93 protein-coding genes, 2 pseudogenes and 1 riboswitch (1 of these 96 running past the window's edge) are annotated in these 115,343 nt (G+C 53.0%); of the genes and pseudogenes, 49 read left to right on the top strand and 46 right to left on the bottom strand.

What is annotated here, in order from left to right; all coding sequences use genetic code 11:
- On the bottom strand, window positions 1-646 hold the 5' portion of the coding sequence (locus ACTJI9_RS07735; protein ID WP_115051489.1) for a sialic acid TRAP transporter substrate-binding protein SiaP. The gene continues 329 nt to the left of window position 1, outside the view; 646 of the gene's 975 nt are visible here — the first part of the coding sequence; its start codon is at window positions 644-646; its stop codon lies off the left edge, out of view.
- Between the two features lie 32 nt (window positions 647-678).
- Window positions 679-1,422, bottom strand: a complete 744-nt coding sequence (locus tag ACTJI9_RS07730; protein WP_336440720.1) for a FadR/GntR family transcriptional regulator — start codon at window positions 1,420-1,422, stop codon at window positions 679-681.
- Window positions 1,423-1,726: 304 nt separating this feature from the next.
- Here ACTJI9_RS07730 and ACTJI9_RS07725 point away from each other — a divergent pair, with 304 nt between their 5' ends.
- On the top strand, window positions 1,727-2,500 hold the full coding sequence (locus tag ACTJI9_RS07725) for a transglycosylase SLT domain-containing protein (RefSeq protein ID WP_370878774.1): 774 nt from the start codon (window positions 1,727-1,729) through the stop codon (window positions 2,498-2,500).
- Window positions 2,501-2,522: 22 nt separating this feature from the next.
- Here ACTJI9_RS07725 and thiD read toward each other — a convergent pair whose 3' ends face one another.
- The 12 genes from thiD to ACTJI9_RS07665 form a co-directional block, all read right to left on the bottom strand.
- Window positions 2,523-3,323, bottom strand: a complete 801-nt coding sequence (thiD, locus tag ACTJI9_RS07720; protein WP_115051492.1) for a bifunctional hydroxymethylpyrimidine kinase/phosphomethylpyrimidine kinase — start codon at window positions 3,321-3,323, stop codon at window positions 2,523-2,525.
- Entirely contained in the window at window positions 3,320-3,985 is a 666-nt protein-coding gene (gene thiE / locus ACTJI9_RS07715) for a thiamine phosphate synthase (protein WP_440807053.1), read from the bottom strand. The genes thiD and thiE overlap by 4 nt, the downstream gene beginning before the upstream one ends.
- 64 nt (window positions 3,986-4,049) lie before the next feature.
- Window positions 4,050-4,153, bottom strand: a riboswitch (TPP riboswitch).
- Between the two features lie 50 nt (window positions 4,154-4,203).
- Window positions 4,204-5,229 carry a TadE/TadG family type IV pilus assembly protein gene (locus ACTJI9_RS07710; protein ID WP_440807050.1) on the bottom strand — a complete coding sequence of 342 codons (1,026 nt, stop codon included), beginning with the start codon at window positions 5,227-5,229 and terminating at the stop codon, window positions 4,204-4,206.
- 148 nt (window positions 5,230-5,377) lie between these two features.
- Complete coding sequence (locus ACTJI9_RS07705; protein ID WP_307282238.1) at window positions 5,378-6,148, bottom strand: ABC transporter ATP-binding protein; 771 nt, start codon at window positions 6,146-6,148, stop codon at window positions 5,378-5,380.
- Window positions 6,145-6,978: an ABC transporter ATP-binding protein gene (locus ACTJI9_RS07700; RefSeq protein ID WP_307282236.1), complete on the bottom strand. Its 834-nt coding sequence runs from the start codon at window positions 6,976-6,978 to the stop codon at window positions 6,145-6,147. Before ACTJI9_RS07700 ends, ACTJI9_RS07705 begins: the two co-directional genes overlap by 4 nt.
- A complete protein-coding gene (gene nikC, locus ACTJI9_RS07695) occupies window positions 6,975-7,898 on the bottom strand; it encodes a nickel transporter permease (protein ID WP_115051496.1) in 924 nt (307 codons plus the stop codon). The genes ACTJI9_RS07700 and nikC overlap by 4 nt, the downstream gene beginning before the upstream one ends.
- Window positions 7,895-8,947 (bottom strand): ABC transporter permease, encoded by a 1,053-nt coding sequence (locus tag ACTJI9_RS07690; RefSeq protein WP_115051497.1) that lies wholly within the window; start codon window positions 8,945-8,947, stop codon window positions 7,895-7,897. Before ACTJI9_RS07690 ends, nikC begins: the two co-directional genes overlap by 4 nt.
- 31 nt (window positions 8,948-8,978) lie before the next feature.
- Window positions 8,979-10,586: an ABC transporter substrate-binding protein gene (locus ACTJI9_RS07685; protein WP_115051627.1), complete on the bottom strand. Its 1,608-nt coding sequence runs from the start codon at window positions 10,584-10,586 to the stop codon at window positions 8,979-8,981.
- Window positions 10,587-10,657: 71 nt separating this feature from the next.
- A complete protein-coding gene (locus tag ACTJI9_RS07680; protein WP_336440724.1) occupies window positions 10,658-11,710 on the bottom strand; it encodes a dipeptidase in 1,053 nt (350 codons plus the stop codon).
- A 281-nt stretch (window positions 11,711-11,991) separates the two neighbouring features.
- The gene (gyrB, locus tag ACTJI9_RS07675; protein ID WP_115051499.1) at window positions 11,992-14,433 is read right to left on the bottom strand and encodes a DNA topoisomerase (ATP-hydrolyzing) subunit B; all 2,442 of its coding nucleotides are present in this window, start codon (window positions 14,431-14,433) and stop codon (window positions 11,992-11,994) included.
- Window positions 14,434-14,929: 496 nt separating this feature from the next.
- Complete coding sequence (locus ACTJI9_RS07670; RefSeq protein ID WP_440807046.1) at window positions 14,930-15,358, bottom strand: hypothetical protein; 429 nt, start codon at window positions 15,356-15,358, stop codon at window positions 14,930-14,932.
- Complete coding sequence (locus ACTJI9_RS07665) at window positions 15,355-17,097, bottom strand: S10 family serine carboxypeptidase-like protein (RefSeq protein WP_440807044.1); 1,743 nt, start codon at window positions 17,095-17,097, stop codon at window positions 15,355-15,357. Before ACTJI9_RS07665 ends, ACTJI9_RS07670 begins: the two co-directional genes overlap by 4 nt.
- Before the next feature lie 252 nt (window positions 17,098-17,349).
- Here ACTJI9_RS07665 and ACTJI9_RS07660 point away from each other — a divergent pair, with 252 nt between their 5' ends.
- From ACTJI9_RS07660 to ACTJI9_RS07650, 3 genes are all read left to right on the top strand, one after another.
- On the top strand, window positions 17,350-18,729 hold the full coding sequence (locus tag ACTJI9_RS07660; protein ID WP_440807041.1) for a cytochrome P450: 1,380 nt from the start codon (window positions 17,350-17,352) through the stop codon (window positions 18,727-18,729).
- 213 nt (window positions 18,730-18,942) lie between these two features.
- Entirely contained in the window at window positions 18,943-19,326 is a 384-nt protein-coding gene (locus ACTJI9_RS07655; RefSeq protein ID WP_115051504.1) for an MbcA/ParS/Xre antitoxin family protein, read from the top strand.
- A complete protein-coding gene (locus ACTJI9_RS07650; protein WP_115051505.1) occupies window positions 19,286-20,050 on the top strand; it encodes an RES family NAD+ phosphorylase in 765 nt (254 codons plus the stop codon). The genes ACTJI9_RS07655 and ACTJI9_RS07650 overlap by 41 nt, the downstream gene beginning before the upstream one ends.
- On the opposite strand, the gene fghA is transcribed toward ACTJI9_RS07650, so the two are convergent.
- Genes fghA through ACTJI9_RS07630 form a run of 4 tightly spaced genes read right to left on the bottom strand, consistent with a single transcriptional unit; the run spans window position 20,047 to window position 23,142 of the window.
- Window positions 20,047-20,880 (bottom strand): S-formylglutathione hydrolase, encoded by an 834-nt coding sequence (fghA, locus tag ACTJI9_RS07645; protein ID WP_354342746.1) that lies wholly within the window; start codon window positions 20,878-20,880, stop codon window positions 20,047-20,049. The genes ACTJI9_RS07650 and fghA overlap by 4 nt on opposite strands.
- A gap of 20 nt (window positions 20,881-20,900) precedes the next feature.
- Window positions 20,901-21,557, bottom strand: coding sequence for a DUF1345 domain-containing protein (locus ACTJI9_RS07640; protein ID WP_354342748.1), 657 nt, complete (start codon window positions 21,555-21,557; stop codon window positions 20,901-20,903).
- A complete protein-coding gene (locus ACTJI9_RS07635; RefSeq protein WP_115051508.1) occupies window positions 21,557-22,030 on the bottom strand; it encodes a GNAT family N-acetyltransferase in 474 nt (157 codons plus the stop codon). Before ACTJI9_RS07635 ends, ACTJI9_RS07640 begins: the two co-directional genes overlap by 1 nt.
- Window positions 22,030-23,142 carry an S-(hydroxymethyl)glutathione dehydrogenase/class III alcohol dehydrogenase gene (locus tag ACTJI9_RS07630; protein WP_115051628.1) on the bottom strand — a complete coding sequence of 371 codons (1,113 nt, stop codon included), beginning with the start codon at window positions 23,140-23,142 and terminating at the stop codon, window positions 22,030-22,032. Before ACTJI9_RS07630 ends, ACTJI9_RS07635 begins: the two co-directional genes overlap by 1 nt.
- Window positions 23,143-23,339: 197 nt before the next feature.
- Here ACTJI9_RS07630 and hrpB point away from each other — a divergent pair, with 197 nt between their 5' ends.
- The 3 genes from hrpB (at window position 23,340) to ACTJI9_RS07615 (ending at window position 27,884) form a co-directional block, all read left to right on the top strand.
- A complete protein-coding gene (gene hrpB, locus ACTJI9_RS07625) occupies window positions 23,340-25,787 on the top strand; it encodes an ATP-dependent helicase HrpB (RefSeq protein WP_440807039.1) in 2,448 nt (815 codons plus the stop codon).
- A gap of 136 nt (window positions 25,788-25,923) precedes the next feature.
- Window positions 25,924-27,225 (top strand): ActS/PrrB/RegB family redox-sensitive histidine kinase, encoded by a 1,302-nt coding sequence (locus tag ACTJI9_RS07620; protein WP_115051509.1) that lies wholly within the window; start codon window positions 25,924-25,926, stop codon window positions 27,223-27,225.
- Between the two features lie 95 nt (window positions 27,226-27,320).
- Window positions 27,321-27,884, top strand: coding sequence for an ActR/PrrA/RegA family redox response regulator transcription factor (locus ACTJI9_RS07615; protein ID WP_115051510.1), 564 nt, complete (start codon window positions 27,321-27,323; stop codon window positions 27,882-27,884).
- A gap of 402 nt (window positions 27,885-28,286) precedes the next feature.
- Here the strand turns inward: ACTJI9_RS07615 and ACTJI9_RS07610 are convergent, their stop codons facing one another.
- Window positions 28,287-31,166 carry an autotransporter domain-containing protein gene (locus ACTJI9_RS07610; RefSeq protein ID WP_440807036.1) on the bottom strand — a complete coding sequence of 960 codons (2,880 nt, stop codon included), beginning with the start codon at window positions 31,164-31,166 and terminating at the stop codon, window positions 28,287-28,289.
- Between the two features lie 241 nt (window positions 31,167-31,407).
- A complete protein-coding gene (locus ACTJI9_RS07605; protein WP_115051512.1) occupies window positions 31,408-31,902 on the bottom strand; it encodes an MmcB family DNA repair protein in 495 nt (164 codons plus the stop codon).
- Window positions 31,903-32,076: 174 nt separating this feature from the next.
- On the opposite strand from ACTJI9_RS07605, the gene ACTJI9_RS07600 reads away from it, so the two are divergent.
- The 3 genes from ACTJI9_RS07600 to pip all read left to right on the top strand — a co-directional run bounded on the left by ACTJI9_RS07600 (window position 32,077) and on the right by pip (window position 35,641).
- On the top strand, window positions 32,077-32,694 hold the full coding sequence (locus tag ACTJI9_RS07600) for a L,D-transpeptidase (protein WP_115051513.1): 618 nt from the start codon (window positions 32,077-32,079) through the stop codon (window positions 32,692-32,694).
- Between the two features lie 228 nt (window positions 32,695-32,922).
- A complete protein-coding gene (locus ACTJI9_RS07595; RefSeq protein ID WP_440807034.1) occupies window positions 32,923-34,551 on the top strand; it encodes an alpha-D-glucose phosphate-specific phosphoglucomutase in 1,629 nt (542 codons plus the stop codon).
- 136 nt (window positions 34,552-34,687) lie between these two features.
- On the top strand, window positions 34,688-35,641 hold the full coding sequence (gene pip, locus ACTJI9_RS07590; protein ID WP_435530084.1) for a prolyl aminopeptidase: 954 nt from the start codon (window positions 34,688-34,690) through the stop codon (window positions 35,639-35,641).
- Window positions 35,642-35,662: 21 nt separating this feature from the next.
- On the opposite strand, the gene ACTJI9_RS07585 is transcribed toward pip, so the two are convergent.
- Window positions 35,663-36,355 carry a winged helix-turn-helix transcriptional regulator gene (locus ACTJI9_RS07585; RefSeq protein WP_115051516.1) on the bottom strand — a complete coding sequence of 231 codons (693 nt, stop codon included), beginning with the start codon at window positions 36,353-36,355 and terminating at the stop codon, window positions 35,663-35,665.
- 152 nt (window positions 36,356-36,507) lie between these two features.
- Between ACTJI9_RS07585 and ACTJI9_RS07580 the strand changes: the two genes are divergently transcribed.
- A complete protein-coding gene (locus ACTJI9_RS07580; protein ID WP_337353994.1) occupies window positions 36,508-37,671 on the top strand; it encodes an acyl-CoA dehydrogenase family protein in 1,164 nt (387 codons plus the stop codon).
- Window positions 37,672-37,707: 36 nt separating this feature from the next.
- On the opposite strand, the gene ACTJI9_RS07575 is transcribed toward ACTJI9_RS07580, so the two are convergent.
- On the bottom strand, window positions 37,708-38,925 hold the full coding sequence (locus ACTJI9_RS07575) for an Mrp/NBP35 family ATP-binding protein (protein ID WP_440807031.1): 1,218 nt from the start codon (window positions 38,923-38,925) through the stop codon (window positions 37,708-37,710).
- A 311-nt stretch (window positions 38,926-39,236) separates the two neighbouring features.
- On the opposite strand from ACTJI9_RS07575, the gene ACTJI9_RS07570 reads away from it, so the two are divergent.
- The 14 genes from ACTJI9_RS07570 (at window position 39,237) to ACTJI9_RS07505 (ending at window position 60,194) form a co-directional block, all read left to right on the top strand.
- The gene (locus ACTJI9_RS07570; RefSeq protein WP_115051519.1) at window positions 39,237-40,454 is read left to right on the top strand and encodes an efflux RND transporter periplasmic adaptor subunit; all 1,218 of its coding nucleotides are present in this window, start codon (window positions 39,237-39,239) and stop codon (window positions 40,452-40,454) included.
- Entirely contained in the window at window positions 40,451-42,403 is a 1,953-nt protein-coding gene (locus ACTJI9_RS07565) for a MacB family efflux pump subunit (RefSeq protein WP_336442316.1), read from the top strand. The genes ACTJI9_RS07570 and ACTJI9_RS07565 overlap by 4 nt, the downstream gene beginning before the upstream one ends.
- A gap of 232 nt (window positions 42,404-42,635) precedes the next feature.
- Window positions 42,636-43,019, top strand: coding sequence for a hypothetical protein (locus tag ACTJI9_RS07560; RefSeq protein ID WP_307282206.1), 384 nt, complete (start codon window positions 42,636-42,638; stop codon window positions 43,017-43,019).
- An 83-nt stretch (window positions 43,020-43,102) separates the two neighbouring features.
- Window positions 43,103-44,467 (top strand): PepSY-associated TM helix domain-containing protein, encoded by a 1,365-nt coding sequence (locus ACTJI9_RS07555; protein ID WP_337353997.1) that lies wholly within the window; start codon window positions 43,103-43,105, stop codon window positions 44,465-44,467.
- A 22-nt stretch (window positions 44,468-44,489) separates the two neighbouring features.
- Complete coding sequence (locus ACTJI9_RS07550; protein WP_115051523.1) at window positions 44,490-45,020, top strand: copper chaperone PCu(A)C; 531 nt, start codon at window positions 44,490-44,492, stop codon at window positions 45,018-45,020.
- On the top strand, window positions 45,020-45,610 hold the full coding sequence (locus ACTJI9_RS07545; protein WP_115051524.1) for an SCO family protein: 591 nt from the start codon (window positions 45,020-45,022) through the stop codon (window positions 45,608-45,610). The genes ACTJI9_RS07550 and ACTJI9_RS07545 overlap by 1 nt, the downstream gene beginning before the upstream one ends.
- A 391-nt stretch (window positions 45,611-46,001) precedes the next feature.
- Entirely contained in the window at window positions 46,002-46,508 is a 507-nt protein-coding gene (locus ACTJI9_RS07540) for a hypothetical protein (protein ID WP_307282198.1), read from the top strand.
- Between the two features lie 15 nt (window positions 46,509-46,523).
- A complete protein-coding gene (locus tag ACTJI9_RS07535) occupies window positions 46,524-46,700 on the top strand; it encodes a hypothetical protein (protein ID WP_162802393.1) in 177 nt (58 codons plus the stop codon).
- A gap of 254 nt (window positions 46,701-46,954) precedes the next feature.
- Entirely contained in the window at window positions 46,955-47,941 is a 987-nt protein-coding gene (locus ACTJI9_RS07530; RefSeq protein WP_370878850.1) for a sulfate ABC transporter substrate-binding protein, read from the top strand.
- 60 nt (window positions 47,942-48,001) lie between these two features.
- Complete coding sequence (gene cysT / locus ACTJI9_RS07525; RefSeq protein ID WP_115051527.1) at window positions 48,002-48,844, top strand: sulfate ABC transporter permease subunit CysT; 843 nt, start codon at window positions 48,002-48,004, stop codon at window positions 48,842-48,844.
- A complete protein-coding gene (gene cysW, locus ACTJI9_RS07520; protein WP_440807025.1) occupies window positions 48,828-49,715 on the top strand; it encodes a sulfate ABC transporter permease subunit CysW in 888 nt (295 codons plus the stop codon). The genes cysT and cysW overlap by 17 nt, the downstream gene beginning before the upstream one ends.
- Window positions 49,716-49,726: 11 nt before the next feature.
- The gene (locus tag ACTJI9_RS07515; protein WP_115051529.1) at window positions 49,727-50,767 is read left to right on the top strand and encodes a sulfate/molybdate ABC transporter ATP-binding protein; all 1,041 of its coding nucleotides are present in this window, start codon (window positions 49,727-49,729) and stop codon (window positions 50,765-50,767) included.
- A gap of 274 nt (window positions 50,768-51,041) precedes the next feature.
- Window positions 51,042-59,630, top strand: coding sequence for a GH36-type glycosyl hydrolase domain-containing protein (locus tag ACTJI9_RS07510; protein ID WP_440807022.1), 8,589 nt, complete (start codon window positions 51,042-51,044; stop codon window positions 59,628-59,630).
- Between the two features lie 135 nt (window positions 59,631-59,765).
- Window positions 59,766-60,194, top strand: a complete 429-nt coding sequence (locus ACTJI9_RS07505; RefSeq protein ID WP_115051630.1) for a Fur family transcriptional regulator — start codon at window positions 59,766-59,768, stop codon at window positions 60,192-60,194.
- Window positions 60,195-60,239: 45 nt separating this feature from the next.
- Here ACTJI9_RS07505 and ptsN read toward each other — a convergent pair whose 3' ends face one another.
- The 6 genes and pseudogenes from ptsN to lptC form a co-directional block, all read right to left on the bottom strand.
- Window positions 60,240-60,704 carry a PTS IIA-like nitrogen regulatory protein PtsN gene (gene ptsN / locus ACTJI9_RS07500; protein WP_008127044.1) on the bottom strand — a complete coding sequence of 155 codons (465 nt, stop codon included), beginning with the start codon at window positions 60,702-60,704 and terminating at the stop codon, window positions 60,240-60,242.
- An 80-nt stretch (window positions 60,705-60,784) separates the two neighbouring features.
- Entirely contained in the window at window positions 60,785-61,375 is a 591-nt protein-coding gene (gene hpf, locus ACTJI9_RS07495) for a ribosome hibernation-promoting factor, HPF/YfiA family (protein ID WP_115051531.1), read from the bottom strand.
- A 200-nt stretch (window positions 61,376-61,575) separates the two neighbouring features.
- Entirely contained in the window at window positions 61,576-63,213 is a 1,638-nt protein-coding gene (gene rpoN / locus ACTJI9_RS07490) for an RNA polymerase factor sigma-54 (protein WP_115051532.1), read from the bottom strand.
- Between the two features lie 167 nt (window positions 63,214-63,380).
- Window positions 63,381-64,109: pseudogene (gene lptB, locus ACTJI9_RS07485) on the bottom strand (LPS export ABC transporter ATP-binding protein); the annotation flags it as partial.
- A gap of 118 nt (window positions 64,110-64,227) precedes the next feature.
- The gene (locus ACTJI9_RS07480) at window positions 64,228-64,836 is read right to left on the bottom strand and encodes an LptA/OstA family protein (protein ID WP_115051534.1); all 609 of its coding nucleotides are present in this window, start codon (window positions 64,834-64,836) and stop codon (window positions 64,228-64,230) included.
- A gap of 54 nt (window positions 64,837-64,890) precedes the next feature.
- Window positions 64,891-65,628: an LPS export ABC transporter periplasmic protein LptC gene (lptC, locus tag ACTJI9_RS07475; protein ID WP_115051535.1), complete on the bottom strand. Its 738-nt coding sequence runs from the start codon at window positions 65,626-65,628 to the stop codon at window positions 64,891-64,893.
- Window positions 65,629-65,875: 247 nt separating this feature from the next.
- Here lptC and sppA point away from each other — a divergent pair, with 247 nt between their 5' ends.
- The 15 genes from sppA to ACTJI9_RS07400 all read left to right on the top strand — a co-directional run bounded on the left by sppA (window position 65,876) and on the right by ACTJI9_RS07400 (window position 82,199).
- On the top strand, window positions 65,876-66,862 hold the full coding sequence (gene sppA / locus ACTJI9_RS07470; protein WP_162802402.1) for a signal peptide peptidase SppA: 987 nt from the start codon (window positions 65,876-65,878) through the stop codon (window positions 66,860-66,862).
- 78 nt (window positions 66,863-66,940) lie between these two features.
- Complete coding sequence (locus ACTJI9_RS07465) at window positions 66,941-67,225, top strand: integration host factor subunit beta (RefSeq protein ID WP_115051536.1); 285 nt, start codon at window positions 66,941-66,943, stop codon at window positions 67,223-67,225.
- A 37-nt stretch (window positions 67,226-67,262) separates the two neighbouring features.
- Entirely contained in the window at window positions 67,263-67,595 is a 333-nt protein-coding gene (locus tag ACTJI9_RS07460) for a LapA family protein (RefSeq protein ID WP_440807016.1), read from the top strand.
- A 19-nt stretch (window positions 67,596-67,614) separates the two neighbouring features.
- A complete protein-coding gene (locus ACTJI9_RS07455) occupies window positions 67,615-68,580 on the top strand; it encodes an ornithine cyclodeaminase family protein (protein ID WP_115051538.1) in 966 nt (321 codons plus the stop codon).
- A 33-nt stretch (window positions 68,581-68,613) separates the two neighbouring features.
- Window positions 68,614-69,720: a class I SAM-dependent methyltransferase gene (locus ACTJI9_RS07450; protein ID WP_440807013.1), complete on the top strand. Its 1,107-nt coding sequence runs from the start codon at window positions 68,614-68,616 to the stop codon at window positions 69,718-69,720.
- Window positions 69,717-70,586: a TrmH family RNA methyltransferase gene (locus ACTJI9_RS07445; protein WP_440807010.1), complete on the top strand. Its 870-nt coding sequence runs from the start codon at window positions 69,717-69,719 to the stop codon at window positions 70,584-70,586. The genes ACTJI9_RS07450 and ACTJI9_RS07445 overlap by 4 nt, the downstream gene beginning before the upstream one ends.
- A gap of 13 nt (window positions 70,587-70,599) precedes the next feature.
- Window positions 70,600-71,097 carry a signal peptidase II gene (gene lspA, locus ACTJI9_RS07440; RefSeq protein WP_354342778.1) on the top strand — a complete coding sequence of 166 codons (498 nt, stop codon included), beginning with the start codon at window positions 70,600-70,602 and terminating at the stop codon, window positions 71,095-71,097.
- A 113-nt stretch (window positions 71,098-71,210) separates the two neighbouring features.
- Window positions 71,211-72,101, top strand: a complete 891-nt coding sequence (locus ACTJI9_RS07435; RefSeq protein WP_370878770.1) for a GNAT family N-acetyltransferase — start codon at window positions 71,211-71,213, stop codon at window positions 72,099-72,101.
- A gap of 177 nt (window positions 72,102-72,278) precedes the next feature.
- Window positions 72,279-74,930 (top strand): DNA mismatch repair protein MutS, encoded by a 2,652-nt coding sequence (gene mutS / locus ACTJI9_RS07430; protein ID WP_440807687.1) that lies wholly within the window; start codon window positions 72,279-72,281, stop codon window positions 74,928-74,930.
- 96 nt (window positions 74,931-75,026) lie between these two features.
- Window positions 75,027-77,840: a [protein-PII] uridylyltransferase gene (locus ACTJI9_RS07425; protein ID WP_440807005.1), complete on the top strand. Its 2,814-nt coding sequence runs from the start codon at window positions 75,027-75,029 to the stop codon at window positions 77,838-77,840.
- A 1-nt stretch (window position 77,841) separates the two neighbouring features.
- Window positions 77,842-79,437, top strand: coding sequence for a murein biosynthesis integral membrane protein MurJ (gene murJ, locus ACTJI9_RS07420; RefSeq protein ID WP_440807002.1), 1,596 nt, complete (start codon window positions 77,842-77,844; stop codon window positions 79,435-79,437).
- Window positions 79,437-79,829 carry a VOC family protein gene (locus ACTJI9_RS07415; RefSeq protein WP_440806999.1) on the top strand — a complete coding sequence of 131 codons (393 nt, stop codon included), beginning with the start codon at window positions 79,437-79,439 and terminating at the stop codon, window positions 79,827-79,829. Before murJ ends, ACTJI9_RS07415 begins: the two co-directional genes overlap by 1 nt.
- Window positions 79,830-79,910: 81 nt before the next feature.
- Window positions 79,911-80,990 carry a tryptophan--tRNA ligase gene (trpS, locus tag ACTJI9_RS07410; protein WP_354342785.1) on the top strand — a complete coding sequence of 360 codons (1,080 nt, stop codon included), beginning with the start codon at window positions 79,911-79,913 and terminating at the stop codon, window positions 80,988-80,990.
- Window positions 80,991-81,032: 42 nt separating this feature from the next.
- Window positions 81,033-81,521: a universal stress protein gene (locus ACTJI9_RS07405; RefSeq protein WP_008127009.1), complete on the top strand. Its 489-nt coding sequence runs from the start codon at window positions 81,033-81,035 to the stop codon at window positions 81,519-81,521.
- 99 nt (window positions 81,522-81,620) lie between these two features.
- A complete protein-coding gene (locus tag ACTJI9_RS07400; RefSeq protein WP_115051546.1) occupies window positions 81,621-82,199 on the top strand; it encodes a NifU family protein in 579 nt (192 codons plus the stop codon).
- 41 nt (window positions 82,200-82,240) lie between these two features.
- On the opposite strand, the gene ACTJI9_RS07395 is transcribed toward ACTJI9_RS07400, so the two are convergent.
- The 3 genes from ACTJI9_RS07395 to xylF all read right to left on the bottom strand — a co-directional run bounded on the left by ACTJI9_RS07395 (window position 82,241) and on the right by xylF (window position 85,467).
- Window positions 82,241-83,020: an ATP-binding cassette domain-containing protein gene (locus ACTJI9_RS07395; protein WP_440806995.1), complete on the bottom strand. Its 780-nt coding sequence runs from the start codon at window positions 83,018-83,020 to the stop codon at window positions 82,241-82,243.
- 14 nt (window positions 83,021-83,034) lie between these two features.
- Entirely contained in the window at window positions 83,035-84,342 is a 1,308-nt protein-coding gene (locus tag ACTJI9_RS07390) for a sugar ABC transporter permease (protein ID WP_115051548.1), read from the bottom strand.
- A gap of 81 nt (window positions 84,343-84,423) precedes the next feature.
- Entirely contained in the window at window positions 84,424-85,467 is a 1,044-nt protein-coding gene (gene xylF / locus ACTJI9_RS07385) for a D-xylose ABC transporter substrate-binding protein (protein WP_115051549.1), read from the bottom strand.
- Between the two features lie 207 nt (window positions 85,468-85,674).
- Here xylF and ACTJI9_RS07380 point away from each other — a divergent pair, with 207 nt between their 5' ends.
- From ACTJI9_RS07380 to xylA, 3 genes are read left to right on the top strand one after another with little or no spacing between them, the layout of a single operon-like run.
- Window positions 85,675-86,916: an ROK family transcriptional regulator gene (locus ACTJI9_RS07380; protein ID WP_115051634.1), complete on the top strand. Its 1,242-nt coding sequence runs from the start codon at window positions 85,675-85,677 to the stop codon at window positions 86,914-86,916.
- 15 nt (window positions 86,917-86,931) lie between these two features.
- The gene (gene xylB / locus ACTJI9_RS07375) at window positions 86,932-88,386 is read left to right on the top strand and encodes a xylulokinase (protein ID WP_337354006.1); all 1,455 of its coding nucleotides are present in this window, start codon (window positions 86,932-86,934) and stop codon (window positions 88,384-88,386) included.
- Window positions 88,383-89,693, top strand: a complete 1,311-nt coding sequence (xylA, locus tag ACTJI9_RS07370; RefSeq protein WP_440806990.1) for a xylose isomerase — start codon at window positions 88,383-88,385, stop codon at window positions 89,691-89,693. Before xylB ends, xylA begins: the two co-directional genes overlap by 4 nt.
- Window positions 89,694-89,760: 67 nt before the next feature.
- Here xylA and ACTJI9_RS07365 read toward each other — a convergent pair whose 3' ends face one another.
- Entirely contained in the window at window positions 89,761-90,510 is a 750-nt protein-coding gene (locus tag ACTJI9_RS07365) for an SDR family NAD(P)-dependent oxidoreductase (RefSeq protein ID WP_115051552.1), read from the bottom strand.
- A 122-nt stretch (window positions 90,511-90,632) separates the two neighbouring features.
- On the opposite strand from ACTJI9_RS07365, the gene glpK reads away from it, so the two are divergent.
- Entirely contained in the window at window positions 90,633-92,123 is a 1,491-nt protein-coding gene (glpK, locus tag ACTJI9_RS07360) for a glycerol kinase GlpK (RefSeq protein ID WP_337354008.1), read from the top strand.
- Window positions 92,124-92,146: 23 nt separating this feature from the next.
- Here the strand turns inward: glpK and ACTJI9_RS07355 are convergent, their stop codons facing one another.
- The gene (locus ACTJI9_RS07355; RefSeq protein ID WP_440806986.1) at window positions 92,147-94,321 is read right to left on the bottom strand and encodes a transglycosylase domain-containing protein; all 2,175 of its coding nucleotides are present in this window, start codon (window positions 94,319-94,321) and stop codon (window positions 92,147-92,149) included.
- Between the two features lie 203 nt (window positions 94,322-94,524).
- On the opposite strand from ACTJI9_RS07355, the gene ACTJI9_RS07350 reads away from it, so the two are divergent.
- The 4 genes from ACTJI9_RS07350 to ACTJI9_RS07335 all read left to right on the top strand — a co-directional run bounded on the left by ACTJI9_RS07350 (window position 94,525) and on the right by ACTJI9_RS07335 (window position 99,175).
- The gene (locus ACTJI9_RS07350) at window positions 94,525-95,256 is read left to right on the top strand and encodes a hypothetical protein (RefSeq protein WP_115051576.1); all 732 of its coding nucleotides are present in this window, start codon (window positions 94,525-94,527) and stop codon (window positions 95,254-95,256) included.
- Between the two features lie 141 nt (window positions 95,257-95,397).
- Window positions 95,398-96,321, top strand: a complete 924-nt coding sequence (locus ACTJI9_RS07345; protein ID WP_440806985.1) for a glycosyltransferase family 2 protein — start codon at window positions 95,398-95,400, stop codon at window positions 96,319-96,321.
- A gap of 22 nt (window positions 96,322-96,343) precedes the next feature.
- On the top strand, window positions 96,344-97,456 hold the full coding sequence (locus ACTJI9_RS07340) for a glycosyltransferase (RefSeq protein WP_440806982.1): 1,113 nt from the start codon (window positions 96,344-96,346) through the stop codon (window positions 97,454-97,456).
- A 606-nt stretch (window positions 97,457-98,062) separates the two neighbouring features.
- Entirely contained in the window at window positions 98,063-99,175 is a 1,113-nt protein-coding gene (locus ACTJI9_RS07335) for an acyltransferase family protein (RefSeq protein WP_440806980.1), read from the top strand.
- A 1-nt stretch (window position 99,176) separates the two neighbouring features.
- Here the strand turns inward: ACTJI9_RS07335 and ACTJI9_RS07330 are convergent, their stop codons facing one another.
- On the bottom strand, window positions 99,177-99,794 hold the full coding sequence (locus ACTJI9_RS07330) for a ribonuclease D (RefSeq protein ID WP_115051580.1): 618 nt from the start codon (window positions 99,792-99,794) through the stop codon (window positions 99,177-99,179).
- 13 nt (window positions 99,795-99,807) lie between these two features.
- On the bottom strand, window positions 99,808-101,196 hold the full coding sequence (locus tag ACTJI9_RS07325) for a M20/M25/M40 family metallo-hydrolase (RefSeq protein WP_336442293.1): 1,389 nt from the start codon (window positions 101,194-101,196) through the stop codon (window positions 99,808-99,810).
- Between the two features lie 414 nt (window positions 101,197-101,610).
- On the opposite strand from ACTJI9_RS07325, the gene polA reads away from it, so the two are divergent.
- On the top strand, window positions 101,611-104,562 hold the full coding sequence (gene polA / locus ACTJI9_RS07320; RefSeq protein WP_440806976.1) for a DNA polymerase I: 2,952 nt from the start codon (window positions 101,611-101,613) through the stop codon (window positions 104,560-104,562).
- A 12-nt stretch (window positions 104,563-104,574) separates the two neighbouring features.
- Here the strand turns inward: polA and ACTJI9_RS07315 are convergent, their stop codons facing one another.
- The 11 genes and pseudogenes from ACTJI9_RS07315 to ACTJI9_RS07265 form a co-directional block, all read right to left on the bottom strand.
- Window positions 104,575-106,155, bottom strand: coding sequence for an FGGY-family carbohydrate kinase (locus ACTJI9_RS07315; protein ID WP_440806973.1), 1,581 nt, complete (start codon window positions 106,153-106,155; stop codon window positions 104,575-104,577).
- A 23-nt stretch (window positions 106,156-106,178) separates the two neighbouring features.
- Window positions 106,179-106,841, bottom strand: a complete 663-nt coding sequence (locus ACTJI9_RS07310) for an HAD family hydrolase (RefSeq protein ID WP_440806971.1) — start codon at window positions 106,839-106,841, stop codon at window positions 106,179-106,181.
- Complete coding sequence (locus ACTJI9_RS07305) at window positions 106,841-108,319, bottom strand: mannitol dehydrogenase family protein (protein WP_354342809.1); 1,479 nt, start codon at window positions 108,317-108,319, stop codon at window positions 106,841-106,843. The genes ACTJI9_RS07310 and ACTJI9_RS07305 overlap by 1 nt, the downstream gene beginning before the upstream one ends.
- Before the next feature lie 57 nt (window positions 108,320-108,376).
- Entirely contained in the window at window positions 108,377-109,153 is a 777-nt protein-coding gene (locus tag ACTJI9_RS07300) for an L-iditol 2-dehydrogenase (RefSeq protein ID WP_336442288.1), read from the bottom strand.
- A 9-nt stretch (window positions 109,154-109,162) separates the two neighbouring features.
- Window positions 109,163-110,161 carry an ABC transporter ATP-binding protein gene (locus tag ACTJI9_RS07295; RefSeq protein ID WP_354342811.1) on the bottom strand — a complete coding sequence of 333 codons (999 nt, stop codon included), beginning with the start codon at window positions 110,159-110,161 and terminating at the stop codon, window positions 109,163-109,165.
- 42 nt (window positions 110,162-110,203) lie between these two features.
- Window positions 110,204-111,034 (bottom strand): carbohydrate ABC transporter permease, encoded by an 831-nt coding sequence (locus ACTJI9_RS07290; protein ID WP_440806966.1) that lies wholly within the window; start codon window positions 111,032-111,034, stop codon window positions 110,204-110,206.
- Window positions 111,035-111,038: 4 nt separating this feature from the next.
- Window positions 111,039-111,911 carry an ABC transporter permease subunit gene (locus ACTJI9_RS07285; RefSeq protein ID WP_115051589.1) on the bottom strand — a complete coding sequence of 291 codons (873 nt, stop codon included), beginning with the start codon at window positions 111,909-111,911 and terminating at the stop codon, window positions 111,039-111,041.
- Between the two features lie 99 nt (window positions 111,912-112,010).
- Window positions 112,011-113,321 carry an ABC transporter substrate-binding protein gene (locus ACTJI9_RS07280; protein ID WP_435530086.1) on the bottom strand — a complete coding sequence of 437 codons (1,311 nt, stop codon included), beginning with the start codon at window positions 113,319-113,321 and terminating at the stop codon, window positions 112,011-112,013.
- Between the two features lie 111 nt (window positions 113,322-113,432).
- Window positions 113,433-114,386 (bottom strand): sugar-binding transcriptional regulator, encoded by a 954-nt coding sequence (locus ACTJI9_RS07275; protein WP_440806962.1) that lies wholly within the window; start codon window positions 114,384-114,386, stop codon window positions 113,433-113,435.
- A gap of 152 nt (window positions 114,387-114,538) precedes the next feature.
- Window positions 114,539-114,811, bottom strand: a pseudogene (locus ACTJI9_RS07270) (SelT/SelW/SelH family protein); the annotation flags it as partial.
- On the bottom strand, window positions 114,808-115,343 hold a 536-nt coding region (locus tag ACTJI9_RS07265; RefSeq protein ID WP_440806959.1), incomplete at its 5' end, for a hypothetical protein. The pseudogene ACTJI9_RS07270 and the gene ACTJI9_RS07265, both read right to left, overlap by 4 nt.

Raw genomic sequence — 115,343 nt, 5'->3', positions numbered from 1 at the left:
CCTCAATCGTCGTCAGCGGATTTTCCTGCGCTTCGACAGTGCCGTTCTGCAATGCCAGATAGACTTCGGCAAAAGCGATTGGCGTCGTGTTGGCGCCGCAGGCACGCGGCATTGCCAGATAGGCTGGAACGTCCGGGACACGGATTTTCAACCCGGCCATATCCGAACACTTGGCGATGGGCCTGTTGGCGGTAGTGTGACGCGTGCCATAATAGCTGACCGATGCAATATGATTGCCGGTCTTTTCCTCATAGCCAGCGGCAAGCCGCTTGAAGACATCGCTTTTGGTATAGGCGATCAGATGGTCGGAATCGCGGAAGATATAGGGGAAATAGGTAACGCCGATCGGCTTGGAATCACGGGCAGCAAAGCTTGAACCCGAAATGATGATATCGACTGTACCGAGCTTCAATCCCTGGTTGATGTCAGCTTCCTTACCAAGCTGAGATGCAGGGAACACGTCAATCTTGTAACGGCCATTGGTGCGCTTGGCGATTTCTTCCGCCGCCCATACGGACTCCGTATGGAATGGTTCGGACGTCTCATACACATGAGCCCATTTCAGCGTGGTCTGCGCCTGTGCAACCACTGCCGAAATGGCAAGCGCCGCAGCGGCGCCAAGAAGTGTAGCCAGTTTGAATTTCATTGTTATTCCTCCCTTATTGAATTTAGTTCGCGTTATTTCTGTCGAGACATCTTTGCAGATTGGTCTCTTTCCGTTTCCAGCTCCTCGTCGAAACTTCTGGAAAATCTCAGCTGCGATTGATGCAGATGATATTGCATCGCAGATTTTGCACGAGCGGGATCACCACCTGCTATGGCATCGCGTACTGCACGGTGCTCCTCAAAAGCCTCCCGCCATGAAGCCGCACTCTCGAAATAACTGGCCAGCCTGGTGAAATAAGGCGTCATGCGCTGGTCGAATAACTCTCCGACAACGCGGTCGAGCGCGGAATTTTCCATGATGCCGGCAATGGTCGTGTGGAAGGTGCGATCAAGCGCAATCGACACCTGCGGGTTGTTGAATGTGCGCGCCATTTGCGTCAGCACATCGTCCATCGCTTCTATATGTTTCGTTGTCACTGTGCGGGCGGCTTCTTCGGCAATAGCGCACTCGATCAGCGCGCGTGCCCGCAATAGCTCGAACGGCCCTTCAAGCTCGTCAGGCTGAATCCGCAGGTGTTTCTCCCGCGGCGACCGCGCCACGTAAACACCTGATCCCATGCGAATATGGATGAGCCCCTCGACCTCGAGGGCAATTAAAGCCTCACGAATGGTGGGACGGGAAACGCCAAGTTCCTCCGCCAGTTCACGCTCACCGGGCAAACGCTCTCCGACACCAAGCTGACCATGTTCGATCTGGCTTCGTATCTGGTCTGCCACCTGCCGGTAAAGCCGGCGTGACTGAATGGCTGCGAACATTTAAACCTCCCCACCCGGCTTCCCATTTCCGGCAACTGGTAAACTGGCCTTACCAATATATAACTGATACATTGATATATATGAGCGAGTCAACCGCTGGTTCGGATCGGTTTTAACAGGGCAGGTTTTCGCAACTTGTCTCACCTTGGCGGGGCGCTCATGAGCATTGTTACATTTTGTATCAGAAAGTGATTGCCTCTAAACCGAACGAACGCGCTATGAGAAACCAATCGTTAAAAGAGATGCTTCGTCAAACCGGTGATAAATGCTGCCTGATACACGATCACTTCGGACATTTGCCTGCTTGAGTTTCGCCTTGGTTTTGGGCGCTTGCACCACGACTGATCCCAAGCTGCCCGAGGCTGCATCACTGCCAATTCCTGAACAATCTCCGCGTGTTGCTGCGGCCGAAGCGCCCGCTAATTCCGATGTGGCCACGGACAGCAAGAGCACCGTCACGGTTGCCACAAGCACGAAAAGCGCCCCTGAATTCAAAGATAACGGTACGCCGCTCGACAGTTTGATTTCAAAATATTCGGTTGCCTACGAAGTGCCTGAATCGCTGGTTCGCCGCATTGTGCATCGGGAAAGCCGCGGTAATCCACAGGCTCGCAACGGTCCCTATTGGGGTCTGATGCAGATGTTGCCCGCGACAGCACGCGGCATGGGTCACACCGGCTCCGCGCAAGATTTGCTGGATGCAGAAACAAATCTCAAATTTGGCGTGAAGTATCTTGCTGGCGCCTACAAGGTTGCCGATAACAATCCTGATCAGGCCGTGCGGCTTTACGCTCGCGGCTATTATTATCAGGCCAAGAAAAAGGGCCTTCTGGAAGAGACCGGCCTGAAACCGTCAAGCACGCCTGTTGCACCCGCGACGATGACGGCGATGGCTCCCGCCGAAACACCGGCTGCCATGCCGGCGCAACTCGCTTATTCAGAAGAACCCGCTGTGGCGTTTCCGGCAGCGATCCCGTTGCCGATGCAACGGCCTGACATTGCTTCGGCAGCCTCCACCAGTGGAGCAACCACAGGCTTGAGCAACGCGACACCAGCCAGCACCGCCGCTCCACTCTGAAATCAAAACTGCACCGGTGCTGCTAGGCCGCCCACCAGCGATGGAAGTGGTGAACCGGCCCACGCCCGCTGCCGACTTTGAGCATTTCGCCAGCCGCCATGGCAGCCGTCAGATAGTCCTTGGCTTCACTAACGGCACCATGCAGAGCCATTCCTTTTGCCAGGCCAGCGGCAATGGCAGACGCTAGTGTGCATCCAGTACCATGATCATTGACTGTCTTGATACGCGGCGTCGAAAATCGCTCCATTCCGGACCCATCAAGCAGAATATCGGTGCTCATATCCCCCTTGGCATGTCCGCCCTTTATAAGTACGGCTGAGGGACCGAGTTCGAGCAGCTTTTTCGCTTGCCGCACCATCTGGGCTTCATCTTCGGCAATCGGCATATTTGTTAGCAAGGCCGCCTCCGGCAAATTGGGAGTCAGCAGCAGCGCGCGCGGCAAGAGAAGCTGGCGCAGAGCGTCGATTGCCGCTGGCTCCAGCAAAGGGTCGCCCGCAGTTGCAACCATGACAGGATCGAACACCGCTTTGCGCTGCCAGCGATCAAGCCCCTGCGCAATTGTCTCTATGGTTGATACTGTCGATACCATGCCGATCTTGATTGCATTCACCTCAAGGTCGGAAAGAACCGCGTCCATCTGAGCCCGGATGATATCGGGCGAAAGATTCTCAATGGCCGTAACACCATGGGTGTTCTGCGCAGTGATCGCGGTGAGCACACTCGCGCCATAAACACCGAGCGCCGAGAAGGTTTTCAAATCGGCCTGGATTCCTGCCCCGCCGCCGCTGTCAGACCCGGCAATAGTCAGCGCTATTGCGGTCATGCTGGCTCTCTTACCTGCAATGCCTCATCCACCGCCGACCGCAAAGCTTGCGCCGCTCCTTGCGGATCGTCCTGACGGAAGATCGCAGAAATGACCGCTACTCCATCGGCACCCGCTTCAATGGCAAGCGGCGTGCGCTCCAGCCCAATACCGGCGATAGCGCCTATGGGCAAATGCGGTTTTGCCTTGCGTATGATGGCAGCCAGGCGCTTGAACCCGTCAAAGCCGATCGGTTGCAGATTTTCCTTGGTGGGTGTTTCAAACAGGCCGCCAATACAGGCATAGTCAATATCGCCATCAATCGCTGCTTGCGCGTCCGGTTCATTCTTGACGGTCAGTCCGATAATCGCATTTGGCCCGAGGAGATGTCGGACATCGGCAACCGCCATGTCTTCGCGCCCCACATGGACACCTTCCACGCCTGCGGCAAGCGCAACATCAATCCGGTCATTGACGAGCAGCGGCACGCCTGTCGCCTTGATCGCGGCGTGTATCTGCCGTGCACGATCAATCATGTCACGCGTTGCGGAGTTTTTGTCACGATACTGGATAATTGTTGCACCGCCACGCGCCGCAGCCAGAGCCAGCGCCCCCAAATCCTTGTCAGGGCCAATAGCATCAAAATCGACAATGGCATTCAGGCGGTAATCTACTTTTGTCACGTCACGGACTCCACTTTCAAAACTGGAGACCCGGATATGTGCGAAGAAAGACGAACCAGCGCGATAATTGCTCAATTCCCGTTCCTACGCCGGCATGATCCGGATCAGGTTCAAGGGTCTTGGCTCAGCGCCATCTCAGCATCGTACGATGCCCCCCTCGGAATGAACTCATGATGAGATGGCGCATCGTGGAAGTCAATGCGCAGGTGTGGTTCGGGTTATTGGGTCAACATAACTTTAGAGAAGTCATACGTGCAGCCTGTGGTCAGGTCGTATTCAAAATCGGGATCGGTGCCGCCCCCGTCTTCCCAGCCATGATGCTCCTTCTCGCCCTTGCAGTTCATGAGATCGTCCATGACAAAAGCATCTTTTTCTTCCGCCGTAGTCGTGGTTGCGCCGTTCAACGCCAATCGCCACGCATCATATCTTCTGTTGCTTTTAACCAAGAAAGCATGGGCACTATTCAGCCGCTTACTATAGTCACTGAAAGTGAGATTTTCAGGGATGTTCGTTAGCTGTTCGCGCGAATTGGTTGTCGCGACACATTTCTTCTGCAACGACCCATCGCGATTTTTTGGGTTAACATAACCAATGGGACAACCTTCCTTTTTCACAATCATAGTGAAGTAGAGTTCACTCACTTCGCCCAATGCAAACGTCTGCGCTTTGTTTACCTCAGGCTTAGAAGTACCTTGCCCGTCCACTTGCTGGGGATTTGTATATTCGATTGAGGCAACCTCGTGTTCCGTTCCATCTTTCCTAACGGCGATCATGGATATCTTTTTATAATAGATTCCCTTGACTTTCGTTATGTTGAAGGTCGCCTCAGTGGGTGAAATTGCGCTCGAAGCTACCGCTTTCACTGCTACGTTTATTGTGTCTTGGTTCAGTACCTTCATAAATGTCGTACCCATCGACGTCGACAGTGTAAGAACGATCTGCGGTGGAATGCTTTCAATTGCAGTGACATTCTTGATGATTCCGCGTGCGTCGTAATCCGCAACATTCGCGCGTAAACTTTCAAGAATGCGCGCATTTACCGGCTTGAGGTCCTTGCCATCATAGATCTCTGCACCCGACAGCACGGCTGCGTCCGCTGCGTTTTGCAGTTGCGAACGATCGCTGCTTGCGCGGGTATAATCCACGGCAAGCCCGGTCATTCCCACCATAGGTACGAGCAACAATGCAAATGTGACGGCTGTCGCGCCACTACGGTCTTTCAGAAAGTTTCTTATTTTTTTCATGGCCCACTCCAGTCGCTGGGCAGACCATTGATTCAGCCATGTGAATGACGGCTTATGAAATTCATTCAGATTTTCACCATTCTGCATTCAAGCAGTAAAGAGCGCCTGAATGTTCAGCAATGGTAAAAATCCGGTGAACCTTACAGCTCTATATGGATGCTTCCGGCCGGACAAAACCCTCGCTCGCCAAAAGAAGATTGCGCGTGTAATCTTCCTTGACTGCGTGGCGGGCAAGGTCTGTCGCCGACAGGCGCTCCACCTCTGCGCCATTCTGCATCACCATCAGCCGGTCGCACATATGGGTGACCACCGCCAGATCGTGGCTGACCATCAGGAAGGTCAGCTTTCTATCCCGCCTTATCTGCTCCAGCAGGTTGAGAACTTCCGCTTGTACCGAAGCATCAAGGGCTGATGTCGGTTCATCAAGAAGCAGGATTGAAGGCTCCAGGATCAATGCACGGGCAATGGCGACCCGCTGGCGTTGACCGCCGGAAAGCTGATGCGAATAGCGAAAGCGAAAGCTTGAACCAAGCCCCACTTCATCAAGCGCGCGCAGGATACGTTTTTCGATATCGGCAAAGCCATGCACGACCAATGGTTCCAGCAACAGCCGATCCACGGTCTGGCGCGGATGCAGCGAACCATAGGGGTCCTGAAACACCATTTGCACTTCACGGTAAAATGCCTTTGTCCGGGACGAGCCAAGGGTCTTGCCATTGACTGTGATCGCGCCGCCGGTAACAGGTGCAAGTCCCGCGACGGCTCGCAGCAAGGTTGACTTTCCCGAGCCGCTCTCGCCCACCAGACCAAAAGACTCGCCCTGCTGGACGTCCAGACTGACGCCGCGCAATGCGCGAAAACGATCATACTTCACTTCAAGATTTTCGACACTGAGAGCCGCCACTTGCAGATTGTTCATGCGGCCCACTCCGGCTTGCGGTCAAGGACCGGCAGCGGATGCCGGTCGGTGCCGATCTGCGGCATGCAATTCATCAACCCGCGTGTATAGGGATGTTTTGCGTTCTTAAGGTCTGCAGCGGCGATTTCTTCGACGATCCGTCCTGCATACATGACGATAACGCGGTCGCAAAAGGAGGAGACCAGCCGCAAATCATGGGAGATGAAGATCAAACCCATGCCGCGATCCCGCACCAGATTGTCGAGGATTCGCAGCACATCCAGCTGCACCGTCACATCAAGCGCGGAAGTCGGTTCATCCGCGATCAGCAGCTCCGGTCCGGTCACCAGCATCATCGCGATCATGGCGCGTTGTCCCATGCCGCCGGAAACTTCATGCGGATGCAGATTAAAGACCCGTTCCGGATCACGTATCTGCACAGCAGCAAGCATGTCGAGCGCGCGCTTGCGCGCCTCGGCTTTGCTCACCTTTTCATGGGTACGCAGCGTTTCAACAATCTGCCTGCCGATGCTCATCACAGGATTGAGCGAATATTTCGGGTCCTGGAGGATCATGGCGATGCGGTTTCCACGCAGGCTTCGCCGCTCCTTTGCCGAAATATCCAGAAGATCCATTCCGTCAAAATTCAACGTATCGGCAGTGATCTTTGCGTGATGTGGCGTCAGCCCCATGATTGCGCGCCCGGTCTGGGATTTTCCTGAACCGGACTCGCCAACAATGCCGAGCCTTTCGCGACCAAGCGTGAACGAAACGCCGCGCACAGCATCCACGACGCCCGTGCGGGTCGGAAATTGCACGCGAAGATCCTTGACTGTCAGCAAGGCGCTCATTGGTTGTTCCCCCTTGGATCGAGCGCATCGCGCAAGCCATCGCCAAGAAGATTAAAGCCCAGACTGACGATGAGAATTGCAAAACCCGGTGCGGCTGCCACCCACCATTGATCCATGATGAACCGGCGGCCGGATGCGATCATCGCACCCCATTCAGGCAATGGCGGCTGTGCGCCCAGACCAAGGAAACCGAGGCCTGCGGCGACCAGGATAATTCCGGCCATGTCGAGTGTCACACGGACGATCAGAGATGAAAGGCAAAGCGGCATGATGTGGCGCAGGACGATACGCATGGGTGATGCACCCATGAGCTGCACGGCGGCAATATAGTCGGAATTGCGCACGGTCAGCGTTTCAGCTCTGGCAATGCGTGCATAGGGTGGCCACGAGGTGACCGCTATGGCAATGACGGCATTCTCAATGCCAGGTCCCAGCGCCGCCACCAAAGCGAGAGCCAGAATGAGCTTTGGAAATGCCAGGAAGATATCGGTGAGCCGCATAAGAATTGCGTCTACCCAGCCTCCGGCATAACCGGCAATGGTGCCGACAAGCAGCCCAATCGGCGCGGCGATGATCGCCACGAGAACAACCACATAGAGCGTCAGACGCGAACCATAGATAAGGCGCGAAAGAATATCGCGGCCCTGATCGTCTGTGCCGAGCCAATAATCGCCACCGGGCGGCAAAAGCCGTGCATTGCGCAGATCGCCTGCAACCGGTGAATGCGGCGCAAGCAGAGGAGCGAATAGCGCCACCAGCACCAGCGCAAAAATGATGCCAAGTCCGATCACGGCGAGCCTGTTGCTGGCAAAACGGCTCCAGATCAAATAAGCGCGGCCAAGCCGGGCCTGCATACGCGATTGCGGCCGGTCGCTCATCAGCCATTCGCGGCGGGAAATTGGTTTTGCGATCTCGCTCATCGTGCGCGCGTCCGTGGGTCAAGTAGCCGATACAGAAGATCGGAAAGAAGGTTGATGGCGATGAACACGGCACCAATGATAATCGTGCCGCCGAGCACCGCATTCATGTCGGCATTTTGCAGCGAATTGGTGATGTAGCTGCCAAGGCCTGGCCAGGAAAAGATCGTTTCGGTCAACACCGAGCCCTCAAGCAGATTGGCAAAGGAGAGCACAATCACAGTCAGCAATGGCACTGCCGCATTGCGCAGGGCATGGGCCCAGATGATGCGGGTTTCGGACAGGCCCTTGGCGCGCGCCGCAACAATATATTCCTGCTCAAGCTCGTTCAGCATGAAAGAACGCGTCATCCGGCTGATATAGGCCAGCGAAAAATAGCCCAGTACTGAGGCGGGCAGGATGATGAAGCTGAAAATATTGCGGAATACTTCCCAATTGTTCTGCAAAATCGCGTCAAGCAGGTAAAGGCCGGTAATCGGCGTAAACGTGTACTCGTAGACAACGTCGATACGTCCTGGTCCCGATACCCAGCCAAGCTTGGCGTAAAACAGCACGAGACCGAGCAGCCCCAGCCAGAACACCGGCACTGAATAGCCGATAAGTCCGATAACTCTGACAATCTGGTCGAGGATCGTGCCTCGCTTGACGGCAGCAAGCACTCCAAGCGGAACACCAATAAACGCGCCAATAAGCGTGCCCAGTGTTGCCAATTCGAATGTAGCGGGAAAGACGCGGATAATATCGGTCATAACCGGATTGCTGGTCAGAACGGAATTGCCGAACTCACCCTGCAGGACACCCTTAAGATAAAGGAAAAACTGCTGGTAGAGCGGCAGATTCAGTCCGAGCTCTTCACGCACACGCGCCACGACGTGGGCAGGCGCGCGATCGCCTACAATGGCCAGCGCGGGATCGATCGGGATGACACGGCCAATGAAAAACGTGACGGCCAGAAGACCAAGAAATGTGATGGCGCCAATGAGCAGAAACCTGCCCACGGCCCAAGCGAAGTTTGAAGCCCAGGCGCCTGAGCGCCTGGCCTCCAATTGCATGTCAGATGTGCTCACCGGTACGGATTCCGGATTACTTCGTTACATTGAAAACGTAGTTGGTATCAAATGATGGACCAAGCTTGAAGTTCTTGATGTTCGCACGCAGTCCTGCCACTTCCGTCTGCTGGAAGATGATGATGAAGGGGCTGGTTTCAAGCACTTTCTTCTGTAGGTCCTGATACATTGCCGCGCGCTTGGCATTATCACGCTCCAGCAGGGCTGCCTTCGTTTCCTTGGTCAGCTCCGGCACATCCCAGGCATTGCGCCATGCGAGTGTCTTGTTGGTGCCGGTATCAGCATTGTCCGTATTGCTGGTGAAGGTCTCGGCGTTGGAATTCGGATCCCAATAATCCACGCCCCACTGACCAATATAGGAATCATGCGTACGGGCACGATATTTGGTCAGGGTCTGCTTACCGTCGCCCGGGATGATCTCCATTTTCACACCTGCCTGCGCAAGCGTTTGCTGGACTGATTCAGCAATACCCGTCACCGGCTGGTTGTTACGCACATCCATGGTGAAGGAGAAGCCATCCTTCAGCCCGGCTTTCTCGAGCAGTTCCTTGGCCTTAGCCACATCCAGCTTGAACGGTTTTTCATCCAGCTCGCCCAGAATATTCTTTGGCAGGAAGGTCTGGTGGATATCACCGGCACCTTTGATCAGCTGTTCGCCGATGGCATCATAATCGACCAGATATTTAAACGCCTGCCGAACTTCCGGCTTGGCCAGGTTTTCATTTTTCTGGTTGAGGCTGATATAATAAATCGTTCCCTTCGGCGCACTGACCGTGGTGATGTCCTTGTTCTTGGTAACCTGCTCCATATCATTTGGTTCAAGATTACGGGCGACATCAACATCGCCTTTTTCAAGCAGAAGGCGCTGCGCCGCGCTTTCCTTGACGTGGCGATAAATAACACGGGCGAGCGGAGCCTTGGTGCCATAGTAATTGTCATTACGCTCCAGAACGATAATCTCGTTGGCGCGCCAATCGCGAATTTTCATCGGCCCGGAACCCGCATAATTCGTCTTCATCCAGGCATTGCCGAAATCATCATTGACGATGTGCTCGGAGATCAATTTCTTGTCTACAACCGAAGCAACGGTCGATGTCAGGCAATTCAAGACGAAGCTTGGTGCATAAGGCTGATCGACAGTGAAAACAAAAGTGGACGGATCAGCCGCTTTTGCCTTTTCGGTCACATTGTCCTTGTTCAGGCCAAACTGCGTCAGAATGAATGCCGGGCTCAGATCGAGCTTGACGGCACGCTCAAAGGAATAGGCAACATCTTCAGCGGTAAGCGGGTTGCCGGAAGCAAATTGCAGATTGGGCTTGAGTTTGAATGTATAGGTCAGGCCATCATCGGAAACCGTCCAGCTTTCGGCGACATCCGCAACGATCTTGGATGGATCATTGATGTCGAGCCGTACCAGCTTGTCATAGGTGTTACCGTTGATCTCGCCCATGGTCAGCTCAAAAGCTTCACCCGGATCAAGCGTGATGACGTCATCAATCGCCCATGCCTCGACCAGCGTATCGGCGGGCGTTTCGGCGAAGGCCGGCATGCCCGACAACATTACGGCGGAGATGGCCGCGCTACCGAGCATCATGCGGAACTTTGGGTTCATCTTGGTCATCAACATTGTTCTGGTTCCCTGTTTAGAGCTATTGGCCGGAATCTCTTGAGCTTGTTCCGAACCTTTGTTTATTTTTATTGTTCATGCCAGGCTGAGCCAAGCACGCGCAGCCAGTTTTTACGACAGATTTTTGCAAGATCATCCTCACCATAGCCAGCCTCGCGCAATGCTTCGACCAGTTTCTGGTTGCCGCTTGCATCAGCAATTTCGCCGGGGATTTTAGCACCATCGAAATCAGAACCAAGTGCCACGCAATCAATACCCATGCGATTGACCATATAGTCAATATGACGAACCATATCCGTCAGCGGTGTGTCGGCATTTTCGCGGGCGTCGGGACGCAACATGGCCACGGCGTAATTCAAGCCGACAAGCCCCTTGCTTTCGCGGATTGCATCAAACTGCTTGTCGGTAACATTGCGCGCGACAGGCGTCAGTGCGTGCACATTGGAATGGCTGGCAACCAGGGGTTGGTCGCTGAGACGTGCCACGTCCCAAAAACCCTTTTCAGTTATATGCGCGAGATCAATCAGAATGCCGAGGCGGTTGCATGCCTTGACCAATTCTTCGCCTGCCCCTGTCAGACCGGGACCCGTATCGGGGTCCATTGGATAGGCAAACGGGACGCCATGCGCGAATATGTTGTTCCGGCTCCAGACCGGCCCCAGCGAACGTAAGCCAGCTGCATAAAACACATCAAGTGCCGACAGATCAGCACCAATCGCCTCGCAGCCTTCCATGTGAAGAACTGCCGCAAATTGATCCTGATCGATGCATTCGTTGATTTCCGCTGTACTCCGGCAGAGTTTCCATCCGCCTGCCTGCTGCAACCGGAGGGCTATAGAAGCCATTTCTAACGCAATATCGAGCGATGGAGCGCGTTCAAGCGGCGCTGCAAGCGGTGTCGAATAATGGCCATTGGCATCCGGAGCCTTGAATGCCAAATCACCGGACGGAACGTAGATGGCGCAAAGCCCGCCAACCAGACCGCCTTTCAGTGCACGCTTCTTGTCTATATGGCCTAAACTTGTTCCTTCGATGAATTCCTGAACCGGATCCGTTCCGCTTTTCGAATGTTTCCACAACCGGTAGAGCACGTCGTTGTGACCATCGAAGACTGGCTGCATTTCAATTTCCGTTCAGATTTATCAAAAGCCTTGCACCGGCGGATAATCATTTCGTCGAATATCCCAGCACCAATTCTGCCAAAAGATCACGCCCGCAATGAACATTCAAGGGAGTTGTTAGACAAAAGTATAAATACAAGGCTGCCGGACAATTTGCCCACGCATTGTGCACTTACCGAACGTGGCTAGGAGCGCAGCCAAGACACAGCAAGGCGATAATCTTTTGATTACCGCCTTGATATTGATCGCAATGTTTGGAGTGATAAGCGATGCTGTGTTTGTTAAACGTCCAGATTTGCTACGCTGAGCGCATTGTCCTGAATGAACTCACGACGCGGCTCGACATCATCGCCCATCAGACGTGAGAACAGGCTGTCAGCGTCGGTCGCATCGTTCACCTTCACCTGGAGCAGCGAACGTGCGTTTGGATCAAGCGTGGTTTCCCAAAGCTGATCAGCATTCATTTCGCCCAGACCCTTATAGCGTTGCAGCGAAAGCCCCTTGCGGCCGGCGGCGAATACCGCTTCGAGCAATGAGATCGGGCCGGCAATCATATCGGTTTTTTCCTTGCGGCGCAGAACAGGCGGCTTGGAATAAATCTCATGCAGACGGGCGGAATAACGATCCAGCTGGCGCGCGTCAGCCGAGCCAATCAGCGCCATATCCAACGTTACGGTCTCTTTGACGCCGCGCAATGAGCGCTCAAAAATATAGCCGTCAATACCATCATCAGGCGTTGCAAGACGGCCGCTCCAGCCCTTTTCCGTTTCTTCGGCAATAAGGTCGAGACGCCCTGCAACTTCTGTCACCAGCGCTTGAGCGCGTGCCGTATCGGAAATGGCTTCGGGGTTCAGAGCACCGGCAATTGTTGCCTGCTCGACAACCGCCCGGTCATAGCGTGTATTCAGGCCCTGCAGCAGATGGCGAACAGCCATCGCATCATTGATCACCGCACGCAGATCGGAACCAGCGCGAACTTCGCCGCTGTCCAGCTCCATCGAAGCTTCTTCCAAACCGGATTCAATCAGGAATTCTTCGTAGGCGACTTCGTTCTTGAGATATTGCGAGGATTTGCCGCGCGAGACCTTATAAAGCGGTGGCTGTGCAATATAGATATGGCCACGCTCGATCAATTCCGGCATCTGGCGGAAGAAGAAGGTCAACAGCAGTGTACGAATATGAGCACCATCGACGTCAGCGTCGGTCATGATGATGATCTTGTGGTAACGCAGCTTGTCCGGGTTAAACTCATCCTTGCCAATGCTCGTGCCCAGCGCCAGGATCAGCGTGCCGATCTGGTCGGATGAAAGCATCCGGTCGAGCTTCACGCGCTCCACATTCAAAATTTTACCACGAAGTGGCAAAATGGCCTGGTTTTGACGCGAGCGTCCGCCCTTGGCAGAACCACCGGCGCTATCACCCTCGACGATGAAGATTTCCGACTTGGCCGGATCTTTTTCCTGACAATCGGCAAGTTTGCCCGGCAGTGAGCTGATGCTGAGCGAGTTCTTGCGGGTGATGTCGCGCGCCTTGCGCGCGGCTTCGCGGGCCGAGGCTGCCTGAATAACCTTGTCGACCAGCACCTTGCCTTCAGTCGGGTGCTCTTCAAGCCAGGTCGACAATGCCTCATTGACCAGACTTTCCACGACAGCACGCACTTCCGAAGAAACGAGCTTGTCCTTGGTCTGCGACGAGAATTTCGGGTCCGGCACTTTTACCGAAAGCACGGCTGTAAGGCCCTCGCGGCAATCATCGCCCGTCAGTGTTACCTTGGCTTTCTTGGCCTGACCGGTGCTTTCCGCATAGCCGGTCATCTGACGCGTCAGCGCGCCACGGAAACCGGCAAGATGCGTTCCGCCATCGCGCTGCGGAATATTGTTGGTAAAGCACAGGACATTCTCGTGATAGCTGTCATTCCACCACATGGCGACTTCAACAGTCGTATCATCCCGCTCGCCGCGAATATAAATCGGCTCGCCTACGAGCTCCTTCTTGGAGCGGTCGAGATATTTCACATAGGCAGTCAGTCCGCCCTCGTAAAACAGCTCCAGGTCGACCGGATCGGCATGACGGCGGTCAGATAGAAGAATACGCACACCGGAATTCAGGAAGGCCAGCTCGCGCAGGCGATGTTCCAATGTCTTGAAATCGAATTCAACCATGGTGAAGGTTTCGGTCGAAGGCAGGAACGATACTTCCGTTCCTGTGAGGCCTTCAGAATCGCCGGTCACAACCAGCGGACTATCCGCCACACCATGCGTGAAGCTCATCTCATGAATCTTGCCCTGACGGCGAATCTTCAACTTCAGCCAGACAGACAGCGCATTGACAACCGAAACACCAACGCCGTGCAAACCGCCGGAGACCTTGTAGGAGTTTTGGTCAAACTTACCGCCCGCATGCAACTGGGTCATAATGACTTCGGCAGCGGAAACGCCTTCCGAGTGCATGTCGGTGGGGATACCGCGGCCATTGTCGGTGACAGTGCAGGAACCATCGGGATTGAGCGTCACTGTAACGCGGGTCGCATGACCGGCAAGCGCCTCGTCAATAGCGTTGTCCACGACTTCGTAAACCATGTGGTGAAGGCCGGAACCGTCGTCCGTGTCACCGATATACATTCCGGGGCGCTTGCGAACTGCATCCAACCCCTTGAGAACCTTGATGGACTCCGCGCCATATTCCGGCGAGGTTTCGGTTGTCATCTCGGGTGTTTCACTCATGTAAATTCAATCTTTTCTAAAGGCAGGAACAGTGCATCTGTCCTTATAGCATATCTTGGGCGAATCATGCCCAACCTATGCTTAGATATAGTGATTTCTGTGGGTTTTTCCAATTCATGCCGCATGGCTGTCCACGGATGATCGTTAATCTGCGCCAGCACTATGGATAATCTGTGTCCTAGCGGGGTAATTTTGACATTCATGCTCCATCCGCCCGCAGGCTCCTATGCAAATGTCAAATGCGTAAACTCCACTAGAAATATATACTTACCTTTGGTTTTGTTGATTTTGAGCTTGGCTACTGGCGGGACCGAACGGACGGGTCGTGGAAACACGACCACCAGCGCTTTGAAAAAGGTTTCAAGCGCATTGGCGAGCAGCCTTGAATAACCACTCGCTGTGCATTTGGAACCTTGCCAGGAACTGGCCCTGGCTCTTGGCATCATCGTCTGGCCGCAACCATTCCGGACCGCCCAACTAATTCCGGGCCGCCCAACTATTCGATAATCTGTATTTCCTTTGAGGCCGGCCTTTTTATGGGTGACTGCGCATCAAAAAAACCTTTGACCTCGCTATATCGAAGGCTGCCATCCTGATCACGGTCAATCAGTGCGAAATTATCGACAAAGTACCCCACTCCTGCCCTATTGGCAGATTCGATAGTCACCAGATGCGTCGAAGGATCCGCAGCGCGGTCAAAAAGCGCACGAATGCGCGCGTCAACCGCATTGAGCACCGTTTCAGGCGTGATTGGCATAGCGGTTCTTTCGACCGCGCTCTTGGCTGGAGGGTATATTCTCCCCGACATTATTGCGCCAAATTCCGGGGGCTTTGTCAGCGTGATAACATCATCGGCAGCCGATCCGGCAACCTGCAAAACAACCGAAGATATAATCGCCACGGTAAAGACCATTCCACGCTTCATGGGTTCCTCGCTTCCGGAAGAGCGGCATTGAACGCGGCAAGCTTCACCACTGCTGGCTGGTCATAAAAGGCATCGAGTTCAGCGAGCACCTTTTCATAGCCATCCGTCCTGCCCGGACCAATCCCATGCCCGCCAAGGTAGGTTTTTATCGGGATTCTGGAGGACAGATTTGCATTCTCTATATCCACCTCCGTCTTATGGAAGGGCGTATTGAGATCATAATAGCCGTGCTGAATAAGAACCTTCAGATTTGGATTTAGTGTTACGTCGAAAGTCAGATCGGGAATGGCACTTGCAAATCTGTCGCCTGTAACTGACAAATGCTGATCCGGCATATAGTTCCAATGAAGGATAATTTTGCCATTGCTGCCGAGATATCTTGATTTCGCTTTATAGTCGGCAAATCCTGCCAGATAGGATTTGATGTGATCGTAATTAACGTCAGTGCGATCAACGACTGGATCGACCGTGTCTTTCTCCAGAAAATATCGCCCATCATTCATCTGTAATGTCTCTTGAGGGCTGAACCTCTTTACAAACTCCCTGCTATCCATATTCGGATTTGCAATCCATGGATTGCTGTCCGCGCCTTCGCCCAGCTTGTACAGTTTCCCTATCCCTGTGATTTTATACAATCTATTGAGGAAAACTTCAGATTCTGGTTTTTGAAGATAGATGTTCCATTGCGACCGATCGGATATTTTCTGGTCAACGCTTTTAAACACACTTTTGTAGAGATTGTTGAAAGTGACCGCGAAAAGCCTTGCGTCACCCAGAAAGGCTGGCAGATCAAAGTCTGGCTTTTCGACCGACTTGTCATGAAATGCCTTTACCATTGCATATGTTGGCTGAACGCCATGACAGGAAACGTAGCGAGAAGAACAATCGCTATTGATATCAAGAATTGGCGAATTCAGGATCAGACCACTTAAGACCTTCGCTGGTTTTTTGCTGGGATCAGGCAGATAACCACTTTCACCCTTTTCTATCAGCAACTGCGCGATGATCGGCACGCGAAATCCGCCATAGGAAACGCCGTAAATATATTTTGGCGAGCTCTGGCGATTATTGGCGTTGATGTAGCGTGTGATGAAGCTGCGCAAAACTTTTGCATCGCTGTCGACACCCCAAAAATCCTCGTTTTTATTTGGCCAGATAGCTTCAGAATAACCCGTGCCTACCGGATCGACAAAAACGAGGTCCGTTTTGTCCAGTATCGTATTGGGATTATCCTTCCAGAGCAGAGTTTTCGCTTTGTCCGAGGCATCGTCATCGTAACTCTTGGGGCCAAGGAAGCCCAGATCAAGAGCCGCTGATGCGCCACCCGGGCCGCCATTGAATACAAATGTAACCGGCCGGTTTTCTTTTGGCAGATCATCACGCGTATAAGCCGTGTAGAAAATAGCGGCATCGGCATCTCTATAGTTCAGACCCGTTCCAATAGGTATCGAGCCTGTCGAAATCAGATGACCAGCGCTTGCGGTAAACTGTACCGGTATCCCCTTCACGGTAATTTTTTGCGACTTGCTTGCCGGCTCCTCGCTAACGGACGAGCGTGAAATGCCATCCTCAGGTCCGTAAGAAAAGACAGCAGAGCCAGGTGTCGGCGCATCAATCTTGGGAACAACGGTTACCTGCGGTGTAAATGATGATGGCGCTTTTTCAGGCTCTGAATCTGAGCCACCACTACAGGCTGAGAGAAAAACTGCAAGCGTCAGCCCGCACAAGCGATAATGCATGATTAAAAACCTCACAGTATAAATATTTCTGCAATAAGATATTGATATTATTACGTAATACTTTGGTCGTATAATGCCGAAATTAAAATAAAATATTGCCCGAAACCGATCTCACTAGAGCTCAAAGGAGGCTTAAGGTCAAGAAAATTACTGCTGTTTCGGCCTTTCCATTTTCCCCTCTCTTCGTCCTGGCTGGGCGAAACTTGTGGACATGAGACGCAATCATACCCACATCGCAATTATGGAGGCGCAATGGATATTTTGAAAACCGCATTCACACCCCCGGCACCCGTTCCCCGTACCGGACCTGTCGGTACGCTGCAATTGATCCGCACCATCTATCGCAATCCGCTGGAGCTGTGGGGTGAGCCCTCCTATAACGAACCTTGGGTATCCATTGATTGGTCTTTCGCCCATACGATCATTGCCAATGATCCCGGCCTCATTCGTCATGTCCTTGTCGACAATGCCAAGAACTACAAGATGGCGGCTGTACGCCAGCGTATCCTGCGTCCGATCCTGCGCGACGGGTTGCTGACGGCCGAGGGCGATACGTGGAAGCGCTCGCGCAAAGCCATGGCACCCGTGTTTACGCCGCGCCACATTAATGGCTTTGCGACAAGCATGCAGCGCGCGACGGAAAATTTCGCTGAGCGTTATGACGGTCATAGCGGCATAACTGATGTTTCGCGCGACATGACCATGCTGACCTATGATATTCTGGCCGAAACCCTGTTTTCAGGTGAAATTGCAGGCGATCCTGACCAGTTTTCGCATGAAGTCGATCGGCTTTTCGAGACCATGGGGCGGGTTGATCCATTTGATCTTCTGGGTGCGCCGGAATGGTTGCCGCGCTTTACCCAAATTCGTGGACGCCGTGCTCTCGCTTTCTTCCGGCAGATCGTGGCCAACACGATTGAGATGCGCAAAGCACGCATGGATAAAGAGGGCGACAAGGTTCCAAACGACTTTCTCACTCTGCTCCTGCGTGCGGAAGGGCCCGATGGCCTGTCGCGCGCCGAGATCGAAGACAATATCATTACTTTCATCGGTGCAGGCCATGAAACGACCGCACGCGCGCTTGGCTGGACGCTTTATCTGCTGGCACGAGCGCCATGGGAACGCGATCTCATCGAACAGGAAATCGACGCCTTCATGGATCAGCGCGATATGCCGCCGCCGCATGAATGGCTGGATGCATTGCCCTTTACGCGCGCCGCGTTCGAGGAGGCCATGCGGCTCTACCCACCCGCACCATCAATCAACCGGGAGCCGATTGAAGATGATCAGTACCAGGACTTGAAACTGCCTAAAGGGTCAGCCGTTCTGGTCATGCCATGGACCGTGCATCGGCACCGTCTTTATTGGGATCAACCTGACGCGTTCATACCGTCGCGTTTTCACCCGGAAAACCGCGGTAAGATTGATCGCTTCCAATATCTGCCCTTCGGTGCCGGTCCGCGTGTGTGTATTGGTGCCAGTTTTGCCCTGCAGGAAGCCATCATTGCATTGGCCGTGCTGCTGCATCGTTATCGCTTTGATATGGCAAGCTCGGTAAAACCCTGGCCGGTGCAAAAGCTGACAACGCAGCCAAATGGAGGTCTGCCAATGAGTGTTATTGCAAGGCGTTGATGTATTGCGTGGTTCTACAGGCTCACCATGAGGAAGATGGATGATTGCAGGGAGTCAGTATTTGCGATGTATCTGCAATATTGATGATTAGCGTTCAGCCCACCCCACCCTCCTCATGGTGAGCCTGTAGAACCACGCAATACTTTGATGCATGCATTCGCTTGATTTCACAGGAAATTTAATGTACTTATATTTCTAGTGAAAGGACATGCCATGCGAACCAACGCACAACACAAAACTGAAACACCCAGCAAGACCACCGTTGTTTCCAAGGCATTGCTACGCTCTGCCGAATTGCTCGGACTGACCGCCAAGGAGCTTTCCAATATTGTCGGCCTGTCGGAACCTAGCCTTTCGCGCTTGAAGCGCAGCCTTGATGGCTCGCCGCTCACCGGCAAGAGTTACGAGCTTGCCCTGCTCTTCATTCGTCTCTACCGGTCACTGGATGCCATTGTCGGCGGCGATGATGCTGTGGCGCGTCAGTGGATAAGAACCGATAACACCATGCTCGGCGGCAAACCGCTCAACCGTATCAAAACCATTGACGGTCTCACCCATGTCCTCGCCTATCTGGACGCCCGACGCGCTCCGATCTGAAGCCCATGTCCTGCATGGCGCCTGCTGGCGTCTGGTCGAAGCGCAGCACCGTGTTTCTACAATGAAGCTTGTCGACACGCTTGATGAGCAGGCTTTGCTTGAGGATGAGCTGGAGGCCACCAAGCCGCCACTGCCAGCCAATTGTGCGCATCTTGACTACCTGCTGGCCACACCTTTTCGCTATGGTCGATATCCCGGCAATTCAAGGTTCCGGCGCGAAGGGTATTCGCCCGGCGTGTTTTATGCCAGCGAGGCTGTTGAAACAGCCGTTGCTGAAACCGCCTTTTATCGACTGCTGTTTTTTGCCGAAAGCCCCGGTACTCCATGGCCGCACAATGCACTGGAGTTCACTGCCTTCGAGGCGCGCTATGCCACCACCAAAGCGCTCGATCTAATGGCGCCGCCTTTTCTGAAGCAGGCCGCGCAGTGGACTCACCTCAGCGACTATTCCGCCTGTCTCGACCTTTCTGATAAGGCGCAACAGGCAGATATTGAGTTGATCCGCTATCAATCGGTTCGCGACCCTGAAGGCGGTGCCAATCTAGCACTGCTTTCATGTGCCTGCTTCGCGCTGCCGCGACCAACCAAAATGACAACTTGGCGGCTGCATTTTTCAAGCTATGGCGTCAAGGCAATCTGCGACCAGCCAGATTTGCGTCTAGGCTTTGACCGGGAAACATTCGCTGCCGATCCGAGGATGGCCGCGGCCGGACGCGCCAATTAATCCAGCCTTTCCGCATGCCAGGCAATGTGGTCGGCCATGAAGGTCGAAATGAAGAAGTATGAATGGTCGTAGCCGTCACGCATGTTCAGCGTCAGCGGAATACCTGCCTTCTCACAAGCTTCCTCAAGTAGCCAGGGCCGCAGACCATCGTCCAGAAAACCATCGGCTTTGCCCTGATCGACCAGTAATTCCGGTAGGCGATATCCGTCTTCGATCAAGGCAACAGTGTCGTAGGCACGCCAAGCCGTTTCATCACTGCCGAGATATTTCTCGAATGCCGGGCGCGACCAGCCAGCAACCATCGGCCTGGCTATTGGGGCGAAAGCGGAAACGGATTTGAAGCGGCCGGGGTTTTTCAGCGCCAAAGTGATCGCGCCATGGCCACCCATGGAATGGCCGAATATACTCTGGCGCTGCATATCGATTGGAAAGTTTGCTGCGATCAGTGTAGGCAATTCTTCGGCAATATAAGTCGCCATGCGATAGTTTTCGGCATAGGGCGACTGCGTTGCGTCGAGATAGAAACCGGCGCCGCTCCCAAACTGCCAATTGTCCTTTTCGTCCGGGACATTCTCCCCGCGTGGGCTGGTATCGGGACAGATGATCGCAACGCCAAGCTCTGCGGCAGTGCGGCGATATTCTCCCTTGTCCATGACATTTTGATGCGTGCAGGTCAGGCCGGAAAGATACCACAAGACGGGCACAGGCCCTTCTTTTGCCTGCGGCGGCAAGAACACTGCAAATGTCATATCGCACAGGCACGCATCGCTGCGATGGCGATAAACACCCTGCGTTCCATCAAAGCTTTTTGCGACTGAAAGGGTTTCCATGATTGTCCTTATGACTATTCTTATTGGCCAAGCGAGACGGCAACATTGACCGCAGCGGCAACAAGCACCGTGTTGAAAAAGAACGATACAATCGCATGTAGCAGGTTAATCTTGCGCATTTGGGTACTGGTGATACCCGTATCGGAGGTTTGCGCCGTCATGCCGATGACATAGGAAAAATACAGGAACTCAATCCCGCCAGGTTCCTTGCCACCGGGAAAATCCAGCCCGCCAACATGTTTTTGTGTCTTTGTCTTTGCGCCTTCTGCACTCTCATCGGGCTGCCAGTAAAGATGCGCATAATGAATTGCCGTCATCATGTGGATGGTCAGCCAGCCGAGAGGCACTGCGGCCAATGCCAATGTGAGATCAAGGGGCTGCGGGTTCTGGCCTGAATTGATCAGGACAAAAAGCGAGCCCACGGCCACGACCACCGCGCCAAATGTGACCGTGAAAATGATCCATACGGGCTCGTCGGATTTGGCCGCATTGCGGCGCAGATAATCTGCCGTCAATTTTGGGATTCTGATCGTTGTAAAGCCCAAATAGACGAGAAAGAACGCATTGGCAGAGATAACATAGGCAATGCGTGGCACAAAGGCCAAGCCCAATCCCAAAGCTGCAAGCCCGATGAGGGCGGCAATGTAAAAAGGCTTATGCCGCTTGTTCATGGCCACTACTCGGATGTCACAACGGCTGGACGCTGCATATCAATATGGGGGATATTATCCTCCAGATATTCCTCCGACACGGACACGAAACCGAACGAGGCGTAAAAGCGTGACAAATGGCTTTGCGCCGAAAGCTTGATCGGGCTTTCCGGATAGAGCCGTTCGCATTGCGCAATCGCCTCAACCATGATCCTGTCGCCCAGGCGTTGTCCGCGATGTTCCGGCGAAACCACAACGCGCCCGATCCGGGCCGCCGGATCGGTTTTGGCCGGTTTGCGGATACGCGCGCTTGCCACCAGATTCTTGCCGCTCAATATTCGCAGATGCAAGGCATCGGCGTCCTTGCCGTCCAGTTCCGGATAGGCGCATTTCTGCTCGACGACAAAGACATCGACGCGCAGTTTCAGCATGGCATAAAGATCGCGCGGCGACAGCTCGTCCAGCCCGCAAAGGACGACCTTATAGGCATTTGCTTCCATCAGAAGGTCACGACGCTGCGAATGGACTTGCCTTCGTGCATCAGGTCGAAAGCCGTATTGATTTCCGGCAAAGGCATGGTGTGCGTGATCAGGCTATCAATATCGATCTTGCCCTCCATATACCAATCGACGATTTTCGGAACATCAGTACGTCCGCGTGCGCCGCCAAAAGCAGTGCCGCGCCAGTTACGACCCGTAACCAGCTGGAAAGGCCGCGTTGAGATTTCCTTACCTGCTTCTGCAACGCCGATCACGATACTGGTGCCCCAGCCGCGATGACAACATTCCAGTGCCTGCCGCATGACATTGGTATTTCCGGTTGCGTCGAATGAAAAGTCCGCGCCGCCGTCGGTCAGATCCTGAATGGCGGAAACCACCTTATCATTGCCAATCTCTGTCGGATTGATGAAATGGGTCATGCCGAATTGCTTTGCCATTGCCACTTTGCCGGGGTTGAGATCGACACCGATGATCTTGTCCGCGCCCACCATGCGAGCGCCCTGAATGACATTGAGGCCGATACCACCCAGACCGAATACAACGACATTCGCGCCGGGCCAGACTTTGCCCGTATAGATCACGGCACCAATGCCGGTGGTGACGCCACAGCCAATGTAGCAGATTTTGTCAAAAGGCGCGTCCTCGCGCACTTTTGCCAAGGCAATCTCTGGCAAAACAGTAAAGTTCGAGAAGGTCGAACAGCCCATATAGTGGAACACTTCACCGCCATCGCAGGAAAAGCGGCTTGTGCCGTCCGGCATGACACCCTGCCCTTGCGTGGCGCGGATGGAAGTACACAGGTTTGACCGTTGCGACAGGCAGGTTTTGCATTGGCGGCATTCCGGCGTGTAGAGCGGAATCACGTGGTCGCCGACCTTCAGTGATGTGACACCGGCGCCAATTTCGCGCACGATCCCTGCACCCTCATGGCCGAGAATTGCCGGGAACTTGCCCTCGGAGTCCAACCCCGACAAAGTATAGGCATCCGTATGGCAGACACCGGTCGCCATGATCTCGACGAGAACTTCGCCGGGCTTGGGTCCGCCAATCTCGATTGTTTCGATGGTCAGTGGCTTGTTGGCTTCCCAAGCGACGGCAGCGCGCGATTTCATGAATGTGTCTCCCAATGCGTCTTCAGTGATTTGCTCACTATCAGGATCGCAGCCCGGATCGTCAATCAAATCGGCGACATTTCTCGTCATGAAACCGCTTTGTCGCAGATGATTGTTTTCCGCTTCAACATTAGAAATCAATGGACTTGGCTCGGGAAAAATTGTCAAAGGCGACGATAACAATTTGCGGATATGCCGTGACAGTTCTTCCAACCCTGCCCGTCACCGAAATCTTTCCCACTCTTGATAGAGCGCTGGATGCAGGCAATTCTGCGGTGCTTGTCGCCCCGCCCGGTGCGGGTAAAACCACGCTCATTCCCCTGCACCTGCTTGATGCGCCATGGCGCGGCGAACGCACGATCATCCTGCTTGAACCCCGCCGTCTTGCCGCCCGCGCTGCGGCCAGCCGCATGGCGAGCCTGCTGGGCGAAGAGGTCGGCACAACCGTCGGCTATCGCATGCGGCTCGAAAACAAGGTTTCTGCCAAGACCCGCGTCCTCGTTGTGACCGAAGGCGTTTTCGCCCGGATGATCCTCGACGATCCTGATCTGACAAACATAGCTGCGGTGCTCTTTGATGAGTTTCACGAGCGCAGCCTTGATGCGGATTTTGGTCTTGCGCTCGCGTTGGATGTGCAGGCCGCCCTCCGTCCCGATCTCAAATTGCTGGTCATGTCGGCAACATTGGACGGTGCGCGCGTTGCTAGGCTGCTCGGCGATGCGCCTGTGCTTGAAAGCAAGGGGCGTTCTTTCCCCATCGACATACGCTATCGCGAACGCAGGCCGGACGAGCGTATCGAAGATGCCATGTCGCGGGCAATCCGTGATACGCTTGCCGATGAGACCGGCAGCATTCTTGCTTTTCTTCCCGGTCAGCGCGAAATCGAACGGACTGCCGAAGCGCTGCAAGGCCGTGTCCCTGCCGATACGATGATCGTGCCGCTCTATGGCGCGCTTGAAGGACGCGATCAGGATGCGGCAATCAAGCCGGCACCATTTGGCAAGCGCAAAGTCGTTCTCGCCACCTCCATTGCAGAAACATCAATCACTATTGACGGCGTTCGGGTCGTCATTGATAGCGGCCTTGCCCGCTTGCCTAAGTTTGAACCCGCAACCGGCTTGACGCGGCTGGAAACTGCGCGCGCGGCACGGGCTGCCGTGGATCAGCGCGCGGGTCGTGCAGGACGCACGGAGCCGGGTATTGCAATACGCCTTTGGCGTGCCGAACAGACCGCTGCGCTTGAAGCCTTTGCTCCGCCTGAAATTCTGGAAGCAGACCTGACGGGTCTTGTGCTGGATTGCGCTGCATGGGGCGTTTCTAACCCCGCAACGCTCGCCTTTCTCGATGCTCCACCTGCCCCGGCGATCAAAGAAGCAAAGAGCCTTTTGGAAAATCTTGGCGCACTGGACAAAGACCACCGCGTTACCCCCATGGGCAATGAAATGCGTGCGCTGGCTCTGCCTGCCCGCCTTGCCCATATGGTGCTGACCGCGCGCGAACGGGGGCAGGCATTACGGGCTGCCGAACTTGCAATCCTCCTTACCGAGCGTGGACTTGGCGGCAATGACATAGATCTCGATGTAAGGCTTTCCCGCTTCCAGCGTGAGCGCGGTGATCGCGCCACCCGTGCCCGTGGATTAGCAAAGCGTCTGGCAGGGTCTGGTCCCGTTGCGGCGGAAGCTGACAGCGTTGGGCGGCTGCTGATCGGTGCCTATCCTGATCGCATTGCCAAATCGCGTGGCAATGGCCAGTTCACTCTGGCCAATGGGCGTGGCGGCGAAGTTGATCCTAGCTCTGCACTTGCCAAATCCCCTTGGCTCATTGTGGCGGATCTTTCAGGGCGTGCCGGACGCGCGCGTATTCTTGCTGCTGCCGAGGTAAGTGAAGCGGAAATACGCGAGGCTATGGCGGATCGGATCGTCAGCGGTCGGCAGGTCACCTATGATGCTTCGCGCAATGCGCTTCAGGCCCGCGATGCCATCCGGATCGGCGCCATAGCCCTGTCAGAAAAGACTATGCCCGCCCCAACCGGTGAGGAAGCTGATCTTGGGGTGATTGCTGCTGTCAAAACCCATGGGCTTGATATTCTCCCATGGTCAAAGGAGGCGCTGACATTGCGCCGCCGCCTTGCCTGGCTGCATCAGGGTTTGGGGGCGCCTTGGCCCGCCATGGATGATGACACCTTGCTTGCCACGCTTGACGATTGGTTGAAACCCTTCCTCAAGGGTGGCGCGCAGCTTAACCAAATTCCCGCGCATGTACTGATCGAGGGATTGCGCTCTACCGTTCCCTACGATCTGCAACGCAAGATTGAAACTCTCGCCCCCACGCATTTCGAAGTTCCCACAGGATCAAATATCCCGATCCGTTATGATGAGGGTGAGCCGGTTCTTGCCGTGCGAGTGCAGGAACTCTTCGGACTGGCGACCCACCCGGCCATCGCCAATGGCACCATACCGCTCTTGCTGGAACTTCTTTCGCCGGCGCACCGTCCGATCCAGATAACCCGCGATTTGCCCGGATTCTGGAAAGGCTCCTGGGCTGATGTTCGCAGCGATATGCGCGGTCGCTATCCCCGCCATGTCTGGCCGGAAGATCCTGCCAATGCAGCACCGACGGCCCGCGCCAAACCACGGGGAACGTGAGGTGGTTTCCAGCTAATTGCATCTCGACAGACAAGCCCCGTCGAACCACGCACTATACTCTCGCAACACGCAGCCTCCGTTACCCTCGCCGAACTCTCCAATTCCATTTTTGCCACATTTGATCTAAAGCACCTTCATGGTTCAGGATTTTGGCATACGCTCTTCATATTTGTCGCGCCGGTTACGGTTGACTACGCTCATTCGCCTGCGCTGGCTCGCAGTGGCAGGTCAAAGCATCGCGGTGTTGTTTGTCGCGCTCTACCTGAAATTCCCCTTCCCGGTCAGTGTATGTTTTGCGCTGATCGCCTGTTCGGCATGGCTCAATCTGCTCATGTCATTCCGCTATCCGATCAACCACCGGTTACAGCCACGCGCGGCCATTCCCGTGCTTGCTTTTGATATTTTGCAGGTTGCGGGCCTGCTCTACATGACCGGCGGCTTGCAAAATCCCTTTGCTGTTCTGATGATTGTTCCTGTCATCATATCGGCAACGTCTTTGCCCTCATGGTCGACCATTCTGCTTGGACTTCTCGTCACCATCTGCGCCACTGTCCTTGCCTATATTTACCTGCCGCTTCCCTGGTATCCGGGCGAAAGCATGCACCTGCCTTTCATACTCATTGCAGGCGTGTGGTGCTCGGTCGTTTCCGCTCTGGCCTTCACTGCGGTCTATGCCTATCGCGTGGCTGAGGAAGCACGCCTGCTGGCCGATGCGCTGACAGCGACAGAATTGATTCTCCAGCGCGAGCAGCATCTGTCCGCGCTGGATGGCCTTGCCGCCGCAGCCGCCCATGAACTTGGTACACCGCTTGCCACTATTGCCCTTGTTGCCAAGGAGATGGAGCGCAGTCTGAAGCAGGATGACCGTTTTGCTGAAGATATCGAGCTTTTGCGTTCGCAGACCCAACGTTGCCGCGAGATTCTGAAACGTCTCACCAGCCTTTCATCCACCAGCGAAGAGCATATGTCCCGGTTGAAGATTTCCTCGCTTATCGAGGAAGTCATTGAACCGAACAGGAACTTTGGGATCGGCATTGAAGTCACCAAATTGCGCGGCGAAGGCATCGAACCATTTATCCGCCGCAACCCCGGCATCATTTACGGCCTGGGTAATCTGGTCGAGAATGCCGTCGATTTCGCCAAGCATACGATTAGGGTCAGTTGGGGCTGGAACGACAAAACCGTCGAGATCATCGTCAGCGATGATGGCAAGGGTTTTGCTCCCGAAATTCTGGACCGTATCGGTGAGCCCTACACGACGGGCCGCGACCGCGAAGTGAATGAACATGGTGGCGGTCTTGGTCTTGGTCTGTTTATTGCAAAAACGCTTCTGGAGCGTTCCGGTGCCACAATAACATTCCGCAACCGCAATGATCCGGGACAGGGCGCGGAGGTCGTCGTGATCTGGCCAATCAGCGAATTGACGACCAGCGGCTAGTTCGCCTGTTAAACAAAACTTGCTCTAGCCTTTGACTTTTTCTTCATTGCGAACCATTACATCACTAACTATTACAAAATGAGCAGGAAACCCTGATGGATAATACGGATCAGGACGATATTGCCGCCATTGGCAACGATCCGACACTTCTTCTTGTTGATGACGACAAGCCGTTCTTGCAGCGTCTGGCGCGCGCCATGGAAACACGCGGCTTCACCGTGGCGATTGCCGATTCGGTGGAGGCGGGGCTTGCCAGCGTCAAAAGCCATGCCCCGGCCTATGCGGTTGTCGATATGCGCCTTGGCGATGGCAATGGTCTCGATATTATCGAAGCCATTCGTGCTCGCCGCGAAGATACGCGCGCGGTGATTCTCACCGGCTACGGCAATATTGCGACAGCGGTTAACGCCGTAAAGCTCGGCGCAATCGATTATCTTTCAAAACCGGCTGATGCGGACGAGGTGTTCGCAGCCCTGACCCGCCGTTCCGGTGAAAAGGTGGCGCCGCCTGAAAATCCGATGTCGGCCGATCGCGTGCGCTGGGAACATATCCAGCGCGTTTATGAAATGTGCGACCGGAATGTTTCTGAAACAGCACGCCGGCTTAACATGCACAGACGCACCTTGCAGCGTATTTTGGCCAAGCGCGCCCCGCGCTAGATTGCCGGACGCTTTACGGGCGATCTATTACTACCCTTTTCTTGTATATTGCACTGCTTCGTCCCACAGGATAACAGCCGTCCACCCTATTATAACCGTCATTGCACTGATGCAGTATGAGGAAGGTTGAGGATTGCAAAGCTGTCCTTCAATGTCTCAGAATTAGAATTACTACCAGGCTCATGAGCGAAATTGAGGATAGCAATAGCGCTAACAGGACAACCTCGCTGCAATCCCCGGCCTTCCTCATGGTGAGCCCTCCTGAGCCTGTCAAAGGGTGAACCACGCATCGCGCTCTTGCAACCAAAGGCAAATCACAAGGCTCTTGCCACAGGTCAATCTGCCTTCCTGTTATATAGAAGCAACAAGGATGGCATCATCTACCGCCCTTGTTTATCGCTCCTAAAACCGCACGCTCAGATCGGCCTTGATGGCATTGTCATGTGACTGGCTGGAGAACTGGCCGGTATAGCTGACACCGATGCTGGTGGCCTTGCTAATGCCGAAGTCCAATCCCGCCTCGATGAGAGCGGCATCCTTGGCAATGCCGGTGCCTTCAACCGTAAAGCCCTGCCCGCCGTTGAAGGCAAGGCTTGCCTGCGGCGTCACATCGCCAAAGCCATGGTTCCAGCCCAGCATGCCGCGCGCCGTAAGGGTCGTGCTTTCACCCAACGCGAACTGGCGCGAGGCACGCAGACCCAGCGTTGTCACCGTCAGATCGGTGCTTGATGCTGCACCGGTCAGATTGCTGGTTGCGCCATCTTCGCCAAAGCCATCGGTTTTGACATGGACATGGCGTGCCGCCGCAAAGGGTTCGAGCGCCGCATAGGGCGTATCGAGCTGATAGCCGATCTCACCAAAGACCTGCACTGAACGCGCATCATAGGAAGCCTCATGCTCCTCATTCAGCCCGCCGAACGCGGCGCTCCGCTTGGTCTCGATCTCATGCTGGCCAAGATTGACGCCAAAGCGAAGCCCGAGCGCATCAAGCTTGGTGCCGCCATAGACACCCACCTGATAGTTCTCCACCGATGCCTTGCCATTGCCATGCAGCGATGTGCTGCCATAACCGGCCAGAACACCAAGCCGCCAATCTTCGGCAATCACGCCATCCATGCCAGTGATGAACCCGCCCGTGTTGCGACTATAGCCGGCAGCATTGCCATTGCCATCCGCATGCGCCCATGCACCATAGGCCTCACCCCAAAGCGCCGTGGTGGCAGCGGCAGGTTCAATGGCAGCAAAGGCATTGCTCTGCTTTGCCTTGCCCTCGGAACCATAGGCCAATGGTGTGGTAACGGCCTGCGCCTTGCCTGCCACCCCGCCAAAGCCATTGCGCAAGCGCGCGGTTGCCGCATCGGAAATGAAGTGATTGTCCTGCGCCAGAACGCCGGAAAGCGTGGCATGAACCTCGCCGGAGAGGGCATCGAAGTTAAGGGGATTGTCGCTGGTAGACTTTATCACCTGCTGAAGCAGTTCATTATTGCTTAACCCAAGCGATTGAATGCCGCTCCACGCACCTTTCTGGTTATGTGTTGCAACACCAACGGCCAGAAACTCCGGAGCCAGCATAGCTTCAATCCGCGCTTGCAGAAGCTGTGCCTTTAGCTTCTCGGCTCCTTCGGCAAGCCGCAAGATTTCAGCCTCTGCATCCGCCTGCGCCTTGGCGACCACCTCTGCATCCGCCTGCGCCTTGGCGACCACCTCTGCATCTGCCTTGGCTTTTGCTTCGGCAAGTGCCTTCGCTTGCACCTCTTCTGCAAGCCGCAATCTCTCAGCCTCGGCATCCGCCTGCGCCCTGGCAATCGCCTCTGCCTCTGCTTTGGCCTTTGCATCAGCAAGTGCCTTTGCTTGCGCTTCTTCTGCAAGCAGCAGCCTTTCAGCTTCTGCTTCCGCTTTCTCCTTGGCCTTTGCACCGAGCAGCACAACGGCCTTCTCCGCGTCACGTTTTGCTTGCTCAGCAGCCGCTAGTTGTTCTTCCAGCTCTTTTGCTTTTTCGGCTTTGACGGCCGGGGTAAAGTCGAAAAACAAAACCACTCTGTTTTCGTCTGAATAATCGAGCATCGGGGTAATGTAGTTATAGCGAGGGTCGATCTTTCTAAATCGACCTGTCACACCCTTCCCTGCGGTCAAAATATCAAATCGTTTTCCAAACACGCTTTCAGCCATGCCTTCGGATAATTCATTTCCATTATCCAACGACACGCTGACAGTGCCACCATTCAAAATTGCTTTACCACCGATATCGAGTCTGTTGATCACCGCTAAGTCTGGCGTAAACTCAACGTCCAACTGACTGCCCTTCTCAAAGGTCGCATCTTCACCGACATGAAGTACCCCTGCTCGAGTTTCAAAATTGCCGGCACTTACTGTTCCCCCACTCTTTACCAGAAGGTAATCTATCGAACCCACACCATAGAGATAACCATTAACAGTGACCAAATTTCGGATAGCCCCGTCTAACGCCAGAGATGCCCCCTTATCGACCAGAACGGGAGACTGCAGCGAAGGAACGATTGCCACCCCATCATCGCCGAGCAGCTCCTGTCCAGCTAGATCGGACTTGTTGTCCGAGACCATCAGCGTGCCTTCTTTAATGCGTGTTTCACCTGAATAGGTATTCACGCCTTCAAGTACCAGCATCCCCGAGCCAGTTTTTGTCAATCCGGCATCAAGGTTTAAAAGCTCGGCATATATGGCCTCGAGCGCAGCGATTTTCTCCGCAATAATTTTATCAGGATGATCGAAACTGGTTTCGGCTTGCTTGGTTTTCAAAGCAGCAAGCTCCGCTGCAATTTGTGCTTTGCGCTGCTCAAGCAAGGCATTTGATATATTATTTTTCCAGGTAATTTCAGTCTCGTCTCCGCTCACATTCGCGGTGAAACGCCGTAAAAATTGAATGGGGCCGCGCTTTTCCTCGTTGACATCGATCATGGCAGAGCGATCTGTGGCCCGGCTTTTGGCAGCGGCTACTTTCAAAATGTCGAGAAGCTCCCGTTCGCCGAGATAGGGATGATATTTCCGCAACCTCTCCAACGATTTGTTGTCGCTGGGAAAGGATATGATTTCATGACCCTCGATATCAAAGGCGAAAGGATCGCCTCCAGTCTGCGCGCTTTTATCAGGACCGGCGTCTGCCTTGACCGCACTCTCGGCATAGCTTGGATAGCTTGTTGCCAAAAGGATGAGCGTCGAAACGACTCTATATTTCAAACGATTGCGAAAATCTGCAATGGAATAGGTTTTTGCGCCAAAATTGGCCCAGCTCAAAGAATAAGCCATAAAGAAACTCCGATACACAATACAAAAATCAGATACGCTTTACAGTTGCATTTAATGAATGTTGCATAACCATAGATTGCATATGGAGGCCGTCAATTAGGCTTTAGGCTTATGGAAATTTGCATTTGCTCCGCAGAAAATATTAGTTGGAAGATCGCAATATGGGCGATAACAGGAGGGAGTTTTCCAGCCGTAGGCTAGATTTAACTTACTGATTAAAAATATCTTTTTTTAACGCACCCTATTCCATGTCCGTCTGCGGCAGGTCGATGCCGGATAATTCGGCAAGGGTCATGCGCGCGGCGCTGACGCGGGCAAAGCGTAACGTCATTGCCTTGCGTGTTGCGCCTGCCAGCTTGTGCTCGGGCGCATCACGGATGATCTCGGCACCATATCCATCAGATAGAATGAAGCCGCAATCGTCGGGGAATATATCGGCTGGAACACCCGGATGAGTAGCAAAAAACAGCCGGTCGCAATAATCGCGATAGGTCGGCCATTTTCGATCAACCTTCCAGTCCTCGATCGATGATTTTATTTCGACAATCCAGATTTCACCATTGCGGGACAAGGCTACAAGATCGGCGCGACGGCCGGAAGCAAGCGACAATTCCGGCATGACTGCCAAGCCCATTTCGAGGAAAAGCCGCTGCACGCCGCGCCGCACCAGCATGGCATTTTCGGATTGGCGGCCATCAATAAGCGGATTGGTCTGGCTCAGACTGACTATAGGCATGACGGCGAATCTATCGGCAATTTTGCAACCATGTGGTGGAAAATACACCCACAGGTAGGTGAAAACCATGGTTAATGGAAAACTAAGCTTTACGGTTAATGAAGCTTTAACAATAATGGCGCTAAAGAGGCAACAATAAGTAACATATAGATTCGCACAACCAACGGGGTGATCATGCGATTTAAAACTATCGTTCTTGCGGCTGGCCTTATGGGCGCAACTGCTCTAGCCGGCTGTTCCACGATCGGGTTTAATTACTCAACAGCCTCCTATAGTTCAGTTTCGGATGCAGGTTACGTTCTCCCCGCCATTCCCCGTGCAAAAATCCCGCCGCAATTCCTGCGACAGGAAGTTCGCTATGATGGCGGTGAGACACCGGGAACGATCATCGTCGATACACAGACAAAATTTCTCTACTTCGTTCTGGGCGGCGGCAAGGCCATGCGTTACGGCATAGGCGTCGGCAAGGAAGGCTTTGAGTGGAACGGTGCGGCACGCATTGCGCTCAAGCGTGAATGGCCGACATGGACCCCGCCAAAAGAAATGATCAAGCGCAAGCCGGAACTGGCTGAATTCCGCAATGGCATGGGACCCGGCCTTCAAAACCCGCTTGGCGCCCGCGCCCTCTATCTCTTCAACAAGGGCGGCGATACCGGCTATCGCCTGCATGGCACGCCGGAGTGGTGGTCCATCGGCAAAGCCATGTCTTCAGGATGCATCCGCCTGATGAATCAGGATATTATCGACCTTTACAATCGCGCCGAGGTTGGTGCCAAGGTTGTCGTCCGCTAGAAGAATTCCGCTCAGGCGGAACCACAAAACATTGCAGCAAAAGGCCACTTTCGAGTGGCCTTTTTGTTGGATGAGTAGGGTCCGGACCCTAGAATACGGCGAAGGCTTCAACCCGTCTTTATTTCCCTCCCCTGATTTTGCCGTGTTGACCTGATCATCTGCCGCCTCATAGATTGCACCTGTCGATCTTGGACCAACCCGGATAGAGGCTAAAACTGGAAAGTGAATATGTTTAAAACCGTTGCCACCACACCATTCGATGACCAAAAGCCCGGCACGTCTGGGCTTCGCAAGAAGGTTCCTGTTTTCCAACAGCCCAATTATGCGGAGAACTTCATTCAGTCCGTATTCGACGCGCTTGAAGGATATGAAGGCAAAACACTGGTGATCGGCGGAGATGGCCGCTTCTACAATCGCGAAGTCATCCAGATCGCCTTGAAAATGGCAGCCGCCAATGGTTTCGGCCGGGTGCTCGTGGGGCAAGGCGGCATATTATCCACTCCGGCGGCGTCCCATCTCATTCGCAAATATGGAGCCTTTGGCGGGCTGATTCTGTCTGCCAGCCACAATCCCGGCGGCCCCACCGAAGATTTCGGTATCAAGTATAATATCGGCAATGGTGGCCCCGCGCCGGAAAAAATTACAGAAGCTATTTTCGCCATTTCCAAGACCATCAAGGAATACAGGATCGCTGAGAGCGCCGACATTGATATCGACACAATCGGCACGCAAAAGCTTGGCGACATGGATGTGGAGATTGTCGATTCCGTTGCCGATTATGCGGCCTTGATGGAAACTCTATTCGACTTTGACGCCATCCGCTCCCTAATCAAATCGGGCTTCACCCTGCGTTTCGATTCCATGCATGCGGTTACGGGCCCCTATGGCAAGGAAATTCTCGAAAAGCGCCTCGGCGCGCCGGAAGGTACCTGCCTCAACTTCGTGCCATTGACTGATTTTGGCGGCCACCACCCTGATCCTAATCTGGTTTACGCCAAGGAACTCTACGACCTTCTCATGTCTGCGGATGGTCCTGATTTTGGTGCTGCTTCCGATGGCGATGGCGACCGCAACCTCATCATTGGCAAGGGTATCTTCATCACCCCTTCAGACTCGCTTGCCATGCTGGCAGCCAATGCCCACCTTGCGCCAGGCTATAAGGCCGGGCTTAAAGGCATTGCCCGCTCCATGCCCACCAGCGGCGCCGCCGACCGCGTGGCGGAGAAGCTGAAAATCGGCATGTATGAAACCCCGACGGGCTGGAAATTCTTCGGCAATCTGCTCGATGCGGATATGGCGACCATCTGCGGCGAGGAAAGCTCCGGCACAGGTTCAAACCATGTGCGCGAGAAGGATGGGCTTTGGGCTGTTCTGCTCTGGCTCAATATTCTTGCAGTGCGGCGCGTGAGCGTGCAGGAAATCGCGCTTGAGCATTGGGCTCAGTATGGCCGCAACTATTATTCGCGCCACGATTATGAAGGCGTCGACACGGCCAGTGCAAACAAGGTTATCGACGCGTTGCGGGCCAAGCTCGCCAGCTTGCCGGGTACGTCCGTTCAGGGCCTTAAAATCGCGGCAGCCGATGATTTCGCCTATCATGATCCGGTCGACAAATCCGTCAGCGAGCATCAGGGCATTCGCATCCTGTTTGAAGGCGGCTCCCGCGTTGTCTTCCGCCTGTCCGGCACAGGAACATCCGGCGCTACGATCCGCGTTTACATTGAACGCTATGAGCCGGACCCGTCACGACACGATCTGGAAACGCAGGGAGCGTTGGCGGATCTCATCATCGCCGCCGAAGAGCTTTCCGGCATAAAGGCCCAGACAGGCCGTAAAGAGCCGAGCGTAATCACGTAAAGGGCAGTCGGAAGGCAGAGGCTGCTGAACCAGCCCAACGGACATAATCCAGCAATGTGTGTCAGACCACACTCGCTGGATTTATGCTGCCATAAACTCCACCCTCATCGAACTTTCAAAACATCAAGGGGCATTGATGACCCAACTTCGCACGCTTTACCCAACGATAGAACCTTATGAAACAGGTATGCTCGACGTAGGAGATGGGCACTCCATCTATTATGAACGCTCCGGTAAACGGGGTGGGAAACCTGCCGTCTTTTTGCATGGCGGTCCAGGAAGCGGTGTTTCTTCGAACCACCGGCGCCTATTCAATCCTGATGTCTACGATGTCCTGTTATTTGATCAGCGTGGTTGCGGAAAGTCTGTTCCACATGCTGATCTTCATGCGAATACAACATGGCATCTCGTGGAGGATATCGAGCGGTTGCGAAAGCTGATCGGCGTTGACAAATGGATGGTCTTTGGAGGTTCATGGGGATCTTCGCTTGGCCTCGCCTACTCGCAAAAACATCCGGAACATGTCAGTGAATTGATCCTGCGCGGCATCTATACTGTCACAAAGGCAGAAATCGACTGGTATTATCAGTTCGGCGTTTCCGAGATGTTTCCAGATAAATGGGAGCTTTTTCAGGCACCCATTCCCTTGGAAGAGCGCGGTAATATGGTGGCGGCATACCATAAACGTTTGACCGGAGACGACAAAATTGCCCAGCTTGAAGCGGCTAAAGCATGGACGATCTGGGAAGGCGAGACGGTGACGCTTCTTCCCGATCCCGAATATTCCGCACGCTTCAGGGATGGTCACTACGCTCTCGCCTTCGCCAGATTGGAAAACCACTATTTTATAAATGGCTCGTGGCTGGAGGAGGGGCAGTTGCTTCGTGACGCTCATAAGCTCCATGGCATTCCGGGTGTAATTGTTCAGGGGCGCTATGACATGCCCTGCCCGGTAAAATATGCCTATGCGCTTCACAAGGTCTGGCCTGATGCCGAATTTCATCTTATCGAAGGGGCAGGTCACGCCTATACGGAACCGGGCATACTCGATCGGTTAATTCGGGCCACCGACCAATTTGCCGGACTCTAGATTTCATCACCTTACATCCTGTCATGAGACGCGGCGCGGTTCCTGCGCGAATGGGCTGAGGCCCAACCACTGTTGCATGGAGGCGGCGATTGCAGGATCGCCGTCAAACTCAAGGTTGCCAGCATCCACCTCCCGCCGGACCATTGAGAGGCCCATCCAGATTGCGGTCATGCTCTTCAATGAACTCGTGATGAGCAGATCAATGTCATATCCCGGATCAAACCCGCAAAGGTCAACAGAACCGTCCTCAACGACAAGCCAGAAATTTTGCCGCGCTTGAGGCAGTTCAGGGTACAGAAATTGAATCGTACACCGGCGCTGCGGCAATGGTTTCGGATTGAGATGACGGCGCATATCCCACATCAGCAACGATGGATCGAGATTCTTCAGCGAAACCTTGGATTCCACCCAGCGCTGCCCCCAAAAACCGATCCCCATGATTACGGGGCGCAAATCCTCACCGGCCGCCGAAAGATGATACTCCAGAACGCCCGCAGCATTTGGAACCGTCATTATGACGCCAGCGCGTTCAAGCTCTTTCAGGCGTTTTGAAAGGAGTGCGGGCGACATGCGCGGCACGCCTCGGCGCAAATCATTGAAGCGCGTCGTGCCGCATAAAAGCTCCCGCAAAATCAGCGTTGTCCATCGAGAGCATAATATTTCAGAGGCCATCGACACCGGACAGAACTGACCGTATCCGCCATGCGTTTCCATGAGTCCCCCTCAGGACTTTATTTTGTTTGAAGGTACTCCAAAAGATCGGGCAAGGGAACGGGCTAGTTCATTTCGTGAACTAGACGAAGCCCGTCAATGAGAGGATTTTTACTTTCACTAAAAACAAAAGCGAGGAGAACATCATGAACACCATGGCACATTCATCATCGGTTGATAATGCCGAGACACATTCTCATGCGAGCCCTGCCGCTGAGATTGCTCGCACATTGTCATCCGCTTTCGCCGATAATGCCGGTCATATCGATGCGACGGATACATTTGTCGCCGATAATTACAGGTTGCTCCAAGAAGCCGGCCTTATCGAAATCGGCGTACCGCTTGAACTTGGAGGTGGAGGCGCGAATGTTACGGAACTGGCGGAAATGTTGCGGATTATCGCACATGCATGCCCCTCGACCGCGCTGGCTTTTTCCATGCACACCCATCAGGTGGCAATTCCCGCTTGGCGTTGGCAGCATCAGAAACTGGCTGCCGTAGAACCTCTGTTGAAACGTGTTGCGGCCGAAAAGCTGATCCTGCTTTCCAGCGGCGGTTCCGACTGGATTGGCGGCTCCGGCAAGGCCGTTAAAGTTGATGGCGGTTATCGCATCTCGGCGCGAAAAATATTCACCTCGGGGGCTAATGCGGGCAATCTTTTGATGACGGGCGCCATGGTTGAAAATGACGACGGATCACATAACGTCATCCATTTTGCTGCTCCCATGAAGGCCGAGGGAGTGAGCGTCGTTGAAACCTGGAAGGCAATGGGCATGCGCGGCACTGGTTCCAACGACGTCATTTTCGATAATCTGTTTATTCCTGATAGCGGCGTCGCCCTCTCACGCAAGGCTGGCGAATGGCATCCTTTGTTCCAGATCATTTCCACAATTGCCTTTCCGCTGATCTATGCGGTTTATCTTGGCGTTGCTGAAAGCGCGCGTGATATTGCCGTTGGCCTCGCCGGTAAGAAACCCTTGAGCGCTCACAGCTTCAATCTTGCTGGCCGAATGGATACAAACTTGCGCGCCGCGCAACTGGCGCATCAGTGGATGGTGAACATAGCTGCCCGCAACGCGCCCTCTGCGACAACCGTCAATGAAACTATGATCGGTCGGTCTCTTGTCGCCGAACACGCGATTAAAGCCGTGGAATTGGCAATGGAATTGGCGGGCGGCAGCGGATTTTACCGGGATAACCGTCTTGAACAGCGTTTCCGCGACATACAGGGCGCCCGCTACCATCCGCTACAGCAGGGCCCGCAGGCCCATTATGCCGGAGCAATGGCTTTGGGCCAGCCTGTGGACCATATCTTTTAAAGGGGACTTGGATGGCGGCCTAAGTGCCGCCATCCTCTAATCAAAAACGATTGCAGGAGCGGTGCGCCCACCCTTGGCCAGTTTCAGCTGTTCCCAAACCTTCGCAGCGATCGCACGATAGACCCTGGTTTGCGGGCCATCCGGATTGCTGATGACGACCGGTGTTCCTGCATCCGACATTTCGCGGATTTCCATCACCAGCGGCACTTCGCCAAGGAATGGAACGCCAAGGCGTTCTGCTTCCTTGCGTGCACCGCCATGGCCGAAAATATCGTAGCGCGCGCCCGTATCCGGCGCGATGAAATAGCTCATATTCTCAACAATGCCGAGCAGCGGCACATCGACCTTTTTGAACATGTTGAGCCCTTTGCGCGCGTCGATCAGCGCCAGATCCTGGGGTGTCGAAACGATCACCGCACCGGCAAGCGGCACCTGCTGCGCCATGGTCAATTGTGCGTCGCCGGTACCGGGCGGCATGTCCACCACCAGCACATCGAGATCGCCCCATTGCACTTCGCGCAGCATTTGTGTCAGCGCCGACATGACCATGGGGCCGCGCCAGATCATCGGCGTTTCCTCGTCCACAAGGAAACCGATCGACATGACCTTCAGCCCATAGCCTTCCATCGGCTTCAGCACCCGGCCGGAAACCACTTCCGGCTTGCCGGAAATGTGCAGCAGACGCGGCATGGAAGGTCCGTAAATATCTGCATCCAAAATACCGACGCGCTGACCATTGGCCTGCAAAGCCAAAGCCAGATTGACAGCGGTCGTCGATTTGCCAACCCCGCCTTTGCCGGATGCGACTGCGATAATAGCGCCAACGCCGGGCACTCCGGATTTGACCGGCGCTGCCGCATGGCTGTGACCGGCATGGCCGGCAGCGGCTGGCGGAGCTTTAGCCGGTACACGTTGCGGCGGCACCGCGCCTGCCGGTGCCGGTCTTTGCGCAGGTCTTGGTGCAGGCGCAGCACGCGGCGCGTCATCGCTTGTCGGGCCGCCGCGTTTTTCGGCGGTCAATGCAACCACTGCGCCTTTTACATCGGGCATTGCCTTGACCACACGTTCGGCGGCAGAGCGGAGCGGCTCCAGCTCTTGAGCACGTTCGGCAGGGACGGTGATCGAAAAGAACACTTTATTGTCGGCGATAAAGATGTCTGACACCAGACCAAGCTCGACAATATTGCTGTTGAAATCCGGACCGGTCACCGTCCTCAATTGTTCCAGGACCTCGGTCTTCGTCACATCTGCCATTGCAATTCCATCCCTGTCATTCTTGGGGTCAGACCCTGACACTTCAGATAATGCAGTTGAGCAAAAACGCCAATGGACATTTGTACGCGGCCTGTCTTTGCGGGCAATAATCCCGCTTTACAATCGCAGTTCAGTTCCCGGTTGGTGGATCAGTTCGTCATTTTCACGCAATATTCATGGAGCAACCCTATCCGGCGATAAGTGAAAACTCGACTCGCGGGATATGTTCGATGTGAAAAAGCCATAATGTGGCGTTCTAGCCAAATCCCTCTATCGCCCATAAGCACCCGCATTTCCGTCAGGTCAGAATCATGCCTCAAGTCCGTTCCCGCTTCCGCAGCCGCGCTCTGAAACTGATCGTCTTCGCCATTATCGCAATTCTTGTCGTCTGGCTGTTGATGACAAAGGTTTTTTCCTCCGGCAAAGCACCAGAGCAGAGCGTGTTCACTGCTCCTGTCGCACTTGGTTTCATTGAGGAGACCGTGCTTGCAACGGGTACTTTGGAGCCGGTGCAGATGGTCAATGTCGGTGCGCAGGTTTCCGGGCAGGTGAAAACGCTTTATGTTGAATCCGGCCAGCCGGTAAAGGCCGGTGATCCTATTGCCGAGATTGACTCTGTCCCGCAGGAAAATGCATTGCGTGTTGCCAAGGCGGAACTGGCAAACAGCCAGGCATTGCAGCGGGTCAAACAGGTTCAGCTCAAAAAGGCACAGGCTGCCTATGAGCGGCAGACCGCTTTGCTTGAGCAAAGGGCGGCCTCGCAAATGGCCTTCGATACGGCTGAGTCTGACTATTTTGCCTTGCAGGCGGAGATTGCTTCGCTTGGCGCGCAGATCGAACAGGCGGAAGTCAATGTTGAAACGGCCACGGCCAATCTTGGTTATACGCGAATCGTCTCGCCCATTGATGGCACTGTCATTGCAGTTGTCACCAAGCAGGGCCAGACGCTGAATTCCACACAAACCACGCCAACCGTGGTGATCGTCGCCAAGCTCGATACGATGAATGTGAAGGTCAAAATTTCTGAAGCCGATGTCTGGCGCACCAAGCCCGGCCAGAAGGTGTGGTTCACCATTATGGGCGATGCGCAAACGCGCTATGAAGCCGAACTTCAGCGCATCGATTTTGCCCCGCCATCAATCACCACCGATGCCAAATCCAGCGTCGAAACCGACAGCAGCAAAGGCACCGCAATCTATTATGACGGGTTGCTCACTGTACCGAATCCGGACTCTCGTCTGCGGACGAAAATGACCGCGCAAGTCCATATCATCATCGGCTCGATCAAGGACAAGCCAATCATTCCGTGGTCTGCCCTTTCCAACAGAGAGCCGGATGGCCGTTACAAGGTAAAGGTCAAACTGGCTGAGGGAAAAACCGAACAGAGATTTGTCAGGATCGGCTTGACCGACATGATCAAGGCTGAAGTCGTTGAAGGTTTGCGCGTTGGCGACGAGGTTGTCATTGAGGGCGGCACTCCCGCGGCTGACGCCAGCAAGGCTGCAAGCAGCGAGACACCCTCGTCATGAGTTCAGCCCTGCTCGAAGTCAAACAGCTATCGCGTATTTTCGCGGCGGGCAGCGAGGAAGTCATTGCCCTCGATAATATCGACCTGACCATAGAAGCCGGGGAATTCGTCGCCATTGTCGGGGCCAGCGGTTCCGGCAAGTCGACCCTCATGAATATTCTTGGCTGCCTGGATCAGCCGAGCAAGGGCAGCTATACCATGGCTGGTCGCGAGACTTCCGGCCTGACGAAAGACGAGCTTGCCGAATTGCGGCGCGAACATTTCGGCTTCATCTTCCAGCGTTATCATCTCATGCCCGATCTTGGCGCCATCGGTAATGTCGAAATACCTGCGGTCTATTCCGGCGCACCAAAGGGCCAGCGCCGGTCGCGCGCCATCGCCATTCTTGAGCGTCTCGGGCTTGGTGATCGCATGGACCATCGGCCGAACCAGCTTTCTGGCGGGCAGCAACAGCGCGTTTCCATCGCGCGGGCCTTGATGAATGGCGGCGAAATCATTCTTGCCGATGAGCCGACCGGCGCGCTGGATAGCAAGAGCGGCGAAAATGTCCTCGACATTCTCAAAGAGCTTCATGCTGCCGGTCACACGATCATTATCGTGACGCATGATATGGATGTGGCCGGTCATGCGGACAGGATCATCGAAATCAAGGATGGCGCTATCCTTGCCGACCAGCGCAAACCGGACAGACCCGTGTCCACGACAGCCAAACTGACGCAACAGCCTGCATCTGCCGGATGGCTCAGCGGTTTTATGCGCCGACTTATGGAAGCACTGCCCATGGCTCTGCGTTCCATGATTGCGCATCGCACGCGCACAGCGCTGACCATGCTCGGAATTATCGTTGGTATTGCAGCCGTTGTTGCGGTTGTCGGCCTTGGTGAAGGCGGCCAGCGCATGGTGCTGAACGAAATCAATGGTCTTGGCGCCAGTACGATCAGCATTTTCCCGGGCAAGGATTGGGGCGATGAAAACGCTGCCAAGATTAAAAGCCTCGTGATTGCCGATGCCGAAGCCTTGGGCTCGCAGCCCTATGTAGACAGCGTAACGCCCTCCGTCTCGGCGACCGGCAAAGCCCAGTTTGGTAATGTTTCGGTTGACGCGACAATCAATGGCGTAGGAGATAATTATTTCCGCGTTGTCCAGCGTAAAATCGTGCAAGGCAGTTTCTTCGATGCGCGAAGCCAAGCCATGGGCTTGCAGCAAGTCGTCATTGACGACAATACCAAACAGGCATTGTTCAAGAATGTGGCGAACCCTGTCGGACAGGTGATCGTGGTTGCGCAGGTTCCGGTCGTCGTCATCGGCGTCGCAGCCAAGACCACCGGCGGCATGGGCGAGGACAAACGGCTGCAAATCTACATGCCTTACACAAGCCTCTTTACCCGGATAAGCGGTGCAGGGAGCCTGAGCGAAATCACTTTGCGCGTGTCGGACAATGTGGACACCCAAGCTGCTGAAAAAGCCATCGTCGCGCTGCTTGAGCGCCGTCACGGCACCAAGGACTTTTTCATCTTCAACAGTGACCAGATGCGCAAGACCATCGAAAACACGACGAAGATTCTCTCACTGCTCATGTCATCCATCGCCGCCATCGCCCTCGTCGTCGGCGGTATCGGCGTCATGAACATCATGCTGGTTTCGGTGACCGAGCGCACAAAAGAGATCGGTCTGCGCATGGCGGTCGGCGCACGCCAGATCGATATCATGTTGCAATTTCTGATTGAGGCTTCCGCGGTAACTGTGACCGGCGCAATTATCGGCGTTGGACTCGCTTTGGCGATAGGGGCAGTCTTTGCTCCCATTGGCAGTTCCTTCCCGATGATTGTCTCGGTCAATGCCATCATGGTTGCCTGCATCACCGCCGTCATTGTCGGACTGACATTCGGATTCCTGCCTGCCCGAAAAGCCGCACGACTCAATCCGATTGATGCTCTGGCGCGCGATTAGGGGCAGCAAAACGGACACTTGAACAGTGCTTTCCGATTTCGACCGGGTTTGCTCGACATGTGGCACGGTTTTTCAGAACAATTGGAGAAATTTGCCGAAGAATCGTCGATTCTTGCTCAAAAAAAGTAATCCTAGCGTGCAATTTGGTTGTCGTCGGTTGCATTACTCTTTGCCGCATGGCTTTTCATCAAAAGTACAGCTATGAAAATGTTGGACTGCTAACGAGGCGATAATGCGCGAAGTTTGGAACAATTGGCGAATGGCGGTGCGCATGCTTTGCGCATTGGCGCTCGTATTTGTTGCCTTTGCCCATCAGCCGGTTTCCGCTGCGCCTGCTCTGGATGATCTTTCAGCCTATACCCTTCCCGACGGCTCTTTGCCCGTGCTTTGCCTGACCGATACCGGCAATGAAAAGGATCATCACAAGACAGCCTGGCATGGCACTGGTTGCGAGGCATGCCGTCTTGTTTCTTCGGTCATATTGCCCGTTCCGGCTACAGTCGCCAGCGCAAAAATTGAACCGTTACAATCACTTGCGATCAAGCGGGAAGCTGCCCTCATTGCGCGGCACGCCTATCCGCCATCCGCGCCGCCGCAAGCACCGCCATCAGTCTGACACCCATTGCGCCCTTTGGCGCTTGAATATGGCCCTGCCCGCGCAGGTCCATCTCCTTTGGCCGTCAGACGATTGGAATAATTATGGCCGTTCTTGCCGAGGCTGGCAAAAAGCCTAACAATATCAGTATATCTCTTTATCGCGCCGTGTGGCGCTGGCATTTTTTAGCGGGACTTTTCGTCATTCCGTTCATGATCAATCTTGCCGTCACGGGCGGGCTCTATCTGTTCAAGGACGAGATTGACGATACGGTTTTCGCCTATCGCAATATTGTGGAACCGCAAGGCCAAACCCTGGCTCCCTCAGTGCTTTCGGAAAATGCGAGGGCAGCGGTACCTGGTTCAAAAATTGTCCGATACCGCGTTCCCGCCGATCCATCGCATTCGGTTCGTGTCACTGTCGGCACATCTACTGAGAACGTTCTCGTCTTCGTTAATCCCTATAGCGGGGCCGTTCTTGGCACTGTTGCGGCGGAAAATGAATTCAATAAGGTGGTCCGGAATATTCACAGCCTGAAATATTTTGGCTTTGTTCCCAATAGGATAATCGAAGCTGTCGGAGGAATGGCGCTTATTTTGGTCGTCACCGGTTTTTATTTATGGTGGCCGCGCTCACAAACCGGCGGCGTTGTCAGCGTCCGTGGAACCCCTTCAAAACGTGTGTTCTGGCGTGACCTCCATGCCGTTACCGGCGCATCTGCCGGAGCGCTGATCTTTTTTCTGGCGATCTCTGGAATGCCTTGGTCGGGCTATTGGGGCGAGCAGGTTAATGCAGCGCTTTCCAGTGCAGGAATGGGTTATCCAACCAAGCTCTGGGATGATGTTCCCCTTTCGACAGTGCCCACTAAGGATGTGGTCGATCATGCTGGCTGGACTGTAGAAAACGCCCCCGTACCGGCATCCAACGCAGCTTCCAAAGGAGAGAACGTCAGTCTTGATCAGATCGTCACCGCTACCAATGAAGCGGGTATGTTTCCCGGCTATGAGGTTTCGCTGCCCAGGGGCAAGGGAGGTGTTTATACCGCCGCGATTTTTCCTGACGACATAGCAAGGCAACAAACGATCCATTATGACCAATATACGGGTAAGCCATTGATTGACATCAAGTTTTCCGACTATGGCATTGGCGGCAAAGCGATAGAATTTGGCGTTGGGGTTCATATGGGTCAGTACTTTGGGCTGGCGAACCAGATCCTCATGCTCCTGACCTGCCTCGCCATTACGCTAATGTCGGTAACTGCTATAGTCATGTGGTGGAAACGCCGCCCATCAGGCCGATTGGGCGTGCCGCCCATGCCATCTCAAACCAGCGTCTTTGTTATGCTGACCGTGGTAATCCTGGGCTTCGGCGTAGCTTTTCCGCTTACCGGCTTTGCCATCCTGGCCATGTTGGTCATCGATCAGCTGGTCACTCGTATCCCCTCTCCCCTGAAACGCGTATTCTCGTAAACATTCGAATTGGAGACGTTCCATGAACACACTATTCCGAATTGCCGCACTTGCATTTGTCGCCACGTCCCTTTCCTTTGCAGCGCAGGCTCATGACCACTCCAAGATGGGGCATGACGCCCCAGCGAGCCAGTCCGAAGATGCAATGGAACCGGTAAAAGCTGGAGATTTGACGCTTAGTAACGCGTTCACCCGTGCTACTTTGCCCGGTGCAAAAGTAGGTGGCGGGTATCTCAAGATCGCCAATTCGGCCAACGAGCCCGACCGGCTAATGGGCGGCACGACACCTGCCGCCGAGCGCGTTGAGGTGCATGAAATGAAAATGGCAGGCGATGTCATGCAAATGCGCCAGCTCAAGGAAGGACTCGAAATACCCGCTGGCGGAACTGCAGAGCTTGCTCCGGGGGGACTTCATCTGATGTTTATGAATATAGCCCAGCCGTTGAAGGAAGGCGACATGATCCCCGTGACGCTTGAATTTGCCAAGGCAGGCAAGGTCGAAGTTCAATTTATGGTGGGCGCAGCAAACGCTGCAAGCATGGAGCACAACTGATGAATATGCGGTGGGTTCGCTATGGTCTATGGGCGGCAATCGCTGCCCTTACCATCTTTCTGGTTCTTACTTACGTCAGCGGTCGGCAGGCCAGTACACAAAAATCAGTTGAACTGGGCACGCCTTTTAATCTGATTGATCAAAACGGTGCTCCTATTACCGAGGCCGCATTCAAGGGCCATCCGACAGCTCTGTTTTTTGGTTTCACACACTGCCCTGAGGTCTGCCCAACTACATTGTTCGAAATGGCCGGGCTGCTGAACACGCTTGGGGACGAAGGCAAGGATTTACGCGTTTTCTTTATATCCGTCGACCCTGAGCGCGATACGCCGGAAGTGATGAAAGGGTATACTGCGGCCTTTACCGACCGGATAACCGGCATTACAGGCAAGCCGGAAGAGATCGAAAAGCTGGTCAAAAGCTGGCGTATCTACGCCAAGAAGGTTCCAACTGAAGATGGTGATTACACAATGGATCACACAGCATCTATCATGTTGCTCGATCGCGATGCACGCCTGAAAAGCACGATTGATTATAAAGAAGATGCCGACGTTGCCTTGAAAAAGTTAAAGCTGCTCATCGCAGGCTGATTCCATCAAACCGTTCTCCTCCCGAAAATCGGGAGGAGATGCCGGCAGAAACTGAAGCTATCAGAACATTTGTATACTAAAAAACTCATAATTTCCTAGAATTATTCTAAGCTATTGATATTTTTGAACGTTTTAAACATTTAGTATTTGACAACCGTTTTTTCAGCAGCCTTTATGCATTTGTACAATGAGTACACCCTTTGATGTTTGGGCCTTGAACCCGTTCGATTGGAGGACCTTATGATTGGTCTTTTTTTGCCATGCCAACGCGTGGTCTCTTTGCTGAGGCGTCAGCGTCCGTCGTTTGCTTTAGGCTCTGATGAGCTTCTGCAGCGATTACGCAATAGCCTGCTTGCTCCTACCCGCAATCTTCCGCAGGACGGAGGTCGCGATGTTTCCTGGCTTATCTGAATCGCGGAACCATACCGGCTGTTATTTCGATCGTGCTCCTGAAAAGCTGGTGCTCGAAGGATATCGCCGCTGGACTGCCGGATTTGAAACCGGCTCTGTTGTTGCATGGGAAATGGCCTATGGTCTCTACAGCGAGATTCTTGGTGATCGCAACGGCAATCATGCCTTGTCAGAACTGTCTTACTTCGTGCGTACATTGCGCCATTGCGCCCTGTGCCCGTTGAAAACATTTCCCTTTGGCTCCCATCACGTCTGCCGAGAAGAATGCATGATATTGGGACTCGTTGCCGGTCTTCAAAATTGCGACATGGTTGCAGCACGAACATGCCTCAATGCAATGGCATGTCCCTCCCGTCACGAGGAAGTCGAAAACGCTGCAATCGCATTTGCCGAAACACTCGTAGAACTGGATCAGGTGCTCCTGCCCATTCCAAAATCTGCGATCGACGACATTATTTCCCGCCCTATGCGCGCGAAATACCACTAAGGAAGGGGAGAAATCATGATTATCAGTTCGCGCCGGGAACGACAATTATCGGTAGCAGCGACAGTGCTATTGACTGCAGCTATCTTTGTCATGCCCATCAAACTACCCAAAGAAGATACAACACGCGCCGAGCTTGCCGGTTACGTCAAAATTGCTGATGCGACGCCCGTGAAACTGACAGTTCGCAAATAAATACCGCACTATTTTTGACGCTGGATCACGACAAGACCCAGCAATTCTTTTTGCGACAGAACCAACACGGCCAAAATATAGACGACTATTCCTATAGACTATGGCTATCCGGTAGAGTTTTCTAATTTTGTGATATAAAAGGAATTCTTTCTAACGCCTCATTTTCAGAGGCTCTGCTACCCTTCAGTTTCAATCACACGGAGGCAGGCATGAAAAATTCCCGATTATCGATAGCCTTCGCGACCGTTCTGCTTATGGCAACGGTCGCGTCACAACCAATGTCTGCTGCCTTGGCGGACACCACGCTCTTGAACGTTTCTTACGACCCAACGCGCGAGCTCTATAAGGATTTCAACGCGGCATTCGCAGCCAAGTGGAAAGCTGATACAGGGGAAACTGTTACCATACAGACGTCCCATGGCGGATCAGGTAAACAGGCACGCGCGGTAATAGACGGCTTGGATGCCGATGTCGTAACACTCGCGCTTGAAAGCGATATTTCGGCGATTGTCTCGGCCACAAAGAAAATTAATCCTGATTGGCGAACAAAATATCCCCATAACTCCGCACCTTACACATCGACCATTGTCTTTCTGGTTCGGAAGGGCAATCCAAAGGGCATCAAGGATTGGGGTGACCTTATCAAGGACGGCGTTGAGGTTATTACACCAAACCCCAAGACATCGGGTGGCGCACGCTGGAATTATCTTGCTGCCTGGGCATGGGCAAATGGCCAGTTCGGCGGCGACGAAGCCAAGATCAAAGAATATATCGCAACACTGTTCCAGCACGTTCCTGTGCTCGATACCGGCGCTCGTGGCTCCACCACGACCTTTGCGCAGCGTGAACTGGGTGACGTTCTCCTAGCCTGGGAAAATGAAGCCTATCTTTCGCTAGAGGAGTTTGGTGCCGACAAGTTCGATATCGTTGTGCCGCCCCAATCAATTTTGGCTGAGCCGCCCGTTGCTATCGTAGACGCGAATGTTGATGCCAAAGGGACAAGAAAAGCGGCGGAAGCCTATCTGCAATACCTCTATTCTGAAGAGGGTCAGACGCTCGCTGCCAAGCATTTCTACCGTCCCAGCGAGCCAAAACTCGTCTCGGCCGATCTCCTCAAGAAACTACCCGAGTTGAAACTGGTGACAATCGATGATCCAATCTTCGGTGGATGGGCCAAAGCACAGCCCTATCACTTTGGAGATGGCGGAACATTTGACCAGATTTACAAGCCGAAACAGTAAAAACATGAAATCCAACCTTGTGAAAACAGGTTGGCAGCCAAACCGCGATGGAGTTACCCAATGACTCCATTCCGCTTCAAGAGGCCAAGTATCATTCCAGGATTTGGAATGACACTTGGCTTCACGCTTGCCTACCTAGCACTTATTGTCCTTATTCCACTTGCCGGTCTGGTGTGGCGCTCTGCCGCTCTCGGCTGGGAGGGCTTTTTCAATGTTGCGATTGATCCTCGGACCGTCAACGCGATGAAGATTAGCTTTGGTACATCATTTATCGCCGCCTTGGTGAACGTCGTCTTTGGCGTTATTGTTGCCTGGGTTCTCGTGCGTTACCGCTTTCCCGGCCGCCGCATTATTGATGCTATTGTCGACTTGCCCTTTGCGCTGCCGACCGCTGTTGCCGGCATCGCGCTCACAGCCCTTTATGCCAAGAATGGCTGGATTGGAAAATGGCTCGAACCCTTGGGTATCAAAGTGGCATTCACACCGCTGGGTATCGTCATCGCTTTGATTTTCATTGGTCTTCCCTTCGTTGTTCGCACAGTCCAGCCCGTCATGGAAGAAATCCGCAAGGAAGTGGAAGAGGCAGCTGCGACGCTTGGAGCAACCCGTTTCCAAACCATAACGCGCGTGCTGCTGCCGGGCCTTCAACCTGCCATTCTGACAGGCTTTGCACTGGCCTTCGCCCGGGCAGTTGGAGAATATGGGTCCGTTATCTTCATTGCAGGCAACTTGCCTTATGTTTCGGAAATTGCGCCCTTGCTGATCGTCATCCGGCTCGAGGAATTTGACTATGCGGGTGCCACGGCCATTGCGACAATCATGCTGTCCATCTCCTTCCTGATGCTGCTCGTGATCAATCTCATTCAGGCATGGAGCCGCAGGAGGTATGGCTATGGCACATGATCTGCCGATATCGAATGAATCTGCCAAGGCATGGCATCCTGCCACTACGGAAAGCCGCACGGCACGCTTTGTTCTCATAGCCACCGCACTGGCATTTCTCGGGCTCTTCCTGTTGCTGCCGCTTATTGCCGTTTTTGTTGAGGCTTTCCGCAAAGGTCCAGAAGCCTATCTTGCTGCTTTTGCAGAACCCGATGCGCTGGCCGCAATACGGTTAACCTTACTGGTTGCGGCAATTGCAGTCCCGTTAAACATTGTCTTTGGTGTCGTTGCCGCTTGGGCTATCGCCAAATTCGAATTCAAGGGCAAAGCTTTTTTAACAACACTGATTGACCTGCCATTTTCGGTATCTCCGGTCATTTCTGGTCTGGTTTACGTTCTGCTCTTTTCATCGCAAAGCCTCCTTGGTCCGTGGCTGAAGTCACATGGCATAGAAGTCCTCTTTGCCGTGCCGGGCATCGTGCTTGCCACCGTATTCGTCACCTTTCCATTTGTGGCCCGCGAATTGATCCCTCTCATGCAGGATCAGGGAACAACGGACGAGGAGGCAGCATTGTCCCTGGGAGCAAATGGCTGGCAGACTTTCTGGCATGTCACCTTGCCCAACATTAAATGGGGCTTGCTCTACGGCGTTCTTTTATGCAACGCCCGGGCAATGGGAGAGTTTGGTGCAGTTTCGGTCGTATCCGGGCATATTCGCGGCCTGACAAATACGATGCCGCTGCATGTCGAAATTCTCTATAATGAATATAATTTTGTCGCTGCTTTTGCAGTGGCTTCGCTACTTGCGCTGCTGGCGCTGGTGACGCTCGTTCTCAAAACTCTACTGGAGTTGCGATATGGGGCAGAACTTCGCGCTGCTGGTGGACACTAAGGGGAATATTTATGGAAGTTCGAGTAAGTGGTGTGCGCAAGGAGTTTGACCGGTTTCCGGCGCTGCACGACGTATCATTGGATATAAATTCGGGTGAGCTTATTGCATTGCTCGGCCCTTCGGGATCGGGAAAGACAACGCTCTTGCGCCTGATCGCAGGGTTGGAAACCCCGACCGATGGGAAGGTTTTCTTTGGTGATGAGGATGCTTCCTTAAAATCAGTGCAGGAACGCAATGTCGGTTTTGTTTTCCAGCACTATGCCTTGTTCCGCCATATGACTGTCATCGATAATGTCGGCTTCGGTTTGAAAGTGCGGCCCGGCGCTAATCGGCCAAGCAAAGAGGAAATCCGCAGACGTTCGAGCGAACTTCTTGATTTCGTCCAGCTTTCGGGCCTCGAGAAACGTTATCCCGCGCAACTTTCCGGCGGGCAGCGGCAGCGTGTCGCCTTGGCCCGTGCCATGGCTATCGAACCGCGCGTGCTGCTGCTTGATGAGCCATTTGGCGCGCTTGATGCCAAAGTTCGGAAGGAACTGCGTCGCTGGCTGCGTGAAATTCATGACAAGACCCAGCACACCACTGTGTTTGTTACGCATGATCAAGATGAAGCACTTGAACTTGCCGACCGTGTGGTCGTGATGAGCCAGGGGAAAATCGAACAGGTTGGCACGCCCGATGAGGTCTATGACCGCCCCAACTCGCCCTTCGTCTATAGTTTCATCGGCGAGTCGAGTTCCCTGGACGTGAGCATCCAATCAGGGACGATCCATCTCGGCGATAAGGCGCTTGATCTGAAAAGTGAACAAGCCGACGGAAAAGGCGTGCTTTATTTTCGCCCCCATGATGTGGAGCTTCTCGGCGGCTCTGAAGCTCGTATCAGTGGCGTCGTAATAGCCAGCCGGCGCGTAGGCGCAACACGCCGTGTCGAACTTGAAATTGATGGCACTGAAAGCCGCGTCGAGATCGAAATTCCAGCTGATCATCCCGCAAAAGTCGGCTCGCCGCTGGCATTCTTGCCAAAGCACTGGCGCGTATTTGGGAAAAGCGCCTAGTAACTGATTGGTAAAAGCCGGAATCTTCAAATCCCGGCTTTTATTTCAGCAAATAAATTTTTCGTCTTAGCGATTTCAGAGTCATTTTATTTATTGTTGCCGACTATCTCGGCGACCACACATAATTCGTTATGGCAATCTGACTCATTTTCATCAAAACTGATCGATAACAACAAAGTGGTGATAGCGTCATTGCTCTGAACCGATTAGATCGTAAAATGCCGCCTTATATTGCAATCTCGAAGATTTTTTTCTTCCAACAGAAACGAAGCAAATGCCCTCATTAAGCTTTTTTCCAGCGTTCGCATCTCAGAAGAAAACCGTCGGCCAGATTTTTTCTGTCCAGCCAAACCCGATCCGGGCACATTATAAGTCGATTGACGATTTGCGTGATCTTGGCGCACGGGTTGCCAAGGGCGAAGATGTTCGCCTGCCTGATTACGAGCCGATGGTTTTTGAGCAAAGAACCGTTGAAAATGCACGATTGATCTTACACTCTTACCGATCTTCGGATGCCGCTGCCCGCAAAGGCGAAACCATTACCCCGGCGGCTCAATGGCTGCTCGACAACTACTATCTTGTTGACCAAAACATCCAGCAGGTCGAACGCGATCTGCCCAAGAAATTCATTCGGCAATTGCCTTCGCTTGTAAGTCAGAGCGATATACCGCGCGTTATGGCTCTGGCGTGGCTCTATGTGGCCCACACAGACAGCCAATTCTCGCTGAACAGCCTCAGCGCAATTGTTGAAGGTTTTCAAACTGTCGAGCCGCTGCATATCGGCGAATTGTGGGCTCTGCCCTCTGCCGTCCGCTTCATCCTGATCGAAAATGCAAGACGTCTTTCCTTGCGTGTTGAGCGTGCACGGCGCATGCGCGCCTTTGCCAATAGCGTTGCTGATGAGATTACGCTGAACGCGGAAAAAGACACACTGCCCCAGATGCTGGAACAGTATACGACGGCGGCGCGGGACAGCACCTTTGCGACGCACCTGCTTTATCGCCTGCGTGGTGGTGCCATGCACTCCGGAGCGGCAGTGGCGTGGCTGGAAGAGGTGCTGGAAAAGAACGGCAGCGATGCCGAGGACGCGATTATTCAGGAACATACCCGCCAGTCCACTGGCGGCGTGACGATGGGAAATCTCATCCGCAGTCTGAAGGCTATCGACGACGTTGACTGGATTACATGGTTTGAAACAGTCAGTGGTGTAGATGCTGTTCTGCGCGAAAATTCCAATTTCGACGCGCTCGACTTTCATTCGCGTAATGCCTACCGCGTTGCCATCGAAAAGATTGCGCGTCGTTCCGGCAAAAGCGAAAATGACATTACGCAGGCCGCACTTGAGCTTGCGCATAAGAGCGCGGAGCAGACCGGCGGTGAAGGCGGGGTTCCCGAACAGCGCAAACGCGACGTAGGCTATTACCTTGCCGGCGATGGGCGGCCCGAGCTTGAGGCAGTTTGCCATTATACACCAACGCTGATTTTGCGTTGGGTGCGTTTCTACCGCAATCTTGGTCTTGCAGGACTATGGGTGCCAGCCTCCATTTTTTCGATCGCCATATTGCTTGTGGTCCATTACTGGCTGACGCGCGCTGGCTTGCCCCGCGATCTGGTTCTGCTGTTTACAATCCTGGCGGTTTTTCCAACCATGGAAACTGCAAACGGCTTTGTTAACTGGATCATTCCAATGTTCATGCCGCCCACGCGGTTGATTGGTTTTGAGTATAAGAACGGCCTGCCTCCAGAGGCGAAAACACTTGTAGCCGTGCCCACATTAATCACTTCGCGGGATTCAGTCGATGAACACATCCGTAATCTCGAAGTTCACTATCTGACCAATCCGCGAGGCGAAGTCTATTTCGCACTGCTGACGGATTGGGCGGACAGCAAAGTTGAACAAAGCGACGATGATCTGGACATATTGGATTATGCCCGCGAAAAAATCACCGCGCTCAACAACCATTATACACAGAGCAATCCCCGGTTTTTCCTCCTTCATCGCAAGCGCCTTTTCAATGCCCAAGAAAATCGCTGGATGGGTTGGGAGCGCAAGCGCGGTAAATTGCATGAGCTGAACCTGCTGCTACGCGGTGATAAGGATACGACCTATTTCCCCTCCAATGAAGTTATCCCGACCGACATCAAGTTCGTGATGACACTGGATTCGGACACACGTCTTACACCTGATTCAGTCAACCGCCTTGCGGGCAAGCTCATCCATCCCCTCAACCGTCCGATTTACAGCGAGAAAGCCGGTCGCATTGTAAGTGGTTATGCAATTTTGCAACCACGCGTCACGCCGTCGCTGACGACTGGTGACGATGCCTCCTTCCTGCAACGGGTATTCTCCGTCAATCGCGGCATTGACCCTTATGTCTTTGCGGTTTCTGACGTTTATCAGGATGTTGTTGGCGAAGGCACGTTCACCGGCAAAGGCCTTTATGACATCGATTTCTTCGAGCTCGCCCTTGATGGCAAAATTGGTGAAAACACAATCCTGAGCCACGATTTGCTCGAAGGTGGTTATGCCCGTGCGGCTTTGGTCAGCGATGTGGAAGTCGTCGAAGACTATCCTACCGGCTATAATGTCGATATTTCGCGTCACCACCGCTGGACCCGTGGTGACTGGCAATTATTGCCGTACCTGTTCAGCACCAAGCCTGGAATTACCGCTGTTACCCGATGGAAAATGGTGGATAATCTGCGCCGTTCGCTGACGCCGATTTTCTGGATTCTGGCATCCATTGCAGCTTGGACATTGCTGCCGCCCGGCATCGCTGCCTTGTGGCAGTTCTTCATGATTTTCAGCATGTTCATCGTACCAACGATGATCCTGTTCACCAATCTTGTGCCTACGGACATGAACCTTTCACTAAAGGGGCATTTCCAAGCCATTTTAACGGACATATTTGCTGGTGCTGCGGATATTGCCCTGCGCATTACCTTCATTGCCAACATGGCTTGTCTCATGGCAGATGCAATTGCGCGTACTTTGTACCGCCTGTTTGTCTCGCGCAAAAATCTTCTGGAGTGGCGCGCTGCCGCCCAAGCCAAGACAAGCTCGCCTGACACGTTGCAATATTATACGCGTCTGATGTGGCCAGCGGTCATCGTTGCACTGTTTGCAATTATCCTGCCGCTCGCTGGCCATAGCCGCGCCTGGATGCTTGCGGTCCCGTTTGCCGCAATCTGGTTTTTCTCGCCGGTTATTGCCTGGCTGGTCAGTCGGTCTGCCAAGCCTCTGGACGATCTGATCGTGCGATCATCCGACAAGGGCGAATTGCGCCGTTTTGCCCGCCGGACCTGGCATTATTACGATACATTCGTAACCAAGGAACAAAACTTCATTCCTCCAGATAACTTCCAGGAAGATCCCTTTCCCGTTATCGCAACGCGTACCTCGCCAACCAATATCGGCATGTATTTGCTCTCCACTGTTGCCGCCCGTGACTTCGGCTGGATCAGCTTCAACGAAACATTGACGCGTATTGGCGATACAATCGACACGCTCGAAAAAATGGAGAAGTATCGCGGCCATCTTTATAACTGGTACGAAACAACGACACTTCGCCCGCTGCTCCCTCTATACGTATCAGCGGTAGATAGCGGTAATCTCGCCGGTCATCTTGTTGCTCTGTCTTCCGCTCTGGAAAAATGGGCGGAAGCGCCGTCTGTCTATCTTCAAAGTGAGCTCGACGGGATTCTTGATGTTAGCGATATCCTTGAAGAAACAGTTGCCGAAATTCCGGATGACCGCCGTGTTCTGCGGCCTCTCCGCCGCCGTCTTGAAGAGCGTGTGGCCAATTTCCGCCGAGCAATTACAACGATCAAGGAAGAGCCTGAGACCGCATCGCTCCGGACAATCAATCTTGCTCTGTTCGCGGGCGATATTCAACGCCTGACCGAAGAGCTGCATGGTGAGCTAGAGACACCGATAAGTCTCACGGCGAATGAATGGGCGCTGCTTTTGGTCAAAACCTGCCAGGGTCATACTGACGATGCCATGGGCGGCCATGAAAGCACCGACATTTTGCGCGAAAGGCTTGTTTCTCTCGCAACACGTGCTCGTCAATTGGCCTTCGATACCGACTTCACCTTCCTTGAGCGGAAGGAACGCCGCTTGCTTTCCATCGGCTTCCGGGTTGAAACCAATGAACTCGACGCAAGTTGCTATGATCTTCTCGCGTCCGAGGCGCGATTGGCCAGCCTTTTTGCTATCGCCAAGGGTGATATACCTGTCGACCATTGGTTCAAGCTCGGCCGGTTGCTCGTCCCAGTGGGCTGGCGCGGAGCGCTGATCTCCTGGTCCGGCTCGATGTTCGAGTATCTGATGCCACCCCTCGTCATGATCGAACCCCTCGGATCGATGCTTGACCAGACCAACAAGCTGATCGTGCAACGTCAGATCGAATATGGCGACTCCAAAGGATTGCCATGGGGCATTTCGGAAGCGGCTTACAATGCGCGCGATCCGGAAATGAATTACCAGTACACCAATTTTGGTGTGCCGACCCTCGGCTTGAAACGCGGCCTGTCCAAGAATTATGTAGTCGCCCCTTATGCAAGCATCATGGCAAGCCAGTATCAGCCAGCGGCCGCTGTCAAGAACCTGAACCGCCTGCGTGAGATGGGAGCGCTTGGAAAATACGGCTTTTATGATGCCGTTGATTTCACCAAATCGCGTGTTCGCGAAGACGAGGAATACGCAATCGTACGCAACTACATGGCGCATCATCACGGCATGTCGATTGTAGCAGTCAACAATGTTGTCTTCGAAGGCCGTATGCGGGAACGCTTCCACGCTGATCCGGTTATCGAAGCCGCCGAGCTTTTGTTGCAGGAAAAAGCTCCACGCGAAATACCGGTATTACAGGCCAAAGCCGACAATCCCATGCGTAAAGCTGTCGAAAGTTCGGAAGAACCGGCTTCAATCCGTTATATTCCGAACCCAATGACCGCACCTTGTGCGACCCAGATCATGTCCAACGGACATTATTCTGTGATGGTCACGGCAAATGGTGGCGGATATAGCCGCTGGAATGGTCTGGCCATCACGCGGTTCCAGCCTGATCCTATAGAGAGTGGCTATGGTACATTTCTCTTCCTGCGCGACATGGAAAACGGAGAATGGTGGTCCGCCACCAGCGACCCAGTTCGCTTGGCAGGAGAGAAAAGCACCACGATCTTTACCGATTACAAGGCTGAATTCATCAAGGAAACGGGTACGATCCACTCTACTGTGGAAACTATCGTTGCCTCCGATTCCGATGGTGAAGGCCGCCGCATCGTTATTACCAACACTGGTACCAAGGATCGTATCATCGAAGTTACGTCCTATGCCGAATTGGTTTTGACCAATGACGACACAGATACCGCTCATCCGGCTTTTGCGAAAATGTTCGTGGAAACGGAGATCGATGATCGCGGCGATGCCATTTATGCAACGCGCCGCAAACGAGGTGCGGATGACCCCGATATTCACGTTGCCCACGTCGTTAGCGATGGCTCGGGCGCTATGCGTGAAGTGCAGGTCGAAACCGACCGCCGGGCATTTATAGGTCGGGGGCGTACCCTTCGCAATCCAGTGGTATTCGACGAAGGCGTCACTTTGAGCGGCAATCATGGGTTCGTTCTCGACCCTATTGCCTCCCTGCGATGCCGCGTTCGCGTTCCGGCGCACAAGAAAGTTTCTTTGGTATTCTGGACGCTTGTAAGACCCAACCGCCAGGAGCTTGAAGAAGTGGTCGCCCGCTTCCGTCATCCGGATTGCTTCGCTCGCGAATTCTCGTTGTCCTGGACAAGTTCGCAGGTCCGTCTACATCATATCGGCATTAACCCCGATGAAGCAGCTGTCTTCCAGCGTGTGGCGACCAATCTGATTTACCCGGAAAAATCGTTGCGGTTGCCTTCGAGCAGCATTGCAAGCGGTCTGGGCAGTCAATCTGAACTCTGGCCAATGTCGATTTCAGGCGATTTTCCGATCCTCGCGCTGCGTATCGACGACGAAGCTGATATGGAAACGCTGAGAAACATTCTCAAAGCGCACGAATATTGGCGGGCAAAAGGACTGGTGGTCGACGTTGTTGTAATCAACGAACGCTCCTTCTCATATGCTCAGGATTTCCAGCGTGGACTGGAGGCGATCTGTGAGAATAGCCGCGCACGCGGCGGTCAGTATGGGCCCCGGGTTCACATCTTCACTGTTCGCAAGGATCAGATGAGTGATGCCAGCTACAATACGCTTCTGGCCTCGGCCCGTATCGTATTGCACGCTCAAAATGGCTCGCTTTCCGAACAGTTGAACCGTGTTACTGAACTGAATGCCGAAGCGTTCCCGGCATCCGACATCAAAAGCAAAGCACTGATCGAGGCCGAAACAGATGATCTGCGTGGCGTTGCACCAGCGCCGAGCCAGCTTATAGGCAAAGTCCCAGCTAAAACGTCAGGCGATGATCTTCAGTTCTGGAATGGCTTTGGCGGGTTTGATCTGGGCACCGGCGAATATGTCGTGCGTTTGAGCGGGCTGGCTTGCACGCCGCAGCCATGGATCAATGTGATTTCCAATTCCGGTTTTGGCTTCCATGTTTCTGCGGAAGGTGCTGGCTTTACATGGTCGGGCAATAGCCGTGACTATCAATTGACGCAGTGGTCGAATGATCCGGTAATCAATCGCTCCGGTGAAGCTATCTATGTCGTGGACCTTGATGCAAATACGGCATTCGCTCCAACTGCATCGGTTTTGCGTGACCCATCGGTTCAATATGAGACACACCACGGACAAGGTTACTCAACCTTCATTTCCAAACATGGCAATATCGGACTTGAACTGACGCATACGATCGATCCTGTGCTACCGGTCAGGGTTTCCAGCCTGAAAATCACCAATCACGGTCGATCATCCAAACAGCTTCGCGTTTACGGCTTCGTTGAGTGGATGCTCGGCAACGTTCGCGCAAAGACCGCCCCCTTCATCGTGCCGTCTTACGATAGCGAGAAGGGAGTTCTATTTGCCCGAAATCCTTACGGGGTCGAACGACGCAATCAGATGGCTTTCTTTGCAAGCAGCGTGAAGCCACAATCCGTTACCGCGGATCGAACAGAATTTTTAGGCAATCTTGGCTCGGTAGAGCGTCCCGCGGCTGTTCTAGAGGCAAAGCCACTGTCCAATCTGGTGGAAGCTGGCGGTGACCCTTGTGCCGCGCTTGCGGTGGATATTGAGGTTGGCCCCGGTGAAACTAAGGAAGTGCTGTTCTATATGGGCGACACGGGAAACACTGAAGATGCTCACAAGATACTTGCCGAGCACGCAACCCGTACGTTTGAAGACACATTGTTGGCTTCCAAGGCGATTTGGGCCGACTTCCTTGACGGTCTTCAGGTTGACACGCCTGACGACGCTTTCGACATCATGGTCAACCGGTGGCTGCCCTATCAAAGTCTGGCTTGCCGTATATGGGCGCGCTCGGCATTCTATCAAGCCAGTGGCGCTTTCGGGTTCCGCGATCAGTTGCAAGACACATTGTCGATGCTGATCCTCGATCCAGCGCTTGCCCGCAAGCAAATCCTGAATGTCTCAGCACGACAATTCAAGGAAGGTGATGTCCAGCATTGGTGGCTTCCGACAACCGGAGCCGGTGTGCGGACAAAGATTTCCGACGACGTGGTCTGGCTTGGCTATGCAATCGCGCATTACACGTCCGTGACAGGCGATTTGAGCATTCTTGATGAGCAAGTTGCCCTTATCGAAGGACGTGCTCTGGAAGAAGCCGAACACGATGCCTTTTATCAGCCGACAATTTCCACCGAGATTGTCAGCGTCTACGAGCATGCTGCCAGAGCGCTTGATCTTGCTGTTGCCCGTACAGGCAGCAATGGATTGCCACTTATGCTGACCGGCGACTGGAACGACGGCATGAACCGTGTCGGCGAAGAGGGCAAAGGCGAGAGCGTGTGGCTTGGCTGGTTCCTGATCAGCACCTTGCGCGATATGTTGCCTATAGCTGAACGCTATAATGATGCTGAGCGTGTAAAACGCTGGCAAGCACATATAGAAAGCGTGAAGGCTTCATTGGAAAAGAATGCGTGGGACGGAGAATGGTATCGCCGCGGCTATTTCGATGATGGCTCTCCATTGGGCTCAAAGATGAGCGAGGAATGCAAGATCGATTCTATCGCTCAATCTTGGAGCGTCCTTTCCGGTTATGGCGATCCGGACCGGGCCAAGCAAGCAATGGGATCGGTCGCCACCCATCTGATTGACGAAGAAGCACAGGTCGTCAAACTGTTTACGCCTCCGTTCAACAAATCGCGCCACGATCCGGGTTATATCAAGAGCTATCCGGTTGGTGTGCGCGAGAATGGCGGACAATATACGCACGCGGCAACTTGGGCGGTTCTGGCAATGGCCAAACTCGGCAATGCCGATGAAGCCTATCGCTGGTTCAGCATGCTTAACCCGGTCAATCACTCCCTTAATGCTGACAAGGCTGAGTCGTATCGTGTTGAACCCTATGTCGTCGCTGCGGATGTTTACTCAGTCGATCCCATGCGCGGTCGCGGTGGCTGGACTTGGTATACGGGCTCCGCTGGCTGGTTATATCGCGTTGCGACGGAAGGAATTCTTGGCATTACCCGACAAGCCGACCGATTGTTCGTTGATCCGGCCCTGCCCTCCACATGGGATGGCTTCAGCTTTGTCTTGCGCAATGGTGATGCCAAATATTCAGTTGAGGTCAAACCACTTGCCAGCGGAACCAAGAAGATTACAGTCAATGGAAAGAAGCTGACAAAGCCAGAAGGCGGTATTCCCATGGAGACATCCGGCGAACACAAGGTCACCGTGGAAGTGCCAAGAGTGAGCTAGTTCACCTTTTACAGAGAAACCGCCGTAATCGCCGCCGATGAAATTCATTGGCGGCGATTTCTTTATAACCAAATTTAAAGGCGTCCTCAGTTGAGAAAATTTGCAACTGAGAGCGATCTGACGCATATTCCAGCTATGAAACATGCTTTGAATCAGAAACCTGAATATGAAAAGGAATTGCGCAAAGCGGGCGTACGTATTACGCGGCCCCGGCGCATTATCCTGGATATTTTGAGCTCAACGGAAGACCATCCTGACGCGATGAAAATATTTCATCGTGCCATTGAGATTGACGACAGCATTTCGCTTTCCACAGTCTATCGAACGATGAATTTGCTTGAAGATATGGGTGCCATACATCGCCATGCGTTCAATGGCGGACCATCGCGTTTTGAACAGGCGCATGGCGACCATCATGACCATCTGATTGATATTGATACCGGCGCAGTCATCGAATTCAAATCGGACAAAATTGAAAAACTGCAGGAGGAAATCGCCAAATCGCTCGGGTACGATATTGTACACCACCGACTTGAACTCTATGCGCGAAAAACCGAAAAATAAAAAGCCGCCCAAAGGCGGCCTTTTTTAAAACTACGCAATAAGCCGTCAGGCCGCATTGGAGGCTGGCTGCGACGTCAGCAACTCATAAAGCAGGCTGGCATCATGGGCGGTACGCAATTTGGCGATCCGCTCTGGATCGCGCAACATGCGAGCAATCCTGGACAATGCCTTCAAGTGGTCAGCGCCAGCATTTTCCGGAGCTAGCAAGAGAAACACGATGTCGACGGGCTGATCGTCCAACGCCTCAAAATCGACAGGCGTATCCAACTGGGCAAAAACCCCGGCAATACGCTTTACGCTGTTGATCTTGCCGTGTGGAATGGCAATGCCATTGCCGACACCGGTTGATCCTAGACGCTCGCGTTGCAAAACCGTATCGAAAACCTCGCGCTCGCTCAAACCGGTCAAGGCGGCTGCCTTTTCCGACATGATCTGCAAGAGTTGCTTCTTGGAATTGACTTTCAATGCGGGCAGGACAGCGTCGGGCTGAATGAGATCACCCAGATCCATTATTCTCTTCCTTCCAGTTACCGTCCGCACCTTGTTAAGAGTGCGAACGGTAGTTCAACTCGCCATGAACTTGTTTTTTGTTACCGGGATACGACTTGATCGGCCACCGTCGAGGGATCGATCCAACCAATATTCCCATCTGCGCGGCGATATACGATATTAACCTGCGTACTACCAGCGTTGCGGAACACAACCACAGGACTATCTTTCAAGTCGAGCTCTACGACCGCAGATGCAACGCTCATGCTTCTCAAAGCCATCGAGGTTTCAGCGACGATTGTGGGAGCATAATCCTCCGGAATATCCTCATCTTCATCCGGTACAGGTGCCATCACGCGATAAGAAACATCATCGAAAACACCGTTTGAGCCAGGAGCCTGATGCGATTTCAGCCGACGCTTATAGCGGCGCAACCGCTTGTCAACACGCTCACCAGCGGCATCAAATGCCAGTTGTGGATCTTGAGCTTCACCAGCGGCCTGCAATACCGTTCCGGTATCGAGACGCACGAGACAATCTGCGATAAATCGGGAGCCCTGCTTTTCCACAGTAACGTGGCCAGAATACCCGCCACCGAAATATTTGGTGACCATTTCAGCCATCCGCTCTTCGATTTTGACGCGGAAAGCATCGCCGATGTCCATATGTTTTCCAGATACACGCAGACTCATGATACCTCACCTTCATTGTGATTTCATTGCCCGATCCAATCTACACTGTTGTTTCGAATCGAGCAAAGACATCCCGCAAAATCGCGGGGATGATCAATCACATTTCACTTTCCTGATGTTCCATCCTTAGGCGCGCTTCAACTCCATCGTCGTAAACTATCAGCGCTTCGTTCTCCCTGACTGGACTTCTTTGGCCCAGTTCATTTGCCCACTGCCAGTAATCCTACACGTGGCGGAGCAATGAATCCAGACCTTACATTGCTCTTGGTAGCGGAAGCCTCAGCTTTTTTCTCGCGGCGCCGTTGCACCGAGGAAGCGATGTTCATCGCTTCGCGGTATTTGGCTACAGTTCGCCGCGCAATATCAATATTTTGTTCCTTCAACATTTCCACGATTGTATCATCCGAAAGGATTGAATCCGGCGACTCAGCATCAATGAGAATTTTGATTTGATGCCTTACAGATTGCGAAGAATGTTGCTCGGCGCCCTCACTGGCAGCAATGGCTGCATTGAAAAAGTATCGCAGTTCGAAAACGCCGCGCTTGGTGAGCATGTACTTATTTGTCGTGACCCGGCTAACCGTGGATTCGTGCATCCCAATGGCATCGGCAACATTGCGCAGATTGAGAGGTTTCAAATATGCGACGCCCTGCAAAAGAAACTGCTCCTGCTGGCGAACAATCTCCGTGGCGACCTTAAGAATCGTCTGAGCGCGCTGGTCAAGACTTCGAATCAACCAGTTCGCATTGTGCATGCATTCCCCCAGAAATGTCTTTTCGTCCGGAGATGTTTTCGCCCTCATTATAGTTGCATAGTAGTTGTTGTTGATCAGCACCCTGGGCAATGTCTCCGAGTTAAGCTCGATACGCCAACTGCCATCGGGAGCCTGGTCAACCTGAACATCGGGGATGATACTATCGGCTATGCCAGACGAAAACGCAGTGCCTGGTTTTGGGTCAAGCAACTGTATTTCCCGAAGCATATCGATAATTTCGGTGTCTCCAAGCCGGCACAGTTTTTTCAAACTATGAAAATCGCGTTTGGCGAGCAGCTCAAGATTTTGAAGCAGGATATCCATCGCTGGTGAGAGGCGTTTTCTGGCACGCAATTGAAGCCGCAGGCATTCAGCAAGATCGCGTGCAAACAAGCCTGCGGGCTCAAATCCCTGCAGGACAAAGAGCAGCTTCTCCAGATGTTCAACGGAAGAACCAATCCGGATGGCGAGTTCGGCAATATCACCACGAAAATAACCAATTTCGTCGACCTGATCAGCGAGTTCGGCTGCGATCATTCGATCTTCTGCTTTTTCGAAAGCGAAAATGATCTGTTCCCTGATATGCTCCTGCATATTGAGAGGCGCTGCGGTCACCTGTTCAAGATTATAGTTCTCTCCACCCGACGAGACATAGCCATCGCCTGCAGATGACTTCCACTGAGAAGCAAGATCACTTGCAATAAAATCGCGGCTACCGGGATCGTCAGGAAAAATATTCTCGAGCGAGCTATCAAACGTATCGGACATTGCACTTGAGCTGGTGGTCTCGCCGCTATTCAACCAAAGACTATCGGCATCATCAGATAAAACCCTGTCGGCACTACCGTCGCTTCGTAGATCCTGATCGCTGTCTGAACGATGTTCGGAATGAACGCCGCCAAACAAAATAGTGTCGTCTGAAGCATCCAGTCTTTCCAATAATGGGTTTTTTTCGATTTCCTGCTCTATGAACTGCTCAAGCTCGATATGATTCAGCTGCAGCAGCCGTATCGACTGCATCAGCAATGGAGTCATCACCAGAGATTGGGTTTGCCTCAGATCGAGTTTTGGCGACAGAGCCATAATATACGCAGCTACTCCATACAGAATTAGTTACTGCAGTACAGAAGTGGCCCAATCCTTGCTTGTCAATTGAAAAGCTCCAAAAACTCGCGTGCTGGTGTCATTTTCAACCAGTACGGGTTTGAAAGTTGAGATTTTTATGTCACCGGAGGGCCTGATCGGCAAAATCAGAGCTTGAACTCATCACCAAGATAAAGTCGGCGGACATCCGGATTAGCAATTATTTCGTCCGGGCGACCATGGGTCAAAACCTGACCGGCATGGATAATATAGGCCCTGTCGATGAGCTTGAGCGTTTCGCGAACATTGTGGTCTGTAATCAATACGCCAATGCCACGGCCAGTCAGATGCCTTACCAATTGCTGAATATCCGCAACAGCAATCGGATCAACACCAGCAAACGGCTCGTCGAGCAACATGAAGTTTGGACGCGAGGCCAAAGCACGCGCGATCTCTAGGCGCCTGCGCTCACCACCGGAAAGGGAAATCGCTGGAGCTTTTCGCAAATGGGCAATGTGGAACTCTTCAAGAAGTGAATCCAACTCCTGCGCGCGGGCGTGCCTGTCCTTTTCGACAACCTCGAGCACGGCCTTGATATTATTTTCTACTGATAATCCGCGAAAAATTGAGGCCTCTTGCGGCAAATACCCGATACCAAGGCGCGATCGCCGATACATGGGCATTGTTGTGACATCGAACCCGTCAATTTCTATCGTGCCCTTGTCGACTGGCACGAGCCCGGTCACCATATAAAAACATGTTGTCTTGCCAGCGCCATTCGGCCCAAGAATGCCAACAGCCTCACCGGAACGCACGCCGAATGAAACGCCATTTACGACTTGGCGCCCATTATAGCTTTTCGTGATCCCACGCGCGACGAGTGTGCCCTTCATGCGATCCACGGCCAAGGGATCCGCCGGGCGCATCTCCTGTGAAACACTGGAGTTTGGCCGTGCGGCATTTGTGCTGGGTGAGCGGCGTGAAAATAGGGACACTTACAATTCTTCCGGCGGCTTAGTTCTTTTGGGCGTTTTTAGGCGCAACGACGATTGAAACGCGTCCGGTCTGGCCACTCTTGCAGCTTTCCAGCTGAGCTTCACCGGTTTTCAGCTGAGCTGTAAGCTTACATCCAACAGCAACATTGTCCCCTTGGGAAAGGACGACCTTGCTTCCCGTCAGGACGAGCACTTCGGTCTTCATGTCAAATGTACCGTGATCCCCGGTGGCTACTTGGTCTTCAGACTTCACATAGACTTTATCGCTGACTTCGAGATGATCAATGTCCTGGGCTCCGGCACCAGCCACGCCGCTCGAAACTTTCGAAGCATCTGCGTTTGCGGCATCTTTATTGCCACCTTTAACGTAGTAGACGATCATTGAGCCTGCTTTTAGCAAGGTTGCGCCCTGAACAACCGTAACATTTCCAGTGAATGTTGCGGTACCTGCATCATTATGCAGCACGACCTTGTCGGAATCGATCTGAATTGGCTGATCGCCTGAAAGCTTTATACCGCCGGGCGCTGCACCTGGAGTCTGCTGCGCCATGGCAGGGACAACCAACGCGGAGGCCAACAAACTCACTGCAACCGATGATATCCTGATCAGTTTCGCCCCGAAAGACATTGCTCTCTCTCCTAATCCGAGAAATTTCTTCAAAGTAACAATCCCGACTGTAGATCAGTTGGACGATTTTACCTCATTGTCACCTTCTTGCAGCTTTGTAGGTTGAATGACAAGCCTTACACGCTTTTCAAACGTCACTACCTTACCACCCTCAGTGATCTGCATACTATCGGCAACAATACTGCCATTACGATTTTTTACGCTGACTGGATCATTGGTGGACATGGTATTTCCGGCAATATCAATATCGGCAGATTGCAACTGAGCAGTTATGCCATCCGATGTCACCAAACTTATCTCGCTGTCGAGCTTCAACTGCCTGTTGGCATTGTCGAAAACCCCTGACTTCGCTTTAACCTCAGCGCGCATGTCTTTGCCGATTGGAATTTCCGCGTCAATACCTTCAAGCGATATGACTGAACTGTTTCCAACCTGCTGCAAGGCTCTTACAGCACTCATTTTGTAGGGAAGCTTATCCTTGGTAAAGCCGTCGAGCTTGGGATTCGTCATCACAAGCTTGCCATCCTCGATTCCAGCACCATCCAGAGCAATGTTGTTTGGAACGCCCGAGGCGGAAAAGAATGTAAACCACGAAAATACCGCAGCGCCCACAAGGGCAATTACAGGCAAAGAAAACTTCAACAACCGAACGCGGCGCGAATGACGTTCCGCAGCTTCGAAAACAGTCGATCCCTTGTCGGATGCCGCAAATTGCCGTGCAACCGTCGCATGATGCTCGGCGTCTGCGGCGGCATTTCGCACACCAGTGATATCGGTTTTTTCAATAGACATGGGTTTGGCTGCTGTTACCGTTTATAATATTTCTAGCTAGTTCAACGCCAATATGGTTATTTTTCGATGAAATAGACGTGATTTAGAGCATATGCGATGCGTGTAGGAACAAGTATGTGGTGAGATGGCCAGTTACAAGGTCATTCGCGCACCCATATTTGTACTCATCGATTGGCGCACTGTCTGGACTTCCACTGGGCGATATCGCAAAAGAGTATCACAAACATTGGCGAAACGGACAAAAATCATGGCCAACACAGCGGATGCAATTATCGATAGGCGCAAGCTACGGCGAAAGGTAACTTTCTGGCGTATTGTTGCTTTGCTGGTGGCTGCTTTTGCTTTGATTGCAATCTATCTCATCACCAGCGGTTCGGAAGGCTATACAAGCAAATCCGTTCCTCACATTGCAAAAGTGCGTGTTGAGGGAACAATTCTTGAAGATGAAGAGCTTCTCAAACGCTTGAAAGATATTGGGGAGTCCGACGCCGTCAAAGGTGTTATCGTGTCCATTGATTCACCCGGTGGCACCACTGCTGGCGGTGAAGCAATTTACGAATCTGTCCGCAAAATTGCAGAGAAAAAACCCGTCGTTGCGCAGGTTGGGACTTTGGCTGCATCAGCCGGATATATGATCGCAGTCGCTACGGATCATATTGTTGCAAGGCAGTCGTCCATTGTCGGTTCCATCGGCGTCTTGTTTCAGTATCCGGATATATCGGAGCTTTTGACAAAGGTCGGTGTAAAAGTCGAAACTATTAAATCCAGCCCGCTGAAAGCTGAACCCAATTTTTTCAATCCTGCAAGCGATGAAGCCAAGGCAATGATCCATCGCATGATAATCGATTCCTACAATTGGTTTGTGGGCCTCGTTGAGGATCGTCGCAAATTTAACCACGAACAGGCGTTGGCGCTGGCAGATGGCTCCGTATTTACTGGTCGTCAGGCTCTATCGAACAAACTTATCGACGCGCTTGGCGGTGAAGAAAAGGCGCTTGAGTGGCTTGAAGGTAAGGGCGTAGACCCGAAACTTAAGGTCGTTGAATGGAAACCGGTTGAAAAATCCACCTTTGGTTCTCTTTTCTCGCAATCCGCGATGAAAATGGCTGCCAAACTGCTGGGTCTGCCTGAGACAAGCACTGGAGTGCTCCACGAAATTACTGGCGACAGGATGTTTCTTGACGGACTCGTTTCGGTTTGGCACGTTGACGGCAAGCCCGTGGGAGCGCAATAAGCTATTTACATATAAGATCAGTGGCATAGTCCAGTTCGACTGTGTATCCTGATCTCAAAACCAGAAGGGAATTTTGCTGTGATCAAATCAGAGCTTGTGCAAATAATTGCCAACCGCAATCCGCATCTATTCCAGCGCGATGTGGAGAATATTGTCGGCGCCATCTTTGACGAAATTACAGATGCTTTGGCTGAGGGCAATCGCGTCGAGCTACGAGGCTTCGGTGCATTTTCCGTAAAGAACCGGCCGGCCCGCAGCGGCCGCAACCCGCGAACAGGTGAAAGCGTTGACGTCGAAGAGAAGTGGGTACCGTTCTTCAAGACCGGCAAGGAACTCCGCGACAGGCTGAATGCAAACAGCTGAATCCATACTTAGTGAATAAGCAAAAAGAGGCTTCAATATGATTAATCGCGTGGTCGCCGTACTGATTCTCGTACCGATCGCGATTATTCTGATCGCTTTATCGGTTGCCAATCGCGGTAATGCCCTGTTTACGATTGATCCCTTCAATCCGGGCAACCCTGCGCTTTCCTACTCGGCTCCTTTGTTTGTCTGGTTGTTTGCCGCTTTGATCATCGGTCTTGTTCTCGGCAGTCTTGTCACTTGGTCCAATCAGGGCAAGCATCGCAAGCTGGCGCGTCAACGCAAGCTCGAAGCAGAAATGTTACGCAAGGAAGCGCGCAAGGCAGCCACTGGAACGGCCTCGACACCCAATCTTCCCTCCTTGCATTAATTTCTATCAAGGACCTTTAATGAAACTCGTCTCCCCCGTTGAGGTCGATGCCCTGTTGAATTGGCCCGACATGATTAACGCAATCGAGCTGGCATTCCGCCAAGGCGTGATCCAGCCCGTGCGCCACCATCATACTGTTGAGCGTCCGGATGGAGCGGCCTCCACACTGCTTCTAATGCCCGCATGGTCCGATTTTGATGCGCTGGGCGACTCGTCCAAGGGTTATATGGGCGTCAAGATTGTAACTGTCTCGCCAGATAATGGTGCCGTCTCGAAACCTGCCGTGATGGGTGTATATCTGTTGCTCGACGGTAAGACCGGTGAACCAAAAGCTCTTATAGATGGTCAACGCCTGACCTTATGGCGGACAGCAGGGGCGTCCGCTCTTGCAGCACGCTATCTCGCCCGGGAAGATGCATCAAAGCTTGTGGTTCTCGGTGCGGGCGCACTTTCGGGCTTTTTGGCCCGAGCTCATAGCGCCATACGTCCAATTAACGACATCTCGATTTGGAACAGAAATTTTGCCGGAGCCGAGAAAGTAGCGGCAGAGTTGATCCGGGACGGTTTTAACGCCAGAGCTGTTGAAGACAAGGATGCAGCGATCGCGGAGGCCGATATCATCACCGCCGGTACGCTATCCACCGAGCCGTTGATCCTTGGAAAACATCTGAAAGCCGGCGCACACGTCGATCTTATCGGTGCTTTTACGCCGAAGATGCGAGAAAGTGACGATGAGTGCATCAAACGAGCGCGTGTTTTTGTTGATACGAGAGACGGAGCGCTAAAAGAGGGCGGTGATATCGTCCAGCCGATCAAGGCCGGGGTAATCGATTCCGGCCACATAATTGGCGATTTGTTCGACCTCACACGAGGAACAATGAGAGGTCGTCAATCGACGGGCGAGATTACATTGTTCAAATCTGTTGGCGCAGCTCTTGAAGACCTTGCTGCGGGTATCCTTGTCTATGAAAAGGCAATGGCGTAGTAACCTTGGAAAAGGTTGCAAGGAAAATACGGTTTGAAATCGCCCGGCGGTAAAATTAGAAAAACGAAAAACGGCAGTGGCCGACAAGGTGACGTTTCAAAAAATGCTGTGCAGCGGCAAAGCGTAACGAAGCCCCGCCCGCAATTCGCCAAAGCGCACCGTTCCTCCGATGATGAAACGGAGCGTGCATCGCCGCGAACAGAACAAACTCCAAAGCGCGTGGTTACCCGCCGTACCGGTGCACGTCCGCAGGAAAAGACCGGACTTATTCTGGAAACGCTTCCGTCTGAAGATTATGCGCTTCTTGATAGCGGCAATGGTTTGAAACTGGAACAGTACGGCCCTTACCGGATTGTCCGCCCGGAAGGTCAAGCGATCTGGCTTCCGGCGTGGAGTAAGAGCGAGTGGGACAAGGCCGATGCAATTTTCACCGGCAATACAGATGAAGAGGGCGTTGGGCGCTGGCAATTTCCTAATGTGCCGTTGGGTGAAACCTGGCCGCTCGCTTATGATGGCATTTCGTTTTTGGGTCGTTTCACCTCATTCCGGCATGTTGGCGTATTTCCTGAACAGGGGACGCATTGGGCGTATATGCATGATCTGATCCGCGGTGCAAAACGCCCCGTCAAAGTGCTAAACCTCTTTGGTTATACGGGGGTTGCTTCACTCGTAGCAGCCCGGGCAGGCGCCGAGGTCACTCATGTAGACGCGTCGAAGAAAGCCATTCTCTGGGCACGTGAAAATCAGGAAATGGCTGGACTATCGAGCAAGCCTATTCGCTGGATATGCGAAGATGCAATGAAATTCGTGGCGCGGGAAGAACGCCGCGGAAATGGTTACGACATCATCCTCCTTGATCCACCTGCCTATGGGCGCGGCCCCAACGGCGAGGTCTGGCAACTTTTCGACAATTTGCCAGACATGATTGATTTATGCCGATCAATTCTTACCCCAAATCCCTTGGCGGTCGTCTTAACTGCCTATTCGATCCGCGCATCATTTTTTGCCATTCACGAATTGATGCGGGATACGTTTACGGGCCTTGGCGGCGAAGTGCAGTCCGGCGAACTTATTCTTCGCGAGCGCTCCTCAAAGCGCGCCCTTTCCACATCTCTCTTCAGCCGCTGGGGTGCATCATGAGCAAGCAGGACGACCACCATCACGGCAGCGGCATCGTCCGCCCGGGCAAAGTCAAGGAAGTCACCAGCCTTACAAACCCGATCGTCAAGGATCTGCGTTCACTGGCATTGAAAAAATTCCGCGATCAGCAGGGTGTGTTTCTTGCCGAAGGACTAAAGCTCGTCATCGACGCACTCGACCTTGGTTGGACAATCAAGACCTTGGTTTACTCCAAAGCCGGTAAGGGAAACTCGCTTGTCGAGCAAGTTGCCGCCAGAACGGTGGCCAAGGGCGGCGATGTGCTGGAGGTCAATGAAAAGATCATCTCGGCAATAACCCGGCGTGACAACCCGCAAATGGTAGTCGGGGTGTTCCAGCAAAACCTCCAAATGCTTTCCAACATACGTCCACAAGCCAATGACGTTTTCGTGGCTCTGGATCGGGTTCGGGACCCTGGAAACCTCGGTACAATCATTCGAACTGCCGACGCAGCAGGCGCCAAAGGTATTATCCTCATCGGCGACACAACGGACCCGTTCTCGCTTGAAACGGTTCGCGCGACAATGGGGTCGGTATTTGCAATTCCCCTCATCAGGGCAACGGAAGCAGAATTTCTATCCTGGAGAAAGAGTTTCACGGGTCTGATCGTTGGAACGCATCTCAAGGGTTCAGTGGACTATCGGACGATCCCTTACGCCAATAAGCCGGTCGTCTTGTTAATGGGCAACGAGCAGCAGGGCCTACCCGATCAGCTGTCCTCGGCATGTGATCGGCTGGCGCGAATACCCCAAGCCGGCCGAGCTGACTCCCTTAATCTTGCCATCGCAACCGGAGTAATGCTGTTTGAAATCCGGCGTGACGCCCTGAAGCTTGACGCGACCACTTGAGAAAATGCCATTTATGAGCCGCACGCGTTTTTTTAGCCTTTCTGCAATCATCATGGTTGCTGTCCTGACCGACCAGATAATCAAATATCTCGTCGAAACAGGTATGGATTATCAGCAGCAAATCGATCTTTTACCCTTTCTGGCATTGTTTCGTGTTCACAATGAAGGCATTGCCTTTTCAATGTTGAGCGGAATGCACGACATTGCGCTCATAGGGCTTACACTCGCCGTCATAGGCTTCGTAAGTTACCTTTGGTGGAGTACAAACCCGGATCGGTGGATTTCTCGTGCGGGCTTTGCGCTTATCATTGGCGGCGCTCTCGGTAACCTCATTGATCGCAGCGTTCATGGCTATGTAATCGACTATATTCTTTTCCATCTGCCATCATGGTCATTCGCCGTTTTCAATCTCGCGGATGCCTATATTTCTGTTGGTGCAGCATTGGTTGTAGTTGAAGAGTTTTTTGTTTGGGCTAAAGAGCGGAAGAACCCGCCTGATAAGGCAAACTAGCTGATCAAGCATCGCCGGTTTGGCCTTCGTTTTACGTCATGTTGCCGTCATTAAATCGTAGTAATGAGGGCGAGAACGACTACCGGTCAACCTCCGACGAGGGTCAAATCGATATGGACATCTCCTTGCTTGAATCCGCTTCAATCTCTAAAGATCAAAGCATCATGTCGCAGGTTGATTCAACATCTTCGCCATTTACGGCTCCACAGATTGTCTCGGTGCTTGGCCGAATCGGGACTATGGAGGTTTGCCTTGCGCAAACCGAGGACGAAATTGCCTCCTCCCAGCAATTGCGGTTCAAAGTATTCTTTGACGAACTGGGCGCCAAAGGTTCTGCAACATTAGAGCAGCGCGACGCTGATCGGTTTGATCCCTTTTGCGATCACCTCCTTGTTTATGACACAGCAATACCTGGACCAAAGCACAAACAGATCGTTGGAACATACCGACTCCTGCGTTCCGAAAAAGCGTTCGAGACAGGCGGTTTTTATACTGCAAGCGAATTTTCCATCGAACGCCTCGTCGCCGCCAAGCCGGATTTGCGTTTTCTCGAACTTGGCCGTTCCTGTGTCCTGCCTGAATATCGCTCGAAACGTACTGTCGAATTGCTCTGGCAAGGCATCTGGACCTATTGCCGGTTCCATTCAATTGGCGTGATGTTTGGATGCGCATCCTTCCAAGGCACTGTTCCGGCCGCCCATGCTTTGCCGCTCTCCTTTCTTCATCACAATTGCCGGGCAACGGCCGACTGGGATGTCAAAGCTTTACCTGCTCTTTATCAAGCCATGGACCTTGTTCCGAACGAAGCTATCAATGCCCGTGTGGCACTCTTTGCGATGCCACCCTTGATCAAAGGTTATTTGCGACTTGGTGCAATGATAGGTGATGGTGCCGTTATCGATCACGATTTTGGCACAACGGATGTTTGCATCATTTTGCCCGTTAGCCGCATCTCCGAACGCTACGTCAGCCATTATGCGGCCGAATCGAAACGTTTCGGATAGACATCGTTTTATCACCTGTGGAGAATATCGCAGTTTGACTCTGCAGAGGTGTGTAAATTCGCGGATACCGAATAGATTGCTCCTGCTTAGCTCAGGAGACAAGTTTTGGCCAAATTGGCATCCTCTGTAATTGAACAATCCCCATATGAAGCGAATATCTCGGCGCGTCCAACGCCGATGATGGAGCAGTATATCGAGATTAAGGCAACTAATCCTGACAGTCTTCTGTTTTATCGAATGGGCGATTTTTACGAGCTTTTTTTCGACGATGCCGTCGAAGCTTCCAGGGCCCTCGGGATTACCCTGACAAAGCGTGGAAAACATCTTGGCGAAGATATTCCCATGTGCGGCGTCCCGGTCCATGCCGCTGATGACTATTTGCAGAAACTGATAGCACGAGGCTTTCGGGTTGCAGTTTGCGAACAGGTGGAAGATCCGGCCGAAGCGAGGAAGCGTGGTTCAAAATCCGTTGTAAAGCGCGATGTTGTTCGATTGGTTACACCGGGAACGATCACTGAAGAGAAACTCCTTGATCCTTCTGAAGCAAACTATCTGATGACTATGGGCCGCGTCAAAGGCGCGGATAAGACCCAATTTGCCCTTGCCTGGATCGACATCTCAACCGGAACTTTCCGCGTCAGTGAATCGGACGCTTCGCGTTTACTGGCAGATATACTCCGCGTCGACCCTCGCGAACTGATTGTGGCGGACACAGTTTTTCACGACCCGGAATTGCGTGCAGTTTTTGATATTGTCGGGCGCGCTGTGAGCCCCCAACCGCCAAGCCTGTTTGACAGCGCCACAGCAGAAAATCGCATACAACGCTATTTTGATGTCAGCACTCTAGATGGGTTTGGTCAGTTTTCACGCGCTGAACTCTCCGCCATATCGGGCGCTATCGCCTATGTTGAAAAAACACAGCTCGCGGAACGCCCTCCCTTGATGCGTCCGGAGCGGGAATCGGAAGGTTCTTCGCTTTTCATAGATCCAGCGACGCGGGGGAACCTTGAGCTCCTACGCACGCTTTCCGGCAAACGTGAAGGTAGCCTGCTGCGAGCGATTGATCGAACGACTACCGGCGGCGGAGCGCGTCTTCTGGCCGAACGTCTGACATCACCTTTAACAGATACCACAGCCATATCCGAGCGCCTCGACTCCATCTCATTCTTCCTTGCGCGGCAATCCCTTGCCGATCTGATGCAATCGGCCCTAAGAGGCGTTCCGGATATGCCCCGCGCATTGTCGCGGCTGGCTGTCGGTCGTGGCGGCCCCCGTGATCTTGGGGCTCTCGCGCTGGGTCTGGAAGCCGCCTCCGAGATTTTTCACTTGTTTTCGGGTGAAGAATTACCATCGGAACTTGCCCGCGTTCGCGAATGTCTCGCCCAATTGCCTCTGGATTTTGCCGCACACCTTGACCGGTCTTTGGCTGATGAATTGCCGTTGCTAAAACGTGATGGGGGATTTGTTCGTGCGGAGTATCACGCCGAACTCGATGAAATGCGTGCTCTGCGGGATCACTCGCGCCGGATCATCGCCGGCTTGCAAGCCGACTATATGGAAACCACAGGCATCCGATCGCTGAAAATCAAGCATAATAATGTGCTGGGCTACTTCATCGAGGTAACTGCGAACAATGCTTCCGTCATGACGGATAGTGTTGAGGCAAAGAGCAAGTTCATACATCGTCAAACAATCGCCAATGCCATGCGGTTTACAACCACCGAGCTGGCTGAGCTTGAAACCAAAATCGCAAATGCAGCAGAGCGGGCTCTTTCGATCGAACTTGGCATCTTCGACGCTTTGACAAATGAAACGATTCTCAATGCTGACGCCATACGTGCTGGCGCACTCGCATTATCAACCCTTGATGTATCCGTTGCTCTGGCTGCTCTCTCCGGCGAACAAGGATATTGCCGCCCACTGGTCGACGACAGCTTAGCCTTTGAAATTGTCGCCGGGCGTCATCCCGTGGTCGAGCAATCCCTTAGACGGCAGGCAGAAAATCCTTTTGTTGCTAACGACTGCAATCTCTCGCCGCTCACCACCGGTAAAGGAGCCATTTGGCTCCTGACGGGCCCCAATATGGGCGGTAAATCAACTTTTCTGCGCCAGAACGCGCTTATAGCCATCCTCGCCCAAATGGGTTCTTTTGTCCCTGCGGGTTCAGCGCATATAGGCGTGGTCGATCGGCTGTTCTCCCGCGTTGGTGCATCCGATGATCTGGCGCGCGGCCGCTCTACATTCATGGTAGAAATGGTTGAAACGGCTGCGATTTTGAACCAGGCAACGGATCGTTCCCTTGTGATCCTTGATGAGATCGGACGCGGCACTGCCACTTTCGATGGTCTTTCCATCGCGTGGGCAGCGGTTGAATATTTGCATGAGAAAAATCAATGCCGCGCAATCTTTGCAACGCATTTTCATGAAATGACTTCGCTTTCCGAAAAGCTTGAGCGCCTAAGCAATGTAACAATGCGGGTAAAGGAATGGGACGGAGACGTTGTATTTTTGCATGAGGTTGCCAAGGGTGCAGCCGACCGTTCCTATGGTGTGCAGGTGGCACGTCTGGCGGGTTTGCCTGAAGCTGTCGTAAATCGGGCCCGCGATGTTTTGCATCAGCTGGAAGCTGGCGAAACCTCTGGCAAAGCGGATAAGCTAATTGATGATTTGCCGCTGTTTTCCGTAGAGGTAAAACGACAGGCACCCAAGCCAGTCCAAGGGAAAGACAGTGCGCTCCTTGTCGCCCTATCGGCAATTAACCCCGACGAGTTGACCCCACGCGAAGCACTTGAAGAACTTTACCGCCTGAAAGGACTAAGCGCACATTAGCGCCAAGACGTATTACTGCCTGCTTCAAAATGTAATCGTTTCGTTTGGCGCAAATTCGCGCTATAGCGTGCGGCCATCATTTGTAAAGTCGTGTTCATGAGCGCCACAGACCTGAAACTGGAACAGATCGTCAGCCCGGACAGGCTTCATCAACAATTTGAAGATCTCGTCAAAGCGGCAGCCAAGCAGGGCAAACCGTCTGTAGAGCGCAGCGATGTTTTGCAGCTCATCAAGCAAACGCTGGAACTTGGCCGCAAAAGCGCTGAAACGATGCTGATGCAAGATGCACGGGGCACACGATGCTCCGTGCGCCTCTCATGGTTGATGGATCAGATCATTACGGCGCTCTATAATTTTGCAACCCGCCATGTTTATCCCGCAGTCAATCCTTCGACTTCAGAGAAAATGACGATCATAGCGGTTGGTGGTTATGGCCGCGGCGGTCTGGCTCCAGGTTCTGATATCGATCTGTTATTTCTCCTACCCTATAAGCAAACCCCCTGGGGTGAGCAGGTGGTCGAATACATTCTATATATGCTTTGGGATATTGGCCTGAAAATCGGTCATGCTACCCGCAATCTGGATGAATCAGTCCGCTTATCGCTTTCGGATATGACCATCCGCACCAGTATTCTGGAGGCACGCTATATTTGCGGCAATCAGGAGCTGTTCGACAAGCTCATTGAGCGATTTGATAAAGAGGTTGTTGAGGGCACCGGTCCCGCCTTCATCGAAGCAAAGCTTGCAGAGCGGGATGCGCGCCACAAGAAATCCGGCGCAACCCGCTATCTCGTCGAACCGAACGTAAAGGAAGGCAAAGGCGGTCAGCGCGACCTGCACACACTCTTCTGGATCGCCAAATATTATTATCGCGTCAAGACAAGCGATGAATTGGTCAAACTGGGCGTGCTTTCGCGCGCGGAACACAATATTTTCCGCAAGGCTGAAGACCTTTTATGGGCAGTTCGCTGCCACATGCACTTTCTTACAGGAAAGTCCGAAGAACGTCTTTCTTTCGATATACAGAGCGAAATCGCAAGGCGCCTTGGCTATACCGCGCATCCCGGACAACGGGATGTCGAGCGCTTTATGAAACATTACTTTCTTGTGGCGAAAGAAGTTGGCGATCTAACGCGTATCATTTGTGCTGCGCTGGAAGAGGAGCAGGCGAAGCATGTTCCAGGTTTCAACCGGATTTTCCTCACTTTTTCGCGCCGAAAACGTAAATTGGCGGGAACCACGGATTTTGTTGTCGACAATCACCGCATTACGATTGCCAATGACGGAGTATTTCACAAGGACCCTGTGAACCTCATCCGTCTTTTCCATCTTGCTGACAAACATGGGTTGGAATTTCACCCGGATGCGATGCAACTGGTTACGCGCTCTCTTTCTCTGATCAAAGCAGACCTGCGCGACAATCAGGAGGCCAACAAACTCTTCCTTGAAATCCTGACTTCAGAACGCAATCCGGAACTTATCCTACGCCGCATGAACGAATCCGGCGTATTGGGTAAGTTCATTCCGGATTTTGGCAAAGTCGTCGCGATGATGCAGTTCAATATGTACCATCACTACACCGTTGATGAGCATTTACTGCGATGCATCGCAGTAATGTCCGAAATCGAGCGCGGGGAACTCGAACAGGAGCATCCCTTAGCCAATCAGATCATGCCCGGCCTGAAAAAGGACCGTAGTCTCATATATATTGCGCTTCTGCTACATGACATTGCGAAAGGCCGCCCGGAAGATCATTCCATTGCAGGTGCACGTATTGCTAAACGCATATGCCCGCGCTTGGGTCTTTCCAAGGCCGATACCCAAACCGTGGCCTGGTTGGTCGAGCAGCATCTGACAATGAGCATGGTCGCGCAATCACGCGACTTGAATGATCGCAAAACAATCGAAGACTTTGCCGAGATTGTACAAACGCTCGACCGCATGAAACTGCTGCTGATCCTGACGATCTGCGACATAAAAGCGGTCGGCCCCGGTGTCTGGAACGGCTGGAAGGGGCAGTTATTGCGAAATCTGTTCTACGAAACCGAATTGATGCTTACAGGCGGCTTTTCGGAAGTGCCGCGCAAAGAGCGAACCGACCACGCCAGAGCGCAGCTTGAGCATGCTCTGTCATCGTGGCCGCAGGTCGAACGTCAATCCTATCTCGCACTTCACTATCAGAACTACCTGCTGACAGTGAGCCTTGCCGATCAGGTGCGCCATGCGACCTTTGTTCGAGAATCTGACGTCAGTGGCAAAACACTTGCTACCATGGTGAAAACTCACGATTTTGAGGGTGTGACGGAAATAACTGTCCTTTCTCCAGATCATCCGCGACTTCTATCTGTCATTGCTGGTGCATGCGCGGCTGCAGGCGCGAATATCGTCGACGCACAGATTTTTACCACTAGTGATGGGCGGGCGCTCGACACAATCCTGATCAGCCGTGAATTTGCAACTGACGATGACGAGCGGCGGCGCGCCACGCGCGTTGGACGTTTAATTGAGGACGTATTGTCGGGCAAAACCTATCTGCCTGAGATGCTTGCCTCCAGAACAAAGCCTAAGCGCGCTGCAAAGGCATTCAAGATTACGCCCCGGGTGGAGATCAACAATACTCTATCAAACAAATTCACGGTAATCGAAGTTGAAGGTTTGGATCGTCCGGGCGTTCTGTCAGAGATTACAGGAGTAATCTCCGACTTATCGCTCGACATTGCCTCGGCACATGTGACGACATTCGGCGAAAAGGTTATCGACGTGTTCTATGTGACCGACCTTGTTGGCCATCAAATTACCAATACGACCCGGCAAAGCCGCATCCGTAAAAAACTTCTCGCGCTTTTCGGCGAGGGCGACATTATTACAGCCCAGCCTCAACGGCAAAACGCCCTCATGACGGCAGAATAGTATGAGCCTCGTCAAGAAATTTGCGACCGTCGCGTCCGGCACATTGATGAGCCGTGTCTTTGGTCTTACCCGCGAAATGCTTATGGCCGCAGCTCTTGGAACGGGTCCGGTTGCGGATGCGTTCAATGCTGCCTTCCGATTTCCCAATACCTTCCGCCGATTGTTTGCGGAGGGTGCATTCAACGCAGCCTTTGTGCCTCTTTTTGCAAAGGAAATTGAAGCCAACGGTATGGATGGGGCCAAGCGGTTTTCTGAAGAAGTCTTTGGCGTTCTGTTCAGCGTTCTGATGGCTCTGACCATTATCATGGAACTGTCCATGCCTCTCATCGTGCGAACCGTGATTGCTCCGGGATTTGTCGATGATCCGCAAAAGTTCGGCAATACGGTTTCGATGGCGATCATCATGTTTCCATATCTGGCATGCATGTCGCTGGCAGCCATGATGGGGGGAATGCTGAACTCCCTTCACCGTTATTTTGCCGCTGCAGTAGCGCCGGTTTTCCTGAATATCATTCTGATCGGCGTGCTCGCCTATGCCTGGTATGCCGGCCATGACGGGATTGCAATTGGCTATGGCCTTTCCTGGGGTGTAATGGCTGCGGGGCTGGTGCAATTGACTATCGTCTGGTTTGCCGTGCGTAAAGCTGGAATATCGATTGGCTTTCGCCGCCCCCGTATGACTGCAAACGTCAAACGACTTTTGGTTTTGGCTCTACCCGCAGCAATTACAGGTGGCATAACGCAGATAAATCTGCTGATAAACACCAATATCGCTTCCGGTAAGGAAGGCGCAATTACGTCACTGGCAAACGCTGATCGCGTCTATCAACTCCCACTCGGCGTTGTAGGTATCGCTGTCGCAACTGTGCTCTTGCCTGAACTTGCACGCGCCCTCCGATCCGGCAATTTGAAGGAGGCGGGCAACCTCCAAAATCGCTCGGTCGAGTTCATCTTGTTTCTTACATTGCCAGCCGCCGCAGCGCTTCTGGTCATGTCCGAGCCGATTATTCGGCTCTTGCTCGAACGCGGCGAATTTACCGCTGAGTCAACAAGCCGTGTTGCGAATATTCTTGCGATATATGGTCTTGGCCTACCCGCCTTCGTGCTGATCAAGGCGTTCATACCCGGCTTTTTCGCACGTGAAGATACCAAGACGCCTATGATCTTTGCGGCCGTTTCGGTGGTCATCAATATAGCCATGGCGCTGACACTCTTTCCCATTTTGGCAGAGACAGGCATTGCCACCGCCGAAGTGACAGCTGGATGGGTCAACGCCATCCTTCTGTTTGCTACTCTTATCTGGCGAGGGCATTGGGGACGTGACATCCCGCTTTTGACCCGTATACCCCGATTGATCATTGCCGCTGCCATTATGGCGCTTGCATTGTCCTATGCAATCAAATGGGCGGAGCCCTATCTCGTCGCGCAAGCACCTGTCCATGTTCAGGCAGCTGGCGTTTTCGGTCTCATCTTCATGTCGATGGTCATATATTTCGCATTGGCCTTTGGCAGTGGCGGCGCAAGTCTTGGCATGATCCGCCGCAACGTAAAGCGCCGTGCAAAAGCACCTGAACCACCAGCGGAGAATCCATCATAATGGCCCGCGGAATTGGACTGATCACACTCGTCGTTGATAACTATGATGAGGCGATTGCCTGGTACACAAATGTGCTGGGTTTTTCCGTTGAGAGCGACACTAAACAATCGGAAACAAAGCGCTGGGTGGTTGTCTCACCGGAAAGAGGTGGCGCAAAGCTGCTTCTTGCTCAGGCTCAAGGCCCGCAACAACAGCAAGCGATAGGCAATCAGACAGGTGGCCGTGTTGCCCTGTTTCTCTATACGGATGACTTTTCAAACGATCACGCGAAAATGCTGCGTGCAGGTGTGAAATTTCTCGAAGAACCAAGACATGAAGCCTATGGCAGCGTAGCTGTTTTCGAGGATCTCTACGGCAATAAATGGGACCTGTTGCAGCTCAAATGGTGGTAGGGCTTGAATCCCATGCTTTGCTCTGCCAGAACCGCACGTCATGGCTATCCACCTTGGCCGAAGAAGAATTAAGGACGATTTATGAGCACGTTTGAACCGCTCGTTTTTTCCGGTGTTCAACCAACCGGAAATCTGCACCTTGGCAACTATCTCGGCGCAATCCGCCGTTGGGTCGCTTTGCAGGAAAACAATAATTGCATCTATTGCGTGGTCGATCAGCACGCCATAACGCAGGCGATTTCTGTCTGGGGCGGGCCTTCGGAGCTTTTGCGTAACACGCGTGAAGTCACCGCTGCTTTCCTCGCCTCGGGCGTTGATCCCAAGAAACATATAGTCTTCAATCAAAGCCGTGTTCGCCAGCATTCTGAACTCGCTTGGATATTTAACTGCATCGCCCGGATGGGCTGGCTGAACCGCATGACACAATTCAAGGATAAGGCTGGCAAGGATCGCGAAAACGCGTCCGTTGGCCTATATGTCTACCCCAATCTGATGGCTGCTGACATTCTCGTCTATCGCGCTACGCATGTGCCGGTTGGCGAGGATCAAAAGCAACATCTCGAACTGACCCGTGACATCGCGCAAAAATTCAACACTGATTTTTCCGACCGGATCTCTGAACTTGGCCTTGGAATAGAGACCCAGTCAGGCGACGAAACCATATCAAGCTTCTTTCCATTGACTGAACCAGTCATTGGCGGCCCTGCCGCACGGCTTATGAGCTTACGCGACGGCACCAAGAAAATGTCGAAGTCCGACCCGTCGGATCTTTCCCGAATCAATCTCATCGACGATGCCGATACGATTTCCAAGAAGATCCGAAAGGCAAAGACAGACTCCGATCCTTTGCCTTCCGAAGTCGATGGCTTGAAAGACCGACCCGAGGCGGACAATCTGGTCGGCATTTATGCCGCTTTGACGGATACCGACAAGGAAACCGTACTTCGCAACTTCGGCGGACAGCAATTTTCCATTTTCAAGCCAGCGCTAGCTGAGCTAGCTGTTGAAAAGCTCTCGCCTATCGCTGATGAAATGCGCCGCATTTCCGCTGACCCCGGTTATGTCGACAACGTTCTCAAGGATGGTGGCGAACGGGCTAGTGTCCTTGCGGAAAAGACGATGCATAAGGTTCGTGATATCGTTGGCTTCCTTCAAGACTAGACAAGGCTTGCAGACGATCGACGCTTAAGGCAGGTTGCACAAATGGTATCAAAACGTCTCAGCCGCGAAGCTGGCCATCGCCGTAAATTTCTGGCCATTATTGATGAAACCCCTGAATGTGAGCGGGCGGTTGCTTATGCAGCCCGCCGTGCCAAGACCACTGGGGGTGTTTTGCTGCTCCTGTTTGTCATCGACTCAGCGGACTTTCAAGCGTTTCTCGGAGTTGAGCAAATCATGCGGGCCGAGGCTGAGGAAACCGCAAATTCCACGCTTAGCAAGTTTGCCGCCAGCGTTCGGGAAAGTATTGGCATAGAGTCTGAACTTGCCGTACGAGAGGGGATAACCTCAGAAGAGATCCAAAAACTCATCGAAGAAGATCAGGATATTGCCATCCTGGTTTTGGCTGCCGGTTCCGGTAAGGACGGCCCGGGGCCACTCGTTCAGTCATTAGCAGGTCGGGAAACCTTCTCTATTCCCGTGACCGTCGTGCCCTATAACCTCTCTGACGAAGATCTGGACGCTATTACCTGACGGCATTCTTAAAACGTGATATAATCTTGACTTGAAGAGAATGGTTTAAAGGCCTATATGCCTTTTGAATAGTTCTAAACTAGGGACGCGAGATACGCCATGTTTATCCAGACCGAAGCCACGCCTAATCCAGCAACATTGAAATTCTTGCCGGGAAAGGTGGTGCTTGAGGAAGGCACCGCTGATTTTCGGGATGCAGCTACCGCAGGTGACGCGTCACCTCTCGCTGCCAAGATCTTTGCAGTTCGCGGCGTTTCCGGTGTATTCTTCGGATATGATTTTGTAACTGTGACTAAAACGGATGCGCCCGAATGGCAGCATTTGAAGCCGGCGATCCTCGGCGCCATCATGGAGCATTTCATGTCCGGCGCTCCAGTTATGGCGAATGTGACAGATATTGCTGACAATGCTCAGCGTGAAACTGAAGGCGAGTTCTTCGACAGTGCCGACACCGAGATCGTTGATACGATCAAGGAATTATTGGAAACACGGGTTCGCCCCGCTGTCGCTCAAGATGGTGGCGATATTACATTTCGCGGCTTCGAAAATGGCACGGTGTTTCTCCACATGAAAGGCGCATGCTCAGGCTGCCCCTCTTCCACCGCAACGCTCAAGCACGGTATCCAGAACCTGCTGAAGCACTTCGTTCCGGAAGTTCAACAGGTCGAAGCTATCTGATGTAAAGCTCGAAGCCCGCGCAAGCGGGCTTCTTCTTTATATCAGTTAACGGCGCCTGGTCCAGGAATTGCTCCGGGTGGACATTTGCCCAAGATGATCATGCCGAGCACCTCATCCTCATTTACATCGCCGACCTTTGCGGTTCCGACGACCTGACCATTCTTCATCACCGCGACACGATCTGCGAGATGGAAGACGTCATGAATATCGTGGCTGATAAGGAAAATGCCTATCCCTTCGCTCTTTAGCTGCTTGATTAGCTCGCCGACCTGCGCTGTTTCCTGCGGGCCAAGTGCTGCTGTTGGCTCATCCATGATAAGTATGCGCGCGTTAAAGAGAATAGCTCTCGCAATTGCTACAGACTGACGCTGACCACCTGATAGGGCCTTGACCGGATCCTTAAAGCGTTGAAAGCGCGGGTTGAGACGCCCCATCACTTCTCTTGCACTGTGTTCCATCGCAACATCATCCAGCGTACCCCATGGCGTCATCAGTTCTCGCCCGAGATATAGATTGGCCGCCGTATCCACATTGTCGGCCAGTGCAAGGGTCTGGTAAATCGTCTCAATGCCGTAGGCTTTCGCGTCGCGCGGATTGTTGATCGTGGCCTCTTCGCCACTAACTTTGATCGTACCGCTATCCCGTTTGTAAGCGCCGGATAGAATTTTGATCAATGTCGATTTTCCGGCACCATTATGCCCAAGGAGAGCAACAACTTCCCCCGGGAAAAGATCGATTGATGCGCCATCAACTGCACGGATACCTCCGAAGGCAATTGAGATATTTTCCATATCGATGAGAGCGGTTTGGTTGTTCATCATAGTTTTCTCCTCCCTCAAGCGGTCCGACGGCGATAAATTGTATCAAGCCAAACTGCTATAACGAGCACCAGGCCAACAACGATATTCTGCAATGGAGTGTCGAGGCCCAACAAGACCATCCCGGAACTAAGCGATTGCATTAAAAGCGCTCCGATCATTGCCCCGGCAATTGTGCCCACACCGCCAGCCAATGAGGTGCCCCCGATAACAGCGGCTGCAATCGTCAGCAATTCATCTAATGTACCTTGCGCGTTGGTGGCGGCGTTCAGGCGTGCCGTCGAGATGGCGCCGGCTATCGCGCAGAGAATTCCCATAATGATAAAGATTTTCATCGTGACCCAACGCGTATTGATACCCGCAAGGTCGGCTGCTTCCGGGTTACCCCCCATTGCAAAAACGTAACGGCCAAAACGCGTGCGTGTTGTCACGAAAGTCATGATGATGCCTGTCGCCACCGCGATAAGGACTGGTACAGCAATGCCATGGGAAATAAACAACCCACCTTCCGGGATCACAATGCTGTTTGCTTCCGCATATTTACGAACAATGCCTATGGGCCAGTAATAGGCATTTGCGACTGCGACAACGCCCAGCACCAAACCACAAGCGACAAAGCCCATGAATATCTCCGCCCAGACAGGGCGACGCGGGAAATTGAAACGTTTCCGCTGACGACGGCTATTAATGATCATGACGACCAAAGCGACACAGGCGACCAAGCCGACAATCCAGCTCCACATCGCGCCAATTGATCCCTCGGGCCCACCGCCCATAAGGCGGAAAGTTGAGTCCATTGGCGCTACGGTTCTGCCGGAGGTTACCCACCACGCAGCACCACGCCAGACCAGAAGCCCGCCGAGCGTTACGATGAATGCAGGGACGCCCATAAATGCAATAATAAAACCTTGAGCGGCGCCGATAATGGCACCCGTTAAAATACCAATGGCAAGGACTATCAGCCAAGTTGCTGAGTGTTCAAACCCCAGCAGTTTGGGTAGAAATTCTGCTTGCGTAACGCCCATGATCATGCCGACAAACCCTAATACCGAGCCGACTGACAGATCAATATTCCGCGTAACAATGATGAGAACCATGCCAGTTGCCATGACAGCCACCGACGAAGTTTGCACGGAAAGGTTCCAGAGATTTCGCGGGGTCAGAAACTGGCCACCAGACAGGAACTGGAAAGCCACCCAGATGATCACCAGCGCCCCTATCATACCGAGGAGCCGCGTATCGAGTTCCGTCGCTTTGAAGAAGCGGGCAACAACACTCAGTTCAGAAGCGCGAGCGCGGTCAAGGCTAATAGCCGGATCACTCATGAAATTTCTCCCAGTTATCTTGTTTGAACGCCGCCGACCCGGAGGATCAGCGGCGTCAAATTTCAGGATATCTTGATCAAACTATTTGCAAGCTGCCACTGCATCGGCTTTTACGCCTTGGCATACGACGTCTTTCGTGACCCAGCCGGCGTCAATGACAACACCCAGATTGTCCTTGGTAACCGGAACTGGTGTCAGAAACACTGCATTGACCTCAACCTTGTTGGCACCGCCAGCAAACTTCTGGACGTTTGGAATTTCTTCCATCTTTTTGCCATCAGCCAATGCCGCCGCGATGTCTGCAGCTTCTTTGCCAAGTTCACGCGAGTCTTTCCAGATTGTCACTGTCTGCGTGCCTAGAGCGACACGATTAAGCGCAGCGAAATCGGCATCCTGACCTGAAACCGGCACGGATCCGGCTAGACCCTGAGCCTGGAGCGCCGCGATGGCACCGCCAGCCGTTCCGTCATTGGCAGCAACAACAGCGTCAATCTTGTTGTCGTTGGCAGTGAGAAACTGCTCCATGTTCTTCTGCGCGTTGGCCGGCAACCAGCCATCTGTATAAGCCTCACCGACATTCTTGATCTTACCGGAATCGATAGCATCTTTGAGTACTTCCTGTGCGCCCGCGAAGAGGAAGTCAGCATTAGGATCGGCCGAGCTGCCCTTGATGAAGGCATAGTTGCCTTCTGGCTTTACAGCCAATACGCCGCGAGCCTGCATGCGTCCAACTTCCTTGTTGTCGAACGTGACATAGAACGCATCTTTATTTTCAATCAAACGGTCATAACCCACAACAGGAATGCCTTCAGCGACAGCTTTTTCTACCGCTGGACCAATTGCGCTGGAATCCTGTGCCAAGATGATCAAGGCATTGGCGCCCTGCGAAATCAGGCTTTCTACGTCGGTTAACTGTTTTGCCGCAGACGACTGCGCATCGGCAGAAATGTACTTGTCACCATTTGCCTCGAGAGCCTTCTTGATGGCAGCTTCATCGGTCTTCCAACGCTCTTCCTGGAAGTTCGACCAAGAAACGCCGATGATCTTGTCCTTCGCCAAAACAGGTCCTGCAAACGAGACAGCTAGAATCGTTGCCCCCGCCAATGCGGCCGCATATTTCTTCATGATAACCCTCCCAGTGCCTTTAGCACGCTGACTATTTATTGCTGGCTTCACCTCCGCCCAGCAATTAAACCTCTTTATTTCGAGGCTCGAAAAAAATAGTGACTTAAAACTAATTCCGTGTCAACTTGGTTTTTGAAGACGCAAGTCATTGCACTGCAACAACTTTTTTGCGTCGCACAAAAAAAGATTTCGGGAGGAAGTCATTTGTTGCTGGATGAGATTGCGCGACCGGACGATGTCCGCCGTCAGAATCGGCGGCTTATATTGGGGTCCATACGACAGCATGAGCATTTATCCAGAACCGACATCGTGGCCCATACGGGGCTAAGTCCATCGACGGTTTCAGCCATTACTACGGCCCTTATAGCCGAAGGTATTATTGGCGAAAACCGCGGCGGCGACCCGGCTGAAACGAAGCGGGGACGACCTCAAATAGCCTTGGCTTTAAACCCTGAAATCGCAACAGTCGCTACGGTGGAACTCGCGCTCAACCTTATCCATGTCGTGCTGTTCGACTATACTGGCCAAGTCACTGCGGAGCAGTTTCGTCATTTACCCACTTTAGAAGCGACAACCGGCGAGTTGATCGCAACTGTCTCATCCATGCTTGATGAGTTAATCGAAAACAGCCCGAAGAATGCTGGTCCCCTGCTCCACATCTCAATGGGTGTGCAGGGCGTCACAGACGCTGCAAGCTCTGCGATGCTTTGGTCTCCCATTACGCCTGACACAAATATCGCATTCGGCAATGCTCTTTCGCAGCGCTATGGAGTGGGTGTAGCAGTTACCAATGATTGCAACATGATAGCGGAAGCTCTGCGCTGGACTGACCCTCAAAATTATACCGAGGATTTTGCTGCTATTTTGCTTTCTCACGGCATCGGTATGGGCCTTTATTTGAAAGGAAAACCCTTTGTCGGCGCCTACTCCTCCGCATCCGAGTTCGGGCATATGTTGCATGTCCCCAACGGAGCGCTATGCCGGTGCGGGCGGCACGGATGTATTGAAGCCTATGCCAGCGACTATGCCATTTTGAGAAACATCGCTGACGAAGATGAAAAAGCACAACCTATACAGGGCGTCGACGCCGCAAGTTTCAACAAGGTTGCCGACATTGCACGGGCAAAGGATGGTCCGGAACGTGCGGCCTTCGCCAAAGCAGGACAGGCAATCGGTTCAGGACTACGCAGCCTTTTTTCGCTGATTGACCCCGTTCCCGTTGCGCTGGTTGGCCCGGGCGCAGGTGTTTTCGATCTTCTTGAAAAGGATTTGCGCGCCATCATTTCGGGAACATCCGGCTGGGGCGCGACAGAGGACCTCAATATTCGCTGCTATCCTGATGAACACCCGCTTATTTTACAAGGATGCATGATGACATCCCTGCTTCATCTCGATACGCACATTTTTGCCCCCGGAGATGCCCCGGTCAAACGGGCAATTTCAGCATAGTTCAGGAGAAATCTTATGTATCTCGGTCTCGATCTCGGCACATCAGGTGTCAAGGCGTTATTGATTGACGATGAACAGCGGATCATAGCTTCCGGCAATGGATCGCTGGAAGTCACGCGGCCCCACTCCGGCTGGTCGGAGCAAGACCCTGAGCACTGGATCAGAGCAACAGAACACGCTGTACAGGAACTGCGTGCCAGTCATGGCAAGGAACTTGCTGCCGTAAAGGGCATCGGTCTTTCGGGTCAAATGCACGGCGCAACGCTACTCGACGCCAATGATCAGGTGTTACGCCCATGTATGCTTTGGAACGATACACGAAGCCATAAAGAAGCAAGCACGCTTGATGCAGATCCGAGATTCAGGGCGCTCACGGGCAATATTGTTTTCCCCGGCTTTACGGCGCCAAAAGTGGACTGGGTTAGAAACAATGAGCCAGATATCTTCAGTAAAACCCGCCATATTCTTTTACCAAAAGACTATTTGCGCCTTTGGTTGACGGGCGAGTACGTCTCGGAAATGTCGGACGCTGCGGGCACGTCCTGGTTGGACGTTGGTAAGCGCGCTTGGTCGCAAGAACTTTTGGCCGCCACAGAATTAAGTCTTGATCATATGCCGTCGCTGGTGGAAGGCACAGATGTCTCCGGCACATTAAAATCCGATATTGCTTCGCGTTGGGGAATGAAAAGTAACGTCGTTGTTGCTGGTGGAGCCGGCGACAATGCAGCATCCGCATGTGGCATGGGAACTGTTGGCGAGGGTCACGCTTTCATTTCTCTAGGCACGTCCGGTGTGCTTTTTGCCGCAAACAATGCCTATTTGCCCAATCCGGAAAGTGCCGTGCATACGTTTTGCCATGCATTGCCGAATACATGGCATCAGATGGGGGTAATTCTGTCGGCTACCGACGCGTTGAACTGGTATGCCGGGATAACCTCGCGCAATGCAGCTGAGCTCACAAACGAGCTTGGGCCAGATTTACGGGAACCATCAGGCGTCACGTTCCTTCCCTATCTTTCCGGCGAGCGCACTCCGCTTAACGACTCCTCTATTCGCGGGTCGTTTTATGGGTTGGAGCACGCAAGTGACCGCGCAGTATTGACACAAGCCGTTCTGGAAGGTGTGGCCTTCGCATTTCGCGACTGTTCGCGTGCATTGGCGGCGGCGGGCACACAGCTTGAACGCGTTACGGCTGTCGGCGGCGGCTCGCGCTCAACCTATTGGTTGAAAACCATAGCGACGGCGCTCAATATCCCAGTTGACGTGCCAGCAGACGGCGATTTCGGCGCAGCTTTCGGGGCAGCGCGTCTCGGATTGATCGCCGCCGAGCAAGTTAACCCACGTGAAATATGCGTCGCGCCTTCAACCGCCGCGACAATCGAGCCAGAAACAAAACTGACCGCTCAATTTGATGCGGCCTATCATCGTTATCATAATCTATATCCAGCATTAAAAGGAGTTCAGTCATGAACAGCGGATTTTTCGGCGACACCAAACCAGTCAAATATGAGGGGCCGGACAGCACAAATCCGCTAGCCTACCGCTTCTACAATGCGGATGAAGTGATTTTGGGGAAACGCCTTGAAGACCATTTGCGTTTTGCCGTTGCCTATTGGCACTCCTTTGTCTGGCCGGGCGGCGATCCGTTTGGTGGGCAGACATTCGAGCGCCCCTGGTTTAATGAGACCATGGAAGGAGCAAAACTGAAAGCAGATGTTGCCTTCGAAATGTTCTCGATTCTGGGCGCACCTTATTTCTGTTTCCACGATGCCGATGTGCGTCCGGAAGGCGATACACTTGCAGAAAGCAACAAGCGCCTCCATGAAATAGCGGACTATTTTGCCGGGAAGATGGAGAAGACAGGAACAAAGCTTCTCTGGGGCACAGCCAACCTCTTTTCCAACCGCCGTTATATGTCAGGTGCCGCAACCAATCCCGATCCAGAGGTCTTCGCCTATGCCGCTGCAACGGTGAAAACCTGCATCGACGTTACGCAGAAGCTCAAGGGCGAAAACTACGTTCTCTGGGGCGGTCGCGAAGGCTACGAAACGCTGCTGAATACCGATATGAAGCGCGAACTCGACCAGATGGGTCGTTTCCTGAGCCTCGTCGTCGATTATAAGCATAAGATTGGCTTCAAGGGCGCCATCCTTATTGAACCGAAGCCACAAGAGCCGACCAAACATCAGTACGATTATGACGCGGCAACTGTTTACGGCTTCCTCAAGCGCTTCGGTCTTGAAAATGAAGTGAAGGTCAATCTGGAGCAGGGTCATGCGATTCTTGCAGGCCATTCCTTTGAGCATGAACTTGCGACTGCCTCGGCTCTGGGCATCTTCGGTTCGATCGATATGAACCGTAATGACTATCAGTCCGGCTGGGATACAGACCAGTTCCCTAACAACGTTCCGGAAGTTGCGCTGGCATATTTTGAAATTCTCAAAGCAGGAGGATTTACGTCGGGTGGCACGAATTTCGACTCGAAATTGCGCCGCCAGTCACTTGATCCGCAGGATTTGTTGATTGCTCATATTGGCGGCATGGACACTTGCGCTCGTGGCCTCAAGGCGGCAGCAAAGATGATCGAAGACAAGGTGCTGACAGGGTTTGTCGATGAGCGTTATGCTGGCTGGTCAAAGCCGGAAGCCCAGCAAATGCTTTCGGGCAAGCTTTCGCTTGAGGACATTGCGAACAAAGTTGAGGGTTCAGGACTGCAACCGCAACCGCGCTCCGGACGTCAGGAATATTTGGAAAATGTAGTCAATCGCTACGTTTAAACCACCAAAGATAAAAGCCACGTCTAATAAACAAGCTCTCATATGAGAGCTTGTTTATCCTTTAGAATCAAACGTGTTGGCCACCATTGATGTGTATTTCCGAGCCCGTGACATAAGATGACGCCTCGGAACAGAGGAAGAAGATCGTTTCGGCAACTTCGGCTGTTTTGCCAAGCCTGCGAAGCGGCAAATGCTCTACCAGCTTGTCGGTTCCGGGAGAGAGAATTGCCGTATCGATCTCGCCAGGCGCGATGGCATTGACTCGAATTCCGTGGGGACCGAAGTCGGATGCCATTTCGCGGGTCAATGACGCCAAAGCTGCCTTGGATGTAGCATAGGCTGTACCTGCAAATGGATGTACGCGACTGCCGGCAATTGATGTCACGTTCACCACAGAACCTTTTGCAGTGGCCAACTCATTGAACAGGCCACGCGCCAGCATGATTGGGGCAAAGAAATTTACCTGGAACACGCTCATCCAGGTCTGCATTGGCGTTTCAATGGAATCGAGACGATTACCCGAGCCATTCTTTGGTGAAATACCCGCATTGTTAACTAGGGCGTTAAGCATCCCGCCTTCGACCTTAAGCCGCTGCCTGATCTCCGACACCGCATGATCTACATCAGCAGGATCAGCAAGATCGACCTTGATATGATCGTCTGGACCAGCAGGCCAAGGGCAGTTGTCATCGAAACTCTGGCGAGAGCAGGTGATAACGCGCCAACCTGCCCGCGAAAAACGCTTAACAGTTGCGTGGCCAATACCGCGGCTTGCGCCGGTCAGTACGAGGACCTTGCGAGGTTCTTTTTCACTCATGAGAAATTCTCCGTTGGAGACTCCATAGCCGATCAGCAGTTGAATATCGAGGCATAACATTCGCGGCGTTATTGATCCCGTTGAACGAAATCAATAACGTTGTTCAAAACGCGGGAGGAAGCATGAACGGATATGTATTGGCCATCGACCAGGGCACGACATCAAGCCGCGCAATCATTTTTGATAAGAGCCGGAAGGTTGTCGGCAAAAGCCAACAAGAATTCACGCAAATATATCCGCAGTCTGGCTGGGTTGAGCACGATCCTGATGAAATCTGGCAATCCGTTCTGGCAACTTGTGAAGTTGCTATCGAGAATGCAAAAATCCAAGCGGGCGACGTCGCGGCAATCGGCATTACCAACCAGCGCGAAACGGTGATCGTCTGGGAAAAGGCAACGGGCAAACCGATACACAACGCCATAGTTTGGCAGGATCGCCGAACCGCTTCCCTTTGCCAAAAGCTGAAGAAGCAAGGGCTGGAAAAGAAATTCACCCGGAAAACGGGCTTGCTGCTCGATCCCTATTTTTCTGGCACCAAGCTTTCCTGGATTTTGGATAAAGTGCCCGGTGCCCGCAAGCGCGCAGCCAATGGCGAACTGCTTTTCGGTACAATCGACAGTTTTTTGATTTGGCGACTGACTGGCGGCAAGGTTCACGCGACAGATGCCACCAATGCCTCACGCACGCTGCTTTTTAACATTGCTACCAATGAGTGGGATGACGAACTGCTCGAAATTCTCCGTGTTCCTCGTGCAATGTTACCGGAGGTTAAAGACTGCGCGGCAAATTTCGGCTCGGCGGAAGCGTCTTTATTTGGCGCAACAATTCCGATTCTCGGTGTTGCCGGTGATCAACATGCAGCGACCATTGGCCAAGCTTGTTTTGAACCGGGAATGTTCAAATCCACTTATGGTACGGGCTGTTTTGCCTTGCTCAATACGGGCAGCGATATGGTGATCTCCAAAAACCGGCTCCTGACAACCATCGCTTATCGTCTCAACGGCAAAACGACCTATGCGCTGGAGGGTTCGATTTTCATTGCAGGTGCGGCGGTGCAATGGCTGCGGGACGGGTTGAAAATCATTGGATCCGCGCCCGAAACCGGTAAGCTCGCTGATCAGGCAGACCCGAGCCAAGATGTTTATCTCGTTCCCGCCTTCGTAGGGCTAGGGGCACCCCATTGGGACGCAGAAGCACGTGGCGCGATATATGGACTGACCCGAAACTCTGGCCCTGCGGAATTTGCAAGAGCCGCGCTGGAATCTGTGGCCTATCAAACGCGCGATCTCCTTGACGCCATGCGAAAGGATTGGAAGACTTCTGACACCAAGACCGTGCTGCGCGTCGATGGCGGGATGGTCGCCTCGGACTGGACCATGCAGCGCCTTGCCGATATTCTTGATGCGCCCGTGGATCGACCAACCATTCTCGAAACAACGGCACTTGGCGCAGCATGGCTTGCCGGCTCCAAGGCGGGCATATGGCCAAACCGCCGCGAATTCTCCAAAACATGGGAAAGAGACACGCGCTTTATACCGAAAATGGATGAGAAGACCCGCAAGGCCAAGATTGCCGGATGGAAGATCGCCGTGAAAAGAACCCTGACAAGTTAGTTCCTGGCAAGACGCTTGGTCGTTCAATTTCCCATGATGAGATCGAACAGCGTTGTCTTGCGACCTGCCTGACCGTTTTGACCCACGTCTCCCGGTGGAATAGGTCTCGTAGATCCAGTCTGGTCGCCAAGTCCAACCTGCGTGCCGGGGTCGAGTTGTGCTGATGGAGCTGAAGGATCAACACCCGAATCAGGCAAAATATCATTGCCCTCTTCGATCAATTTATCGAGGCGATAATCTCCGGGAAGCGGTGCGATGGGAACGCCCTTATGGGCTGCCACCATGAAATCTTTCCAAGCGATTGCCGGTAACGATCCGCCGGTGATCTTCTTCGTTGGCTTGCCGTTATCGTTGCCGAACCACACGCCTGTCGTCAGATTGGACGTATAGCCAATAAACCAGGCATCACGGAAGTTCTGGCTGGTTCCGGTCTTGCCAGCTGCCGGCCAGCCAAATCTTGCCTTGGTTGCCGTGCCAGTCTCGATAGTCTGGCTCAACATGGCGTTCATCATGCTGAGATTGCGCGGGCTTACAACACGGTCCGGTGTCGGCCCCTTATACTCAAAAAGCAGCTTACCGCTATTCGTGGTGACACGGCGAATAATGTGGACAGGCGCCTTGTAGCCTCCATTGGCGAATGGGACAAAGGAATCTGTCAGTTCCAGCAAAGTTACTTCAGATGTGCCGAGGGCCAGCGAAGCATTCGACGTAAGGCTGGAATCGATGCCAAGACGATGAGCCGTTGAGACAACGGTTGCAGGTCCCACTTCCATGACAAGTTGCGCAGATACGGAATTGAGCGAGCGGGCCAGTGCTTCAGCCAATGTTACTTTGCCAAAATATTTTCCATTGTAATTTCCTGGTGTCCATTTGCCGATGCGGATTGGCGCATCATTGCGAATAGATTCCGGCGTAAGTCCCTTTTCCAAAGCAGAAAGATAAACGAAAGGCTTGAAGGCCGATCCCGGCTGGCGCTTTGCCTCGCTGGCCCGGTCAAACTGACTGTTGGCGTAATCATACCCGCCTACGAGAGCGCGCACGGCGCCTGTTCCATCAACTGAGACCAGCGCGCCTTGCGAAACATTCAACTTCTCACCGTTTTTACTGATGAGATCGCGGATCGATGCTTCTCCCAACTTCTGCAAGCCAAGATCCACAGTGGTATCAACTACAATATCATTCGATACGTCGCCGATTAGATTTGGCAACTCCTCCATGACGCGGTCAGCAACATACTGTTCTGATCCTGACCAATAGGAAGCGGCGCGTGCTGTAGGCTGCTTCATCGCCACATCCAATTCGTCAACGCCGATCATGCCTTGCTCACGCATTGCAGCAAGCACCAATTGCGAACGTTCGCGCGCAGCTTTTGGATCACGTGCGGGTGACAAACGCGAAGGAGCCTTGAGCAGACCCGCAAGCAGCGCAGCTTCTGGCAAGGTCACTTCTTTGGCTGATTTGTTGAAGTACCGGTGCGATGCAGCGGCCACACCATAAGAGCCAGACCCCAGATAGACCCGATTAAGATACATCTCCAGGATTTGTGTCTTGGTATATTTTTGCTCCAGCCACAGCGCCAGCAATACCTCCTGAACCTTGCGTTCAAGGGTGCGATCAGGTGTCAAGAAAAGATTCTTGGCCAACTGCTGGGTGATCGTCGAGCCCCCCTGTACCAAGCGACCCGAAATCACATTGGTTACCATCGCCCGGGCAAAGCCAATAGGATCGACGCCAAAATGCGAATAGAACCGGCGATCTTCAATGGCAATAACCGCCTCAGGTATATAGGGCGACATATCATGCAGCCCGATTGCCTCTCCGCCCGAAGCGCCACGATTGGCGATCAATTCGCCTTCCACGGAAACTATCCTGACGTTGGGTGCACGGTCAGGAATGGTCCATGTCGTCGTCTGAGGCATCTTGGCGGCGAAATAGAGAATCGTGCCTGTCAGAGCGATTCCACCCCAAATGCATAAAACAAACGACCAATAAACTGCGCGGCGCAGCAACCCAATAAATCCACTGCCGTTTTTGCCGCGGCGTGAGCTGCTACGCTTTGACTTTGAGACTTTGCGCACTGCCGATTTGCGTTTTGCCACGGGGCTATCCTCCGGATCTGCACGCATGTCATCGCTCGAATCCCGACCGGAGCCAAAGCCGGGTTCGATGCGTTGCCTGCCTTTATCGCGTGGTGCCATTGATGATAAATTCCGCGCCGTTGTACCCATCTGGAGTGATAGCCACGCGTTGCAGAGTAAATGCGGCGATTTAAGGTGCGGTTAAGGACCAGTGAAGTTAAATTCATTTAACAAAACAGCGGCGCTAAGACAGGCCAGCCAAAGCAGCTCTATCGTGTGCAGTTGCAGTTTTTGCAACTAATACACTAAAGGGTTGCGATAGTGTGCAGCTTCCTTTAGGTCTCGGCGCTTCGCTGTCTTATAAGGTCCGTGACATGGAACAGGCAAAGTTCACAACGGGTTTCGCGCTGCTTTTACTGGCTGCACTCGTTATCAACATCGGTTATTTCGCGTTTTCAATCGACCCGCTGGACGTTTCTGTTTCGCTGGATGAGTCGGGTGCGATTGAAACTTTCCAGCTGGCATATATCGCCGGTGCAACTGCCCTGTTCTTCATCGCAGGCCTGCTCCAGCATAAAGCTGGCCGAATGTTTTCCATTGGCATGGCTGTGCTTTGTATCGTTTTTTTCCTGCGTGAGCTTGAGGTTGATCGCGTGGGTCCAATAACGACTTATATGAACAGCAAAGTATTCCGTATTCACGAAGCTATTATAATAATTGCGGTGGCATGTGTTTATCTGGCCTTTCGCTGGCGGACAGTTGGCGAAATTGCGCGATTTGTTTTCAGCAAATCTGCTTGGCCATTCTACGTCGCGGCAATTTTTCTTCTTATTGGTGCCTATTGTGATTCACAGCACGGCACAGTTTCCATGCAGATAAAAGAAGAGATTGCGGAAAGCGCAAGCTATCTTGCATTAATGGTTACAGCGGCGGGCCTGTGTTACCAGCATTCTCGCCACAGTGAGCATAAGAATGGAATTAATGCCTTGATTATAAGCATTTTTATGTTGGTATTGGTGGGCGCATATGCACATGGTCTTTACGTGCTGACATAAAACTCAATACCGCAATCGGACACGCTTTTTACATTGTCAGAAACGAATTTGGCATTTCCCGACAAGGGCTCACCGGCAATCGAGCGCAGTCTTTTTCAAAGGCTGAGGAGCCGTCTGGATTCGTGGCGGATCGAGACGCGATTGAAGCGCCGAAAAAATAATGTTGCCGCGATATCACCTCTTGGTTCTGGAATGCGCCCGTTACAGAATACGGACATTCCACTCATTTTCCTGACGCGCAACAGCGTAAATTTTCTGCCCTCATTTCTGTCTCACTATCGCAAAATTGGTGTCACACGCTTCCTATGTATCGATGATAATTCGTCTGATGCTACCCGGGACATATTGCTGCAACAGCCCGATGTCGATCTCTTCAAGTCACCCCTACGCTATGGGGAAGCTGACCGCGGGAAGCTCTGGAGGCATGAACTTCTGAAACTGTATGGAATCAATCGCTGGTATCTCAATGTCGATTGCGATGAATATTTCATTTATGACAATTGCGAAGAAGAACCGTTACCGGAGCTCATTGCAAATCTTGAGCTAAAGGGCATTAGGCATTGTCCAGCGCCCATGATTGACCTTTATCCTTCGGGCCCGCTGTCATCGGCAGTGTTCGATGGTTCCAGCGAGATCATGCCTTGGAAAATTGCCGATATGTTTGACGCGTCCGGCTATCGCATGAGCGCGGATAACCGTTTCATGTCTTTAACGGGTGGCCCCCGCGGACGTATTCTCAAGGAACATGTTGAATTGATGAAATACCCGCTTCTATACGTGGAGACGACGATGGCGTTCGCTTCCAGTATTCACAAGCCATTGCCATTCTATCGCAATTTTTCTCCTATTTATGGCTCGCTATTGCATTTCAAATTTTTCAGTGATGCCTTGCTTTTCGCGCAGGCCGCTGTTGCGGACGCGCAATATTATGGTGGCTCACATGTTTACAAAAACGTGGTTGACGTGCTTGGTGCCGAAGAAAATGTGAGCTTGATTGGGCCGGACTCCATAAGGTTTCGAGATTCCCGTCAATTTACAGAGCTGGGACTCTTCGCGCGCCCGTGATGCTCCGATAGGACGATGGCTGATGCGTTTTCTTTTTATTATCGCAGATCTCGGGCCGAACGGAGTCACCTATTCGCGACTCCGTTATGCAGGGGAGTTGGCGCGTCGCGGCCACGAGGTCACGATTTTGGCACTTGTAGATGGCGAGACGAGGCCCATCCCAGACGGGGTTGAATTTGAGGTTTTGGATCGCTCGACGACCAGGCTAAGTGGTTTCGTTCAACAGATAAAATCCGCGTTACGTCTGCGGCAGTGGTTCAAACAGGCCTCACGCCTTCAGCCCTTTGATTTTGTTTCTTCTTCGCTCACGCCGGCTGACCGCGTTGTAGCCAGAGCCGGGCTGATAAACGTACATCATTGGATACATATTGCGACATCAGAGCTTATTGCGGGCGTGTCCGATCTTCGAAAACGGCGGCGGCGCGCGCGGCTTTTATCTAGTATCTATCACGGAAAACCGGTCATAGGCGTATCAAAGGGCGTGATTGACGATCTTGCAAAACTGGATGCCATCCCATCCAGCGCAACGCTGATACATAATGGCTACAATGTTGAACACATACGCAAATTGGCAGCTGAAAAGCCTGCCGATTTGCCCTCCGAACCGTATTATATCCATGTGGGCCGATTTGCTGCGGCCAAACGCCATGACATGCTGTTCGAAGCGTTGAAGGGCAGCGGATCAACACGCAGGCTCTTGCTTTTGACTGATAAGCCCGATGAAGCCATGCAACTTGCGCGGCAATATGCATTGGAAGATCGAGTGGCTGCCCTTAACTTTCGCGACAACCCCTTTTCCTATATGGCGCGCGCAGACGCTTTATTGCTGTCATCCGATTTTGAAGGCTTTCCAAACGTTCTGGTCGAAAGTCTTATCTCGGGAACGCCTATCATATCCACCGATTGCCCCTATGGACCGGCAGAGATCCTCACAGACTCCTACGCACAATGGCTCGTTCCCACCGGCGACGCCCAAGCGCTGTCCGACAAAATCGCGCTTTTCGAAACTTTACCATATAAAGTTGAGCCTTGGCTTTTTCAGCGTTTCACTCTTGCAGGTGCGATGAATCAACTTGAAGAACTTGCCCGCATGCCGGAAAAGCCATCTTTGGGACAATTTCGTCCGCTGCTTTGAATGACCTGCCGCCAGTTGAGAAATCCATCTGCTGGGGTTAATCTTGCGTATCAATGAGGAATGTTCATGCGCCTTATCATGCTTGTAGTTCTCACGATTGGAATTAGCGGATGCGGTGGCGGTGCCATTAAGCGCCTCAGTCCCTCACCCGACTCAGAGGCGCAATACCGTCTTGGCGGGTGCCAGTTACGGGGACACGGGGTATGCAAGGACAGCCAAGAATTTGAAAAACAATCTCCGGCTGCTCAATAGCAAAAGATTATTATTTGCAGGCTCTTGAATATTTCCTTTATCAGCTATACTTTAATCCTTGCGTAACGAGCGGTTCTCCTCCCATTTTTCGCTCGTTGCGTGTTCCCCTCTGGACGCATTAGCGTTCACAATTCGCCGGGCTCTTGCCCGGCTTTTTTGTGCCTTGTACAGTCTCGTACGCGTAGCACTCCGAAGAACGACTTCTGATAATTACAATAAAAATTCGATCGCTCGAAATACGGTCTAGCAATCATGTTTTATGGAAACATCTTCGGGCATTCGTCCATCACCTGAATTTTACTTCCTATTCTGAATCTTCGCGTATCAAAGACGAATGGTGAGGGAGCACGACGAATGAGTACCGTGGAAAAGATGCGGGTAGACTGGGTCGACATTGCCAAAGGTATCTGCATCATTTTTGTAGTGATGATGCATTCTGTTCTGGGTGTAGAGAACGAGACTGGCACGCAAGGGTGGATGCATCCGGTTGTAGCATTTGCTCAGCCATTTCGGATGCCAGATTTCTTTTTGATATCGGGGCTTTTCCTAAGCGTCGTCATTAACCGCTCGTGGCTGCGCTATATTGATCGAAAGGTCGTGCATTTTGCCTATTTCTACGTGCTTTGGCTAACCATTCAATTTGTGTTCAAGGCACCAGGGGTTGTGGCGCAAGACGGAGCGACGGGTGCCATATCGGCTTATCTGCTCGCATTTGTGCAACCATTTGGCACATTGTGGTTCATATATTTGTTGCCGGTGTTCTTTATCGTTACCCGATTGCTGAAGACGACAAATGTCTGGCTGGTCTTTGCAGCATCGGCACTTTTAGAAACGTTGCCGATCCACACGGGATGGCTTGTTATTGACGAGTTTTGCAGCCGATATGTGTATTTTTTTGCAGGATATGCATTTGCTCCAGCAATCTTCAAACTGGCCGAGAAATTGCGGGCAAGCCCCGCTATTGCTGCAATCATTCTAGGTGCATGGGCTGTCTTAAACGGGTGGCTGGTCTTCCATCCTGCACCGGCACCATTTAGCGCGTGGATACCACAAGTGACTTATACTTCGGGCGGGCTTGGTGGCTGGGCAAGTGTGCCGGTTATCTCGTTGATCGCCGGTTTTGCTGGAGCACTGGCTATTGTTTCAAGCTCAGCTCTTATTGCAAGTGTGCCATGGAAGCCCATAAACGCAACGCTGCGCTGGCTTGGTGCTCACTCAATCGTGGTGTACCTGGCCTTCTTTCTGCCCATGGCAGCCGCTCGCACTATATTGCTTAAAACTGGAATCATCACTGATATTGGCACTATTTCACTACTGACGGTGATGAGCGGCGTCATCGGTCCGGTCATTCTTTATAGAATCATTCAACTCACTGGCTATGGGGAATTTCTATTCAAAAGACCGGCTTGGGCGCATGTAGATCGCGCTCCACACCAGGAAACAGCTCAAGCCACCGCCGCGCAATAACTCAGCTATGCGCAAAAATGTCCTGCTCGTCCCATCCCATCAAATCCAGTTTGGCGCGGGTAGGCAAAAACTCAAAACAAGCCATCGCCTCTTCTGCTCTCCCGTCCCGTTCCAGACGCTGCTGGAGAATGGTTCGCAGGCGATGCAGATAAAGAACGTCGGAGGCCGCATATTCCAGCTGTGCCTGACTGAGCTGCGGTGCACCCCAATCTGAAGACTGCTGTTGTTTGGAAAGGTTGATTTCCAGCAGTTCACTGCAAATCTCTTTCAATCCGTGGCGATCCGTATAGGTGCGTATCAGCCGGGATGCGATCTTGGTGCAGAAGACAGGTTTCGGCATGATGCCAAACGTATGAAATAGAACTGCAAGGTCAAAACGTCCGAAGTGAAAAATCTTGGTGACGGCATTATCGCCCAGCAGCCTCTCCAAATTCGGAGCACTTTTCTGTCCCTTATCGATCTGGATAACGTCCGCTGTACCATCGCCAGGTGAAATTTGAACGACACAAAGCCTGTCGCGATGCGGATTGAGACCAAGTGTCTCGGTATCGATGGCAACCGCATCGACCTGATAGTTGCTCAGGTCAGGCAGGTCATTGCGGTGAAAGCGAATGGTCATATTCTTTTCCTGTTTATTTCGCGAGGGCGTCGAGAATGCGCGCCCAAGACCGCTGGCCTTTGTGGAATGAATTCAATTCATATTTCTCATTCGGAGAATGAATCCGGTCATCTTCGAGGCCGTAGCCTACGAGCAAAGATTCCATGCCCAGCATATTCTGGAAGTCACCGACAATCGGAATTGAGCCACCCATTGCAATCAGTACTGCCGGGTTTGGCCATTCATCGCTCAGGGCATTTTTTGCCTTGGAAAGCAGCGGCGATTCGTAGGAAAGCTGGATGGCGGGTGATCCACCATGCTCATGGAACTCAACTGTGCAATCGGCAGGAACACGCGCTTGGACAAAGGCGCGGAAAGCCTCGCGGATTTTCGCCGGATTTTGCTTATGGACCAATCTGAACGATACTTTTGCAGAGGCTTGGGCTGCAATGACGGTTTTGAACCCCTGTCCCGTGTAACCGCCGGTTATGCCGTTAAATTCGGCGGTCGGACGCGCCCATATCAGTTCAAGGATTGAACGGCCCTGCTCGCCTGATGGTATAGAAAGACCAACAGGACCAAGAAAGTTTTCCGGCGTGGCATCGAGCCCTTCCCACATCTGCAATATTTGCGTGGGTGTTTCTTCAACGCCATCATAGAAACCAGGGATTGTCACCGCGCCATTCTCGTCATGAATATCAGCAAGAATTTTAGTAAGGATGCGGATCGGGTTTGCCGCTGCGCCGCCAAACATACCGGAATGCAAGTCCCGGTCGGCCGCTTTGACAATAATCTCTTCGCCAACTAATCCGCGCAGCCCGACAGAAATCGCAGGCGTTTCCGAATCCCACATTCCAGTGTCGCAGACGAGCGCAAAATCGGCCTTCAGCTCATTTTTGTGCGACTCAAGAAATGGCTTGAGAGACGGCGAGCCCGATTCTTCTTCGCCTTCAAACAGAATGGAAATCTTTATCGGCAATTGGCCATGTACCGCTTTATAAGCACGGCAGGCTTCAACAAAGGTCATCAACTGGCCCTTGTCGTCAGATGTGCCGCGACCGGTCAGAATTTTGCGGCCATTGCCCATGTCCTTGATCGCAGGATCGAATGGATCGTTTTCCCACAATTCGAGAGGATCGACAGGCTGGACATCATAGTGGCCGTAAAAAAGCACATGGGGAGCATCTTCGCTAGGGCCAGCATGGTGTGCAACAACCATCGGATGACCCGGCGTGTCGCGTATACTTGCTTCAAATCCAATCGATTGCAGATCAGCTACCAGCCATTCAGCGGCTTTGCGACAATCCACTTTGAACGCCGGATCAGTTGAAATGGACTTGATTCTCAGCAGATCAAAAAGGCGCTCCAAGCTCTTGTCGAGGTTTGTATCAAGCGCATTCAAGACAGGTTCGAGAGCTGACATAATATTTCCTGAGTTCATTGACCGGGATTCGTGAAGGGAGCTCTTCTTAGCGTATTTTCAAGCCAACGGCATAAAAAAATGGCAGGGCGGCACGCTATAAAAGAAATGGCCGCCTTGGCGGGGGGACCAAAGGCGACCAGATCACTACTACACTCATTTGCAGCCACCCTGGAGAGGGGAATGGGAGGCTGCGACACTGGTGTCAGGCGGGGGACGAGCCTTAAAAACCAGCGATCGATCTAATGTCGATGAACTGGATTTGGGGGGTAAACCGTGGCAATTCAAGGGCACAGAAGATTACATCTTTGTAACAAAGGCGTGAAGCGAAATTAACGTCAGGATGCCCACAGGAGTCGCTGGAAACAACACAACTCGTCATTTCCTTTTTTACCATGTTCATTTATTTCTGTTGCCATGAAAAAAGGTGATCATCTCTTCCTCGTCGACGGCTCCGGCTATATTTTCCGCGCCTACCACGCTCTTCCGCCCTTGACGCGGAAATCGGATGGCCTGCCGGTCGGCGCCGTTTCAGGTTTTTGTAACATGTTGTGGAAGCTGTTGCGGGAAGCGCGAGACACGTCTGTACGCGATACGCCCACGCACTTCGCAGTAATTTTCGATTATTCCTCGACCACCTTCCGCAAGGAAATTTATCCGGAGTACAAGGCAAACCGCTCTGCCCCGCCGGAAGACTTGATCCCGCAATTCGGCTTGATCCGGCAAGCAACAAAAGCCTTTAATCTGCCGTGTATTGAGAAGGAAGGTTATGAGGCTGACGATCTCATCGCCACCTATGCCCGTATGGCAGAAGCTGTAGGAGCAGAAGTTACGATTATTTCATCAGACAAGGATTTGATGCAGCTCGTTACGCCGCTGGTGTCCATGTATGACAGCATGAAGGACAAGCAGATCGGCATTCCTGAGGTAATCGAGAAGTGGGGCGTGCCGCCCGAAAAAATGATTGATCTACAGGCAATGACGGGCGATTCGACAGATAATGTTCCTGGAATTCCCGGCATCGGACCAAAAACAGCTGCGCAGTTGCTGGAGGAGTTTGGTGATCTCGATACGCTGCTTGCGCGTGCTGGAGAAATCAAACAGCAGAAACGACGCGAAAACATAATCCAGTATGCCGAGCAGGCATTGATATCCCGCCAGCTTGTGACCCTGAAAACCGATACGCCCATTGACGTGGGTCTTGAGGATTTCGGACTCGAGCCTCAGAACGGACCAAAGCTGGTTGCATTTCTCAAATCGATGGAATTCAACGCCCTGACACGTCGCGCTGCCGAGGCAACCGGAGTGGACGCCAGCGAAATTGAAGCTGCCAACCTTAAGATTGAGGCCGTCGCCGAAGCCCGCGGCCCGGATCTAGATAGTGCTGGATCTGATGCCAGCCCTGAAGGTGCAACCGCATCAAGCCAGATGGTTGTCTCCAGCAAACCGCCATCATCAAACGTGTCCGCTACACCTGCTGACCTTGTAAAGGCACGCACCGACGAAGCGTTGTCAGCCAAAATTGATCGCAGTGCCTACACAACGATTCGCGATGTTGCCTCGCTGCAAATCTGGATTGATGAAGCCATGGCGTCGGGTATCGTCGCTTTCGATACGGAGACAACATCCGCCGATCCAATGCAGACCGAAATTGTGGGCCTGTCCCTCGCCACGCGGCCGGGCAAGGCTGCGTATATTCCAATCAATCATAAATCACGCGACGGCGATCTGCTTGGCGGTGGACTGCTTGAACATCAGATTCCTGAAGCAGAGGTTTTCCGTCTGTTGAAGCCGATGCTTGAAGACGCATCGGTTCTCAAAATTGCCCATGCCATGAAGTATGAGTGGCTGGTCATGCATCGTCACGGCATTGATCTTCATCCGGTCGATGACACCATGCTTATTTCCTATGTGTTGGATGCTGGCGAAGGCCACCATACCATGGACAGTCTGTGTGACCGATGGCTGGGCCACAAGCCTTTGTCTTACAAGGATTTGGTCGGCTCTGGTAAATCCTCACTCACATTTGACAAAGTTGAAATAGAAAGAGCCACCGAATACGCCGCTGAGGATGCAGACGTTACTTTGCGGCTATGGCGACTTCTGAAGCCTCGGCTTGTCGCCGATGGCCTTTCCTCGGTTTACGAGCGGCTCGAACGGCCCCTTATTCCTGTGCTCGCCCGTATGGAGGAACGAGGGATTTCTGTCGACCGACAGATTCTGTCTCGCTTGTCAGGTGATCTCGCACAGTCAGCAGCGGCTATCGAGGACGAAATCTACAAACTTGCAGGAGAGAAGATCAATATCGGGTCTCCCAAGCAGATGGGTGATATCCTGTTCGGAAAAATGGGGCTGCCGGGGGGATCGAAGACGAAAACTGGGCAGTGGTCAACATCTGCTCAGCTTCTCGAAGACTTAGCCGCTGAGGGCCATGAACTACCTCGCAAAATCGTTGACTGGCGTCAGCTGACAAAGCTGAAATCAACTTATACCGACGCCCTTCCCGGCTACATTCATCCCGACACCAAGCGGGTCCATACGTCCTATGCCATGGCCGCAACCTCGACAGGGCGTCTGTCGTCCTCAGAGCCCAATCTGCAAAACATTCCGGTTCGCACCACCGAGGGGCGCAAAATCCGTACGGCCTTTATAGCCGCGCCCGGTAATAAGCTGATATCGGCAGATTATAGCCAGATCGAACTCCGTGTGCTTGCACATGTTGCGGAAATTCCACAGCTGACTCAGGCCTTTGCCGATGGCATCGACATTCATGCTATGACCGCTTCTGAAATGTTCGGCGTCCCGGTGGAAGGCATGCCTTCGGAAGTGCGACGACGCGCAAAGGCCATCAACTTCGGCATTATCTACGGTATTTCCGCATTCGGTCTTGCCAACCAGCTCTCCATTCCGCGCGAAGAGGCCAGCCAATACATCCGGACCTATTTTGAACGCTTCCCGGGGATCAAGGATTATATGGAAGCGACGAAAGCCTTTGCCCGTCAACACGGCTATGTCGAAACCATTTTTGGCCGCCGTGCGCATTATCCCGAAATTCGTTCGTCAAATCCGCAACTGCGCGCGTTCAACGAACGTGCAGCGATCAATGCACCCATTCAAGGCTCTGCAGCGGATATTATTCGCCGGGCAATGGTACGCATGGATGCCGCTTTAAAAGATGCAAAACTCACGGCGCGCATGCTGCTTCAAGTGCATGATGAATTGGTTTTCGAGACCATTGAGGATGAGGTGGAGGCAACGCTTCCTGTTATTCGCGAAGTGATGGAAAACGCGGCCATGCCAGCAATTGCGTTATCAGTTCCACTACAGGTGGACGCACGTGCTGCGCATAACTGGGAAGCGGCGCATTAGAGCGCTTCCCAGTTACTGCAAAGCGTCCAATGCTTTGCGCTGGGCATGCATTTCAAGGAAGATTCGATAGTCGCGATCAAGGCGCTGACGCGCTGCCGGATCAGGTCGACGGACATGTCCGCCCTGCTTCATCGCTGTGCAGGCCGAAGGTAGATCAGCATACACGCCCGCAGCCGCCGCAGCTACCATCGCTGTGCCAAGGAGCACCGCGTCCTCCGCCGCAGAGGTTATAACCGTACAGCCGGTCGCATCGGCATAAAGCTCCATAAGCAGCGGGCTCTTGATGTGGCCGCCAGTGACATGCATCGTGTCGATTGCGTAACCCTTGTCATTGAACGCATCCAGAATATGGCGCACGCCGAGCGATATGCCGATAGCAGTACGCCAATAAAGACGGCACAGGCTGTCGAAGGATGAATCAAGTGTCAGACCACTGATAACCCCAACCGCATGCGGGTCAGCCAGCGGCGAACGATTTCCATGGAAGTCGGGCAGGACGTGTAAACGATTTGCGAGATCCGGCTCGGTTGCACGAAGCTCCATGATACGTGCTGTGATCTTTCTGTGCACATCGCCACTTGGCTCGCCTCCAGCCCCATGCCAACGGATAATATGGTCGAGTAAGGCACCAGTTACGGATTGACCGCCTTCGCTCAGCCAAACATCTGGAAGTGCAACGCCGTGATAGGGCCCCCAACCACCGCGAAACGAGATCGGCTCCCGGGACAAGGCCATCAGGCAGCTTGACGTTCCGGCTATCAGCGCAAGATGGCGATCAATCTGTGCAAGATCGCCAGCAAAGCCACCTAGAACGCCAAGTGAGCCGGCGAATGCATCAATGAGTCCGGCTCCTACATGACAGTTTGGCGTGAGGCCCAACTCTTTTGCCGTTTCGCTTGTCAGTGCGCCTAAATCCGTTGCCACAGGACTTGCGACGTCCGGAAGATTGCCGCGTTCAATCAAGTCCTCCAAGCCGATTGCTTCCAGATAATCTACCTGCCAGCCTTGCTTTTCATGCGCGAGATAGGTCCACTTACAGGTTAACGTGCATTGCGACCGCGCCAACGATCCTGTTGCTTTCCAGCTCAAATAATCAGCCAGATCAAAAAAATACCCCGTCTTGTTCCAAGTGGTCGGCAAATGACGCTTCAACCACATCAGTTTTGGCGTCTGCATTTCCGGCGACATGACACCGCCCAGAAAATCGAGGACTTTGTGGCCCGTTGCCGTGCATTCATCGGCTTCGTCCAAAGCGCGATGATCGAGCCAGACAATTGTATCCCAGCGCTGCTCGCCAGATGTTGAGACGGTAAGCTGCTTGCCATGCGTATCGCGAACGACCAATGAACAGGTGGCATCAAAACTCAAGCCCACCACATCTGCAGGATCAATTTTAGCCGCCGCAATCGCGCCTTGCACAGAAATACATACAGATTTCCATATATCTTCTGAATCGTGCTCGGCATGATCACCCATTGGGCGATTCATTAAGATTGGGTGCTCCACGCGGCCCAGAAGGTTGCCATTTGCATCCAGAATGCCCGCACGGGCGCTTCCTGTACCAACATCTACAGCGCAGACAAATTGCGGCATCAACGAACTTTCAATACGGCTTCCTACGACTTGAGTAGGTCAGGCAATTGCAACATGTCGTCGAATATAAGGTCTGGGCCAAGAGACGCAAGCGTTGACTCCAGCCTGCCACCGCGGGAATGCGTCCCGCCCGTAAATGCGAAAACGCGCATACCCGCCGCTTTGGCAGCTTGTATACCTGCTGGACTGTCTTCGATCACCACACATTCAGCCGGATCGACATTCATTGTGTTCGCAGCAAATAAAAACAGGTCTGGAGCGGGCTTGCCATTCTTGACCATAGTGGCGCTGAAAATATGCGGATCAAGCAGGTCGATGAGCCCGGTCAACCTTAGCGATAAACGAATGCGTTCTGGCTGGCTCGACGAAGCAACACAGCGGCGCTGTGGCAATTTCTTCAATGTATCAGCGATGCCGGGGATGGGCTGGAGATCCAATTCGAAGCGCGAATAGAGATGGGTCCGCATTTCGTCGAGGTCGGCTTCGCTGGCAGCGAAACCGTATTCTTCGTGGAGAATCTTGCTAATGGTCGCCATGCTTCGACCAAGAAAACGATCATAGGCATCATCTTCTGACATGGTGACACCACTTTTGGCGATCATCTCCAGCAGCACCGCTATGGAGATAGGCTCACTGTCGACCAGAACGCCATCGCAATCGAAAATAATAAGCGAGGGATCAGCCATTAGAGTTTATTTTCAAGATAGAGTTCCAAAGTTTCGCGTGCTCCCTTGTCCCATAGTGTCCGGAGAATACGCGAAAATGATTCGACGAAAACCGGTGCTGTCCCTACATCGCCAAAAATATCTGTCATGGCAAGGAATGCCTTCGGATCGCCCCTTGCCTTCAAAGCCTCGATCTTTAATCGCTCAGCGCTCGCATCCAGATAGTCGGTCGGTTTACCACTATCAGTTGTCCCTGCACAGAACCGACACCAAAGCGCAGACACCAGGGATAGGCCGGTAATGCTGTCGCCTGCCCTCAACCTGTCGGCAGTCGTCGGCAAAATGAATTTTGGCTGGCGGTTCGATCCATCCTGGCAAAGTCGCTGGATGGTATCGCCGATTTTTGGATTGGAAAAACGCCGGATAATAAGATCAAAATACTGATCGAAAGGCATATCAGGTACGGGTGGCAACACCGGAATGATCTCTTCGCGCTCAAGCTTCGTTAGAAAATTGCGTATCAATGGCTCTTCCATCGCTTCGTGAACAAAATGGATGTCCATGAGTGAAGCCGGATAGGCGATTGCCGCATGTCCGCCATTGAGAATGCGTATTTTCATTAATTCATACGGTGCAACATCTTCGACAAACGTCACCCCGACCTTTTCAAGCGCAGGACGACCAGTTGGAAAATGATCCTCGAGCACCCATTGCTTGAACGGTTCGCAAAATACCGGCCAATTATCTTCAACTCCAAATTCCGTTGCCAGGAAGTTGCGCTCGCGGTCGGTTGTTGCTGGTGTAATACGATCCACCATGCCATTCGGGAAAGCCACATTTTGCTTCACCCAATCTGCAAGTACAGGATCAATCAGCGCCGCCAATCCACAAATGGCATCGCTGGTGACGTGGCCATTGCCTGGAATATTGTCGCAAGACATAACCGTAAAAGCAGGCGTGCCCTCGCTGCGCCGACGAATCAGGCCAGCCAAAATCAAGCCGAAAACGGTTTTCGGGCTGCCTATATTGGCCGCATCTGCCGCAATGGCAGGATGTTGCGGATTGAATTTTCCTGAAGCCGGATCAATAAAATAACCGCCTTCGGTAATGGTCAATGACACGATCCGGATTTCAGGATCAGCAAGACGAGCAATTGTGTTTGCAGCGTTACCCGGCTGAATATAGTCGATCATTGATGACGTGACATATGCTTTGCGATGACCGCTGTCTTGTTCAACTACAGTTGTAAGCCAGTCTTGGTCCTTGAGTTTCTGACGCATGATTTCATCGGAAGGCAAGACCCCAGCACCAATCAGACCCCATTCGTGATCCGTCCCTGCATTGAACAACTCATCAAGATAAACCGCCTGATGTGCACGATGAAAATTCCCGATACCAAAGTGAATAATCCCGGCTTTCAAATCCGATTGCTTGTAACTGGGTACGCTGACATTGGCCGAAAATTGGGGCAAAGCGTTCTGCGAAAGTTTAATTGTCATCGGGATCAACCCTTCTTTTCATTCATGCTGCAAGCGTCCATCACGACCGACTTACAGTCAGCTCATCCAGTTGCCACCATCGACATTGTAAGTTTGTGCGACGACGTAATCGCTATCACTTGAAGCCAGAAAAACGGCCATGCCAACGAGATCGTCTGCGGTGCCCATCCTGCCGAATGGTACAGCTTCGCCAACGAGTCGCTTCTTTTCTCCACGCGGCCTGTTCTCGTATTTTGCAAAGAGGGCATCCACGCCTTCCCAGTGCTCTCCATCAACGACACCGGGCGCAATGGCATTCACGTTGATGCCGTGCTTGATAAGGTTGAGGCCTGCCGATTGGGTAAGACTGATTACTGCTGCCTTCGTTGCACAGTAAACAGCGACAAGCGGCTCTCCGCGGCGCCCCGCCTGGCTGGCCATGTTAATGATCTTGCCGCCTTTTCCGCGAGCAATCATGTTTTTGGCAACGGCTTGCAGTGTGAAAAGTGTTCCTGCAAAATTTACTGCAAACAATTTATTGTAGCTATCGCGGGTGATATCGACGATTGGCGCGAGATCGAAAAGCGCTGCATTATTGATCAGGATATCGACGCCGCCAAAATGCTCGACCGTTTTGGTAACTGCCGCATCGATGGACTGCTGATTGGTCACATCAAGCCGGACCGCAAGAGCCTTGTTGCCCAGGTCAGTTGCGGTTTGCTGCGCGCGCTCCAGATCGATGTCAGCAATTACCACATGGTCTATGCCTTCACGTATATAAGCCTCTGCAAATGCGCGGCCGATACCTCGTGCCGAACCTGTGATAAATGCCGTCTTGCCCGCAAGCCTGCTCATTTCGAGTGCCTATATGGCTTGGCCGTTTGCATCAAAAAGATGCAAACGGGATGGATCAGGTGTCAAGTACACTGACTGCCCATGTTCCGTAGCGAAATCGCCATCTGTGCGCACCGTGATCTTTCCGGTATTCTCGGTCTGTACATGGATAAATGTATCGGACCCGAGATGCTCGGTTACTCCAACAGTGCCTTTCCATAAGCCCTCAGTTTTGGAAATTTGGACATGTTCCGGCCGTACACCCAACGTTACCGCATTGTGTTTTGCAGCAGCTGGCCCTTCGACCAAGTTCATGCGCGGTGATCCAATGAACCCGGCTACAAAGACGTTTTTCGGGCTCTTATAGAGTTCCAGAGGCGATCCCACTTGCTCAATGCGACCTGCATTCAGCACCACGATCTTATCTGCCATTGTCATGGCTTCCACCTGATCATGCGTCACATAGATCATGGTGGTTTTTAGCTGATGATGTAGATCGCTGATTTCGAGACGCATATTGCCCCGAAGAGCCGCATCAAGATTGGAAAGCGGCTCGTCAAATAGAAACGCCTTCGGCTGACGCACAATAGCACGGCCGATAGCAACGCGCTGGCGTTGACCGCCCGATAGTTGTCCAGGCCTGCGATCGAGATAGTTTGTCAGATTAAGGATATGTGCTGCGTCCTTGACCTTCTTGTCTATCGCGGACTTTTCCTGGCCATCCATCTTCAGCGGAAAAGCTATATTCTGGTAGACGCTCATATGCGGATAGAGCGCATATGACTGAAACACCATCGACAATCCGCGCTTGGCTGGCGCTTCGTTGGACATGTCTTTACCGTCGATAACGATACGCCCGCCGCTCAAATCTTCCAGACCAGCGATCATGCGCAGCAATGTTGATTTTCCACAGCCGGATGGCCCTACGAAGACAACGAATTCGCCATCATTGATTTCAAGATCAATTTCCGGAATGACCGAAGTGCTACCGAATGACTTCGATACTTTTTCAAGTGTTATGCTTCCCATAATATTGTTCCCATCTCTTTTGGCGAGGCCAAAGGTCAGAAATTATTTGACGGCGCCAAAGGTCAAACCGCGAACCAATTGCTTCTGGCTGAACCAGCCCATAATCAGGATCGGGGCGATTGCCATGGTGGACGCAGCCGACAACTTTGCCCAGAACAGCCCTTCGGGGCTGGAATAGGAGGCGATGAAAGCTGTCAGTGGCGCAGCATTTGCGGCTGTTAGGTTGAGCGTCCAAAATGCCTCGTTCCATGCCAGAATGATGTTCAGCAACATTGTCGAAGCAATGCCGGGAATGGCCATGGGCGTCAGCACATAGATAATCTCTTTCATCAGCGATGCGCCGTCCATACGGGCAGCCTCGAGTATCTCGCCTGGTATCTCCTTGAAGTAGGTGTAGAGCATCCAGACAATGATCGGCAGATTGATCATGGTGAGGACCGCAACAAGGCCGAGACGCGAGTCGAGCAGGCCCCAATCGCGGAAGATCAAGTAGAGCGGAACAAGCACGCCGACAGAAGGCATCATTTTGGTGGATAGCATCCACATCAAAATATCCTTGGTGCGTTTGGTTGGGGAAAATGCCATCGCCCAAGCGGCCGGGATTGCCAATGCGAGGCCGAGCAGTGTCGAGCCGACCGAAATGACTATCGAGTTCATAACATGCTTGCCGTAGTCAGACCGGCTCTGCACTTCGTGATAATTTTCCAGCGTCCAATCGAAGAACAGGAATTGAGGCGGCGTTGCCACGGCCGTTCCTTCCGTCTTGAAGCTTGTAAGAAACGTCCATAGGATCGGGAAAAAGATCAGGAACCCGATACTCCATCCAATTATTGTAAAGATGAGTTTGCGTTGCGTGGTAACGGACCGAGCCATTTTTCTACCTCTCCAGGTTCTTGCCGATGAGGCGAATGAGGAAGAAGGCAACGATGTTGGCGAGGATGACCGCCACAATACCGCCAGCGGAAGCTCCACCCACGTCGAATTGCAAAAGCGCTTGTGAATAGATCAGATATGCAATGTTTGTGGTCTGCAGGCCCGGTCCCCCATTTGTGGTCACCAGAATTTCAGCGAAAACACTCAGCAGGAAAATGGTCTGAATCAGAATAACAACGGTGATCGCGCGAGCAAGATGCGGAAGGACCAGATAGATGAAACGCGATATCGGTCCGGCTCCATCCATTTCTGCCGCTTCGATCTGCTCGCCATCCAGCGACTGCAATGCGGTCAACAGGATAAGCGTTGCGAATGGCAACCACTGCCATGCAACGATCAGGATAATCGAAAACAGCGGAACCTGCGCAAACCAGTCCACCGGCTGAAAACCAAAGGAACGCGCGATCCATGCAAACAAGCCGTTGACGGGATGCATGAGCATATTCTTCCAAACCAATGCCGAGACTGTTGGCATAACGAAGAATGGCGCGATGACCAGAAGGCGGACAATGCCCTGGCCCCAGAATGGCTGGTCCAGAACAATCGCCAAAAGAATGCCGCCAATAACCGTGATCAGCAATGTTCCACCAACCAGAAGCAAGGTATTGCCAAGGGCAGTGAAGAAGGCGGGATCAGTCAGAAAATACTGGTAATTGAGAAAGCCGACATATTCTTCGGTTCCCGGCATCAAGAGATTGTAGCGCAGGAATGAAAAGTACAGCGTCATGACAAGCGGCACGATCATCCACAGGAACAAGAGGATGACGGCGGGCGACATCATGATACGGGCAGTTGCGCGTGTCTGAAGCGTAGCCATGGTCAGGATCCAATACAGCGATCATTGAAAATGCAGATGAGCAAAGGAGGCCCGGGCGGCTCCGGCATTTGCGCCGAAACCGCCCGGAGCCAGGAGGATCTACTTGATGTAACCGCCCTTCGTCATTTCGCGGGTTGTCAGTGCCTGTGCGCTCTGCAAGGCCTGATCAACGGTTACAGAACCGGCAAGCGCCGCCGAAAACTGCTGGCCCACTGCCGTGCCGAGCCCCTGGAACTCGGGAATGGCAACGAACTGACCACCCGTATAAGGCACCGGCTTGACGGTCGGCTTGCTTGTATTGGCTGCCGTCATGGCTTCGAGCGTAATCTTGGCGAAAGGCGCAGCCTTCTGATATTCCGGATTGGCATAAAGCGAAGTGCGTGTGCCGGGCGGAACGTTTGCCCAACCTTCTTTGCTCGCAACCAATTCCGTATAAGCCTTGTCAGTCGCCCAGGAGACGAATTTCTGTGCTGCTTCTGCCTTTTTCGTACCGGCAGGAATGCCAAGATTCCACGCCCAGAGCCAGTTGCCGTGGTTCTCCACGCCGCCTGTCGGGAACAGGGCATAACCGACCTGATCTGCAACTTTCGACTCTTTGGGATTGGTCACGAAGGACGCTGCGACTGTAGCATCGATCCAGATGCCGCACTTGCCCGTCTGGAAAAGTGCGAGGTTTTCGTTGAAGCCGTTTGAGGAGGCACCGGCAGGTCCGGCTTCCTTCATCAGGTCGACATAGAATGTGAGTGCCTTCTTCCATTCCGGCTGATCGAACTGCGGTGTCCACTTTTCATCGAACCAGCGCGCACCGAAGGAGTTTGCTGTTGCCGTCAACAGCGCCATGTTCTCGCCCCAACCGGCTTTACCGCGCAGGCAAATGCCGTAAGTCTCAGTGGACTTGTCGGTCATCTTCTTCGCAGCATCAGCGATCTGGTCCCAGGTCGGCTTTTCAGGAATGGTCACACCAGCCTTTTCAGCCAGATCCTTGCGGTACATCACCATCGCGCTTTCGCCATAGAATGGCGAGGCATAGAGCTTGCCGTCAACGGAAACAGCATCGCTGATCGATGGCAGAAGATCGGCCTTGTCATAATCCGCACCCAGACCGTCGAGCGGCAAAAGCCATCCCTGCTTGGCCCAGATCGGCACTTCATAGGTGCCGATTGTCATCACGTCATACTGGCCGCCTTTGGTGGCGATATCGGTTGTGACGCGCTGGCGAAGAATGTTTTCTTCCAGCGTTACCCATTCGAGCTGAATGTCCGGATTTTTCTTGGTGAAATCTTCGGTCAGTTTCTGCATGCGAACCATGTCGCCATTATTGACCGTGGCAATGGTCAATGTCTCCGCATGCGCAAAGCTGACCATCGCCGCGACAGAAACCGCGCCGAGCAGAAGCGTTCTCTTAAACATTTCATTCCTCCCGAATGTTATGAGCAATTGCTTGTATTATGGGCAAATACTCACACATGGGCGAAGTTAGTCAAGGGCAATTCGTCGCTGCAGTGCACAATGAAAGGGAGTTTAGTCTGCGAGCAGAGCCTCGGCGGTGTGCTCGTCGGTGATCAACCCATTGATAAGACTGCCCTTGAGGGCGGCCGCTATGCCGGGCATCTTCTTTTCGCCTTTGGCGATGGCAATGACCATGGCCGTCTCACGGGAAGGAATAAGTGCGCTGGCAACGCGCTCATTGGTCAATCCTTCAATAGCAATACCATTGCGATCAAAGGCGCGCCCGACGATTTCAAACACCGCACCCGCCTGCTGCAAGGTCTGTAATTCGGCGCGGGAAATAAATCCGTCCACAAAAAGCGGCGCGTCATCCCCCAGATCGCCAATGCCGATAAAGGCGACATCCGCCTTGGCCGACAATTCCAGCACGGAGCGGATCATTGGCTGACTGTGCAGCAATTCGCGCTCTTCGGGCGAAGAGGCGATGACCGGCAGCGGCATGGGGAAACTACGCGCCTTTATCTTTTCGGCAATATTGAAGATGACGTTGTAAAAGGCGGCCGAACCATCCGGCGCGATATTGCCCGTCAGCGATACCACCTTGTGTTGGGGGCAATCGATGGGCGACAACATTTCAATGGCAGCCTTCAGCGTGCGCCCGGTGCCGATACCGACAACCACCGGCGCTTCCGTCTTCAGCCAGCGCGTCATCTCCGCCGCCGCCGCATCGGCAACACCGAGCGTGGTTGAAGTGGAGCCCGGATCAGTCGGCACAACTTCGGCCATTTTCAAGGCAAAGCGCTTTTTCAGCTGTGCCGCCAGATCAAGACAATGGGCAATCGGATGATCAAGCCGAACCTTGACCAGCCCTTCCGAAACAGCCAACGACACCATGCGCTGGGCCGACTGGCGCGAAACGCCAAGCTTTGCGGCAATCTCATCCTGCGTATTGCCGGCAACATAATAGAGCCAGCCCGCGCGCGCCGCATCATCCAGCTTGGTATTGGTAATTTCGGGCTTACTCACTTTTCTGCCTCATCTTGTGAGACTGGGATTCCTGTTACGCGTGGTTCGACAGGCTCACCATGAGGAATTGTGGCAGGCTCCCTCCCATCTTTGGCAGGCACTTCCTTCCTCATCCTGAGCTTGTCGAAGGACACACCCTTTGCCTTGTGCCCGTCGGAATGGCCAAGATCACGCTCCGGCCAGACAATATCGCGCAGCTTCTGCTTCAAAACCTTGGCTTCCGGAAAGCCGCCATCGCGCTTGCGCTCCCAGATAAGGTCGCCATTAACGTGGATTTCGAAGATGCCGCCTGTGCCGGGAATCAGCGCCACCTCACCCAGATCAGCGCCGAATGTGGAGAGCAGCTCCTGTGCCATCCAGGCGGAGCGCAGCATCCAGCTGCATTGCGTACAATAGGTGATGGTGATGCGCGGTTTCGTGGTCATGGCTCGACTTCTAGCATTTTCTCGCCGGGATGTAAGGTGCCGTCGGGCGCGACGAGCGGGTTGTAACCGGATTTCAGAATAGCAAGCATCTTGGGTACGGCCGCGCGTGCCCGCTCCGCCATCTCCACCGTGCCGCAAAGCGGAAAAAGCACGACAGGATAGTCGTCTTTCGGGAAAAAATCGCGCCGTCCTATACAGCATTGTTTGCGGCGGCAGGCGGGCTTGTTGCAAATCTTATGGTAGCCAAGTGCCGTTGCCATGGCCTGAAACAGCGAGAGCATCACCACATAGCGGCGGTGGGCGCGCTTTTGTCCCTCTATATCGGCAGCATATTGCTCATCTGTCTGTTGCGGATGTCTTGGCTGCAGCGTGAAGGGCAGTTCCGGCAGCGGGTTTGGTATGAATGAGCAAAATGGCACCAGATCATCCTGCGAAAATTTTTTGCGCTTACCCATGCTGATTTTCTCCGTGCTTTTACCTTGCCACGCCCGCTTTTGCGTCTGGCTATTGAGATGGTGGGAAAGACGGGCGG

Source organism: Phyllobacterium sp. 22552 (assembly GCF_052044585.1).
Classification (GTDB): Bacteria; Pseudomonadota; Alphaproteobacteria; order Rhizobiales; family Rhizobiaceae; genus Phyllobacterium; species Phyllobacterium ifriqiyense.
This window is presented reverse-complemented; position numbering and strand designations above follow the sequence as displayed.

Coding starts and splice junctions, on each gene's coding strand:
- ACTJI9_RS07435 (WP_370878770.1), top strand. CDS start 71,211: ATGGACATCTCCTTGCTTGAATCCGCTTCAATCTCTAAAGATCAAAGC.
- ACTJI9_RS07330 (WP_115051580.1), bottom strand. CDS start 99,794: ATGACCATTCGCTTTCACCGCAATGACCTGCCTGACCTGAGCAACTAT.
- ACTJI9_RS07545 (WP_115051524.1), top strand. CDS start 45,020: ATGAATATGCGGTGGGTTCGCTATGGTCTATGGGCGGCAATCGCTGCC.
- ACTJI9_RS07585 (WP_115051516.1), bottom strand. CDS start 36,355: ATGGAAACGCATGGCGGATACGGTCAGTTCTGTCCGGTGTCGATGGCC.
- lptC (WP_115051535.1), bottom strand. CDS start 65,628: ATGTCTATTGAAAAAACCGATATCACTGGTGTGCGAAATGCCGCCGCA.
- xylF (WP_115051549.1), bottom strand. CDS start 85,467: ATGAAGAAATATGCGGCCGCATTGGCGGGGGCAACGATTCTAGCTGTC.
- ACTJI9_RS07710 (WP_440807050.1), bottom strand. CDS start 5,229: ATGAAAAAAATAAGAAACTTTCTGAAAGACCGTAGTGGCGCGACAGCC.
- ACTJI9_RS07655 (WP_115051504.1), top strand. CDS start 18,943: ATGCGAACCAACGCACAACACAAAACTGAAACACCCAGCAAGACCACC.
- ACTJI9_RS07615 (WP_115051510.1), top strand. CDS start 27,321: ATGGATAATACGGATCAGGACGATATTGCCGCCATTGGCAACGATCCG.
- glpK (WP_337354008.1), top strand. CDS start 90,633: ATGAACGGATATGTATTGGCCATCGACCAGGGCACGACATCAAGCCGC.
- ACTJI9_RS07565 (WP_336442316.1), top strand. CDS start 40,451: ATGAGTTCAGCCCTGCTCGAAGTCAAACAGCTATCGCGTATTTTCGCG.
- ACTJI9_RS07665 (WP_440807044.1), bottom strand. CDS start 17,097: ATGCATTATCGCTTGTGCGGGCTGACGCTTGCAGTTTTTCTCTCAGCC.
- fghA (WP_354342746.1), bottom strand. CDS start 20,880: ATGGAAACCCTTTCAGTCGCAAAAAGCTTTGATGGAACGCAGGGTGTT.
- ACTJI9_RS07620 (WP_115051509.1), top strand. CDS start 25,924: ATGGTTCAGGATTTTGGCATACGCTCTTCATATTTGTCGCGCCGGTTA.
- ACTJI9_RS07650 (WP_115051505.1), top strand. CDS start 19,286: ATGTCCTCGCCTATCTGGACGCCCGACGCGCTCCGATCTGAAGCCCAT.
- ACTJI9_RS07325 (WP_336442293.1), bottom strand. CDS start 101,196: ATGTCAGCTCTCGAACCTGTCTTGAATGCGCTTGATACAAACCTCGAC.
- ACTJI9_RS07365 (WP_115051552.1), bottom strand. CDS start 90,510: ATGAGTGAAAAAGAACCTCGCAAGGTCCTCGTACTGACCGGCGCAAGC.
- ACTJI9_RS07480 (WP_115051534.1), bottom strand. CDS start 64,836: ATGTCTTTCGGGGCGAAACTGATCAGGATATCATCGGTTGCAGTGAGT.
- pip (WP_435530084.1), top strand. CDS start 34,688: ATGACCCAACTTCGCACGCTTTACCCAACGATAGAACCTTATGAAACA.
- ACTJI9_RS07295 (WP_354342811.1), bottom strand. CDS start 110,161: ATGGGAAGCATAACACTTGAAAAAGTATCGAAGTCATTCGGTAGCACT.
- ACTJI9_RS07660 (WP_440807041.1), top strand. CDS start 17,350: ATGGATATTTTGAAAACCGCATTCACACCCCCGGCACCCGTTCCCCGT.
- murJ (WP_440807002.1), top strand. CDS start 77,842: ATGAGCCTCGTCAAGAAATTTGCGACCGTCGCGTCCGGCACATTGATG.
- ACTJI9_RS07425 (WP_440807005.1), top strand. CDS start 75,027: ATGAGCGCCACAGACCTGAAACTGGAACAGATCGTCAGCCCGGACAGG.
- nikC (WP_115051496.1), bottom strand. CDS start 7,898: ATGAGCGAGATCGCAAAACCAATTTCCCGCCGCGAATGGCTGATGAGC.
- ACTJI9_RS07280 (WP_435530086.1), bottom strand. CDS start 113,321: ATGTTTAAGAGAACGCTTCTGCTCGGCGCGGTTTCTGTCGCGGCGATG.
- ACTJI9_RS07690 (WP_115051497.1), bottom strand. CDS start 8,947: ATGCAATTGGAGGCCAGGCGCTCAGGCGCCTGGGCTTCAAACTTCGCT.
- ACTJI9_RS07395 (WP_440806995.1), bottom strand. CDS start 83,020: ATGATGAACAACCAAACCGCTCTCATCGATATGGAAAATATCTCAATT.
- ACTJI9_RS07670 (WP_440807046.1), bottom strand. CDS start 15,358: ATGAAGCGTGGAATGGTCTTTACCGTGGCGATTATATCTTCGGTTGTT.
- ACTJI9_RS07680 (WP_336440724.1), bottom strand. CDS start 11,710: ATGCAGCCAGTCTTCGATGGTCACAACGACGTGCTCTACCGGTTGTGG.
- ACTJI9_RS07700 (WP_307282236.1), bottom strand. CDS start 6,978: ATGAGCGCCTTGCTGACAGTCAAGGATCTTCGCGTGCAATTTCCGACC.
- ACTJI9_RS07310 (WP_440806971.1), bottom strand. CDS start 106,841: ATGGCTGATCCCTCGCTTATTATTTTCGATTGCGATGGCGTTCTGGTC.
- mutS (WP_440807687.1), top strand. CDS start 72,279: ATGATGGAGCAGTATATCGAGATTAAGGCAACTAATCCTGACAGTCTT.
- ACTJI9_RS07630 (WP_115051628.1), bottom strand. CDS start 23,142: ATGAAATCGCGCGCTGCCGTCGCTTGGGAAGCCAACAAGCCACTGACC.
- cysW (WP_440807025.1), top strand. CDS start 48,828: ATGGCTATGGCACATGATCTGCCGATATCGAATGAATCTGCCAAGGCA.
- ACTJI9_RS07635 (WP_115051508.1), bottom strand. CDS start 22,030: ATGGAAGCAAATGCCTATAAGGTCGTCCTTTGCGGGCTGGACGAGCTG.
- ACTJI9_RS07560 (WP_307282206.1), top strand. CDS start 42,636: ATGCGCGAAGTTTGGAACAATTGGCGAATGGCGGTGCGCATGCTTTGC.
- ACTJI9_RS07535 (WP_162802393.1), top strand. CDS start 46,524: ATGATTATCAGTTCGCGCCGGGAACGACAATTATCGGTAGCAGCGACA.
- ACTJI9_RS07305 (WP_354342809.1), bottom strand. CDS start 108,319: ATGACAATTAAACTTTCGCAGAACGCTTTGCCCCAATTTTCGGCCAAT.
- ptsN (WP_008127044.1), bottom strand. CDS start 60,704: ATGGATCTGGGTGATCTCATTCAGCCCGACGCTGTCCTGCCCGCATTG.
- rpoN (WP_115051532.1), bottom strand. CDS start 63,213: ATGGCTCTGTCGCCAAAACTCGATCTGAGGCAAACCCAATCTCTGGTG.
- hpf (WP_115051531.1), bottom strand. CDS start 61,375: ATGAGTCTGCGTGTATCTGGAAAACATATGGACATCGGCGATGCTTTC.
- ACTJI9_RS07355 (WP_440806986.1), bottom strand. CDS start 94,321: ATGGCACCACGCGATAAAGGCAGGCAACGCATCGAACCCGGCTTTGGC.
- ACTJI9_RS07455 (WP_115051538.1), top strand. CDS start 67,615: ATGAAACTCGTCTCCCCCGTTGAGGTCGATGCCCTGTTGAATTGGCCC.
- ACTJI9_RS07505 (WP_115051630.1), top strand. CDS start 59,766: ATGAAACATGCTTTGAATCAGAAACCTGAATATGAAAAGGAATTGCGC.
- ACTJI9_RS07610 (WP_440807036.1), bottom strand. CDS start 31,166: ATGGCTTATTCTTTGAGCTGGGCCAATTTTGGCGCAAAAACCTATTCC.
- ACTJI9_RS07445 (WP_440807010.1), top strand. CDS start 69,717: ATGAGCAAGCAGGACGACCACCATCACGGCAGCGGCATCGTCCGCCCG.
- ACTJI9_RS07515 (WP_115051529.1), top strand. CDS start 49,727: ATGGAAGTTCGAGTAAGTGGTGTGCGCAAGGAGTTTGACCGGTTTCCG.
- ACTJI9_RS07530 (WP_370878850.1), top strand. CDS start 46,955: ATGGCAACGGTCGCGTCACAACCAATGTCTGCTGCCTTGGCGGACACC.
- ACTJI9_RS07290 (WP_440806966.1), bottom strand. CDS start 111,034: ATGGCTCGGTCCGTTACCACGCAACGCAAACTCATCTTTACAATAATT.
- ACTJI9_RS07575 (WP_440807031.1), bottom strand. CDS start 38,925: ATGGCAGATGTGACGAAGACCGAGGTCCTGGAACAATTGAGGACGGTG.
- thiD (WP_115051492.1), bottom strand. CDS start 3,323: ATGACCGCAATAGCGCTGACTATTGCCGGGTCTGACAGCGGCGGCGGG.
- xylB (WP_337354006.1), top strand. CDS start 86,932: ATGTATCTCGGTCTCGATCTCGGCACATCAGGTGTCAAGGCGTTATTG.
- ACTJI9_RS07510 (WP_440807022.1), top strand. CDS start 51,042: ATGCCCTCATTAAGCTTTTTTCCAGCGTTCGCATCTCAGAAGAAAACC.
- ACTJI9_RS07300 (WP_336442288.1), bottom strand. CDS start 109,153: ATGAGCAGGCTTGCGGGCAAGACGGCATTTATCACAGGTTCGGCACGA.
- ACTJI9_RS07555 (WP_337353997.1), top strand. CDS start 43,103: ATGGCCGTTCTTGCCGAGGCTGGCAAAAAGCCTAACAATATCAGTATA.
- ACTJI9_RS07340 (WP_440806982.1), top strand. CDS start 96,344: ATGCGTTTTCTTTTTATTATCGCAGATCTCGGGCCGAACGGAGTCACC.
- gyrB (WP_115051499.1), bottom strand. CDS start 14,433: ATGAGTGAAACACCCGAGATGACAACCGAAACCTCGCCGGAATATGGC.
- ACTJI9_RS07405 (WP_008127009.1), top strand. CDS start 81,033: ATGGTATCAAAACGTCTCAGCCGCGAAGCTGGCCATCGCCGTAAATTT.
- ACTJI9_RS07570 (WP_115051519.1), top strand. CDS start 39,237: ATGCCTCAAGTCCGTTCCCGCTTCCGCAGCCGCGCTCTGAAACTGATC.
- ACTJI9_RS07600 (WP_115051513.1), top strand. CDS start 32,077: ATGCGATTTAAAACTATCGTTCTTGCGGCTGGCCTTATGGGCGCAACT.
- polA (WP_440806976.1), top strand. CDS start 101,611: ATGAAAAAAGGTGATCATCTCTTCCTCGTCGACGGCTCCGGCTATATT.
- ACTJI9_RS07285 (WP_115051589.1), bottom strand. CDS start 111,911: ATGGCTACGCTTCAGACACGCGCAACTGCCCGTATCATGATGTCGCCC.
- ACTJI9_RS07705 (WP_307282238.1), bottom strand. CDS start 6,148: ATGAACAATCTGCAAGTGGCGGCTCTCAGTGTCGAAAATCTTGAAGTG.
- ACTJI9_RS07315 (WP_440806973.1), bottom strand. CDS start 106,155: ATGCCGCAATTTGTCTGCGCTGTAGATGTTGGTACAGGAAGCGCCCGT.
- ACTJI9_RS07550 (WP_115051523.1), top strand. CDS start 44,490: ATGAACACACTATTCCGAATTGCCGCACTTGCATTTGTCGCCACGTCC.
- ACTJI9_RS07400 (WP_115051546.1), top strand. CDS start 81,621: ATGTTTATCCAGACCGAAGCCACGCCTAATCCAGCAACATTGAAATTC.
- ACTJI9_RS07605 (WP_115051512.1), bottom strand. CDS start 31,902: ATGCCTATAGTCAGTCTGAGCCAGACCAATCCGCTTATTGATGGCCGC.
- ACTJI9_RS07335 (WP_440806980.1), top strand. CDS start 98,063: ATGAGTACCGTGGAAAAGATGCGGGTAGACTGGGTCGACATTGCCAAA.
- trpS (WP_354342785.1), top strand. CDS start 79,911: ATGAGCACGTTTGAACCGCTCGTTTTTTCCGGTGTTCAACCAACCGGA.
- xylA (WP_440806990.1), top strand. CDS start 88,383: ATGAACAGCGGATTTTTCGGCGACACCAAACCAGTCAAATATGAGGGG.
- ACTJI9_RS07580 (WP_337353994.1), top strand. CDS start 36,508: ATGGCACATTCATCATCGGTTGATAATGCCGAGACACATTCTCATGCG.
- ACTJI9_RS07390 (WP_115051548.1), bottom strand. CDS start 84,342: ATGAGTGATCCGGCTATTAGCCTTGACCGCGCTCGCGCTTCTGAACTG.
- sppA (WP_162802402.1), top strand. CDS start 65,876: ATGGCCAACACAGCGGATGCAATTATCGATAGGCGCAAGCTACGGCGA.
- ACTJI9_RS07730 (WP_336440720.1), bottom strand. CDS start 1,422: ATGTTCGCAGCCATTCAGTCACGCCGGCTTTACCGGCAGGTGGCAGAC.
- ACTJI9_RS07595 (WP_440807034.1), top strand. CDS start 32,923: ATGTTTAAAACCGTTGCCACCACACCATTCGATGACCAAAAGCCCGGC.
- ACTJI9_RS07415 (WP_440806999.1), top strand. CDS start 79,437: ATGGCCCGCGGAATTGGACTGATCACACTCGTCGTTGATAACTATGAT.
- lspA (WP_354342778.1), top strand. CDS start 70,600: ATGAGCCGCACGCGTTTTTTTAGCCTTTCTGCAATCATCATGGTTGCT.
- ACTJI9_RS07460 (WP_440807016.1), top strand. CDS start 67,263: ATGATTAATCGCGTGGTCGCCGTACTGATTCTCGTACCGATCGCGATT.
- cysT (WP_115051527.1), top strand. CDS start 48,002: ATGACTCCATTCCGCTTCAAGAGGCCAAGTATCATTCCAGGATTTGGA.
- ACTJI9_RS07540 (WP_307282198.1), top strand. CDS start 46,002: ATGTTTCCTGGCTTATCTGAATCGCGGAACCATACCGGCTGTTATTTC.